Below are 113,520 nucleotides of genomic sequence, written 5' to 3'. Positions count from 1 at the left end.
TCCGCTCGGAGCGGTCCACGGTGCGCACCTGGCTGCGCCGGGCATCGCTGGCCTCGGCATCGGCGGCCTCCTGTGCGGCCTGCAGCAGTCGGGAACGCAGGATGCGCAACGCCTGGTCCTTGTTCTGCAGCTGCGACTTCTCGTTCTGGCAGCTGACCACGATCCCGGTGGGCAGGTGGGTGATCCTGACCGCCGAGTCGGTGGTGTTGACGCTCTGGCCGCCGGGACCCGAGCTGCGGAAGACGTCGATGCGCAGGTCGTTGTCGTTGATCTCGACGTCGACCTGCTCGGCCTCGGGCATCACCAGGACACCGGCGGCCGACGTGTGCACCCGGCCCTGGCTCTCGGTGACCGGCACCCGCTGCACGCGGTGCACCCCGCCCTCGAACTTCAACAGCGCGTACGGCGTCTGGCCCGGCTCGGGCGTGCCCTTGGCCTTCACCGCGACCGTGACGGACTTGTAGCCGCCCAGGTCGGACTCGTTGGCGTCGAGGATCTCGACCTTCCAGCCGAGCCGCTCGGCGTAACGGGTGTACATCCGCAGCAGGTCGGCGGCGAAGAGGGCGGACTCCTCGCCGCCCTCCCCCGACTTGACCTCGAGGAGGGTGTCCTTGTCGTCCGCCGGATCACGGGGCACCAGCAGACGCCGCAGCCGCTCCTCGGCCTCGCCGCGGCGTACGGTCAGGGCCTCGGCCTCCTCGGCGAAGGCGGGATCCTCGGCGGCGAGCTCGCGGGCGGCCTCGATGTCCTCGGCGAGTTGGCCCCACTCACGCCAGGCGCCGATGATCGCGTTGAGCTCGGAGTAGCGCTGGTTGAGCCGCTTGGCGAGCCGTGCGTCGGCGTGCGTCTCGGGCTCCGCCAGCCGCATCTCCAGCGTGGCGTGCTCCTCGACGAGCCCTTCTACTGCCTCGAACTGCGCCATCTGCGCCTCCTGGACGTTGGATCCCTACACGTGCAGAAATGACGAGCGCCGACCTTCCCCGCGCGGGGAAAGGTCGGCGCTCGGAAGGCGCTACTTGTTCTTCTTGCCGTAGCGAGCCTCGAAGCGGGCCACGCGGCCGCCGGTGTCGAGGATCTTCTGCTTGCCGGTGTAGAAGGGGTGGCACGCGCTGCAGACGTCGGCGCGGATGACGCCGCCCGTCTTGGTGCTGCGGGTCGTGAACGTGGCGCCGCAGGTGCAGGTGACCTCGGTCTCCACGTAGGTCGGGTGGATGTCAGCCTTCATGGTGTCCTCATCTCTTGGGGCGCCGGGTCGTCTACGCGGATGCGAGACGTGAACCGGAACCGACGGGCAATGATAGGAACAACAGCCGCCGCGAACCAATTCCCTCGGGGGTCCTGGTCACGCGGCGACCGTCGTTCAGGCAGGCGTCGGGCCGATCAGTCGCCGTCGGGGCCCGGCGTGGTCTTCTGCACCTGCATCAGGAACTCGACGTTGCTGTGCGTCTTCTTCAACCGCTCGAGCAGGAGCTCGAGGGCCTGCTGGCCGTCGAGGGCGGAGAGCACGCGACGCAGCTTCCAGATGATCGCGAGCTCCTCCTTGCTGACAAGGAGCTCCTCGCGGCGGGTGCCGGACTGGATGGCATCGATCGCCGGGAAGATGCGCTTCTCGGCGAAGTCGCGGCGCAGCCGGATCTCCATGTTGCCGGTGCCCTTGAACTCCTCGAAGATCACCTCGTCCATCTTCGAGCCGGACTCGATCAGCGCGGTGGCCAGGATCGTCAGCGAGCCGCCGTTCTCGATGTTGCGGGCCGCCCCGAAGAACCTCTTCGGCGGGTAGAGCGCCGCAGAGTCGACACCACCGGACAGGATCCGGCCGCTGGCCGGCGCGGCAAGGTTGTAGGCACGGCCGAGGCGGGTGATGCCGTCGAGGAGCACGACGACGTCGTGACCGAGCTCGACCAGGCGCTTGGCCCGCTCGATCGCCAGCTCGGCGACGATGGTGTGGTCGCTGGCCGGGCGGTCGAACGTGCTGGAGATGACCTCGCCCTTGACCGAGCGCTGGAAGTCGGTGACCTCCTCGGGTCGCTCGTCGACCAGGACCACCATCAGGTGACACTCGGGGTTGTTGATCGTGATGGAGTTCGCGATCGACTGCATGATCATAGTCTTGCCGGCCTTGGCGGGCGAGACGATCAGGCCGCGCTGGCCCTTGCCGATCGGCGCGGCGATGTCGATGACGCGGCCGATCAGGTTGGTGGCGTCGGTCTCCATCCGCAGCCGCTCGCTGGCGTAGAGCGGGGTCAGCTTGGAGAACTCCACCCGGTTGGGCGACTGCGTCGGGTCGGTGCCGTTGACGCTGTCGATCTTGACCATGGGGTTGAACTTCTCCTTGCGCTCGCCCTCACGGGGCTGACGCACCTGGCCGACGATGGCATCGCCGCGGCGCAGGCCGAGCTTGCGCACCATCGACAGGGAGACGTAGACGTCCTCGGGACCGGGCAGGTAGCCGCTGGTCCTGACGAACGCGTAGTTGTCCAGCACGTCCAGGATGCCGGCCGCCGGCACGAGGACGTCGTCGTCGCGGATCTCGGTGTCGATGTCCCCCCGTACGGCGCCGACCGGGCGGTTGCGATCGCGGTCGCGGCCACGTCGGCGACGGTTGCGGCGGCTGCCGTCACCGTCGGGGTCGTTGCTCGCGTTGGCGGCGTTGTTCGCACTGCCGGCGTTCGCGTTGGCGGTGTTCGTGTTGGCGGCATGGTCGCTGTTGCGGTCGCTGTTGCGGTCGCTGCCCGTTCGGTTCTGGCCCTGGTTGCCCTGGCTCTGCCGCGGCTGGCGCTCGCGCTGCTGGCCGTCCTCGTGCTGGGCGTCGTCCTGAGCCTGCTGAGCGCCGTGCTGCTGGGCCTTCGCCTCGGAGCGGTTCTCGCTGACGGCGGGCGTCTCGGCGTCGGCCTTGGGCTTGCGCTGCCGCTCCCGACGCGGGCGGGTCTCGCCCTCGGCGGAGGCCTCGCTGGTGGTGTTGGTGACCGGCGCGGCGGCCTCGGCCGGCGGTGTCTGGTTGGCCTTCGCGCCGCGAGCGGCACGGGTGCGCGCGGGCTTCTCCGGCGCTGCCTGCTCGGCCTGCACAGACTGCTCGGCCTGGCGCTGCTCGGCCTGGCGCTGCTCGGCCTGGCCCTGCTCGGGCGGCGCGGTCTGCTGGACCTTCTCGGCCTTGGTGCGCGCCGGGCGCTGCGTCACGCGCTGGGTGGGGCGGCTGCTCTGAGCATCCTTGATCGCCTCGACCAACTGGGCCTTCTTCATGGCGCCCGAGCCGGCGATGCCCATGCCGCTGGCCATCGCCTTGAGGTCGGCGAGCAGCATGGAGTTGAGCCCACCGGCTGCTGCCTTCTTCGGCGCTGCCTTCTTGGGCGCTGCGTCGGTGGATTCGATGGTTTCCGTCACGTGAGGTCCTTCCCACGTATCACAGCCGGGCGCACCGGACGGTGCAGCCGACGGTTTGTCTTTGTCAGAACCTCCCTCCCCGACGGGGGACCGACCTGCGGTCTCGGCGGTTGCGCAGAGCAGATCTGCACGGGAACTGGAGGAAGGCGCGCACCTTCGAGGCAGAGCAGATGAGTGCCGCTGCACAGTTGGGTACTACGCCGACATCGTCAGCGCTTGATCAATGTAGCACTGGTGTGGCGTGAATCATTCCTCGACCCGCGCGCCGGTCGGGTCGATGTCGAGGGCGTGGCAGGTCCAGCCCTGCGGCGTACGGGCGAGGAGCGCGCGGGCGTCCCCACCGTCGACGAGGGCGAGCACGGTGGGGCCGGCGCCGGACACGACAGCAGGTACGCCGTCGGCGCGCAGCGCGTCCACCAGAGCCAGCGACTCCGGCATCGCCGGGCGGCGATAGTCCTGGTGAAGGTAGTCCCGGGTGGCGCGCAGCAGCTGGTCGGGCCGACAGGCCAACGCGGCCACGAGCAGGGCGGTGCGACCGGCATCGGCTGCGGCATCGGCGTGCGGGACCGTCGCGGGCAGCAGCCCACGGGCGACCTTGGTCTCCACGCCGGTGGGCGGGACGAAGACCACCGCGCCGATGCCGGCGGCGACCGGCGAGGGCACGGAGTAGAACGCATCAGCCTCGTGCCCGGAGATGGTGAAACCGCCGTACATCGCAGGGGCGACGTTGTCGGGATGACCCTCGATCTCGGCGGCCAGCCGGAACGCGGCGTCGTCGTCGAGCCGTGCGACCCCGTCGGCGACCAGCGCGCGGGCGAGCACGATGCCGCCCACGATGGCCGCTGAGGAGGAGCCCAGGCCGCGGGCATGCGGGATGACGTTGCGGCAGCTCAGCCGCAGCCCCGGGGGCTGCTCCCCCAGCACCTCGAACGCGGCCCGCATCGAACGCACCACCAGATGGGACTCGTCGCGCGGCACCGCCTCGGAGCCCGCGCCGCTGACCTCGACCTCGAGGCCCGCCGGCAGCACCTCGCCGACCAGCGTGTCTCGCAGGTCGAGGGCGAGGCCGAGCGAGTCGAACCCGGGGCCCAGATTGGCCGAGGTGGCAGGCACCGTGATGGTGACAGGCGCAGCAACGAACGTCTTCCCCATCGAGGTGATCCCGCCGGTCAGATCAGGCCGGCGGCCGCGGCCGCGGCGTCGATGTCGGCGTCCACGACCACGTCCGGCACCTCGCCGAAGTACTCGAGCGCGGTGACCGTGTCCTTCAGACCATGACCGGTGACGGTGATGACGGTGACCTTGCCCGCGTAGGAGTCACCCGCGGCGACGTCGGCGAGCAGACCGGCCACACCCGCGGCGGAGGCGGGCTCGACGAAGATGCCGTCGCGACGGGCCAACTCCGCCTGGGCGGCCAGGATCTGGTCGTCGGAGAGCGCCTTGAACCGACCGCCCGAGGCGGCCTTGGCCGCTTCGGCCAGCTTCCAGGAGGCAGGGTTGCCGATCCGGATCGCGGTGGCGCGGGTCTCCGGGTGCTCGACCGGGCGACCGAGCACCAGCGGCGCGGCACCCTCTGCCTGGAACGCCCGCATGACGGGGGTCCTGGTGGCCTTGCCTGCCGCGAGGTACTGGGTGTAGCCGAGCCAGTAGGCACTCATGTTGCCGGCGTTGCCGATCGGCATCAGGTGGAAGTCCGGAGCGTCGCCGAGCCGGTCGACGACCTCGAAGGAGGCGGTCTTCTGACCCTCCAGACGGACAGGGTTGACACTGTTGACCAGCGCGACCGGGTAGTGCTCGGCGAGCCCGCGCGACATCTTCAGGCAGTCGTCGAAGTTGCCGCGCACCCGCAGCACCTGAGCGCCGTGCACCAGCGCCTGAGCCATCTTGCTGGCCGAGATCTTGCCGTCCGGCACGAGGACGATCGGGGTGAGGCCGGCCTTGGCGGCGTACGCGGCCATCGAAGCCGACGTGTTGCCTGTCGAGGCGCAGACGCAGGCCTTGGCACCCTCGTGCACCGCCACCGAGATGGCGGCGGTCATGCCGCGGTCCTTGAACGAACCGGTCGGGTTCGCGCCCTCGACCTTGATCCAGACGTCACCGCCGGTGACGCCGGAGAGCCACTCGGAGTGGACCAGCGGCGTGCCGCCCTCGCCGAGGGTGATCGCCGGCGTCGCCGCCGGGATGTCGAGCAGCTCGCGGTACTCCTCGATCAGGCCCCGCCACTGGTGAGTGGTGCTCATTCTTCTCCCTCCACGCGCATCACCGAGGTGACGTCACGCACGATGTCCATGGTGCGGAGCCGGTCGACCGTCGCGCTGAGCTGGGCGTCGGTCGCGGTGTGCGAGACGACCACCAGCTGCGCGTCGGCGCCTCGGCCCTCCTGACGCACGGTCTGGATCGAGACGCCGTGCTCGGCGAAGGCCAGCGCGACCGCCGAGAGCACGCCCGCCCGGTCGTCAACGTCGATGGCGACGTGGTAGCGGGTCAGCGTCTCCCCCATCGGCAGCACGGCCCGGGCGGCGTACGCCGACGCGGCGACGCCCTTGGTGCCGGCCACCAGGTTGCGCGCGACCGTGACGAGGTCACCGAGGACAGCACTGGCGGTCGGGGCGCCACCGGCCCCGCGGCCGTAGAACATCAGCTGCCCGGCGGCCTCGGACTCGACGAAGACGGCGTTGTAGGCGTCGCGCACGCTCGCCAGCGGGTGCTCCCTGGGGATCATCGCCGGGTGGACCCGGGCGCTCACGGCGCTCTGGCCGTCGGCGTCCTCCTTGAGCTCGGCGATGGCCAGGAGCTTGACCACGCAGCCCATGTCCTTGGCAGAGGCGACGTCGGCGGCGGTGACGTCCGAGATGCCTTCGCGGTGCACGTCGCTGCCGGTCACCCGGGTGTGGAAGGCCAGGCTGGCCAGGATCGCGGCCTTGGCAGCGGCGTCGAACGCCTCCACGTCGGCGGTCGGGTCGGCCTCCGCATAGCCCAGCTCCTGGGCCTCGGCCAGTGCCTCGGCGAAGCCGGACCCGAACGTGTCCATCTTGTCCAGGATGTAGTTGGTGGTGCCGTTGACGATGCCGATCACCTTGGTCACCCGGTCACCGGCGAGCGAGTCGCGCAGCGGGCGCAGGATCGGGATGGCACCGGCGACGGCGGCCTCGTAGTAGAGGTCGCGACCGGCCTTCTCGGCGGCCTCGAAGAGGGTGGCGCCGTCCTCGGCCAGCAGCGCCTTGTTGGCGGTGACGACGCTGGCGCCGCTCTCCAGCGCAGACAGGATCAGCGCGCGGGCCGGCTCGATGCCACCGATCACCTCGACCACGATGTCGACGTCGTCGCGCGCGACGAGGGTGGCCGCATCGGTGGTGAGCAGGCCAGCGGGCACGTCGGCATCGCGGGGAGCATCCAGGCGGCGTACGGCGACGCCCTTGAGCACGACCGGGGCGCCGATCCGCGCCGCCAGGTCGTCGGCCTGCTCGTGCAGCAGCCGGACCACCTGGGAGCCGACGACACCGCAGCCCAGTAGGGCCACGCCCAAGGGGCGCGAGCCGGCGGCGGAGGCGGGGGCCACGGGTTGAGTGCTCACCGGCCAAGAGTATCGGCGACGGACGCCGGCGGCGGAACCAACTCGTGACTGTGGACACCCATCGGGACCCGGTCCCGGCGCGGCGGCGCGAACGCTACGCCGCCGCTTCGCGAAGAATCCGGTGTGGGCCCTCCGGCCCGGACAGGAGAGGTACGTGTCCGACCCCGACATCGTGGCGAGATCGCTGCGCGACCCGCATGCCTTCGAGGAGCTCGTCACCTCGCTGGGTCCCCGCGTGCACGCCTATCTGCGCCGGCGAGCCCCCGAGCATGCCGACGACCTGCTCAGCGAGGTCTGGCTGGCCGCCTTCCGCGGTCGGCACCAGTACGACGAGAGCCGTGCGGAGGTCGCGGCATGGATGTTCGGCATCGCTCGCCACGTGCTCTTCAGCCACCTGCGCAGCAGCGTGCGCGAGTCACCGGTGGCCGTGGCGAGCGCGGCCGGCACGCCCGACTCCCCCGGCGACGCCTACCTCGATGACTGGGACGCCGTCGACCGGAGACTCGACGCTGCCGGCACCGCCCACGCGCTCCGCGATGCCCTGGCCGCCCTTCCGGTCGAGGAGCGCGAAGTGCTCCTGGTGATCGCCTGGGAGCAGCTCACCCCCAGCGAAGCGGCCGCCGTGCTCGGCATCCCAGCCGGAACCGCCCGCTCGCGGCTGCACAGGGCCCGCGCGCGCATCACCACCGCTTGGAACATATCCGCCACCACCGTCCCCGGAGGCCCGCAGTCATGACCCCGACCGACACCCAGCCCACAGACCCCTGGACCGAGCTCGAGCGCGCCGGTCAGGTGCCGCCGGCGGCCGAGGAGGCGCTGATCGCGGCGCGCGTCGCCGTACGCCGAGCGGCCACCACCGAGACGATGCGCGCGAAGGTCACCTCGGCCCGGCGCCGGCGTCGACTGCGGTACGCCGTCGCTGTCGGAGTGGCGGCCTCCGTCGTCGCCGCCGGTGCCGTGACGGTCCGCCTCGGCGACCGTGAGGTGGGCGGCGCTCCTGCTGCTGCCGCCGTCTTCGAGCGGGCGGCGCACGCGGCACTCGCGCAGCACGACCCGGTCGTCGGGCCGGGGCAGTACCTGAGGATCACGCTGGTCCAACGGAGCTGGGGCATCGCTGGCGGGACCAACGGAAAGACCCTGGTCGGCGAGGACGGGCGTCCCGAGGTGAGCGAAGAGCAGTACACCCGGACTATCTGGATCCCGCACGACGTGGACGCCCCCTGGACATTCCGCGAAGGGACCAAAGTGCTGCGCAACAACAGCACCGACTTCCTGGACCAGGGCACGCCGACCCGCACCCATCAGCAGCCGAGCGAGGCCTTGCACGGCGTCGGGACGTACGTCAAGACCTATGACCCGCACTGGTACGCGGAGCTACCCCGCAACCCGCAAGCCCTGCTCGCGGCCATCCAGAAGTCAGATCACAGCGAGGGCTCCGGGCTGGCGTACAAGTTCGAGGAGGTCTACAGCGAGGTGCTGCGTAGCGGCCTGGCACCCGCTGCCATCCGGAGCGCGCTCTTCAGCGCCCTCGCCGCGACACCTGGCATGGCAGTCCAGCAAGGCGTGACCACGCTCGACGGACGCGCCGGCATTGCGATCGGGGCCCGCGGCAGCCACTTTCAGATGATCTTCGACGCCCGGACGGGGCAGTACGTCGGTGAACGCGGGACCGACCCCGACTTCCCCGACGTACCCGGGATGGATCGGGACAAGACCACGATGCTGACATCGGTGACCACGACCGTCGTGGACCACGCGCCGAAGGCCGAGATGGCACGCTGAGTCACCGCTCGTCCGCCCCACTCAGACGGCCTCGATCAGCTCCAGCGCACGCAGTGCGGCGGCGAGGGCGAGCGGGTCGCCGGTCCAGGCGTGCACGTCGAGGGCGGTGTCGGCCAGCTTGATGGCGTGCTCGTCGCCGTGCCTTACGGCGCGCGCGAAGACCTCGTCGGGGCCGTCGACCGGACGTCCGACGGCGAAACCCTCGGAAGGCGCGTAGGCGGCGTGGATCGCGGCGGCGGCCGACCACGCCGTCACCGCACTGCACACCCACAGCTCGCGCGGTAGCGACGGCAGCGTGCGCAGGACGGCGTTGGGTGCGGTCGCGGCGTGCACCAGCATCACCGGGTTGCCGTGGGCGTGGGTGGCGTAGCGGTGCACGGCCGCCGTCACCAGCGCCGCCAGCCAGGTCTCGGCCTCCTCCGCGGCGACCGGCGGCAGGACGCGCTGCTGGGCATCGGCCCAACCGGGCAGCTCGGTGAGCTGTGCGAGCCGGTGGCTGATGCCGCCGTACTGCTCCGGGACGGTCGGGACCAGCGCGAGCGCGGTCTCCAGCGCGAGCCGGCCGGTCGGACCGGCCGTCGCGGGCACCGGGAGCCAGCGGGTCGCCCAGTAGCCGAGAGCTTGGGCGAGCTCGTCGAGCCGTGCCGGCGTCTCGCCGCCCTCACGCAGGGCACGCACGGCGTGGCCGGTGCGGATGGCACCGTGGGTGGCACCGGCGGCGATGCCGGGCAGCAGCCGCGGCCACCACGTCGCGAGTACGTCGCCCCACGGCTTCTCCTGCAGCTGCTCAGCGAACCAGACCGGCCAGTCGCCCAGCCTTCGGATGTCGCCCAGCGCCGCCCGCCAGGTCTCGGCGGTGATCCGCTCGGAGGGCCGCGGCGGCTCGGTCAGCCGACGCCGGTAGCCGTCGACCCACTGCCCGACGTCGTCCTCGTGGCCGTGCCGCACCAGCGCCTCCACCGCCATCGGGCCGTGGTTGCTGAGCCCGCCGTCGAACTCCGGCCCGGTCCGGTGCAGACGCTCGTAGGCCTCCTCGAGGGTCTGGTCGCCGATGCCTGTCGTCTCGATGGTCATGTCGCCATCCGACAACCTCAAGCTAGGTTGAGGTCAAGTGACCGAAGGGACAGTCGAAGAGGGACCGATCGGGGAGGGACAAGGATGACCGAACACGAGTCGATCCGCCGACACGAGCTGACGCCCGCCGAGGTGGCGGCGCGCGCTGGGGTGAGCGTGCCGACGCTGCACTACTACGAGCGCGAGGGGCTGATCGAGTCGCGGCGCACGAGCGGCAACCAGCGGCGCTACCACCGCGACGTACTGCGGCGACTGGCCTTCATCCGGGTCTCGCAACGGCTGGGACTCCCGCTCGCGCAGATCCGTGCCGCGCTCGAGACGCTGCCGGGCGGACGGACCCCGACCAAGGCCGACTGGGCTCGGCTCTCGGCCGCCTGGCGTGCCGACCTCGACGACCGGATCCGCCTGTTGGAGCGGCTGCGCGACTCGCTGGACGGCTGTATCGGCTGCGGCTGCCTGTCGCTGTCGGCGTGCGCGCTCTACAACCCCGACGACGAGCTCGCCGTCGACGGTGCCGGCGCCGTTCGATGGCAACAGGCCCCGGCGAAGCCAGGGCCTGTCGATGGCGGAGCGAGTCGATCTCGATGATCGAGAACCACATCGAGACCACCTCGAGAGCCGTGGAGCGGCCGACTAACGGCCGCCCCACGGGCTCATCGATCGACGCTCAACTGAGCGTCACTTGAACGCGTCCTTGACCTTCTCAGCGGCCTGCTTAATGTCGGCCTTGGCCTTGTCGGCCTTGCCCTCGGCCTGCTTGCTCTCGTCGCCGGTGGCGCCGCCGTACCGCTCCTTGGCCTCGCCCTTGAGCTCATCGGCCTTGTTCTCCAGCTTGTCGTCGAAACCCATCGGTTGCCTCCTTGCTGTCGGAGATCAACCGGTACCCGATGCTCGACGTCCTATGAGCGACGCGGATTCAGCCGACGTCGGTCGCGAGCAGGTCGTCCACGGTCTCGCGGCGCACGATCACCCGGGCAGAGCCGTCCTTGACCGCCACCACGGGCGGGCGCAGCGCGTGGTTGTAGTTCGACGCCATCGAGCGGCCGTAGGCTCCGGTGCCGGGCACGGCGATCAGGTCTCCGGGTCCGATGTCGCCGGGCAGGAACTCGTCCTTGACCACGATGTCGCCCGACTCGCAGTGCTTGCCCACGACCCGCGCGAGCACCGGTGTGGCGGCGGACGAGCGCGAAGCCAGCGTGCAGGAGTAGTCGGCGTCGTAGAGGGCCGGGCGGATGTTGTCGCTCATCCCGCCGTCGACGCTGACGTAGGTGCGGGCGGCGCCGCCGTCGAGGCTGACCTCCTTGACCGTGCCCACGGTATAGACGGTGCACATCGCCGGGCCGACGATGGCGCGCCCGGGCTCGATCGACAGGTGCGGTACGTCGATGCCGAGCGCGGCGCACTCCCCTGCCACGATCCGGGTGATCTGCGCGGCCAGGTCCGCCGGCGTCGCAGGGTCGTCCTGGGTGGTGTAGGCGATGCCGAAGCCGCCGCCGAGGTCCAGCTCCGGCATGGGGTGGCCGAGCTCGGCCGCGACCTTGGCGTGCAGACCCAGGACGCGCCTGGCGGCGACCTCCCAGCCGGAGGTGTCGAAGATCTGGCTGCCGATGTGGCTGTGCAGGCCGCGCAGCTCCAGGCTGCTCGCCCCGACCACGCGCCGCGCGGCCTCGAAGCCGGCGCCGGCACTGATCGAGAAGCCGAACTTCTGGTCCTCGTGTGCGGTCGCGATGAACTCGTGGGTGTGCGCCTCCACACCGGCCGTCACTCGGACCATCACCGGCTGCACGACGCCGAGCTGGGCGGCGACATCGGCCAGCCGCTCGATCTCGGCGTAGGAGTCCACGATGATCCGGCCGACGCCGGCGTGCACGGCACGACGCAGCTCCATCGCGGACTTGTTGTTGCCGTGGTAGCCGATCCGGGCCGGGTCCACGCCCGCGCGCAGCGCGACGGTCAGCTCACCGTCGGAGCAGACGTCGAGGCACAGCCCCTCCTCGGCCACCCAGCGTGCGACCGCCGTGGAGAGGAAGGCCTTGCCCGCGTAGTAGACGTCGTACCCCTCGAAGCCGTCGCGGAAGGCGCGGGCGCGGCTGCGGAAGTCGTCCTCGTCGAGGACGTAGGCCGGAGTGTTGACGTTGGCGACCAGGTCGGCGACCGAGAGGCCGCCGATGCGCAGGACGCCGTCGACCTTCTCCGCGGTACGCGACCACAGCACCGGCACGAGCGCGTTGACGTCCTCGGGCTCGCGCAGCCACACCGGCGAGGTGCCGGTGAAGCTGCCCGGGCTGGCGTGGCTGGCCATCCGGCCCGTCACATCCGCTCGGGCGCGGTCACGCCGAGCATGCCGAGACCGTTGCGGATGACGGTCTGGGTCGCCACCACCAGCACCATCCGGGCCAGGTTGGCCGAGGTCACCGCGTCGTCGCCCTGCGGCAGCATGCGGCACTCCTTGGTGTCGTACCACTTGTTGAAGGTCGACGCGGTGTCCTCGAGGTAGCGGGCGATCCGGTGCGGCTCGCGCAGCTCGGCGGAGCTGGCCACCACCCGCGGGAACTCCGCCAGCGCTCGCAGCAGCTCACCGTCGCGCTGGTGCGAGAGCTGGCTCGGGTCGAAGTCGTCCCCGGTCGGGAGCACCATGCCGAGGTCGGCCGCGTTGGCCAGCATCCGGCAGGTGCGGGCGTGCGCATACTGCACGTAGTAGACCGGGTTGTCGTTGGAGGCCTTGGTGATCTCCGCGACGTCGAGGGTCAGCGGGCTGTCGGCGGGATAGCGCGCCAGCGAGTAGCGCAGCGCGTCCACGCCGATCTCCTCGGCCAGCTCGTGCAGCGTGACGATCGTGCCGGCCCGCTTGGAGAGCTTCAACTCCGCACCGTCGCGCAGGATCTTGACCAGCTGCCCGATCAGTACGTCGAGGGTCTGCGCGGGATCGTCACCCACGCAGGACGCCATCGCCTTGAGCCGGCCGACGTAGCCGTGGTGGTCGGCGCCGAGCAGGTAGAGGCAGCGGTCGAAGCCGCGGGCGCGCTTGTTGAGGTAGTAGGCGGTGTCGGAGGCGAAGTAGGTCAGCTCGCCGTCGGACTTGATCAGGACGCGGTCCTTGTCGTCGCCGAAGTCGGTGGTGCGCATCCACAGCGCGCCACCCTCCTCGTAGACGTGGCCCAGATCCTTGAGCCGCTTGAGTGTGTCCGGCACGCCGCCCGACCCGTCGCCGCTGTCGTGCAGGGACAGCTCGGAGAACCACACGTCGAAGTGGGTGTTGAAGAACGCGAGCTGGTCCTGCTGCTCCTTGAGCTGCAGCTCGTAGCCCTTGGCCCGCACCGCGGTCCTGCGCTCATCCTCGGGCAGGTCGAAGATGCCCGGCGCGGCAGCAGCGACCGCCGCGGCCAACTCGTCGATGTAGGCGCCGGCGTACCCGTCCTCGGGCTTGGGCTGCCCGGTCGCCGAGGCGATGAGCGAGTCCGCGAAGTGGTTCATCTGCACGCCGCGGTCGTTGATGTAGAACTCGCGGGTCACCTCAGCGCCGGCGGCCGAGAGCACCCGACCGATGGCGTCGCCGAGCACTGCCCAGCGGGTGTGGCCGAGGTGCAGCGGCCCGGTGGGGTTGGCCGAGATGAACTCGACGTTGATCCGCTGGCCCTTGAGGGTGTTGGTGTGGCCGTAGCCGGCACCCGCAGCGACGATCTCGGCGGCGAGCACGCCCTGGGCGCCCGCCTCCACGGTGATGTTGAGGAAGCCGGGACCAGCGATCTCGACGTCCGCGACGCCGTCGACGCCCTTGAGCCCGGTGGCGATCAGCTCGGCCAGCGCACGGGGGTTGGTATGAGCCTTCTTCGCCAGCTGCATCGCGACGTTGGTGGCATAGTCGCCATGACCCTTCTGCCGGGGTCGCTCCACCGTCACGTTGGTCGGGACACCGTCGGGGAGGGCGAGGGCACCCTCGTCCGACAGCGTCGTCAGTACGTCGACGATCGCTGTGGAGAGCTGTTCGGGAGTCACCGGTCAAGCCTATCGGCGCGGGTGCCTAACCCTCGCACCGATATACCGCCGCTGGACGCCTGTCCGGTTGGTCGCCCGGTCCGTGCCGCCGAGCCGACGCGGGACGCCCATCGGAACGTGCCCGGTTTCACCCTCCTCCCCCGGTGGCTGTAGGGTCGCTCTCGCACTGCTCACAGTGCATGCCTTCGTAGCTCAGGGGATAGAGCACTGGTTTCCGGTACCAGGTGTCGCAGGTTCGAATCCTGCCGAAGGCGCGTTGTGATGTCTCAGGACATCGGCGACAACGGACCTACGGAAACGTAGGTCCGTTCGTCGTTTCTGGGTGGGTCCGGGTGGTCGTCCGGTGGGCTGGTAGTCGCGGTTCGGGCTGGCTGCAGATACTCCTAGCGGTGCTGCAGCAGCGCTGCGAACTCGTCGGCGGGGACCGGCCGGCCGACGAGGTAGCCCTGGATCTGGTCGCAGTGAAGGTCTCGGAGCAAGCGTTGCTGCGCTTCGGTCTCCACGCCCTCGGCGATCACCGACAGCCCGAACGCGTGCGCCAAGGCGATCGCGGCCCGCACGATGGCGGCGTCACCTGGCTCGGCCAGCATCCCCTCGACGAAGGAGCGGTCGATCTTGAGAGAGGTGACGTCGAAGCGGCGCAGATACTCGAGGCTGGAGTAGCCGGTACCGAAGTCGTCGATGGCCAGCTTGATACCGAGTCCCTGCAGCTTGCGGAAGACAGCGATGGCCGTCTCCACGTCCTGTGCCAGCTGCGACTCGGTCAGCTCGAGCTCGAGCAGGTCGGCGGGGAAGCCGGTGCGCTCCAACGTATCGCTCACCCAAGCGACGGGATCGTTCTGGAAGAGCTGCGCGGCTGAGATGTTGACCGCGATCGACATCGGATCAAGTCCGGCGTCCAGCCAGGCGCGGCCCTGCCGACAGGCCGTCTCCAACACCCACTCCCCGATCGGCAGGATCAGGCCGGAGTCCTCGGCGATGGGGATGAAGTCGGCCGGTGAGATCGGGCCGTGCTTCGGGTGGTCCCAGCGCAGCAGCGCCTCACAGCCGGTGATGGCGTCGTGCTCCAAGTCCACCTTGGGCTGGAAGGCCAACCAGAGCTGACCCTCCTGGGCCGCGACACGGAGGTCGATCTCCATCTCGGTACGTCGTTGCGCCTTCTCGGCCATCTGCGGAGCGAAGACGCGGAAGGCGCTTCGGGCCGCCTTGGCGTGATACATCGCCATGTCGGCGTTGTCGATCAGCTCGGCACCGGTGACGCCGTCTCGCGGGTAGAACGTGATCCCGATGCTGCCGGTCAGGTAGATGCGGCGCCCCTCGACCATGAACGGCTCGGCGAAGGAATCGACCAGGCGCTGCGCCATCTCTTCGATGTCCTCGATCCGGTCGACCTGCGGAGTAAGGATGAGGAACTCGTCGCCTCCCATCCGCACCACGGTGTCCTCCGGGCACACCAGGCTGAGCAGTCGGCGGGCGACAGCTTGAAGGACGACGTCGCCGAACGGGTGCCCGAAGCCGTCGTTGACGATCTTGAACCGGTCCAGGTCGATGTGGAGGAGGGCGACGAGGTGACCGTCGCGTCGGGCGGCCTCGATCGCTCCGGCGAGCTCCTTCTGCAGCAGGGCGCGGTTGGCCAGCCCGGTGAGGGAGTCGTGGGTGGCCTCGTGCTGCAGCCGCTGCTGCAGGGCGACCTGCTCGGCCATCGAGAGCGCGATCCCGACGTACCCCACCTGGCCGTTGTGGGTGAAGCGTCTGCGCGTGAAGAAGTACGGCAGCCGGCGGCCGTCCTTGCACCGGAGGTCGGCCCAGGCCTGGTCGTAGCCCGAGGCGAAGACCCGCTCGATGGCGGCGAGGACCATGGGCCGGTCCTCCGGCGCGAACAACTCGGTCCCCGTCATCCCGCCCAGCTCCTCGTCGGAATAGCCGGTGATCTCGCACAGAGCGGCATTCCACCGAACGAAGAGCCGATCGGAACCGACGTGGTACAACGCGCCGGGAAGGCTCTGGAACAGGGCGTCGGTGTAGTCGACGGCCTCGTGCAGCCGCCGCTCTGCGTCGCGTTCCGCGGTGACGTCGCGGATGGTGCCGACCATCCGCACCGGCATGCCACTCGCATCGCTGATAACACTGCCGCGTCCCCGGACCCACGCATATCCGCCGTCGTCACGACGCAGCCGATACTCCTCGGACCACAGTCGCTCCGGCTCTCTGCGTGCTCGCGCCAGGCTGTCGATCACCCGCGTGGCTTCGTCCGGATGGAGGCGCTCGATCCAGCCATCCACGGTCGTATGGCCGAGAAGCCCGGTGATGCCCAGCGTGGAGCTGTAGGGCGAGTCGTGCCATTCGAGCGGCCCGTCGAAGGACCAGTTCCAGACCGCCTCGCCGGTCGCCCGAACGAGCTGATCGAAGAGCTCGCTGTCGCTCATGCCCTCTCCCGAGTCGCTGAGTCCGTTCCCATCATCTGTCACCTTCGCCCCGCCGTCACGCGGCTTGACGCAGCCGGGGTGTCACGGTCCGGCAGCCGTGGGCAGGTCGGGTCGTGCCTAACTGACGTCGGTCCCCGTGGGACTCTGCCGTGCAGGTACCCCGCCGGCGCGTCGACGCAGATGCAGAGGCGGAAGCATGTGCAGGAGGCTGAGGAAGGCGAACACCAACGTGTTGAAGCCGACCCAGTAAGCCAGGACGGCGTACCAGTCGCTGGTCAGGACGGTCGTCGGGAGCAGGATGCCCCACACCGTGAACCCCGAGACGACCAGCCACGGAGCCAGGAGAACCGGCGCTGTCGGACGTGGGACGTCGTTCCAGCCTGCCTTCCGCCCGACCATGATCTGCACGAACGACGTGACGAAGCACACCTGCAGGAACACCGCGTAGCCGAGCTCGAGAACGATGGGGAACGCGACTGCACGGCCCGGCCAGCCGGCTCGCCACGCGGTGACGATCCGCTCGACGACGAAGATCATCGCGATCGCCACCCAGAACGGCGACACCCGGATGCTGTCTGCGGCCAGGAGAGTCACGCCCATCAGCAGGAAGTACGACTGGAGGGCGATCAACCCGTAGGCGAGGCCCAGCTGCTGACCCCAGTACTGCGCGGTGGCCCTGGTCAGGCCGTAGGCGCCGATGTTCTCCAGCGCGCCCCTCTGCCACCTCAGGCGCTGACGCCACAGGTCTCGGTAGGAGGTCATGATCTCGGTGGTCACTCGGCACTCGGGCGGGGATGTCATGCGGGCACCCAGCGTCTTCAACGCGAACGTGAGCTCGTTGTCCTCGGTCATCGCGAGCGTGTCGTAGACCTGTCCCGGTCGGCCCGGGATCAACGGGCCTCGCGCCTCCGCGACGGCACGCAACGCGTAGGACCGGATCACGGATGCGGTCCCGGTCAGAACGAACACCCGGCCGCGCTTGCGCGCGACCAGGCGCTGGTACCGGGTGTACTCGTTGCGTTGGAGCTGGCCGACCAGCCGAGCGCCGTTCTCGCCGTAGAACAGGCCGCCGACGGCCGTCAGGCTCGGGTCCACTTCCATCAGACCGAGCGCAACCTCCAAGAACACCGGCGCGACGGTGGAGTCAGCGTCCATCACCATGACGACGTCTCGACGTTCGGCGTCGGGAAGCAAGCGCACAAGCTGCTGGTTGAGCGCCCCCGCCTTCTTCTCGGCGTTCCCCACCGTCGCGAACACCTCGACATCGTGTGCCCGAGCGACCTCGACGGTCCGATCGGTGCAGTTGTCCGCGACCACGACCACCCGGTCCGGTGGCCGAGTCTGCTTTGCGAGCGACGCCAACGTAAGGCCGAGGATCGCCTCCTCGTTGTGCGCTGGGATCAGGACGGTGCACCGCAGAACCGTGGCAGCCGGCAGCTCGTTGGAGGTGGGAAGAACCCCGGGCGGAAGGTCGCGGAGGTGTTCAACGCTCTCCAGCTCCGGTTCCACGGGCCACAGCAGCATCCGGCGGGCACGACGGACCGTCGGCGGCAGCGGCGGAGGCACGCGCCGGTCTGGGGCCAGCACCCGCATCGCCGTCGCCGTCTGCAGCTCGGCCAGGCCGACGAACGTCGCAGCGACGAGGAGCGCCACTGCGGCTATCACCCATCCGCCAGGGTTCTCGAGTTGGACGTTGAGGGGCACCAGCGCCTGCCGCAACTGCGGTCCGCTGTCACCGGTGCGTCCCAGGACGATCGCCACGGCCAACAACCCGAGAGCGAGGGCACCGAGGATGGCGGTCAGCCATCCGAAGTGCACGGCACGTCGTCTCAGGCTCAGGTCTTCCGCCGCCGGCACCGCCACCCTGCCTCCTCCGGCTCGGGGTCCTGCCCAACATCATCGCGCAGAGGAGTGCGGAGACGGCGAAATCCTCGTTGCTGTCCCGCAAAGACGTCGGTGTCCTTTGCGATGTCTCAGGACATCTGAGACTGCCGGATCAAGGTGCTCAGCGCTGCAGCTGCTGGGCGACCGGCGCCCCGCTCAGCAGAGCGACCAGGTCGGCGAGCGGCATCGGACGGTGCAGCAGGTAGCCCTGCACCAGGCTGTACGGCGCATCCTGCATGACGACGGCGAGCTGGGCCTCCCGCTCGATCCCCTCGATCACCACGAGGAACCCCAAGGTGCGGCCCATCTCCATCACCGAGCGCAGCAGGCCGCGGGCGCGATCGTCGTGGTCGACGTCCGCGGACAGTGCGGCGTCGGCCTTGATCACGCTCGCCGGCAGGTCGTGCAGGTAGCTGATCGAGGAGAAGCCGACGCCGAAGTCGTCGATCGCGAAGCGCACGCCCATGTCGGCGATCGCCCGCATCACCGCCAGCACCTCACCGGTCAGATCGACGCCTTGGCGCTCGGTGATCTCCAGGACCAGGTGCGTCCCCTCGGCGGCCTCGGCGGCACGCCTGACGGTGTCGATGAAGCCCGGGCTGCGCAGCTGGGCAGCCGAGATGTTGACGCTGAGCGAGAGCGGGTCGCCGTGGCCGTCGTCGATGGCACGGATGGCGGCGGCATCGGCTGCGACCCGGCGCAGCACCGCCTCGCCCAGCGCGATGATCAGCCCGGTCTCCTCGGCGATGCTGATGAAGACGTCCGGCGGTACCGGGACCCCGCCGCGATGCCAACGGGCCAGTGCCTCGGCGCCGACGATCCGACCGGTCGCGACCTCGAGCACCGGCTGGTAGACGACCTCGATCTGCTCGGCCTCGACCGCGCCGCGCAGGTCGTCGATCAACTCGAGCCGCTCGACGCGGGCCCGGCCCATCGTCGGCTTGTACTCGACACACCGTCCCTTGCCGCCCGCCTTCGCCTCGTACATCGCCAGGTCGGCGTTGCGCAGCAGGCTGGCGGCGGTGTCGCTACCTCGGGCATAGGCGACCCCGACGCTGACGCCGAGCCGCACGACCTGGCCGCCGACGACCGCACCCTCCTCCACGGCCGCAAGGATCCGATGACACATCGCGGGTACGTCGCGGGGGTCGACGTCCTCGATCAGCACCGCGAACTCGTCGCCGCCCAGCCGCGCCACCGTGTCGCTCTCGCGCACGCACTCGCGCAACCGACCGGCGATGTCGACCAGCACCAGGTCGCCGGCCCCGTGCCCGAACCGGTCGTTGACAGGCTTGAACCCGTCGAGGTCCAAGAAGAGCAACGCTGTCTGTGTGCGCTGGTGACGGGCGCGCTCGAGGGCGTGGGTGACCCGGTCCAGCAGGATGGCGCGGTTGGGCAGGTCGGTGAGCGGATCGTGCCGGGCGAGGTGCAGCATCTCGTCGATCAGCTCGATCCGCGCGATCGCGTCGGAGGCGACGGCGGCCAGCGTCCGCAATGCCTGCTGATCGCCGGTGACAGTGGCGCGGGCGCGGTGCACGGCGCGCGCCACCAGCCAGACCGTCTCCTCCCCCAGCTGCACCTCGACGCCGATCTCGCTCTCGGCCGGAGCCGAGGTCCGCATCTGAACGTCCTTCATCTGCAGCAGCTCGGCCGCGTCGCGGCGCAGCGCATCGGTCACCGCCTGTCGGTCGGCCAGCGACTGCGCCCGGCCGGCCGCCTCGAAGAGCACCGTCAGTCGGCGGGCGTTCTCCCGCCCACGTGTCACTGCGCGGGTGGCGATCAGGAGCGTGACGAGCGGGATGCCGAACAGGATCAGGGTCCACGACGGGGTGGCCCGTGCGACCACCGCGGCGAGGTAGCCGAGGGAGTCCAGCGGGACGAAGCAGGCGATCGCCAGCACCGTGCCGGTCTGGACCAGGGTGGATCTGAGTGGCGCACCGGTGGAGATCGTCACCGCCACGGCGGAGAGCACGTAGTCGGCGATGAAGTAGGTCGCCGCCGCCACTGCCACCGCAAGGAGTCCGCGTGGCGACTCGATGATGGTCCCGCCGTTGACGGCGTCGTACGCGACCGTGGCCAGCCCTCCGCCGACGATGCCGACGCCGACGTTGAAGACCCGTGCCGCCGCTCGCTTTCCCGTGAGGGCCTGGGTCAGCAGCGTGCCCGCGCTCCAGACGATCACCGCCTCCGCGCTCCCCATCGTGCACAGCAGGAACATCAGCACGCACGACTCGAAGCCGACCTCGATGCCGACCGTCCCCCTGTCGAGCACCATCGGGAAGCGGGCGATGACCACGATCAGCGGTGCGCCGATCAGCATCGCCGTGCCGAAGTCCGCGCCAACGCCACCGTTGCTGTCGGCCTCGACCACCGCCGCCGCGAAGACGGCGATGCCGATGGCCAGGATCAACAGGTGATAGGTCCACTCGCGCACCTGCGCGGCGCGTGCGGATGAGGTCGGCATCCGTAGGGCTCCAGGGTGGTCAACGGCTCGCGGACAGGGACGTAGTGACCCCCCGTACCCGGATTAACAGGGGGTCCTGCGAACAGGATCCCTGTGTTCATCGGCAAACGTTGCCATTTCCTTCGACGGATCTGCGACGCGTCCTCATCCGGTTACCTCGGGAGCGACGTCGCGCAAGCCGACTCTGGGCCGCCGATGGTCGAGATTGGCACTGCCGGCCGCGCCCTCGCGTAGGCTGACGGCGCTCGTGGCTGCAGGAACCCGGTGTGACTCCGGGGCGGTTCCGCCACTGTGATCCCCGCTGGGGACAGCCAGACACTGGCCGCGGGCCGGGCGCTTTTGCATCAGCTGACGCGCCCGACATCCGACCGCTAGCCGGGGCGAGAACCCCGGAGGAGGAACCCGGCTGTGCCGTCTCTTTCGCCGTCTCTTTCGCCGTCTCTTGCGCCGTCTTTTGCGCGGTCCCCGCGCATCGCGCTGCTCTCCACGTCCGACACCGATCTGCTCTCCGCACGGGCCAGCGGCGCGGCGTACTCCTGGGCCAACCCGGCCCGCACCACCGAGGTCGAGATCGCCACCGTCACGGCTGCCGCGGACCTCGTGGTGGTCCGCCTGCTCGGCTCTCCGCACGATCTCTGGTCGGGCGTCGATGGCCTCCGCCGGGCCGGTACGCCGCTGGTCATCCTGGGGGGCGAGCAGCAGCCGAGTGCGGAGCTGATGGAGCTCTCCACGGTGCCGATCGGCGTCGCCGCCGAGGCGCATCGCTACCTCGCCGAGGGTGGCCCGGCGAACCTCGCGCAGCTGCACGCCTTCCTCTCCGACACGGTGCTGCTGACCGGCGTCGGCTTCGAGCCGCCGGCCGCGATCCCGGCCTGGGGCTACGCGCCTCAGGCTCGGCGTCGATCCGTCGAGGGGCAGGAGGCGCCTCGACAGGCTCGTCGTCCGCTGCCTCGCGTGGGGGTGCTCTACTACCGCGCCCACGAGGCATCCGGGAACAACTCCTTCGCCCATGCGCTGGCCAATGCCGTCGACGCGACCGGGCACGCCGTCGGCGTACCGATCTTCGCCGGGTCCCTGCGCTCCGCGCCCGACGACCTCTTCGACGCCCTCGGCACCCTCGACGCCCTGATCGTCACCGTCCTGGCGGCCGGCGGCTCGGTTCCGGCGACCGCCGGCGCGGGCGGCGACGACGAGGCCTGGGACGTCGAGCGGATGGCGGCACTGGACATCCCGGTCCTGCAGGGCCTGTGCCTGACCAACAGCCGCGCCGAGTGGGAGGCGTCCGACGACGGGATCAGCCCGCTCGACTATGCCAACCAGATCGCGATCCCCGAGTTCGACGGCCGGATCACCACGGTGCCGTTCTCGTTCAAGGAGATCGACGACCAGGGGTTGCCGCACTACGTCGCAGATCCGGAGCGGGCCGCACGGGTGGCAGGCATCGCGGTCAACCACGCCCGGCTGCGGCACACCCCCAACGCCGAGAAGCGACTGGCCCTGGTGCTCTCGGCGTACCCCACCAAGCACGCTCGGATCGGCAACGCCGTCGGGCTGGACACCCCGGTCTCCGCGATCCGGCTGCTGCGCCGGCTGGGCGCCGAGGGATACGACCTGGGCCAGGACAACTCGGTGACGCGGATCCTCCAGGGCGGTCTCGAGGAGACCGCGGCAGGCGACGCGCTCATCCACGCCCTCATCGCCGCCGGCGGGCAGGACGAGGAGTGGCTGACCTCGGCCCAGCTGACCGATGCCCACGTCCGAATCTCGAGGAGCGAGTACGACGCCTGGACCGCCGACCTGCCGGCCGACCTGCGCGATGCCATCACGGCGGCCTGGGGCGAGGCGCCGGGCAGCCTCTTCGTCAACGACGACGACGAGCTCGTCCTCGCCACCCTGCAGGCCGGCAACATCGTGATCCTGATCCAGCCACCTCGCGGCTTCGGGGAGAACCCGGTCGCGATCTACCACGATCCCGACCTCCCGGTGACCCACCACTACCTGGCCGCCTACCGCTGGCTGGAGCACGGATTCGGAGCGGACGCGGTGATCCACCTCGGCAAGCACGGCTCGATGGAGTGGCTGCCGGGGAAGAACGCCGCGCTGTCCGCCGCCTGCGGGCCGGACGCGACACTGGGGAGCCTGCCGCTGATCTACCCGTTCCTGGTCAACGACCCCGGCGAGGGGGCGCAGGCCAAGCGTCGCGCGCACGCCACCATCGTCGACCACCTCGTCCCGCCGATGGCCCGCGCGGAGTCGTACGGCGACATCGCCCGCCTCGAGGCACTCCTGGAGGAGTACGACAAGATCTCCACGATGGACCCGGCGAAGCTGCCGGCCATCCGCGGCGAGATCTGGCAGCTGATGCACGCCGCGCAGCTCCACCGCGATCTCGGCCTGGAGGAGCGGCCCGAGGACGAGGAGTTCGACGACTTCCTGCTCCACGTCGACGGTTGGCTGTGCGAGATCAAGGACGCGCAGATCCGCGATGGGCTGCACATCCTGGGCGGTGCCCCCGAGGGCGAGGCGCGGGTCAACCTCGTGCTCGCCATCCTGCGTGCCGGTCAGGTCTGGGGCGGCGTCGGCAACGCGGTGCCCGGGCTCCGGACGGCGCTCGGGATGGGGCATCCGGAGGCCGTCGGGGGCGGCGCCTCGACAGGCTCGGCGGCCGGCGGTGGGACCGCCGAGGCCGACTACTTCGAGGCGCAGGCGCGCGAGCTGGTCGAGGCGATGGAGAAGTGCGACTGGGACCCTGCCGTCGCGGTGACGCTGCACGACGACACCGAGGTGGTGCGGGTGCTCACCTTCGCCGCCACCCAGGTGGTCCCGCGCCTGGCCCGCACCAGCGACGAGCTCGACGCCGTGCTGCACGCCCTGGCCGGCGGCTTCGTCCCCGCAGGACCCTCCGGGTCGCCGCTGCGCGGCCTGGTCAACGTGCTGCCGACCGGTCGTAACTTCTACACCGTCGACCCGCGCGCCGTGCCGAGCCGGCTGGCCTGGCAGACCGGACAGGCGATGGCTGACTCGCTGCTGCAGCGCTACCTCGACGAGACAGGCGAGTACCCGACCTCGGTCGGGCTCTCGGTCTGGGGCACCAGCGCGATGCGGACCAGTGGCGACGACGTTGCCGAGGTGTTGGCCCTGCTCGGCGTCCGACCGCAGTGGGACGAGCAGTCCCGTCGGGTGAGCGACCTCACCGTCGTACCTCTCGAGGAGCTCGGCCGTCCGCGGATCGACGTGACGGTGCGCATCTCCGGGTTCTTCCGCGACGCGTTCCCGCACGTGGTCGCGATGCTGGACGACGCCGTGCAGTTGGTCGCCGCGCTCGACGAGCCGGACGACCAGAACTACGTGCGCGCCCACACCCGGGCCGACCTGGCCGCCCACGGCGACGACCGCCGCGCCACGACGCGGATCTTCGGCTCCAAGCCGGGCTCCTACGGTGCGGGCATCCTGCAGGTGATCGAGTCGGGGACCTGGCGCGACGACAAGGACCTCGCCGAGGTCTACACGGCCTGGGGCGGCTTCGCCTACGGTCGCGACCTCGACGGCGCACCAGCGGCCGACGACATGCGGACGAACTATCGCCGGATCAAGGTCGCGGCCAAGAACATCGACTCGGCCGAGCACGACATCGCCGACTCCGACGACTACTTCCAGTACCACGGCGGCATGGTCGCCACCGTACGTGCGCTCACCGGCTCCGACCCCAAGGCGTACGTCGGCGACTCGACCTCGCCCGACGCGATCCGCACCCGCACCCTGGCCGAGGAGACCGCCCGCGTCTTCCGCGCCCGGGTGGTGAATCCGCGCTGGATCTCGGCGATGCAGCGGCACGGCTACAAGGGCGCCTTCGAGCTGGCCGCGACGGTGGACTACCTCTTCGGCTTCGACGCCACCGCCGGGGTGGTGCACGACTGGATGTATGAGAAGCTCGCCGAGGAGTACGTCCTCGACGAGACCAACCAGGCGTTCCTGCGCCAGTCCAACCCGTGGGCGCTGCGCGGCATCGTGGAGCGTCTGCACGAGGCCGCCGAGCGGGGTCTGTGGGAGGAGCCCGATCCCGAGGTGATGGCCGCGCTGAAGCAGGTCTACCTCGAGGTCGAAGGCGACTTGGAGGATCGATGATCGCCTCGACACGGTCGGCGTCCATCCGGATCATCGGCTTCGGGATGGGACCGCAGCACGTCACGCCCGAGGCCGCCGACGCGCTGCGGTCCTGCGACTACGTCGTCGCCGCCGCCAAGAGCGCCGACGACCCGCTGCTGGCCGTCCGGCGCCAGGTGTGCGAGGAGTACGGCGTCGAGCTGGTCGCCGTACCCGACCCCGAGCGGGACCGTGATCCGGCATCCACCACCGCGACCGCCGGCTACGACCAGGCCGTGCGCGAGTGGCACGCGGCCCGAGTGGCGGCGTACCGAGACGTGCTGGAGCAGCGCGGCGGCACCGCGGGCTTCCTGGTGTGGGGCGATCCGTCGCTCTACGACTCCACGATCCGCATCGTCGAGCAGCTCGGGTTCGACTTCGACGTGATCCCCGGGATCAGCGCGCCTCAGCTGCTCGCGGCCCGGCACCGGATCGTGCTGCACGAGGTCGGCAGGCCGGTGCACGTGACCACGGCTCGACGGCTGCGCGAGGACATCGCCACCGGCCAGACCAACCTCGTGGTGATGCTTGGCTCCGCGCCGGACCTGGAGGGTCTGGAGGACTGGCAGGTCTGGTACGGCGCCAACCTCGGCGCGCCCGGCGAGCAGCTCCTGTCGGGCCGCCTCGGGGAGCTCGGCGAGGCTTCGCTGCGGGTGGCGCGCGAACACGCCCGCGCCATCGACGGGTGGGTGATGGATCTCTATCTGCTGCGGGGGCCGCGATGAGTGTGGAGACGCCGCGCGCGCACAGCGTGCTCGCCTTCCCCGTGCCCGAGCTGGACGCGTGGGTGCGCGAGCGGACCGCGCACTACGACCGGTCCTTCGTCTCGACCGACCCTGACTTCGTGCACGCGCACATCACCGTGCTCGGGCCGTGGTTGAGCGCGCCGGGCCCGCACGACCTGGACCGGGTGGCCGAGGTGCTCGCGCAGGTCGAGCCGATCGACGTCACCCTCGGTGCGGTGCACGCCTTCCACGACGGGCTGCTGCACCTGCGCCCCGTGCCCGAGCAGCCGGTCCGCGACCTCACGGCGCGGCTCGCCGAGGCGTTCCCCGACCATCCGCCGTACGGCGGGGTCTACCCGGACCCGACTCCCCACCTCACCCTCGACCAGATCTCGACGTGCTCGGCCGGCGGGGACCCGATCACCGCCCACACCGTCAGCCAGCGGCTCGGCGACACGCTGCCGGTGACGGTGCGGCTCGACCGGCTCGACCTGCAGTGGTGGGCCAACGACGAGTGCCGCCTGATGCACTCCTGGCGGCTTGGCGAACCGTGCGAGCAGGCGTCGTGAGCCGGCCGCGCGGTCTTCTCGTCGCGGGCACCACCTCGGATGCCGGGAAGTCGGTCCTCACCACCGGCCTGTGTCGCGCGTTCGCCCGCCGCGGCGTGCTGGTAGCGCCGTACAAGGCGCAGAACATGTCGAACAACTCCATGGTGGTGGCGCAGGGCGACGGGTTCGCCGAGATCGGGCGGGCGCAGTGGGTGCAGGCGCTGGCGGCGCGAGCGACGCCGGAGGTGGCAATGAATCCGGTCCTGCTCAAGCCGGGCAGCGACCGACGCAGCCACGTGGTGCTGATGGGTCAGCCCGCCGGCGCCGTGTCCTCCGCCGACTGGGAGGACGGCCGACGACACCTGGCGACCGCCGCCCACGAGGCGTTCGACGACCTGGCCGGGCGCTACGACGTGATCGTCGCCGAGGGTGCCGGCAGCCCGGCGGAGATCAACCTGCGTGCCGGCGACTACGTGAACATGGGTCTCGCCCGGCACGCCGACCTGCCGACCATCGTGGTCGGCGACATCGACCGCGGCGGGGTCTTCGCGGCTCTGCTCGGCACGGTCGCCCTGCTCTCGCCCGAGGACCAGGCACTGGTGGCAGGGTTCGTGATGAACAAGTTCCGTGGCGACCTGGGGCTCCTCTCGCCCGGGCTGGAGATGCTGCAGCGAGCGACCGGACGGCCCACCTTCGGCGTACTTCCCTGGGATCCGTCGCTGTGGCTCGACTCCGAGGACGCCCTCGACCTGGACGGTCGACGCTCCGGGAGCGGTACCCGCCGAGTCGCGGTGATCCGGTTGCCGCGGATCAGCAACTTCACCGATCTGGACGCGCTCGGGCTGGAGCCGGACCTCGACGTCGTCTTCGTCTCCTCGCCGCGCGACCTGGCCGACGCCGACCTGATCGTGCTGCCGGGCACCCGCGCCACCATCAGCGATCTGGCCTGGCTGCGCTCGCGCGGCCTGGACCGGGCCGTGATCGCGCACGCCGAGGCCGGTCGGCCGGTCCTCGGGATCTGCGGCGGCTGCCAGATGCTCGGCGGCACCATCAGCGACCCCGACGGGATCGAGGGCGCCCTCGGCGCAACCGTCCAGGGACTGGGGCTGCTCGAGGTCGCCACCGTCTTCGACGCCGAGAAGACGCTGCGGCTGCACGAGCCCGCAGGCTACGAGATCCATCACGGCCGGATCAGCGGGGAGGCCGCGTCCGGGCCGGTCAGCGGCACGATGGTGCACGGCCGGCTCGAGGACGACGCCTATCGGGGCCACTACCTTCGCGAGGCCCTCGGCCTGGAGTCGCGGGCGTCGTTCCCGGCGGCGCGTGAGGCTCGGCTCGACCTTCTCGGGGACCTGGTCGAGCACCACCTCGACGCCGACGGCCTGCTCTCGCTCGCTCTTCGGGGAGCGCCCTCTGGCCTGCCCGTCCTCCCACCCGGCGGTGTCGCGTGAGGACGGTCCCTGAGGAGCCGAGGGACGGGGCGTCTCGCAGAGTCCTGCTCCTGGGCGGTACGGCGGAGGCGCGCGCCCTGGCCGCCCAGCTGGTCGAGGCCGGTGTCGACGTGACCTCCTCCCTGGCCGGCCGGGTCGCGCGGCCGCGACTGCCGGTCGGGCCGGTGCGGATCGGCGGCTTCGGCGGCGTCCCCGGTCTGGTGGCGGCGCTGGACGGCTTCGACGCCGTGGTGGACGCGACCCACCCGTTCGCGCGCGGAATGTCGGCCAACGCCGTGGCGGCGTGCGCCGCGACCGGGAAGCCGCTGCTGCGGTTGGAGCGCCCCGGCTGGGAGCCCGACCCGTCCTGGCACTACGTGAAGGACCACGACGAGGCGGCGGCGACGGCGGCGACCCTGGGCGCGCGTCCGTTCCTGACGGTGGGCCGCCAGGAGCTGGCACGCTTCGTGCCGGCACTGGGCGGCGTCAGGGCGGTGGCGCGGGTCGTCGACGAGCCGTCGATCGCGCTGCCGCTGACCTGGACGCTGATCAGCAGCCGCGGCCCCTATCCGCTCGAGGGCGAGCTGGAGCTGATGCGGGCGCACCGGATCGACGTGCTCGTCACCAAGGACTCCGGTGGCAGCTACACCTGGGCCAAGATGACGGCCGCGGGGCTGCTCGGCGTGCCGGTGGTCGTGGTGCGGCGGCCGGTCGATGCGGCCGGTGTGGCGACCGTCGACGACGTCGGCGCGGCCTTCGCCTGGGCGCGGGGGCTGGCGTGAAGGTCCTGGTCACCGGCGGCGTGCGATCGGGGAAGTCGCGGCATGCGGAGGCACTGCTGGTCGGGGCCGGAGCGGTGACCTACGTCGCGCCGGGGCCGGCGGCGGACGACGCGGACTGGGCCGACCGGATCGCCGCCCACCAGGCCACCCGACCGGCGTCGTGGACGACGGTGGAGACCCACGACCTCGCCGCGGCCCTGGCCCTGGCCTGCGACGGTGCGGTGATCGTGGACTGTCTCGGCACCTGGCTGACGGCCGTCATCGACGAGCGCGAGCTGTGGGACGCCCCGTCCGCGCAGGTCACCGCCGTGGTCCGTGAGCTGGTCGCCGAGGCCACCGCCGCACTCGCTCGCCGGAGCGCCGACACCGTGCTGGTGACCAACGAGGTGGGGCTCGGCGTCGTACCCGCCCATCGGTCGGGGCGGCTCTTCCGCGACCTGCTCGGCACGGTCAACCAGGAGCTCGCAGCGGCCTGCGACGAGGTGCACCTGGTCATCGCGGGGCGGGTGCTGAAGCTCTAGAGCTCAGGCCCGATCCTGATGGGTGTGGAGCCCGGTCGGGCGGCCGTCCGCCGCCCACCGTCGGGCGGTGCGGACCGGCACAGACATGGGTGGAGGGGCACATGTGTGCCCCTTCACCCATGTCTGATAGCCGACAGGCCAGAACGACGCGCCGATCTCATGTGAAGCGGAGCTGCGCGGACATCACGCCGAGCTCGGGCATGCGGGCGCCCTCCCGGGTACGACGATCCGCTGTGAAGCCCGATGTCATGTGCAGCAGTTCCTCGACAGCGATCCGCAGCATCATCCGAGCCATCGGCGCTCCCGGGCAGCGGTGACGGCCACGCCCGAAGGCGAGGTGGGCTGCGACGTTCGGCCGGTCGATGATGAAAGCGTCCGGATCCGCGAAGATATCGCTGTCACGGTTCGCTGAGGCGTAGGTCAACGTGATCGGCTCACCGGGGAGGATCGTGCGGCCCAGGATCGTCGTCGTCTCCGAGACCGTGCGAGCGAAGCCTCGGTACGGAGCGTAAAGACGCAGAAACTCCTCGATCGCGGCCGGAATCTTGTCGGGCTCGGAGCGTAGCTCCTGTTGCAGCTGCCGATCGTCGGCCAGGTGCACCGCGATCGAGCCGATGATGATCGGGGGCGCCACCATGCCGACGACCAACGACTGGCGCAGCGCGCCGACGATCTGCTCGGAGTCGAGAGGGTCACCGTCGACCCGCTCGGCCAGGAGGGAGCTGGCCGGGTCCTCCTCGGGAGGCCGAGGGCTGAGCTTTCGATCGGCGACCAGGTCGCGGGCGATCTGGTACATCCGCTCGCTGTTGGCGTTGACGACCGCGCGGTCCTGGGAGCGCCACGCCCTGACCCAGTCGGCCGCGGTCCGGGCGAGGTCCGGAGCCACCTCCGGTGAGAGATTGAGCCAGGTGGTGGTCACCCACGCGGGGAAGCGCGCTCCGAATTCCTGTGCGATGTCACCGTGGCCACGCTCGATCATGGGACGCAGCTCGTTGACGGCGTGCTCACGCAGGATCGGCTCAAGCCTTTCGAGCCGGCCTCGGTGGAGGGTTCTGTCGAGGGCTCGACGGTATGGGGTGTGCGCCGGAGCGTCGAGGTTGAGGGGTGGCCGCCGCAGGCCCCGCGGGTCACTCGGTACGACCGCCGTGACCGAGGAGATGAAGCGTGCGTCGTCCAGCGCAGCCTCACGAATCTGCGCGTAGCGCGTCAGCGCCCAGAAGCCGCCGTAGGCCTGACTGTGCGCGACCGGGCAGCTGGCGCGTAGGTCGCGGTACAGAGCGTGCACCTGCACCGGATCGTCGCTGGCCGAGGGATCGAAGTCGTCAGGTAGCTCGCGCGAGGGTACGGACGTCATCGGTCCTCCCCCCGTTCAGCGGCGTGCGGAGTCGAACCAGGCTCACGACGTTCGATGGCCCCTCGGCCCAGAGCGAGGAGCTCATCTGCGGTGTGCCACTCGACCATCGCCGAGGCATCGTCCGAGTGCCGTCCGACGATCTGACGAACGCGCAGCGCGGCCAGCGGACCGAGCGCGTCGTAGACCTCGACGAAGATCTCGTGGGCCCTGCGCCTCGGCCAACCGGCCGGCAACAGGTTGGCCGGCAGGTCGGGATCGATCCCGGGAAAGCTCCGCCAGGTGTCCATGATCCGGGTCCGGTCCAGCAAGGCTTGGTTGGCACCGACAGACCCGCGACGGACCGCATCGCGGAGCGGACGGTAGGTGGCAACGAAGTCGGTGTAGGTGCGCGCCGTCTCGTCCAGGTCCCAGGCGCTGATGGGACGACGCGAGGAGTCGGGCATCTCGTCGGCTCGGAAGACGGTGACGTCGCCGACTCCGAGTTCCTGGAAGCGCTCGAGCACCTCGTCGGCGACCGATCGAGGCGAGACCCACGTGCCGTCGTAGAGCGGTGCGAAGCCGAGCCAGCGCAACCGCGAGTGGAGCGAGTAGCGCTGGTCCCTTCCGCTCTCGTTGAGCGAGAAGAGCGCGATCGTCCATCGTCCGTCCCAGCCCTGGGTGCCCATGCCGAAGGAGACGAACCGGTGTGCGCCAGCCAGCAGCATGTCCGATGCACCGGGCGCGAACCCGTAGAAGGAGTTCCGTCCGAGTCGGGTCGAGACGAGTACGCCGCGACGCGCCAGTCTGTTCAACGCCGCGCGGGCAGCGGTCGGACCGACGTCGAACTCGCCGAGCAGCGCGACGAGCGCCGCCGAGGGCAAGAGGTCGTCGCGAGGGGACCAATAGTCGCCCAGCAACGTGGTCAGCAGATGCTGAGACGAAGCACCTGCCCGCAGTCGCGGCAGGTCGGGTGAGCCGACCGGATCCACCCCCGGGGCCGGCCGGTCTCGCAGCGCTCGCGTCATCAGATGATCTCCTCACGCATCAGTTGTTCCAGACGTTCGTGCGAGTAGCCGGCCAGGCCGCAGAAGACCTGCTCGTTGTCCTCGCCCAACCGTGGCACGTAGTCGGCGTAGCCAGTCGGAGAAGCCGACATGTGCACGGGCATTCCACTGCCCACCAGCTCGTCCGCCGGCCCATAGAGCGGATGGCTCAGCGCTGCGGTGTCCCCTCGCTCGAGCGAGAGCGGATCACGCACCGCATCGCTCGGCTTGCGGACCGGAGCGCAGGGCACCCCCTCAGCCTCCAGACGAGCGATGACATCGGAGACCGGCAGGTCTCGTGTCCATGCCTCGATCGCGCTGTGGAGCGCGTCGGCGTTGTTGACCCGGCCGTCCCGGGTGGCATACGGCTCACCCAGCTCCTCCTCGCCCATGGCGGTCAGGAGACCTCGCGCGAACTTGTCCTCCGGCGCACAGATCGCCACCCAGCCGTCGGCTGCCGCGAAGACGCCGAAAGGGGCCAGCCTGGGCATGAAGCGGCCGTTCCTAGCAGGAAGCCCGAAGGCCTCGAGGAGATGCGACTGCTCACTGGCCACGAGTGCGGTCAGCGCGCCGAGCATCGAGATGTCGACGTGCTGACCGACACCGGTGCGCTCTGCCTGCCTGAGCGCCCCCAGGATGCCGATCACGGCGTAGAGCGGTGCGGAGAGGTCAGCCACCGGGACACCGACCCGGACAGGCGGGTCACCGGGCTCCCCGGAGGTCATCATGGCCCCCGAGAGCGCTTGGATGATCGCGTCCATGGCCTTGCCGCCGCTTGACCGGCCCCTGCTTCCGAAACCACTGACGGAGCAGTAGACGATGCTTGGGTTGACTGCTCGGGCGGCGCCGTACCCGACGCCCAGGCGGTCGGCGGTTCCGCGGCTGAAGTTCTCCACGACGATGTCGGCGTTGCGGACCAGGTCCTCGAAGACCTCAGCGGCGCCCGGCCGCTTGAGATCGAGCGTGACGCTCTCCTTGCCCCGGCTGCGCTCAAGCGTACCGATCGACATGTCGTCGTCGTGAGTGCGCCTCAAGGACAGACCGTCACGCCCGAAGTACGGCGCGTTGTTGCGCACCCGATCTCCGCCGGCACGGTTCTCGACCTTGATCACCCGCGCCCCCAGCCCCGCTAGAAGAAGCGTCGCGTAGGGGCCAGCCAGCGCGATGGTCAGATCGACCACCGTCACGCCTTCCAGCGGGCGCGGGAGGGCGTGATCGTCCGCAGGTTGCCTGCTCATCGCCCCGCCTCCCTCTCGCGTCGCCTTAGCGCGACGTCGGCGACCCGCGTCTCGATGAACTCGGACACCTGCCGCTGCATGGACGTCGGGTCCCAGCCGCGGGCGTCACCACTGTCTCCGTCAATCTGCAGCACCGGAACGCCGGCGGCCTCGATGGCCCGGTTGACGAACCAATTGCCCCGCCGGTCCGAGCCGGCGAAGTGGACGGCACCGTCGATGCGGTTGTGCACCGCTTCCTTCGCGTACCACTCGCTCGCCCACGGCGGAGCGTTGATCATGTCGGGAAAGGCCGCGAACCGCCCCGAGAGCGTTCGCAGTGGGTCAGGACCGTTCCTGATGTAGCCGTCAGCCGCAATCGCCAAGTACATCGACCAGACGAACACGGCGCCATACTTCTGCTCGAACCAGCTGTAGAAGCCCATGTCGAACCAAAGCCCGGTGCCCACCCACATCAGTCGGATCTGCTCGTCGTAGCACGGCGCCTCCGCGCGCTCGACACGATCGAGGACCTCCTCGTAGAGCATCTTGGCTGCGTCACGAGCCCACGTCGTACCCCGATGCCACTGCGGGATCATCACGCTGGGGATGCTGTCGCTGATCGTGATCGGCGCCGGCGTGGTCGTGGCGATCAGATCTCTGGTCAGACGGTTGTAGGACTGCTGCTCGTTCACCAGCGCCATCACCTCCACGAATCTCTCCTCGTCGAAGATGTGGCCCGTGACCGTTTCCAGATGCCGAATGACGCCGGCCAGCTCATCGGTCATCAGATCGATCCGCTCGGACCCGATCAACGACTCCCAGTCGTCCTCAACCGTGCGCCACCAGTACGGGTCCTGCGCCGTGGACACCGTCCTGGCAAAGGGGAGGAACGTCGCGCCACGCTCCCGCTCCCACGCCTCGAACATCTTGTAGAGAGCGTCGCCCGTCGTCTCGGCGAGCACGAAGGAGATCGGCGGCAGTCCACCCCAGGGCGCGCTGTCCTCATCGAAGGTCGAGGCGAGCGCCAGCGTGTTGTACTGCTCCTGGTCGGTGGGGTACCCCCGTTCACCAAGCAGTCGCAGGTAGTCGCCCGACTTCTGCTTGGCCGCGCAGAGCGATGCCCACCACTGGTTCACGACGTAGGGGATCCCCATCGCGCGCAGGATCTCCTGCGGCGCATCGGCATTGACCAGTGCCACCGGTGTACCCGCTCGGGCACGCCGCTTGAGGTCGGCGAACCATTCACGTTGGTACGCCGTCGCGGCGCTCGCCGAGGGCAAGCTCACCCGATTGCGCCGGCCGGACGCTTCAGTCACCGCGCAGCCTTCCTGTCTTCGGCGATGCGCTGGATCGCAGCCTCGACGAGAGTCCGCGTCGGCTCCGGAACCGCCGCGTACGGCTGGGCCGGTACGGCGAGGAAGGGCAGCGCCGTCGCGTCGGCGGCCACCCGCTGGGCCGGCACATCCCATGCCGGCCCCTCATCGAAGATGCGACTCCACGCGATCACGAGATCTGCTCGGCACGCGCGTGCCATCGAGATGGTCTGCGCGGCACGGGCCGCCGCGCTGTGGCCTGCGGAGGCGGACGCCCGGTGCACCCTTCGGTGGACCAAGGCATCGCGTATGTCGGCGGGCTCCCCGATGCGTGGGCCCCCGGCCAGTGATCCCCAGTCGTGGTCCTCGCCGACCACGACGGCTCCGAGCGACTCGATCAGTCCGTAGGCAGCCGGGTGGTCGTGGCTGCAGCCGGTGAGGAAGACGCGGACACCTGGCTGCGGCTCCATCCCCTCCGACGCGGCCAGCAGACGTTCGGCGAGGGGAATCCACGTGTCGAGCGAGGCAACCTGGCTGGCACCGATCACCGCCAGTGCTTGGGCGCCGGTCAGGAGCGGCCCGTGGGGGCCGTTGCGCAGCCGGGCGCAGATCTGCGCGATCATGTCGCGCACCAGGTCATGCTGGCGAGCAGCACTGCGGAGATTGGCATCGGTGACCTGACGGCCGGACCACGCCTCGAGATCTCGACTCAGAGCATCGAAACGTCTGCGGCTGTAGACGGCAGCAGTCCGTTGCGGCAGGTGCAGAAGGTCGAAGAACGTCAGCGGGGGCACGCCGACGCGTGGCTCCAACCGCTGCAGCTCACGCAGGTAGAAGAAGAAGCGCAGCGTTCCCTCGTTGTCAGCGCAGGCGACCAGTCCCGCGGACTCGGCGGCCGCACCCGCGAGGACACGTCCCAGGATGCTCACGGCGACGGGATCAATTCCGGGACCGCAGTACTCCTGGCCCGGATCGTCTCCCTGGGCGCTTGGACGGGGGTCACCGACCAGCCGCACCGGTACATAGCCGCAAGCGGTGGCGAGCTCGACTGGTACGTCGGCACCGACGACCGCCAGGGTCGCGCGCCCGCCGATGTCACGCGGCACAGGTCGCAGTCGGGCCTCGTAGAGCGCCGACAGCTCCTGGAAGGCCCGCGCGGCTGGCTCGCGCATCCGGCGAGACGCAGCCTCAATGACCGCCGTCACGCGACACCGAGCCTTCCAGCTCGCCATCGAGAGTGCAGCACCTCGCGAATTTCTCGTCGTTTCCTCACGACATCGTCACCGTCCCTCCATGTGCGATCAGAGAACCTGTATGAGTTTGCACGACACATCTATTGACAGTTGGCAGGACACATATCTAGGTTCAACGGCACCATACCTGTATGGCATTCGCATCACAACCGAGGAGAGAAGATGGCGCATTCCACTCCCACGCGGCGCACGCTGGCCGCCCTGACCGCGACGTGCACGACAGCCGGCCTGATGCTGTCGGCCTGCGGGACCTCGTCCCCGGAAGCCAGCACCAGCGACTACAAGGTCGGGGTCCTCCTGCAGCTGTCCGGCGCCGGTTCTGTCTATGCCGACTCCGCCCAGGCCGGAACGAAGGCTGCTCTGCAGGACGTCAACAGCTCGAAGAAGGCCGGAGTGAGGTTCACGTCGGTCGTCGCGGACGCCGGTGCGGACGCCCAGAGCGCTACCACCGCCTGCAGTCGCCTCATCCAGCAGGACAAGGTCAAGGCCCTCGTCGTCTTCGTTCCAGGCCCTCAGCTGCTGGCGTGCAACACCCTCGCGAAGCGACAGAACATCCCGATCCTGAGTCTCTCCAGCGGCGCGGGCAACATCTGTGCGACCAATCTGACCGGCTTCGGCCTGGTGCCCAACCAGCAGACCCTGCCGGTCCTCGACGACCTGATCGCGCAGGGCAAGAAGAAGTGGTACTTCTTCGGCGCCGACTACTCCACCCCCAAGACGACGATCTCGATCGCCAAGCCCTACCTGGCGAGCAAGGGCGGCACCACTGTCGGCGAGTCCTATGAGCCGATGGGCACCACGGACTACTCGCAGGACATCACCAAGATCGTGAACGCCCACCCCGACGTCGCCTTCCTGAACGTCATCGGCAACGACGACGTCGCCCTCGAGAAGCAGTGGGCCGCCGACCCCCGGACCAAGGGCATCACGCGAGTCGACATCCTGCTCGGCGAGGGACCGGCGAAGGCGCTCGGCTCCGCCGCTTCGGGCATCTGGTCCTCGAACGTCTACTTCTCGTCCATCCCGGGCAGCGACAACGACACCTTCAAGAGCCAGATCCAGGCCGCCGGGCTGAAGGACTCCCCCGACATCAACACCTACGTCTCCTACCTGCAGGTCGAGGCACTCGCCAGCGCTGTGAAGAGTGCCGGCGCGGACGGTCCCAAGGTGATCAGCGCGCTGGGCAAGACCGACATCACCGGCCCGCTGGGCAGCCAGTTCCAGATCAGGAGCGGGTTCAGCTATCAGCCGGTCTACCTGGCTCAGGCGCAGGCTGACGGGTCGTTCGCGATCCAGAAGAAGTCCGACCCTGTCGACCCGAAGCTCGCCTGCTCGAGCGCTTCCTGAACCGAGAAAGTGCCCATGACACTTTTGCTGGATGTCCTGACGTCCATCGGGATCCTCACCATCGTGGTGCTCGGACTTGCGATCGTGCTCGGTGTCCTCGACGTCATCAACCTGGCCCACACCGGGTTCATGGGGATCGGCGTGTACGCGGCTGTCGTGGCCCACGAGCATGGCTGGCCGTTCTGGCTGGGCGTGGTCGTGGCCGCGATCGCAGCGGCCGTCGCCGGCCTCGTCGTCGAGGTCCTGGTGATCCGGCGCCTCTACGACCGCCCCTTGGAGACCATTCTGGCGACCTGGGGGATCTCGCTCATCATCGTCCAGCTGATCACGCTCGCGTTCGGCCACAACAACCGTGCCGTCGGCCAGCCGTTGGCCACCGCCACGTCCGTGTTCGGAACGCCGTACTCCACCTACCGGCTCGTGCTCGTCATCATCGCCGCCGTCCTCGTCGTCGGGCTGGCGCTCCTGATCCGGTTCACCAGGGTCGGGCTCACGGTCCGCATGATCCAGGCCAATCAGGACCTCGCCCGCGGGCTGGGCATCCGGGTGTCCTTCCTTCGCGCCAGCACCTTCGTTGTCGGATGTGCGCTCGCGGGCTTCGCCGGTGCGCTCCTGGGTCCGACACAGGCGATCAACCCCAACTACGCGGTCTCGTTGGTGGCCACCGCATTCCTCGCGGTGCTGCTCGCCGGTCGGCATCTGTCCGGTCTCGTGTTGGGCTGCGTCATCCTCGGCGCCGTCCAGGTGCTCTTCGCCCGATGGGCGAACCCCGTCTACAGCTCCGCAGTGGTCGTCGGCGTCGCCGTCGTACTGCTGCGCATCTTCCCGGAAGGTTTGACATGGCGTCGCGCCTGACACTTCGCCGCGGCCGGTTCGGCACGGTAGGCCTGGTCGTCGCCGGGTTCGCCGTCTTCGGCGTCGTCGGCACCGACTACAACACCGGACTGCTCACCACGGCGTTCGTGTACGCGATCGCCGCGGTGAGCCTCGACCTGGTCTGGGGCTACGTCGGCGCGCCTGACCTCGGCCATGCACTGTGGTTCGGCATCGGCGCACTGAGCGTCGGGGCGATGACCACCGTCACCGACAAGACCGGACTCGTGATCGACGTCCACGACAGCTCATGGCGCTACGTCGTCGGCATCATCCTCGGGATGATCGTCTCGGCCGCGCTCGCCGGGATCGTCGGGCGGTTCTCCTTCTCCGCCCGCGGATCGGCGTTCTACATCGCGGTGGTCACCCTCGCCCTCACCACCGTCGCCACCACGTTGTACTCACAGTTCCCCAAGATCACCGGCGGCGACAACGGACTGTTCGGTTTCGGACCGGCCAACGTGACTCCCCGCACCTGGTACTACGTCGCGCTGGCGGCGCTCACCCTCGTCGTCATCGGCGCGGTGGTGCTGGTCCGCAGTGACCTCGGACTGCTGCTGAAGGCGGTCCGTGACAACGAGACCCGCACCCGCTATCTCGGGTACGACGTGGAGCGGATCAAGACCGTGACCTTCATGGGCGGCGCGGCGATCGCCGCCTTCGCCGGCGGGCTCATGGCCGTGATCTACGGACTGGTCTCCTCCGACCTGTTCAGCTTCGTCTTCGCCACCCAGATGCTGGTGTGGGTGGCTGTCGGCGGACGGGGCACGATCATCGGTCCTGTCATCGGCGCTATCGTTCTGCAGCTCGTCGGAGCGCACCTCTCAGCACAGTTCCCGACCCAGTGGAACCTGGTCGAAGGTGTCCTGTTCGTCCTGGTCGTCGTCTTCGTCCCGGACGGCGTGCTGCCGTTCGTCACGAGGCAGATCGGGCGGCTCGCGACCAGTCTCCACACGCGGCGCGGTGACATGGCATCGCGAGAGCCCCAGGGAGTCGGCGGGCGGCGGATCACCCCCGATCCCGCGGGCGCGCCGCAGCGTCCCACCACCTCACCAGTGATCGCCGTCTCGGACCTGCACTTCGGATACGGCAGCCTGCAGGTGCTCCGCGGCGTGGACCTCCAGGTGAACCGCGGCGAGTTGCTGTGCATCGTCGGGCCCAATGGCGCGGGAAAGTCCACGCTGGTCTCGGTGCTCGCCGACGGCAACATGCGGATCGATGGCGAGATCCGCTACGAACTCGGCAGTCACACCAGTCATCGCCGCCGTCCTCCGCACCGGATCGCCCGCTATGGCGTGAGTCGGAAGTTTCAGTCTCCGCAGTTGTTCGAGAGCCTCTCAGCGGCCGAGACGATCCTGCTCGCGCGCCTGGGTGGCAAGCTGCCCTCCTTCTGGCGGCGCAGCGAGGTGGTTCCCGTGTCCCCCGCAGTCGTCGACGTCCTGGACGCCACCGGCCTCCACGGCCGGGACAACGAACGAGGCACGACGTTGGCCCACGGCCTCAAGCAAGGGCTCGAGATCGCGGCCGCGGTGGCGTCGCGTCCCCAGGTGCTCCTCCTCGACGAGCCCACCGCCGGCCTCACGCTCAACGAGCGCGCCGTCATCGGGAAGGTGCTTCGGCGCCTGGTCGGCAATGGCATGACGGTCATCCTGATCGAGCACGACCTCGACTTCGTCAACCAGATCGCCGACCGGGTCGTCGTACTCCATGGCGGCCGAATCATTCAAGACGGTACGCCGGACGAGGTCAGCTCGTCGCAGGTCGTCCGTGAGGCCTACTTGGGAACGGTGTCGTGATGCGGCTCGAAACACGTGGCGTCGTTGCCGGCTACGGCTCCGCCACCGTCCTGCGCGGGGTCGACCTCACCGTCGGCGACGGCGAAGCAGTGGCTGTGGTCGGTCGCAACGGCATGGGCAAGACGACGTTGCTCAAGACGCTCCTCGGCTACCTCCGACCCACCTCGGGCAGCATCCAGCTCGACGGGGTCGACATCACCGGCTCGCTACCCGAGCGGATCGTGCGGCACGGCGTGGCTTACGGCCCACAGGACGAGCCGGTCTTCGCCCACCTCAGCGTCGAGGACAATCTGCAAGCGGCCAGGATCGGTCGGATCGACGCCGCCCGCCGTGAGCAGGTGCTTGCGTTCTTCCCCGTGCTGGGCACGCGCCTGCGACAGCGCGCCGGGACCCTCTCGGGAGGTGAGCAGAAGATGCTGGTGCTAGCCCGTGCGCTCCTCGCCGAGCCCGGTCTGATCGTGCTCGACGAGATCACCGCCGGCCTGCAGCCCTCGATGGTGAACACGGTGGTCACCGCCCTGAACTGGGAGCGCGAGCAGCGCGGCACCTCCGTGCTGCTGGTCGAGCAGAACATCGACGCCGTCCTCGGCATCTGTGACCGCGTCGCCGTCATGAAGCTCGGGCAGCTCGTTGCCGAGGAGAAGGCCACCAAGGACGCCCGCGACCAGCTGATGCTGCTGCTCGCACCATGACCGAACAGGAAGATGACATGACATCTCACAACACAGGCGACCGTCGCGCAGACCACGACTTCGACCCCGTGCGTCCCGGCGAGACCTTCACCAGCGCGCATGATGAGTTCGCCGATCTGCGCCAGAAGTGTCCGATAGCCCGCAGCCAGGAGTACGGCGGGTTCTGGGCGCTCCTCGGGTACGACGAGGTCCTCTCCGTGATCACCGACATCGAGCACTTCACCACGTCAAAGCAGAACGCCATCCCCAAGTTCGCGTTCACCGGCGTACGACCTCCGCTCCACCTGGACCCACCCGATCACATGGCATACCGACGGGTGATCAACGCCTTCTTCACCCCGCCGAAGATGCGCGCCATCGAGCCGAACGTCCGCACCGAGTCCATCGCGCTTCTCGACCCGCTGGTGAACCAGCGTTGGGCGGACGTGTGCAAGGACTATGCGCACAAGTTCCCCGCGCACGTCTTCGCGCACTTCTTCAACCTGTCGAAGGAGACTTCGGCCGAGATCAAGACCGTCAGCGGGACCTACGTCGACGCGATCCAGGTGCTCGACCACGAGGTGGTCAAGACGCTCAGCCGACGCCTCTACGAGATCGCCCAGACGATCATCGATGACCGCGCGGGCGGTGACTACGACCCGGAGGTCGACCTGACCGCGGCGCTGTTGGCGGCGACGTACCAGGACGCGCCGCTCCCCCGCGAGATGGTCCTCGGCTGCGTCCGACAGCTGATCGTCACCGGCATGGTCGCACCGAGCGTGTTCATCGGGAACATGTTCGTCCACCTCTCGAAGGACACCGAGCTGCAGGATCAGCTGCGTGCCCACCCAGCGGACATCCCGGCTGCCGTCGAGGAGTTCCTCCGGCTCTACTCGCCCTACCGAGGAATGGCGCGCACGGCGCGTGAGGACGTGGTCCTGAGCGGTCAGCTCATCCGCAAGGACGACCCGGTCGCTCTGGTCTACACCTCGGCGAACCGAGACGAGCGCGTGTTCGCCGACGGAGACAAGTTCGTGCTGGACCGCCCCAACATCGCCAAGCACATCTCCTTCGGCCGCGGCACCCACAGCTGTCCGGGCGCGCCACTCGCCCGCATGATGATGACCATCACGCTGGAGGAGGCGCTGTCCCGCAGCGCCAGCTTCACCTTGGCCGGCGAGCCGGAGATGGCCATCTGGGCCGAGTGGGGAACGCGATCCGTACCGCTGGACTTCGTCCGCGCCTGAGGTCCGAACGAAGCGAGCGCAGCGGGCTCCCGGACGATCGGGAGCCCGCTGCGCTCGTGAAGTGCTCTGCCGGACGCTGTGCGGATTCAGCCGCGGGCCGCGCGCATCATCTCCTCGCGCGGCACCACCTTGATCCGCTCGCGACCTACACCCTCACCGAGGGAGACCTCGTGCGCGTCCAGCCGCTCCCAGTCGGCCCAGGTGACGACCTCGACGCCCGCCTCGGCGAGCTGGTCCAGGATCGCGTCCGGGTCGCTGATCTCGGCCGGCGCCAAGCCGTCGATGTCCTCGAGCAGGCAGGTGATCGTCTGGTTGGCGTCGGACTTGGTGTGCCCGATCAGGCCGACCGGGCCACGCTTGATCCAGCCGGTCACGTAGACGCCCGGCACCCGCTCGCCCTCGAGGTCGAGCACGCGACCCGCCTCGTTGGGCACCACGCCGGCCTCGTTGTCGAACGGAAGGTCGGCGAGGTTGCTGGAGAGGTAGCCGACCGCGCGGTAGACCGCCTGGACCGGCGTCTCGACGTACTCCCCCGTGCCGCGGACGCTGCCGTCGCCGTTGTACTCGGTGCGCTCGGTCCGGATCGCGACGACGCTGCCGTCCGCGCCGAGCACCTCGACGGGGTTCTGCATCATGTGGATGTGGATCTGGTGCGGCGCGCCGGTCGGCTCGGCCTCGAGGTACTTCAGCAGCGTGTCGACCACCAGCTTGGTGCCCTTGTGCGCCGAGATCGCGGCCTGGCCGGCGTCGTCGATCTCGAAGCCCTCCTCGGCGACGAGCACGTCGACGGAGGGCGAGTGCGAGAGCTCGCGCAGCTCCATCGGGGAGAACTTGATGTGGGCCGGACCGCGCCGTGCGAAGACGTGCACCTGCTTGACCCGGTTCGCCTTGAGGCCCTCGTAGACGTTGTCGGCGATCTCGGTGGTCAGCTGCTCGTCGGCCGGCTTGGCCAGCATCCGGGCGACGTCGAGGGCGACGTTCCCGGCGCCGAGCACGGCGACGGACTCGGCCTCCAGCGGCCACTCCCGCGGTACGTCGGGGTGGCCGGCGTACCAGGACACGAAGTCGGCCGCGCCATGGCTGCCCTTGAGGTCGATCCCAGGGATGTCGAGCGCGCGGTCGGCCGTCGCCCCGGTGGCGAAGATGACCGCGTCGTAGTAGCGCTGCAGGTCGCTGAGCTTGAGGTCGGTGCCGTAGTCGACGTTGCCGAGGAACCGGATCCGGTCGCCGGCGAGCACGCGTCGCAGCGCCTTGATGATCTCCTTGATCCGGGGATGGTCGGGGGCGACGCCATACCTGACCAGCCCGTACGGCGCGGGCAGCCGCTCGATGACGTCGACGTACGCCTGCTCGTGCTGGCGGGTGAGGATGTCGGCCGCGTAGATGCCGGCCGGACCGCCGCCGACGACGGCGACGCGAAGGGAGCGCATGAGTGTCAGAGCCTTTCGATGGAACTAAGGCAAGCCTAATTGCGATGCGCAGCTGGTCCGACCCGTCTCACTAGTCGGCGCCATGAGATTCGTCACTCGGCAGGAGCCGGGGCCGACCAGCGCTCCTCGACGCGGGCGAGGTTCCAGTAGCCGATGGCGGCCGCCCAGACGACGACGAACAGAGCGACCACCACGAAGCCGACGTTGTTGAGGTCGACCTGGCTGACCGCGTCGGTGAACCAGTTGGTCCATCCGACGCTGTCGTGCAGCACGGCGACCAGCTCGATCCCGCCGATCAGGATCGCCACCGCGACGGAGAGCCCGGTGATGGTGAGGTTGTAGTAGACCTTCCGCACCGGGCGCAGGAACGCCCAGTCATAGGCGACGCTCATGAAGAGCCCGTCGAGGCAGTCGAGCAGGCTCATCCCCGCCGCGAAGAGCAGCGGCAGCACGAGGATCGCGTACCACGGCAGCCCTGCCGCCGCGCCTGTGCCGGCCAGCACCAGCAGCGAGACCTCTGTCGCCGTGTCGAAGCCGATCCCGAACAGCAGCCCGATGCCGAACATCTGCCAGGGGTGCCGGATCATCCCGGTCAGGCCACCCAGCAACCGGGTGAGGAACCCGCGGCCCTCGAGGTGTGCCTCGAGCTCGTCCTCGTCGTACTCGCCGCGTCGCAGGCCGCGCCACACCCGCCAGATGCCGCTGAGGGCGGCCAGGTTGAGCAACGCGATCACCAGCAGGAAGATCCCCGAGCTGAGGGTGCCGACCAGGCTCAGCGTCTCGTGGGTGCGCGAGGAGTCGTCGGAGATCGCGCTGACCGCGTGCGCGCCGACCGCGACCAGGACCGCGAGGCCGAACACGGTGGCGGAGTGACCCATGGCGAACCAGAAGCCCACCGACTTCGGCCTGGAGCCGTCGGCGCGGAGCTTGCGGGTGGTGTTGTCGATCGCGGCGATGTGATCGGCGTCGAACGCGTGCCGCATGCCGTAGGTGTAGGCGGTCACGCCGAGACCGACGCCGAAGACCTGCGTGCCGAGCGTGTAGTGGTGGGGGCCGACGGCGCCGAAGAGCACGCCGAACCCGACGGCGTGGAGAACGGCGACGACGCCGAGCAGCAGAGCGGACTGCAGCCAGTCACGGCGGGTCCAGGACGAGAGCGCCATGACGGCGGGGCCTCCTCGGGGATTGCGCGTCCCCATCGACGGGTCACGTGGAGAGGAGGGTCTGACTCCCGGGCCCGCGGGACTCCGCAGACCTGGACACAGTGGCGCGACCGCGCCGGACTCACACCGGCTTCCGTCGACTCCCGTGAAGGTGACTTGACCCTAGTCGATAGGATGGTCGCGCCGCAACGAAGTCCACCGCGATCCGGCACCCAGTGCCGCGACGACTGCAGACGCCCCACCGACCTGTCGCGCCAGCCGGGTGGCACGTGGGATGTCGCTCGGCGCAGATGCTCGGCCCTCCCCCATCGCCGCGCGGTGCTCGGCGCGGTCGCCGTAGTAGGTGTTGGTCCCGCCCAGCCGGATGCCGAGGGAGCCGGCGAAGGTCGACTCGACCACGCCCGCGTTCGGGCTGGGATGGCGTCGTGCGTCGCGGCGCCAGGCCTGTGCCGCGCGGCGCGGCGCACCGCCCAGGATGGTGGCGAGCACGCCGGCGAACCGGGATCCGGGCACGTTGACCAGATCGTCGAAGCGGGCGCTCGCCCAGCCGAACCGCTCGTAGCGGGCGTTGTGATGCCCGACCATCGCGTCGAGGGTGTTGGCCGCGCGATAGCCGAGCAGACCCGGTACGCCGGCCACAGCACCCCAGACCAGCGGTGCAACGACGGCATCCGACGTGTTCTCGGCGACCGACTCGATCACCGCGCGGGCCACCTCGCCCTCGTCCAGTGCAGCGGTGTCGCGACCGACCAGATGGGTGAGCCGCTGCCGGGCAGCAGCCAGGTCACCGGCCGCCAGGTGCGCATGTACGGCGCCCGCCTCCCGCTCCAGGCTGCGACCGCCCAGCACGACCCAGGTCGCCAGTGCCGTGACGGCTGTCCGTGCGAGGCGGCTGCGAGCCGTGCTGCACTCGGCGACGATGCCCAGCGCGACCGCTCCCCCGACCAGGCTCGCGGTGTGGACCACCCCGCGGGCGCGAGCATCGAGGTAGATCCGCCGTTCCAGGGCGGCTGCGGCCATGCCGAAGCCTGCGACCGGGTGACACCGCCGCGGGTCGCCGAACACGCGGTCGGCCGCGAACCCGAGCAGCAGTCCGGCAGCGCGGGCTAGGGCGTGGCGGTGGGGTAGTCCGGGGCGGAAATCATGCCTACCCGTCGGTAACCCCTGATTTCCGCCCCGGACTACCCCGCCGGAGCCGGACCTCACGACAGCCCCACCAGCAGCGCGGCCAGCGCGAGCTCGACGGCAGCGCCGAAGACGTCCCCGGTGACGCCCCCGAGCCGGCGGATCGCGCGCGCGACCAGCACCCCGACGGCCACCGCGGCCACGACCACGGCGAGCGCGCCGCGCCACCAGTCCAGGCCGGCCGCCCGGCCCGCGGCCGCCAGGACCACGGCGCCCACCAGCCAGACGAGCACGACCAGCGGCCGCGGCACCGTCTGGGTGTAGGTGTCGCCGAGGCCGCCCGGGCGAGCCGACGGCACCCCGCGGGCACAGCACAGCACCAGCGCGACCCGCGAGACACAGACGCTCAAGCCCGCCAGCACCGCAGCGCGAAGGGCGTGCGGACCGGCCAGCACCGACGCCATCCCAGCAGACTGGAGCCCGATCACCAGGACGATCGCGACCACGCCGGCAGGTCCCGAGGTACCGGTCTTCATGACGGCCAGTGCCCGCTCCCGGTCGTAGGAGGAGGCGAGGCCATCGACGGTGTCGGCCAGACCGTCGACGTGGAAGGCGCGGTTGCCGAGGACGACCACACCGATGGCCAGCACCGCCACCACGAGGGGCGGCAGGTCGAGGCGGACTCCGGCGTACCCGATGACCGCGACCGCCACCCCGAGCGGGGCCGTGGCGACCGGTGCCAGCACCATCGCGAGCCCGGTGCGGCGGCGGTCGACCACGGTGGGCGGACGTACGGGCACCGCTGTCAGCGTGCCGACGGCGAGCCGCCAGGAGTCGCGGATCATGCCGGGCTCACGGCATCAGGTCGCTCAGCAGCGCGACGTCGCGGAGCAGGGCCACAGCGCTGCGCACGACAGGTACGGCGGCGACAGCACCCGAGCCCTCCCCGAGCCGCAGACCGAGGTCGAGCAGCGGTTCGAGACCCATCTTGGACAGCGCCAGGCTCTGGGCGGGCTCGGTGGAGCGGTGTCCTGCGGCGTACCAGGCCGCGGCGCCGGGCTCGATCCGGTCCGCGGTCAGGGCGCAGGCCACGCTCATCAGACCGTCGAGCAGCACCGGCACGCCTCGACCGGCCGCCTCGAGGAGGTAGCCGGTGGTGGCCGCGAGGTCGGCGCTGCTCAGTGCCGCGAGCGTCTCGATCGGGTCGCTGATCCTGATGCCGGCGCGGTCGATCGCGTGGTCGATCACGTCGGCCTTGTGCATGAGCGCGGCATCGTCGATCCCGGTGCCGCGGCCGACGACCTCGCTGGCCGGCAGACCGAGCGCGACGGCGACCAGCGCCGCGGCCGGCGTGGTGTTGCCGATACCCATGTCGCCGCTGATGAGCAGGCGGGCGCCGGCGGCGATCTCCTCGCGAGCCACCGCGGCACCCGCGGCGAGCGCGTGCTCGGTCTCCTCCCGGGTGAGCGCGTCCTCGAGGTGGATGGCGCCGCTGCCGCGGCGGACCTTGTGCTGCTGCAACGTCGCACGCACGTCGTCGGGGAGATCCTCGAAGTCCTCGTCCACACCCAGGTCGAGCACCCGCACCTGCACGCCGTGGGCCCGGGCCAGCGCGGTGACGCCGGCCTTGCCCGCCAGGAACGTGCGCACCATCGCGCCGGTGATCGCCGGCGGGAACGCTGAGACACCGTGCGCCGCGACGCCGTGGTCACCGGCGAAGATCACCAGCCGGACGCTCTGCGGGTCGTCAAGAGGCAGCGGCGGGACCTGCCCCTGGCAGGCGGCCACCCACACACCCAGCTCGCCGAGCCGGCCGAGGGCGCCCGGCGGGGTGGCCAGCGCGCCGAGACGCTTGGCGGCGTGGTCGCGGGTGATCGCGGAAGGCGGGACGAGGGTCATGTCGGGGCTCCTTCGAGGGGGCGGACCGTGCTGTCGGGGAGCCGGTCCAGTGCGGTGAAGAGGTGGTCGGTGAGATGTGGGGGCCGGACCGCGATCCGGATCCAGGAGGCGTCCAGGCCGGGGAACGTGTCAGCACGACGCACCGCGACGCCCTGCTCGCGCAAGGCCTGGTGGGTGCCGGGCCCGGCCGAGGCGAGGACGTACGGCGCTCGCGAGGCCACCGGGGCGATGCCACGCTCGACCAGTCCCGCGACGAGGTACTCGCGCCACTGCCGCAGCTCGACAGCGCGCCGCTCGGACTCCGCGTGCGCCGCCGGGGTGCTGCACGCCACCATCGCCGCGATGGCTGGGGTGCCCACCGACCACGGCGCCTGCTGGGCGGCGAGGTCGCTGATCAGGATGGGGTCGCCGAGGACGTAGCCGGCGCGGATGCCCGGGATGGACCAGTGCTTGGTGAGGCTGCGCAGCACGAGAAGCCCGGGCTCGTAGCTCCGTCCGTCGGGCGTCGATGGGCGCGCCAGCGACGCCGGCTCCCCCGGCACGGCGTCCATGAACGCCTCGTCGACCACCACCACCCTGCCCGGCCGCAGCAGCGCGCGGACGGCGTCCCTCGGGTGCAGCGTCCCGGTCGGGTTGGTCGGGTTACCGACGACCACTAGGTCCGCGTCCTCCGCCACGTCCTCGGGATGCAACGCGAAGCCGTCCTCGGCCCGGCACAGCACCACGTCGACACGGTGGCCGGCCTGCTCCAGGGCGGCGTGCGGCTCAGTGAACTGCGGGTGCACCACCACCGGCCGTCGCCATGACCGCAGCCGGGCGATCAGGGTGAACGCCTCGGCCGCTCCGGCGGTGGCCAGCACCTCGTCCGGATCGCGGTGGTGACGGACGGCCAGCGCTGCTGCGGCCGGCGTCGGATCGGGGTAGCAGTCGATGCTGCCGAGGCTCGTGCTGAGGGCGTCGTCGAGCCAGCCCGGGCGGGCTCCGGCGTACACGTTGACGGCGAAGTCGAGGTGGCCGTCGCGGGTCTCCGCGTCGCCGTGGTGCCGGAGTGGCTGAGCGTCGGCGCGGGGGCGGTTTTGACCCCTGGGGGTCAAAACCGCAGGTTGGGGGGCGATGCTTTGCCCCCCAACGTTCGGCTCTGACCCCCAGGGGTCAAAACCAACAGCGGCCTGGGCGAACCGCTGCGCCAGCTGCGGATGCCCGGCCCAGTGCACGTGCAGGTACGACGCATGCAGGCTGGGCCCGGCGAAGCCGACCTGCTCACCGTCGACCTCCCAGGCGGCCGCCCACGTCGGTCGAGCGTGTCGAGACCCCAGGGCGATGACGGTCTTGTGGAACTCGTGCGCCGTGACCCGCTCGCCGACCCGCGTCAGCAGCGAGTCGCCCGCGGCCTCGGCGACCGGATAGCGCAGGGTGAGCCGCTCCCCCATCGCCGCTCGAACGGGCAGCGCGCCGGCCATCGCGGTGCCGTCGAGTGACTCGGCCAGGTAGAGCAGCCCCGCACACTCCGCGACCGTCGGCAGTCCGCCGGCGACAGCGGCGCGCACGTCGGCGAGCAACGACCGGTTGGCGGCGAGGTCGGCCGCGTAGACCTCCGGGAAGCCGCCGCCGAGGTAGAGGCCGTTGGTCCCGGCCGGCAGGGCGGCGTCGACCCGCGGGTCGAACGCGACCACCTCGCACCCCGCCGCGACCAGCAGCTCCTCGGTCTCCGCGTAGCGGAACGTGAACGCACGCCCACCCGCCACCGCGATCCGCGGCCGACGGCCGGCGGCGCCCACCACCGACGTCACGGGTGGCTCCCACGCGACGTCCTCCAGCCCGGGCGCCGAACGCGCCACCTCGAGCACCGCCGCCAGGTCGACCTGAGCCGCGATCTGCTCCCCGAGCAGCGCCACCGTCTCGGCGGACGCGCCCCGCTCCGCCGCGGGGACCAGGCCGAGGTGCCGAGACGGGGTCGCCAGCCGCTCGTCACGGCGTACGACGCCGAGCACGGGCACGCCGCGGATCGAGCGGACGACCTCGGCGACGTTGCGGTCCGATCCGGCCTGGTTGAGGATCACGCCGGCGATCCGGACCGACGGGTCGTAGGTCGTCATGCCGGCCACGATCGCGCCGGCCGAGCGGGACAGACGGGCGACGTCGAGAACCAGCACGACGGGTGTCCGGGTCAGCGCTGCCACATGTGCCGTGGAGGAGAAGCCGTCGGTGCCGATGCGGCCGTCGTACAGGCCCATCACGCCTTCGATGACGGCGACGTCGGCCGGGACCGGCACACGCGCCCCATGCAGCAGCAGGGGTGCGATCAGCGACTCCCCCACCAGGTGCGGGTCGAGGTTGCGACCGGGACGGCCGGTGGCCAGGGCGTGGTAGCCGGGATCGATGTAGTCGGGGCCTACCTTGTGCCCGCTCACCGTCAGTCCGCTACCGCGCAGCGCTGCCATCAGTCCGGTCGCGATCGTGGTCTTCCCCTGGCCGGTCGAGGGGGCCGCGACCACGAGACGCGGGAGCTCGGCAGGCTCGATCGGCGTTACCACTCGATGCCCTTCTGGCCCTTCTGGCCGGCGTCCATCGGGTGCTTGACCTTCGCCATCTCGGTGACCAGGTCGGCGATCTCGACCAGGCGCGGATCGGCGCCCCGTCCGGTGATCACCACGTGCTGGAAGCCGGGCCGGTCGGCGAGGGTCTCGATGACGTCGTCGGCATCGACCCAGCCCCACTTCATCGGGTAGGTGAACTCGTCGAGCACGTAGAGGTCGTGGGTCTGCGCAGCGAGCCGGCGCTTGATCTCCTGCCAACCCTCGGCGGCAGCCAGGGCGTGGTCCTCGTCGCTGCCCTCGCGCCGCGTCCAGGACCAGCCCGAGCCCATCTTGTGCCACTCCACCGGGCCGCCCTCGCCGGTCTGATCGTGCAATGTGCCGAGGCGTTCGAGCACGGTCTGCTCGCCGATGCGCCACTTGGCGGACTTCACGAACTGGAAGACCCCGATCCGCCAGCCCTGGTTCCAGCCGCGCAGCGCCAGCCCGAACGCCGCAGTCGACTTGCCCTTGCCGTCCCCCGTGTGGATCGCGAGCAGCGGACGGTTGCGGCGCTGCCTGGTCGTGAGCCCGTCCGCGGGTACGACGAGCGGCTTGCCCTGCGGCATCAGGCTGCTCCCCTCACGCGGGCGTGGACGGTCGAGGTCAGTGCCTCGGCGCTGACGTCGGCGACCGGCAGGTGCTCGGCGCCCAGGGTCTCGGCCAGCGCGCGGGCCAGGCCTAGCCGCAGCGGCCCGGACTCGCTGTCGACCACGACGGTCGTCACGCCGAGGGCGGCGACGTACTGAGCCGCCTGCAGCGAGCGCGCGACGGCCGCCTTCGGCTCGGCGCCGCCGGTCGCCCGGCCGTCGGTGACCACCACGAGGAGCGGACGAAGCCGCGGATCACGGAGCCGTTCGCGCTGCAGCACCCTGGCCGCCTCGAGCAACCCCTCAGCCAGCGGCGTACGACCGCCGGCGGGCAGTCCGTCGAGCCGGGCCGCGGCGATGTCGATCGAGTGTGTCGGCGGCAGGGTCAGCTCGGCGGCGCTGCCGCGGAAGGTGATCAGCCCGACCTTGTCGCGGCGGCGGTAGGCGTCGAGCAGGAGCGAGAGTACGGCGGTCTTGACCTGGGTCATCCGCTTGCGTGCCGCCATCGAGCCGCTCGCGTCCACGCAGAAGAGGACGAGGTTGGCCTCGCGTCCCTCGCGTACGGCGACGCGCAGGTCCTCGGCCTGCAACGTCACGCGGCGCCCGACCCGCTCGCGCGTGGCCTGCTTGCCTGCGGCCGCGAGCAGGGTCTCGACCAGGTGAAGCGACCCCGTCGGGCCGTCGGGCCGACGCGCGCCCACGCGCCGGCCGGTGCCTGCGATCGCCCTGCTCCGGCGGCCGGATTCGCCCGCACCGAGGCCGTCGACCTTGAGCAGCTTGGGCCGGTAGGGGGCAGCCGCCTTCGCGACCTGCGCCCCGGACGAACCTGTGGGGCTCTCCGGCGTGTCAGCCACGGTTTGGTCCGGGGCGTCTGAGGCTCCTGGTTCCCCGGACGAATCGGTGGGGGTCTCCGGCGTGTCAGCCACGGTTTGGTCCGGGGCGTCAGAGGCTCCTGGTTCCCCGGACGAATCGGTGGAGGTCTCCGGCGTGTCGCCCACCGTCTCGTCCGGGGTGCGATCACCGGGCGGCTCGGGCGGCAGCTCGTCGTCACCCAGGATGCGGTCGAGGAGCTCCTCGTCGAGGCCGGGCGCGTCGAAGGGGTTGCGCCGGCGGCGGTGCGGCAGCGCGAGCAGCGCGGCACGCCGGATGTCGTCGCGGATGACCCAGGTGCGACCTGACCAGGCCGCATGTGCCACCGCCGTCCGGGCCGTGACGATGTCGGCGCGCAGCCCGTCGACCTCGAACGCCGCGCACACCTCGGCGATCTTCAGCAGGGCCGAATCACCCAGCCGCACCGAGCCCACCCGCTCACGGGCATCGGCGACCCGCGTCGCCAGCGCCTCGTCGGCCGCCGTGTAGCGCGCGGAGAACGCGGTCGGGTCGGCGTCGTAGGCCATCCGGCGGCGGACCACCTCGACCCGGAGCGCGGGTTCGCGCGGCGCCGCCACCTCGACCGTCAGCCCGAACCGATCGAGCAGCTGCGGACGCAGCTCCCCCTCTTCGGGATTCATGGTGCCGATGAGGACGAAGCGGGCGGCGTACTCGACCGACACCCCGTCGCGCTCCACGCTGACCCGGCCCATCGCGGCCGCGTCCAGCAGCAGGTCGACCAGGTGGTCGTGGAGCAGGTTGACCTCGTCGACGTAGAGCAGCCCACGGTGGGCGCGCGCCAGCAGGCCTGGCTCGTACTCCACCTTGCCGTGCGAGAGCGCCCGCTCCAGGTGCAGCGAGCCGAGCACGCGGTCCTCGGTCGCGCCCACCGGCAGCTCGACGAGCCGCACCGGCCGCGTCTCCACCTCCGCGAAGGCACCGTCGGGCGACACCGCGGCGGGGTCGGCGGGGTCGATGGAGAAGCGGTCGCCGGCGTACACCCGGACCGGCGGGAGCACGCTCGCCAGCGCACGCACGGTGGTCGACTTGGCGGTGCCCTTCTCGCCCCGGACCAGCACCCCACCGATCTCGGGTGAGATCGAGGTGAGGATGAGCGCCAGCCCCATGTCGTCGAGACTCTCGGGCCCCGACCCGTGGGGCGCGGTCAGCGCACAGCCGAGGACAGCAGAAAAGGGGTAGTGCACCGGCATTGAGGCTCCCGCTCGCTCGCCAAATCAGTGGGCAGACGCGAGGCCGGTCTTCGGACTTGTCCGGTCCCTGTCCCTGACGTGCAGGGCAAGGGCCGGGTTCACCGCAGCGGGCCTGTGCCGGATTCTCACCGGCTTCCCAGATTCTCCCCGTCAGCCTTCCCCGCCGTTTCCGATGGCTGGGCCGTAGGGGCACCTCGTGTCGGGCCTCACGATAGCGTCTGGGCCCATGTCCGCCGCCACCCCGTCGTCAGCCGGACGGCCGATCGCCGTCGTGGGCATCACCGCCGACGGGTCGCTCGCCTCTCCCGAGCTGATCGCACGCGCCGCCGTGGTGATCGGCGGGCAGCGCCACCTGGCGATGCTCCCGCCCCTCTCGGACGCCGCTCCCGGTCAGGTCCGGTTGCCCTACCCGTCGCCCCTGCGCGCGGGGCTCCCCGCCCTGATCGAGCAGTACGCCGAGGCCGACGTGGTCGCCCTGGCCTCCGGAGACCCGCTGGTGTCGGGGATCGCCGGCACCCTCATCGACCTGCTCGGACCCGAGCGGGTGCAGGTGCATCCGGTGGTCTCCTCGGTCGCGCTCGCCCGGGCCCGGATGCGCTGGCCGGCCGAGTCGTGCGCGGTCCTCAGCCTGGTCGGTCGCGACCCGGCTCTCGTCCTGCGCGAGCTCGCGCCCGGGCGTCGCATCCTGGTGCTCAGCTCCGACCAGCACACCCCGCACCAGGTGGGACGGCTGCTGACCGAGGCCGGGTACGGCGAGTCGCTCCTGGACGTGCTCGGCGACCTGGGCACCCTGCAGGAGACGCGCTCATGGTCGGTCGCGCACAACTGGGCCGAGGCGCCGCCCTCGCACACGCCCCGGCTCAACGTCATCGCGATCACCTGCGCCGGACCGCTTGCGGCGGGTTGGGTCGCGGGTCTACCCGACGAGGCTTTCGAGCACGACGGCCAGATCACCAAGCGCGACCTGCGCGCCTCGGCGCTGGCGCGGCTGATGCCCGCGCCAGGGCACCTGCTGTGGGACGTCGGCGCCGGGGCCGGCTCGGTCGGGATCGAGTGGATGCGGGCGCATCGGACCTGCCGGACCGTCGCGGTCGAGGCCGACGCAGGACGGGCGGAGCGGATCGCCCGCAACGCGGCGCGCCTCGGCGTACCGGGCCTGGAGGTCGTCGTCGGTCGTGCGCCCGATGCGCTGGCCGACCTGCCCGCGCCGGACGCGATCCTCGTCGGCGGCGGTGCCACCCGTGCAGGCGTGCTGGAGGCCTGCCTGGCAGCGTTGCGACCCGGCGGACGGGTGGTCGTGCACGGCGTCACCTTGGAGACCGAGGCCCTGCTGGTGGAGCACCATCGCGAGCTGGGCGGCGAGCTGACCCGGATCTCAGTGGAGCAGGTCGACGAGATCGGCACCTTCCGCGGCTGGGCGCCGCTGCGCACCGTGACCCAGTGGGCCCTGACCCGCTGACGGCGAGTCGCGCTGGTCGAGACGTCGAAGGGTTGTCCGTGCGGATCGAACGGCTGTTCAGCGGCAGAGCCTCGCTCCACCCGGACCGAACGACTGTTCATTCCGCACCGACGCTCCTCGTGGCGCTGAGCAGACGTTCAGCCGCCGTACCGCTCCTCGTGCAGGACCGACGCCAACGGCGAGCGGTGTCGCCAGCCATAGCGCTCCAGATCGGGTACGTCGGGCAGCCCCGCGACCGGCCCGACGCACAGCCAGGCCACCGGACGGACGTGCTCGGGCATGCCGACCAGCTCGCGCAGGAACTCCTCGCGGTAGAACGACACCCAGCCGACGCCGACGCCCTCGGCCGTGGCGGCCAGCCAGAGGTTCTCGATGGCGCAGACCGTGGAATAGAGGCCGGCGTCGGCGATGGCGTGCCGGCCGAGCACGTTCGGACCACCGCGGGTCGGGTCGTAGCCGACCACGATGCCGAGCCTGGACTCACGGATGCCCTCGACCTTGATCCGACTGAAGGTCTCGGCGCGCTCCCCCGACAGCGTCGCGGCGAAGGTCTCGCGCTCGTCGGCGACGTGGCCCGCGAACGCGTCCAGCGTCTCCGGCGAGCGCACCAGCACGAAGTCCCACGGCTGGCTCATCCCCACGCTCGGCGCGCAGTGCGCGGCCGAGAGCAGACGCTCGAGCACGTCGTCGGCGATCCGCTCACCGGTGAACTCCCGGCGGGTGTCGCGACGGCTGTTGATCGCCTCGTAGAGCTCCATCAGGATCGATCACCTGTCTTCGCGCCCGGCGTCGAGGACCGGTCTCGGGCACTGTCGTAGAGGTAGGACTCCCCGCCCTCGCGCTCCAGCGCGCGCCCGACCAGGATGACCGCCGCCTGCCGGAGTCCGGCCTGCTCGACGAGGTCGGCGATGGTCGCGACGGTGCCGCGCAGCACCAGCTCCCCGGGCTGGCTGGCGCGGTGGACCACGATGACCGGGCAGTCCTCGCCGTACTCCCCCTCGAGCTCCGCCATCAGCAGTCGGACCCGTGTGATCGCCAGGTGCAGCACCAGCGTCGAGCGGGTGGCAGCGAACGCGGCCAGCGACTCGGTGACCGGCATCGCCGTCGACCGGGCCTGGGTGCGGGTCAGCACCACCGACTGGGCGACCAGCGGGACCGTCAGCTCGCTGCCCACCCGAGCCGCGGCCGCGGCATAGGCCGGTACGCCGGGTGTGACGTCCCAGGGCACTCCGGCGGCGTCGAGCCGACGGGTCTGCTCGTGCAGCGCGGAGTAGAGCGACGGATCGCCCGACGTCAGCCGCACGACCGCTCGGCCCGCGCCGACGGCGTCGACCATCCGGGCGACCATCGTCTCGAGGTCCAGGTCCTGGGTGTCGACCAGCTCGGCGTCAGCGCTGACGTGGGCGAGCACGTCGGGATCGAGGTAGGTGCCCGGGTAGAGCACCACGTCGGCGTCGGCGAGCAGCCGGATGGCACGCACGGTCAGCAGGTCGGCCGCGCCCGGTCCGGCGCCGACGAAGTGGACGATCGCGCCGGTCATCGCACGTACCTCGGCGTCCACACGTGCCCGGCTTCCGTCACACGCGTGCTGGACGCACCGACGATCAGCAGGCACTTCATGTCGATGGTGCCGGGATCGAGCTCGGCGAGCGTCGTCACGGTCAGTGACTCCTCCGCGCGGCCGATGTCGCGACCTACGACGACGATCGTGTCGGGCTTGCGATGCTCGAGCAGCACCTCGCGCAGGCGCGCCACCTGGGTGGTGCGCGAGCGCGACGCCGGGTTGTAGACCGCCAGCACGAGGTCCGCCTCGGCGACCGCGCGCAAGCGACACTCGACCACCTCCCACGGCTTGAGTCGGTCCGAGAGCGAGACCACCGCGAAGTCAGCGCCCACGGGCGCACCGGCTCGCGCCGCCACGGCCTGGAGCGCGCTCACGCCCGGCAGCACCCGCACGGGTACGTCGGGACGACCCTCGCGCGCGTCCGCCTCGACCGCCTCGAACACCGCCGCTGCCATGCCGAAGACGCCCGCGTCACCGCCGGACACCACCGCCACCCGCTCGCCACCACGGGCGAGCTGGAGGGCGAACCGCGCCCGATCCACCTCGACGGTGTTGCCGGAGGCGTGGCGCTGGAGGCCGGCCCGCTGCGGCACGCGGGCGACGTACGGCGCGTAGCCGACGACGTGCTCGACCTCGGCCAGCGCTGTGCTCGCCTCCGGCGTCAGCCAGCCATCCGGTCCCGGGCCGAGCCCGACGACGACCAGCTCCGCCGGTCGCCGAGCCTCCGGACGCCGATCCTCCGCCCGCCGATCCTCCGCCCGCCGAGCTTGTCGAGGCGCCTCGACAAGCTCGGCGAGCGGGGTGGTCTCGGCGGCCGGGGCGGGCACGGCGGCCGCACGCAGCCGCTCCGCGCCCGCCCCGTGCACGCTGTCCCCCGGCACCACGATCAGCGAGAAGTACGGCACCGTGTCCGGATCCACCTCCGCCGCAGGCAGCCACCGCTCCTCGGGCTGCGAGGCACGCTCGACGTACCAGGCGCCGTCCAGCCGGCCCGCGGCCGCGAGCGCGGCGCGCACCGCTGGGAAGGTCCGGCCGAGCTTCATGATGATCGCGGCGTCGGTGTCGGCCAGCCTCCGGGCCAGCTCGGGCTCGGGCAGCGTGCCGGGCAACACCGTCAGTACGTCGGCCTGCCGGACCAGTGGCGCTGAGACGGCGGCCGTGGCGGCGGCGAAGGACGGTACGCCGGGCACCACCGAGCTGTCGTAGGCGGCCTTGAACCGGTCGTGGAGATACATCGAGGAGCCGTAGAACAGCGGGTCGCCCTCGGCCAGCAGCACCACGTCGCGGCCGGCGTCCAGATGCGCGGAGAGCCGCACTGCGCAGGACTCGTAGAAGTCGGCGAGCGCTCCGACGTACCCGCCGGGGTGGTCGGTCGCGCCGGTGGTGACCGGGTAGCGCAGCTCCTCCTCGATCGCGCCCACCGGGATCAGCGAGGCGGCGATGCGGCGCGCGTGCGACTGCTTGCGCACGCCGGCGTGGTAGGCGACCACGCCGGCTGCGCCGATCAGCCGGGCCGCCTTGATCGTGATCAGCTCGGGGTCGCCGGGGCCGATCCCGACGACGGTGAACGTGCCGGTCCGCTCGGTGCTCATTCGACCTCCTGGGCGAGCGCGTTGAGCGCGGAGGAGGTCATGGCTGACCCGCCGCGGCGGCCGCGCACGGTGACGAACGGGATCTCCCCGAAGTCCACCAACGCCTCCTTGGACTCCGCCGCGCCGATGAACCCGACCGGGCAGCCCACGATCGCGGCCGGCCGCGGCCCACCGTCGCGGATCAGCTCCAGCAGGTGGAACAGGGCGGTCGGGGCGTTGCCGATCGCCACCACGGCGCCCTCCAGCAGAGGCTCCCACAGCGAGACCGCCGCGGCGGTCCTCGTCGTCGCCCACTCCTGTGCCAGCGCGGGCACCCGCGGGTCGCCGAGGAAGCAGCGCACCTCGTTGTCGGCGGGCAGGCGAGCGCGGGTGACGCCGGTGGCGACCATGGTGGCGTCGCACAGGATCGGCGCACCCGCCTCGAGCGCACCTCGAGCGGCGCCGACCAGCTCGGGGTGGATGACCAGGTCACGCACCAGGTCGACCTGACCGCTGCCGTGGATCATCCGCACCGCCAGCTTCTCGGCGTCCGCAGGCACCCCCGACAGGTCGGCTTCACGGCGGATGGTGGCGAAGGAGTCGAGGTAGATGTCGGCCCCGATCGTCACGTAGTCGTAGTACGCCGCCGGCCGACGCGGCGGGTGGTCCATGCCCTGAGGGACGGTCATCGGTCCTCCTGAGGATCCGGGACGAGGACGCCACGCCAGGGCGTCACGATCAGCTCGGCCGCCTGCGAGGCGAGCTCGGCCGCGAGGGCCAGCCCCACCCCCTCGGGTACGGCGACGTGCACGCCGCCGGCCACCTGACCGAAGGGCAGCGCCTCCACCTGCACCGGGAGCCGCGGATCGGCGGGCGACCCGGCAGCCAGCGGGGCCGGGAGCTCGTGCACGTGCCAGGGCGCCTCCGGGCCGTGGCCCCGCTGGGCCACGAACTCGTGCGCCAGCCCGACCAGCTCCCCGGCGGCCTCGGCCAACGGCAGCACCGCGCCCCAGCCGTCGCCCAGGCGCACCTGGGCCTCGGTCGGCGAGACCGCGACCAGGCCGAGGTCGGCGGACCTGTCCATCAGGTCACCGCGGCCGTCGTCGAGCACGAACAGGAAGCGACCCGGCAGCTGGGCCAGCGCAGGGGTTGCGCACAGCAGTCGGTCCAACTCCGCGGCGACCGGACGCAGGTCGGCGAGGCCGCCGGCCAGACCGGTCTGCGGGGAGACCAGCACGTTGCGAGCCAGCTCGTGGCTGCGCGAGGGCAGCAGGCCGGTCGCTTCGATCGCCGCCACCACCTCGCTCGTCAGCTCAGCGGGCCGGCCGGCAGCCGAACCCTTCTGACCAGGCAGCGCACGCAGTTGGAGGTTGGCGCGCGAGGTGAGGTGGACCCGCCCGTCGCCGTACTGCTCGGCGAGGGCGACCAGCGTCAGCAGGGTGCCGGTGCGCAGCCGGCCGCCGATCACCCGCAGCCTGACCAGCAGGCCGTCGTCGGCAGGCCAGGGGCGCGACACCCCGGGGCAACGATCGGGACGAGTGCGGAGCACGATGGGCGATCCTTCGGTCAGGGAGCCCGTACGCGGGGCCCGCGGATGACCTGGCGGCGGACGCCGCTAGGGCCAGCAGGTCTTCGGACTCGGGATCATCCGGCACGGGGCGCCTTCCCGGCCGGGCTCGTCGAGTCCGATCCAGTGGCATGCTGCCCCGCCCGTCACCCTCACCGCTGCGCGTCAGTCCCGGATTCGCACCGGGTTCCCTGACTCCACGTGTGGAGTACGACTGGCGGGCTGAGACTACCTTTTTCCGGCGCCGGACGCGCGCCCCGTCCGCGTGCCGCACCCTCTTCCGGCCGCTTATAACCTGTTCTACGTTGTGATCCATGACTCAGGTGATCGCGACGAAGCCGCTGCGTGTCGCGGTCTGGTCGGCCGGCACCGTCGGCCGGCATGCGATCGCGGGGGTCGACGCCCATCCCGACCTGGAGCTGGTCGGCGTCTGGACTTCGACGCCCGGCAAGCACGGCCTGGACGCAGGCCGACTCGCCGGCCTCGGCCGCGACCTGGGCGTGACAGCGACCGGCCACCGCGATGACGTCCTGGCGCTCGCGCCCGACTGCATCATCCACACCGCCATGACCGGCGCCCAGGTCTCCGGGGCGATCGACGACCTGATCGTGTTCCTGCGTGCCGGGGTCAACGTCGTCTCCACCGGACCGGCCGTGCTGGTCCACCCGCACGGCACCCTGCCGGTCGAGATGGTGGAGCGCATCGGCGAGGCCGGCCGCTCGGGCAACGCCAGCCTCTATGTCAACGGCACCGATCCGGGTTTCGCCAACGACGTGCTGCCGCTGGTGCTCAGCAGCCTCTCCCAGCGCATCGACCATGTCCGGGTCAGCGAGATCGCCGACTACTCCACCTACGACCAGCCGGTGGTGATGGGCGAGCTGTTCGGCTTCGGCCGGACGATGGAGGCCAAGCCTCCGCTCTGGGAGCCGGGCGTCCTCTCGACGACCTGGGGGCCGGTGGTGCGGCTGATCGCAGCCGGCCTGGGCGTCACCCTCGACGAGCCGTTGACCGAGTACGTCGAGCGCAGTCCCGCTCCACGCGACATCGACACCGCCTCGGTCTTCATCGCCGAGGGCACGATGGCGGCGGTCCGCTTCCGAGTGGTCGGACGGGTCGACGGCACCCCCCGCATCGTCCTGGAGCACGTCACCCGGACCGCCGCCGACCTCGAGCCCGGGTGGCCGGCGCCGCTGGCCGGCGACGGCTGCTACCGGGTGGAGATCACCGGCGAGCCCCGGATGTCGCTCGAGCTCACCCACCATGGCCAGTACGGCGACCACACCGTCTCGGCGATGATCGCGGCGGCCCAGCAGCTGATCAACGCCGTGCCCGCCGTGGTCGCGGCGGCCCCGGGCCTGGTCTCCCCGCTCGACCTCCCCCTGGTCACCGGCCGCGGGCTGGTCACCGGCAGCACCCGCGTCGCTGACTGAGGCTGCAGCGTCAGCGGCGATCCGACGACGGACCCGCCACCACACCTGCCATGCTGATCACATGCGTCTCATCCGTCACATCGCACTCGCTGCTGGCGCCCTCGCTCTGACCGGCTGCGGCCTCAACTCCACGAGCGCCGGCACCAACGGCGGGTCCGGCACCACCAGCACCGGCACCACCGGTACCACCGACATGGCGACGCCCGCTCCGGCCACGAGCACACCGGCCGTCGAGCAGTCCGCGTCCAGCGGCAGCGCGCCCTCCAGCCCCGCCGACGGCGGGCCGAGCAGCGCCGCCTCCTCCGCGCCGGCCAGCTCACCGCTGGTGGTCAGCTACCGCGACAAGACCGGCCTGCTCCAGCTGCCGGTCTCCAACGCCTCGATCCCGGATGCTCCCGCGGGTCTGCGCGACTTCGCCCGCACCCAGCTCAAGCAGATGTGGCACGACCAGTTCCAGGACGACCCGGGCTGCGAGGGCATCGGACAGGTGCAGCTGAAGCGGGCCACGGCCACGACGGCGTACGTCCAGGTGAGCTGGGGCGCGACCACGCCCACCTGTCCGCAGTACGCCGGCAACCCGGGCGGTTGGCAGGTCTGGGCGAACGACGGCGGCACCTGGTCGGTCGCCCTCGACGGCGAGGGCATGGCGGCCTGCGCCGACCTGGTCTCGCACGCGATTCCCCGGTCGGTGTACCCGACCTGCTCCGACGGGACCAAGAAGGTCGCCAACCCGGTCGCCTGATCCGGCTCAACCGGAGGTGTCCTCGGCCGACGTTCCTTGCGACGACACCTCCGCCGAGCTCGGCGACGGCTGTCACGAGAGCCTCGTTCTGCTGTCCAGAACACGGTGGAATGTGGTCCTCACAACACGCGGGGTCAAAGTCCGACCCGGCCCGAGCATTTGTGACCTACGGGGACTAGCCTTGAGCCCCGGAAGTCAGTCCAACGCGCGCATCCGGAAGAGGCGAGCCAAGCCGTGTCCTCAGGCAACCCATCCAACAACACCACCGACGTCCCAGCAGAGTTCGGTGCCAACGAGTGGCTGGTCGAGGAGATGTACGACCAGTACGCCAAGGACCCCTCGAGCGTCGACCCGGTCTGGGTGAAGTTCTTCGAGGCCAACGGCTCGCCAGGCGCGCCGGCCCGCAACGGCAAGGCGCAACCCGTTGCCGACAGCAGCCGCGGTGTCGCCCCGGAGCCGGTCAAGGCCGCCCCGGCGCAGGCCGCCACTCCGGCCACGGGCGTCACCCCCGTTGCCGCCCCCGTCGCCACGCCGCGGCCGGCGACCGGCCAGGCCGCTGAGCCGGCCAAGGACACCACTACGCCCGTTCCGAAGGAGAACCGGATCACCCCGGCCTCCACCCCGGTCGGGGCCGACGAGCCCACCTACACCACGCTCAAGGGCATCGCCGCCGCCACCGCGAAGAACATGGAGGTGTCGCTGTCCGTTCCGACGGCCACCTCGGTCCGCAACATCCCGGTGAAGCTGCTCTGGGACAACCGAGTCGTCATCAACAACCACCTCCGCCGGGCGCGCGGCGGCAAGGTGTCGTTCACCCACCTCATCGGCTACGCCATCATCAAGGCGATCAAGGCCATGCCGGCGATGAACAACACCTACGAGGAGCGCGACGGCAAGCCCACGCTCGTCGCCCAGCCGCACATCAACCTGGGCCTGGCGATCGACCAGCAGAAGCCCGATGGCACACGGCAGCTGGTCGCCCCCTCGATCAAGAACTGCGAGAACGTCGACTTCGCCGGCTTCTGGGCGGCCTACGAGGAGATCATCAAGAAGGCCAAGGACAACAAGCTGTCCATGGCCGACTACTCCGGCACCACCGTCAGCCTGACCAACGTCGGCGGCCTCGGCACCAGTCACTCGGTGCCGCGCCTGATGGCCGGCCAGGCCGCGATCATCGGTGTCGGCTCGATGGAGTACCCGCCGGAGTGGATGGGCGCCTCGGAGACCGCGATCGCCGCCAACGCCGTCAGCAAGATCATGACGATGACCTCGACGTACGACCACCGGGTCATCCAGGGCGCGCAGTCGGGTGAGTTCCTCAACACCGTCTCCAAGCTGCTGCTGGGCGGCGACGGCTTCTACGACGAGATCTTCGCCAGCCTGCGGATCCCCTACACCCCGATCCGGTGGAACCAGGACGTCTCCACCAGCCACGACGACCAGGTCTCCAAGCAGGTCCGCGTCGGCGAGCTCATCCACGCCTTCCGCGTGCGCGGCCACATGATGGCCGACACCGACCCGCTGGAGTACAAGCAGCGCACCCACCCCGACCTCGAGATCGAGAACCACGGCCTGACGCTGTGGGATCTCGAGCGCGAGTTCCCGGTCGGCTCCTTCGCGGCAGGCAAGAAGCCGTTCATGAAGCTGCGCGACATCCTCGGCGTCCTGCGTGACGCCTACGTGCGCACCACCGGCATCGAGTACATGCACATCCAGGACCCCGAGCAGCGTGCCTGGCTGCAGGAGCGGGTCGAGCAGCCCTACGACAAGACGCCGCGCGAGGAGCAGCTGCGCATCCTGGAGAAGCTCAACGAGGCGGAGGCCTTCGAGACCTTCCTGCAGACCAAGTTCGTCGGTCAGAAGCGCTTCTCCCTCGAGGGTGGCGAGACCGCCATCCCGGTGATCGACGAGCTCTGCGAGGCGGCCGCGCAGTCGGGCCTGGACGAGGTTGCGATCGGCATGGCCCACCGCGGCCGGCTCAACGTGCTGGCCAACATCGTGGGCAAGGAGTACAGCCAGATCTTCCGCGAGTTCGAGGGCAACATCGACCCGCGGACGGTGCAGGGCTCCGGCGACGTGAAGTACCACCTCGGTGCCGAGGGCCAGCTGATCGCCGGCACCGGCGAGAAGATCAAGGTGAGCGTCGCCGCCAACCCCTCGCACCTCGAGGTCGTCGACCCCGTGCTGGAGGGCATCGCGCGCGCCAAGCAGGACGTCCTGGACCGGGGCGACTTCTCGGTGCTGCCGCTGCTCGTTCACGGTGACGCCGCCTTCGCCGGCCAGGGCGTGGTGGCCGAGACGCTCAACCTCTCCCAGCTGCGCGGCTACCGCACCGGCGGCACCGTGCACGTGGTGATCAACAACCAGGTGGGCTTCACCACCAGCCCGAGCAGCTCCCGCTCGACGCTGTACGCCACCGATGTCGCCCGCATGGTGCAGGCGCCGATCTTCCACGTGAACGGCGACGACCCGGAGGCGTGCGTCCGGGTCGCCCGGCTCGCGTTCGAGTACCGCCAGGCGTTCAACAAGGACGTCGTCATCGACCTCATCTGCTACCGCCGCCGCGGTCACAACGAGGGCGACGACCCGTCGTTCACCCAGCCGCTGATGTACGACCTCATCGAGAAGAAGCGCTCGGTGCGCAAGCTCTACACCGAGGCGCTGATCGGACGTGGCGACATCACCGTCGCCGAGGCCGAGCAGGTCCTGGCCGACTACCAGGCCAAGCTGGAGCGGGTCTTCACCTCCGTGCGCGATGCCGATGCGCAGCCCGACCGGGGCTGGCAGACGGTCCCGCAGTACCCCGCCAAGGCCGCGATGCCCACGCCGTCGGCCGTCTCGGACGAGGTGCTCAAGCGGGTCGCCGACGCCTACGTCACGCCGCCGATGGGCTTCACCGTCCACCCGAAGGTGATGCCCCAGCTCGAGCGTCGTGCCAAGCAGATCGGCGAGGGCGGCATCGACTGGGCCACCGGCGAGCTGCTGGCCTTCGGCTCGCTGCTGATGGAGGGCCGTCCGGTGCGTCTCTCCGGCCAGGACTCCCGCCGCGGCACGTTCTCGCAGCGCTTCGCCACCATGATCGACCGGACGAACGCCAACGAGTGGACTCCCCTGTCCAACCTCACCGAGGACCAGGCCAAGTTCTACGTCTACGACTCGCTGCTCTCCGAGTACGCCGCCCTCGGCTTCGAGTACGGCTACTCGGTCGCCCGGCCGGACGCGCTCGTGCTGTGGGAGGCGCAGTTCGGCGACTTCGTCAACGGCGCTCAGTCGGTGATCGACGAGTACATCACCTCCGGCCGCACCAAGTGGCAGCAGGACTCCGGTGTCGTGCTGCTGCTGCCGCACGGCTACGAGGGTCAGGGCCCCGACCACTCCTCGGCCCGGATCGAGCGGTTCTTGCAGATGGCCGCTGACGACGCGATCCAGATCGCCCAGCCGTCGACCCCGGCCTCGCACTTCCACCTGCTGCGCACGCACGCGCACACCGAGGACCACCGCCCGCTGGTGGTCTTCACGCCGAAGTCGATGCTGCGACGCAAGGAGGCCGCGGCACAGCCGGCCGACTTCACCAGCGGTAGCTTCCGCCCGGTGATCGGCGACGACATGGCCGACAAGAGCCAGGTCGAGACGCTGCTGCTGGTCTCGGGTCGACTGACCTGGGACCTGATGGTCGATCGCGGCAAGCGTGGCTTGGAGTCCAAGGTCGCGATCGCTCGGGCCGAGCAGCTCTACCCGTGGCCGATCGAGGAGCTGAAGGCCGAGCTGGCCACCTACCCGAACCTGAAGAACGTTCGGTGGATCCAGGACGAGCCGCGCAACCAGGGCCCGTGGCCGACCTTCGCGCTCAACGTGGTGCCCGAGCTCGGCGTCCCGGTGCAGTCCATCACCCGTTCGGCCTCGACGACCACCGCCGTCGGTACGTCGAAGCGGCACCTGGCCGAGCAGAAGGAGCTGCTGGACCAGGCCTTCGCCTGAGCGGCATGACTCAGCTGGCATGACGGCGGCCCCGGTGCATCGCACCGGGGCCGCCGTCATCCCCGCGTGGTTGGGGTCCGAGGAGCGCCGGCGACGTCGCGGCGACGCCCCTGACACAATGTCGGCCATGTACTTCACCGACCGCGGCATCGAGGAGCTCGTCAACCGGCGCGGCGACGACGAGGTCACCCTGGCCTGGCTCGCCGAGCAGCTACAGGCGTTCGTCGACACCTATCCCGAGTTCGAGACGCCGATCGAGCGCTTCGCCACCTGGCTCGCCCGGTTGGACGACCCGGAGGACTGAGGCACCGCTCCCCGAGCCGCCGCTCGCCGAGCTTGTCGAGGCGCCTCGACAAGCTCGGCGAACGGGAAGGCTCGGGACGTCAGTCCGACGCGTCGTCCGGGTCCGCGCCGTCCTCGGCCGCCCGTTGAGCAGAGTCACGCAGCTCGAACAGCTCGGTGGCGAGACCGCCGACCGAGGCGGCCACGTCGCGGACCGCGCCGGTCACGATGCTGGTGACCTCGCCGACCGTCGAGGCCATCGCCTCGACGGCACTCTGGAGGACGTCCTTGCGGATCTCGAGCTTGCTCAAGCGCGGCACTGTCACCTCTCCAGTCTCCACGCTCCGGCTCAAGCCGCCACTGCGCTGTCCGGAACGCGGTCGGGCTTCGCGGTCTTGCGCCCCGGCCGTCCCGGCAGCGCGAGCTTGACGATCTTGCCGAAGACGCTGCCGAGCTGGCGGTGCAACGGCCCGGTGTTGTACGGCAGGTCGTACTTCTCGCAGATCCGGCGTACGTCCTTGGCGATCTCGGGGTAGCGACGTGCCGGGATGTCGGGGAACAGGTGATGCTCGATCTGGTGGCTCAGGTTGCCGCTCATCACGTGGAAGAGCCTGCTGCCGGTGATGTTGGCCGAGCCGAGCAGCTGGCGGTAGTACCACTGCCCGCGGCTCTCCCCCTCGGTCTCCTCGATCGAGAACGTGGCGACCCCGGTCGGGAAGTGGCCGCAGAAGATGATGTTGAACGCCCAGATGTTGCGCACCAGGTTCGCGGTCGCGTTGCCGGCGAAGGTGAGCGGGAAGAGCGGCCCGGTCAGCGCCGGGAAGAGCAGGTAGTCCTTGAGCGCCTGCCGCTTGACCTTGCGCATGATGCCGCGATGCAGCGGCTTGTTGTCCGCGAAGGTACGCCGACCGGCGACCAGGTTCTCCACCTCCAGGTCGTGCAGCGCCACGCCCCACTCGAAGAAGACCATCAGCGCGAACGCGTAGAGCGGGTTGCCCAGGTAGTAGGGGTGCCAGGGCTGGTCCTCGTCCATCCGCAGGATGCCGTAGCCGATGTCGCGGTCCTTGCCGAGGATGTTGGTGAAGGTGTGGTGGATGTAGTTGTGGGAGTACTTCCACTGGTCGCTGGGGCACACGTTGTCCCACTCGTACATCCGGGAGTTGAGGCCGGGATCACCCATCCAGTCGTACTGGCCGTGCATGACGTTGTGGCCGATCTCCATGTTGTCGAGGATCTTCGAGACCGACAGGGCCGCGACGGCTGCCGGCCACAGCGGCGGCAGGTAGAACATCGTGCGGCCGGCGACCTCGAAGCCGCGCTGGTACTTCACGATCTTGCGGATGTAGTCCGCGTCCGCCTCGCCGAGGTCGGCGACGATCCGGCGGCGGATGGTGTCCATCTCGGCGCCGAACTCCTCGAGCTGCTCGGGCGTGAGCTTGATGGTGTGCATGAGCGGTACCTCAGTCCTTGGTCTTCGTCGCGCCGATGCGGGCGCGGAGCGTTACAGATCGATCGCGCAGTCGCCCTCGGGCGAGCTCACGCAGATCCGGATCTGCTCGTCGGGACGGTCAGAGGTCTCGCCGGTCAGCACGTTGCGGACCGTCCCCTCCGTCTTGGTCGCGGTGCAGCTGAAGCAGATGCCCATCCGGCAACCGAACGTCGGCTTCAGACCGGCTGCCTCGGCCTGCTCGAGGATGCTCTCGCCGGAGTTCTCGGCCTCTATGCCGGAGCGGTCGAATGCCAGCCGGCCCCCAGCCGTGCCGCTTGCCCGCGGCGGCTTGAAGTACTCCACCCGGAGCCGGTCGTTCGGCCCGTCGGCCTCGTACGCCGGCCGCACGGCCTCGACCAGACCCGCGGGTCCGCACAGCCAGGTGTCGACGTCGCGGAAGTTCGGGACGATCCGCTCCAGCTCCATCGGGGAGAAGTTGCGTCCGCCCTGCTCCGGATAGACGAGGTGGAGGTCGACGCCGTACCCGGTGGTGCTGATCTCCTCGAGCTCGGCACGGAAGATCTGATGCTCGGGCGAGCGGGCGTAGTGCACGAAGGTGACCCGGCCGCGGTGGGTGCGCAGCAGCAGGCTGCGCAGCATCGCCATCGCCGGAGTGATACCTGATCCGCCGGTGATGAACACGATGTGCTCGGGCACGGCCTCGGGCAGGACGAAGTCGCCCGCGGCCTGGGACAGGTGCACGACCTGGCCGACGGCGGCCTGCTCGACGAGAAAGCGGGAGACCTCTCCGTCCGGGTTGGCGCGCATCGTCACGGTGAACCGATCCCCCGGCCGGGAGCCGGCACTGGAGAGGGTGAAGCAGCGGGTGAGCCGCCGGGCGCCGGGGAGGTCCACCGACAGCTGGACGTACTGACCGGGCCGGTGCCCGCGCCAGGTGTTGGTGGGCTGGAAGGTCAGCGTCGCGACCGGCGGCTCGCCCGGCACGTCGACCTCATGGTGGATCTCGACGAGTCGGGCCCGCACCTCGTGGGCCGCCCACATCGGGTTCACCAGCTCCAGGTAGCGGTCGACCCCGTGCGGCGAGGCCAGGGCGACGGCTCTCGATCTCAGCAGGGTGCCGGCGATGCTCATCAGCGCCTCCTCTCATTCGGTGAACATGCGTACACCGAAACTATGTCGAGGATCGTACGTCGACGGCAATGCCCCCGAACGTGAGGCTGGCCACTTCGGTGTACATCCGTGCACCGGCTACGATGCCGCCGTGACCGAGACCCGTGCCGAGCAGAAGGAGCGCACCCGTCGGGCGATCCTCGATGCGGCGCTGGACCTCACCGAGGAGACCGGACTGGCCGGGCTCTCGCTGCGAGGCGTGGCCAAGCGGGTCGGCATCGTGCCCACGGCCTTCTACCGCCACTTCGACTCGATCGACGCGCTGGGCCTGGCTCTCGTCGAGGAGTCGCTGGTCTCGCTGCGCGCGATGCTGCGGGCCGTGCGTCAGCCCGACGGCGCCCACAGCCCGATCGGCATCGCCGACACCTCCGTGCGCGTCCTGGTCGAGCACGTGCACGCCCAGCGGGCACACTTCGGCTTCCTCGCCCGCGAGCGTGCCGCGGGCCCGGCGACCGTCCGGGACGCCATCCGCCGCGAGATCGAGCTCTGCGAGCTCGACCTGGCCACCGACCTGGCCCGGCTGACCGATGCCCGCACCTGGTCGGCGCTGGATCTGCGCGCCGCCTCCGGGCTCATCGTCACCCTGATGGTCACCGCCGCCGAGGAGCTGGTCACCGCGCGGCCCGATCAGGAGGAGACGATCGCCCAGACGGCCCGGACCCGGCTGCGGATGGTCCTGATCGGCGCGCTCAACTGGCGCTCGGGCCCACCCGTCGGCTGAGGCAACACCGAAGCACCGGGCGGCGGCCCTCGAGATCGTGGATACCGCTGGTCAGCCGCCGGTCAGCCGCCGGGGCGGATGGCGATCTCCGGCACGGTCGCGTCCCGCGGCAGGTCGATCGCGCTGAGGATGGCGTCGGCCACCGTCTCGGGCCGGATCCACCGACCGGCGACATACTCCTTGCCCTCCTGGCCGTGCACCTTCTCCTGCATCGCTGTCGCGGTGCGGCCTGGGAAGACCGAGGTGACCCGGATCAGCGGCTCCTCCTCGCGCAGCGCGTCGGCGAGGGCGCGCAGGCCGAACTTCGAGGCCGAGTACGCCGCCCACGCGGGGTTGGCGCGCAGTCCGGACCCACTGTTGACGAAGACGACCGTCGCCTGCGCCGCGCGCAGCCTCGGCAGCAGCGCCCTGGTCAGCAGCGCCGGTGCGACCAGGTTGACCGCCAGCTGGCTCTGCCAGGCCGAAGCTGTCAGCTCGGCGACCGGGCCGAGCTCGACGACACCGGCCGCGTGCACCACGCTGTCGAGTCGCTCGGGCCATGCGTCCAGGTCGCCGATGCGCTCGAGCGCGTCGGCGTCGCCGAGATCGGCGAGCACCTCGATGCAGCCCGCCGGCGCGCGGCCGGGAGTCCGGACCAGCGCCCAGACCTGGTCACCGCGCGCCAGCAGCCGCTGCGCGACGACGCTGCCGATCCCGGAGCCCGCTCCGGTGACGAGGTGGTGGACAGGCTGGCTCATCGGGTCAGCACGATCTTGCCGAAGACCTCGCCGGAGGCCATCGCCTCGAAGCCGTCCCGCGCATGCTCCATCGGCAGCACCCGGTCGATCAGGGGCTTGGAGCCGGTCGCGTCGAGCAGCGAGACCAGCGAGGCGAGCTCGGTGCGCGAGCCCATCGTGGAGCCGATCACCCGCAGCTGGAGGAAGAAGATGTGGGTCAGCATCGCGTTGTCGACGTCGGGGCCCGACGTCGTACCGCTGATCACCAGCGCGCCGCCCGGCCGCAGCGAGCGGATGGAGTGCTCCCAGGTCGCCTTGCCGACGGTCTCCATCACCGCATCGACCTTGCCCGGCAGCCGCTCCCCGGAGGCGAAGACCTCGTGCGCCCCGATCTCCAGCGCGCGGGCGCGCTTGGTCTCCTCGCGCGAGGTCGCCCAGACCCGCAGACCGGCTGCCCGCGCCAGCGTGATCAGGGCGGTGGCGACACCGCCACCGGCGCCCTGTACCAGCACCGAGTCGCCGGCCTTGAGTCCGCCCTGCGTGAAGAGCATCCGGTACGCCGTCAGCCAGGCCGTCGGCAGGCAGGCGGCCTCCTCGAAGGAGTAGCCCTCGGGCAGTGGGATGGCGTTGCGCCGGGGAACGATCACCTTGTCGGCGAACGTGCCCTGGTGCAGCTCGGAGAGCAGCGACCGCTTGGGATCGAGGGTCTCGTCCCCGACCCAGTCGGGGTGGCTGATCACGGCGTGCACCACGACCGGTCGCCCGTCCTCGTCGATCCCGGCCGCGTCGCAGCCCAGGATCATCGGCAGGCGATCCTCCTTGAGTCCCTGGCCCTTGAGGGACCAGAGGTCGTGGTGGTTGAGGCTGGCGGCCTTGACCGTGACGGTGGCCCAGCCATCGGGCGCGACCGGGTCGGGGCGCTCCCCCACCACCAGCCCGCTCAGCGGTTCCTCGCGACTGATCTTCTCGGCGTAGACGGCGAACATGCGCTCCAACCTAACAATGTCGAGGGGTCACTTCTCGCGGGTCGAGAGGTCACCTTCGGTCCGTTGAGTGGCCGCGCGAGGCGACACGTGACTCTTCAACCCGCGAAAGGTGACCTCTCGGCGGGCTCAGCGGCGGGCGACGCCGTCACGACGAGCCGCGTCGCCGACAGCCGCCGCCACCGCCGGCCCGACCCGCGGGTCGAACGGCGCCGGGATGATGTAGTCCTCCGCGAGATCCTCGCCGACCAGGTCGGCCAGCGCCCGCGCGGCGGCCAGCTTCATCCCCTCGGTGATCGCGGTGGCCCGTACGTCGAACGCACCTCGGAAGATGCCGGGGAAGGCCAGCACGTTGTTGATCTGGTTGGGGAAGTCGGACCGACCGGTGGCAACCACCCGGGCGTGCTGGTGCGCCACGTCGGGGTGGATCTCGGGGTCCGGGTTGGCCATCGCGAAGATGATCGCCTCGTCGGCCATGGTGGCCACGATCTCCGGGTCGACGGTGCCGCCGGAGACTCCGACGTACACGTCCGCGCCGGCCATCACCGTGGCCAGATCGCCGGTCCGGCCGGTGCGATCGGCCGTGACGGCTGCCAGCGCCCGCTTCGAGGGCGTCAGGTCCTCGCGCGAGGTGTGCAGGACGCCCTTGCGGTCCAGCACGGCGAGGTCCTTGATGCCGTACTCGAGCAGGATCTTGGCCACCGCCACGCCGGCCGCCCCGGCGCCGGAGATGACGACACGGGCCTCCTCGGGCGTGCGGCCGGTGAGCTTGAGCGCGTTCTCCAAGGCAGCAAGTGTCACCACGGCGGTGCCGTGCTGGTCGTCGTGGAAGACCGGGATCTCGAGACGCTCCTTGAGCCGGTCCTCGATCTCGAAGCACCGCGGCGCGGAGATGTCCTCCAGGTTGATGCCGCCGAAGCTCGGCGCCATCCTGATCACGGTCTCCACGATCTCGTCCACGTCGGTGGTGTCCAGGCAGATCGGGATGCTGTCGACCCCGCCGAACTCCTTGAACAGCACCGCCTTGCCCTCCATCACCGGCATCGCCGCGGCCGGGCCGATGTCGCCCAGGCCGAGCACGGCAGTGCCGTCGGTGACCACCGCGACGGTGTTGGGGACCCAGGTGTAGATCTCGGCGAGCTCGGGCTGTTCGGCGATGGCGGTGCAGACCCGGGCCACGCCGGGCGTGTAGGCCTTGGACAGGGCTTCGCGGTCATGGACCGAAGCGGTGGCGGCGATCGCCATCTTGCCGCCGACGTGCAGGTCGAAGACGGGGTCGCCGGCGAAGGGGTGGGTGTCAGTCATGGGAGCGCAACTTCTCGTATCTCGGGCGGGCGGGAACGGCATCGCGCGAAGGGTCGGGCGCGGAACGATCACGCCCCGAGAGGGTCGCCCCCGGGGTTCGCGTCAGTCTGGCATACCTCGGCAGGCGCCAGCAGCGCCGATCCTGATGGTTGGTATCGCGTGGGTCACACCAACGACGGCATCACAGCGGCCGCGGCATCGGCCACAACCGAGCCACCGGTACGGCGAGGACGTCGGCGTGCCCGACCACGCCACGGTGCCGCGAGTCCACTCCCTCCGCGGCGTTGTCGCTCAGCAGCCACCAGCCCGCCTCGCCCGTACGCGTCTGTCTCTCCTCGACAGCACGCTTGACCGCGATGGTGCCGTCCGCGAAGCGCGCGACTACCAGGCCGCCGGCCTTCGGCGTACGTCGGTAGGAGACGAGCAGAAGATCACCGGCGTGCAACGTGGGCTGCATCGATGCGCCGACCACGCGGGCAAGGCCCAGGAGGGGACGGTTCTGTCGAGGAGTGGGTACCCGTGAAGGACGCTGCGACACCCGAGTAGTGTCGCAGTCAGGACGATCCGTTCGACGACGAAAGAGGACCCGCATGTTTGCGCGCATGTTCGCCCCCACGCTCGAGGTCTCGGCCCACTGCGACCTTCCCTGTGGCGTCTACGACCCGGCCCAGGCCCGCATCGAGGCCGAGTCGATCAAGGCCATCATCGCCAAGGTCGGTGACAGCGACGACCCCGACTTCCGCACCCGCGCGGTGATCATCAAGGAGCAGCGCTCCGAGCTGGTCAAGCACCACCTCTGGGTGCTGTGGACCGACTACTTCAAGGCTCCGCACTTCGAGAAGTACCCCCAGCTGCACACCCTCTTCAACGAGGCCACCAAGCTGGCCGGCGCCACCGGCACCAAGGGCACCCTCGACGGCGCGGTCGCCGACCAGCTGCTCGCGAAGATCGACGAGATCGCCGAGATCTTCTGGGAGACCAAGAAGGCCTGACACGAGCGCCCAGGTCGCTGACCTGGGCAGACTCGCCACCGACGCCGCTGCTGTCCGGTATGTCCGAAACATCGGACCTACCGGACAGGGCGGCGTCGCTGCATCTCGACATCTCATACGCGACGCGGCACGCTGCAAGGTTTCATCCAGGTGGCTGCCGGGAAGGCTGAGCGCGTGACTTCCCGAACCCGCGGCATCCTGGTCGCCTTGATCCTTCCCGCCACCATGAGCCTCGCCCTGGGTGCGTGCGGCAGCAGTTCCTCGAGCGGCCGGCCGAGCACGGACGACATCTCCGACTCCCTCCAGCACGGCAAGGCAGCCAGTCTCTTCGACAGCGGCACCGCCATCCCCGCCAAGACCGCCGACTGCATGGCCAAGGCGCTGCACGACTCGAAGCTGTCCGACAAGACGCTCGAGGCGTTCGTCAAGGGCGACAAGGACTACAAGGGCTCGAAGGCCGACGCGACGGCCCTGAGCGACCTCGGGACCACGATGAGCAGCTGCGTCACCGCCGCGAAGTAGGTGACCGCACAGGTGTGGCCACAGTCCGGATAGGGAAGGATGGCGGCCATGTCCCACCCCTCACGTCGTGCCGACGTCGAGCTGCGGCTGCCCGCCGACTCGGCCTACGTCTCGGTTCTCCGCACCACCAGCGCCGGGTTGGCCGCGCGGCTCGACTTCACCCTCGACGACATCGAGGACCTGCGCATGGCCGTCGGAGAGGCCAGCGCGATGGTGCTGGAGGCTGCCGACGATGGCGTCGATCTCACCACGGAGTTCTGGCTCGAGCAGCAGGCCATCACCGTGCGGGTCTCAGCTCCGGGAGTGACGCCTGAGCTGGCGGCCGAGGAGGACTTCGCCTGGCAGGTGCTCACGACGCTGGCTACCGAGGCATCGGCCACCAGCGCCGGCGGATCCTTCGCCATCACCCTGCTCCTCAGCGCCGCGCCGCTGGAGACCGGCGCCTGAGATGTCCACCCACTCGTCTCGGGCACAGGACGCCGCCGACGTCCCGCGCAGCGCGGCCGTCGAGGAGACCCGGCGCCGCAGCGCGGTGCTCTTCTCGATCCTGCACGGCACGGACTCGGTGGCCGAGCGCCAGCAGGCGCGCGACGATCTGATCGGGCTGCACCTGCCGCTCGTCGAGCACTGTGCACGCCGCTTCCGCAACCGCGGGGAGCCACACGAGGACCTCGTGCAGGTCGGCACGATCGGCCTGCTCAAGGCGGTCGATCGCTTCGACGCCGAGCGCGGCGTGGAGTTCTCGACCTACGCGACGCCCACCGTGATCGGCGAGATCAAGCGCCACTTCCGCGACAAGGGTTGGGCGATCCGCGTCCCGCGCCGCCTGCAGGAGCTGCGACTCCAGATCGGCACGGTCAGTGGTGAGCTCACCCAGTCGCTGGGCCGCTCGCCCACGCCGCGGGAGCTGGCCGACCGGATCGGCTGCACGGTCGAGGAGATCGTCGAGGGCCTCGAGTCCGGAAACGCCTATGCGACCCTGTCGCTCGATGCTGGAGAGGGCACCGAGGACGGCGGTTCGACAACGATGCTCGACGCGATCGGCGCGGAGGACGAGCACCTGCAGCACGTCGAGATCCGCGAGTCGATCAAGCCGCTGCTGGACGCCCTCGACACCCGCGAGAAGAACATCCTCATGCTGCGCTTCTTCCGCAACATGACCCAGTCGCAGATCGCCGAGGAGGTGGGCATCTCGCAGATGCACGTCTCCCGGCTGCTCAATCGGACGCTGCTGCACCTGCGCACCGCGCTGGACCAGGACTGAAGGTCCCCGCAGTGACGGCCGGTGACGGCTCAGGACAGCTCGTCGGCCGAGAGCGCCTCCATGCTGGCCGGGTGCAGCACGCACCCGAGTGCTGCCAGGGCGACGACCGCCAGCACGATCGCGACCGAGACGTTCGAGTGCCGGGAGTCCCACGCCAGGCCCAGCGTGATCAGCTGGGTGAGCACGATCGGCGCACGCGACCACGAGCGCAGCTGCCACAGTCCGTAAGCGCAGACCCCGAGCGCGACGCCGTAGGCCAGGAAGAAGATGGCGGTGCTCACCGACATCGTCGAGACGTGCACCAGGACGAGCACAGCCCACACAGCGAGAACAACACCCTGGAGTGCAACAAGGACAGCGGCTACAGTCAGGAACACGGGGCGGGGCACCGCGCCAGCCTACGAGCAGATCCTCGCGGTGAGGAATCCCACCCCGCCAGCCCTTGTTTAACGCTCCAATAGTTGGAATCCTTGGGTCTGCGCGTGTGAAGGCGTTCACACAATTACGCCCGCGCGCAGATGACGGCACTGATCGTGCCCACCCACACGTTGTAGGAAGTAGGGATCCCCCGGCCATGGATTGGCGCCACCGTTCGGCTTGCCTCGACGAAGACCCGGAGCTGTTCTTCCCCATCGGGAACACCGGCCCCGCGATCCTTCAGATCGAAGAGGCGAAGGCAGTCTGCCGCCGCTGCGACGTACGCGAGCAGTGCCTCCAGTGGGCGCTCGAGGCCGGACAGGACCACGGTGTCTGGGGCGGCCTCTCCGAGGACGAGCGTCGCGCGCTCAAGCGCCGCAACGCCCGCTCTCGCGTGCGCTCCACCGTCTGAGCACTCCTCTCGCTCGTCCCGACTCCGGTCGGGTCACATCTCCAGCGGTACGTCGATAGCGACGCGCGCTCCGGGTCCCTCGACGCGTTGCGCCATGCGCAGCGTGCCCTTGAGCTCGGACTCCACCAGCGTCTTCACGATCGACAGCCCGAGGTTGGTGGACCGCTCCAGGTCGAAGCCCTCGGGCAGACCGCGGCCCTGGTCCTCGACGGTGATCAGAAGCCTGCCCTGCGGCCGGCTCACCCTCACCTCGACCCGGCCGACGCCCTCGGGTGCGCCGCCGGCGTAGCCGTGCTCGACGGCGTTCTGGAGGAGCTCGGTGATCACCATCGCCAAGGCGGTGGCCATCTCGCTCGGCAACGACCCGAACGACCCGTCGCGGCGTACTCGCACGGGTGTGCCGACAGCCGAGACCTCGGTGACCATCGTGCTGAGCCGGTCGGCGATCTCGTCGAAGTCGACCCGTTCCTCAACGGCCTGCTGGCTGAGCGTCTCGTGGACCAGTGCGATGGAGCCCACGCGGCGCACGGCCTCGTCCAGGGCCGCCTTCGCGCTCGGCTCACCGATCCGGCGTGCCTGCAGTCGGAGCAGTGCGGCGACGGTCTGAAGGTTGTTCTTCACCCGGTGGTGGATCTCACGGATGGTCGCGTCCTTGGTGACCAGCTCGCGGTCGCGGCGGCGCAGGTCCGTCACGTCCCGGACGAGCACCAGCGCGCCGATATGGCGGTCCTGGGGCCGCAACGGGATCGCGCGCACGATCAGCGAGACGCCCTGCGACTCGATCTCGGTGTCTCGGTAGGCCCGTCCGCCCAGCACCGCGCTCAGCGTCTCCTCGTCAGGGCGGTCACGCGGCGGGACGAGCTGCCGGGTCAGCTCAGCCAGGGAGTTTCCGGTCAGATCGCCGGAGAGCCCCAGCCGACGATAGACGGAGAGCGCGTTGGGGCTGGCGTAGTCGACCACGCCCTCAGCGTCGACACGCAGGAAGCCGTCGCCGACCCGCGGCGTGTCCGCGTGGTCGCTGCGCTGGCCGGCCGACGGGAACTGCCCGCCAGCGATCATCTGGGTCAGGTCGGACGCGGTCTGCAGATAAGTCAGCTCGAGCCGGCTCGGCGTACGGACGCCGAGCAGGTTGGTGTTGCGGCTGACCACCGCGATGACGCGATGATGACGCCGTACCGGGATCGTCTCCACCCGCACCGGCACGTCCTCGCGCCACTCCGGGTCGCCCTCCCGGACGAGCCGGCCCTGTGTCAGCGCCTCGTCGAGCACCGGTCGGCGCCCCGAGGGCAGGAACGTCCCCACCACGTCGTCGACGTACGCCGTGGGACCGGTCGTCGGGCGCATCTGACCCGCCGCCCAGAACCCCCTGCCCTCCCGGTCTGGCAACCACAGGACGAGGTCGGCGAAGGACAGGTCCGCCACGATCTGCCAGTCCGCCATGAGCAGCTGCAGCCAGCTGACGTCATCGGCATCCAGATCCGTGTGGCTGCGGGCGAGCTCGGGCAACGAGGGCACGGCGCCACGATAGATGTCTGGAACAATGGCCCTATGTCCGGGTCATATTGGGAAGCAGTGCGTGAGACGGGGCTGAGCGTGCCCTCCGACCGCCCGCTGGACGAGCTCACCGCTGAGCTGACCCGCATGCTGGGCGACGCCGATCCCGACATCCGAGACGGCCTGGCCTATCCGGCCCTGTCCGCCTGGATCGCGCAGGGTGTGTACGACGACCTCCTCACCGGGCTCGGCGACGGCATGGCCGCCGGTCTGGTGGTCGGACTGGGCGAGGCCGGCTCCGACACCGTCTTCCGGCGCAGCTTCTCCGCGCTGGTGCTGCGCGAGTGCATCGCCCGCGACAACGACCGTCCACTGGTCCCCGGCGGCAAGGTGCTGGAGTGGGGCGACCGGGTCGCCACGTGGATGCTGCGCGAGCGTGACCTGCGCGGATTCGTGCCGGGCAAGGGCTGGGCGCACGCGGTCGCTCATGGCGCCGATGCACTGGGCACACTGGCGGCCTCGCCGCACGTGGCCACCCCCGAGCTCACCGTGATCCTGGACGTGATCGCCGACCGGGTGCTGGCGGAGGTGACAACGGCGTACGGGCAGGGTGAGGCGGACCGACTGGCCCGCGCCACCGTGGCAGTGCTGCGCCGCGACCTGGTGCCGCTCAACGTGGTCGAACGGTGGGTCGCGCGGATCGGATCGTCCACTGCCATGCCTGCCGCCGACGCGGGCAACGCCGAGGCGTTCTTGCGGGCCCTCTACCTCCAGCTCGCCCTCGGCCCCAACCCGCCAGAGGTCCGAGCCGACCTGCTGTTGACGCTGGTCGACGTGCTGCGTCGCCGCAACCCCGACCTCCGCCGCCGCTGAGGCGGCGGCGCGCGGCGCGGAGCATTCCAGCTCTCGGGCTGGGGCGGGGCGGCCGGGCGAGGGACGCCGAGGGGCAGGCCTCCTGGCGCGCACGGAAATGCAGCGAGCCCCTGGCCGGAAGGCCGGGGGCTCGGGTGCTTGAGTTGCGCTCAGGCGTTGGGGCGCTTGCCGTGGTTCGCGCCCTTCTTCCGTCGAGCGCGGCGCTTGCGGCCGGTCTTGCCCATGGTGTCCTCCTGGATCGATACGTCGCCCACGAAGGGCAAGGGCCAGTCTCTCAAATCCACCCGCAGAGGGCGAATCTGGGGTGAGACGTCAGACCTCAGTGATCTCCACGCGGACCTGCTGCAGCCGCAGCATGATCTTCGCGCGCAACTCCCCTGGAGCGGCCTCCGAGCACGAACGCGCCACCACCTGCTTCACGGTGCGCTGCAGGTCATACTTCGCCAAGCAGGGGTTGCACGAGTCGAGGTGCTCGCGCACCGCCGAGCAATCCGCCTCATCGAGCTCGTTGTCGATGAAGTAGACGATCTGCTCGAGGTAGTCGGCGCACTCCGCAGCCGACAGCTCAACATCGTTCTGGGCGCGGTCCTGGCTCATGACGCTCCCCCGTCGCGACCGGCGGCGAGCAGGTCGTTGGTGTGGACGTAGTCGGACAACAGGTCGCGCAGCTGACGCCGGCCCCGGTGCAGTCGTGACATCACCGTGCCGATCGGCGTCTCCATGATCTCGGCGATCTCCTTGTAGGCGAATCCCTCGACGTCGGCGAGGTAGACCGCGAGCCGGAACTCCTCGGGCAGCCGCTGCAGCGCGTCCTTCACCTGGGAGTCAGGGAGGTGCTCGAGCGCCTCGGTCTCCGCTGACTTCAGGCCGTGTGAGGTGTGCGACTCGGCCCGCGCGAGCTGCCAATCCTCGACGTCCTCAGACATCGACTGCTGCGGCTCGCGCTGCTTCTTGCGGTAGCTGTTGATGAAGGTGTTCGTGAGGATCCGGTAGAGCCAGGCCTTCAGGTTGGTGCCGGGCCTGAACTGGTGGAAGGAGGAGTACGCCTTGGCGAACGTCTCCTGCACCAGGTCCTCGGCGTCGGCCGGGTTGCGCGTCATCCGCATGCCGGCGGAGTAGAGCTGGTCGAGGAACGGCAACGCGTCTCGCTCGAACCGCAGCGCACGCTCCGCATCGGTCTCGGTGGCCGCGTCCACAGCCACCGAGTCGGCCGCGCTCCCATCGTGGGAGAGCCCGGCAGTCAGGTCATCGAAGGTGTCACTCATCGTGGTCAAGCCTACGCGGCCGGAACCGGTCTCGGTGGTCGTCACCGAAGGGCGGTCGAGGCAAGCGATCATGTTTGTTCCAACAGCGCCCCCACGCCGGTCATTCCCCAGCACGTCGCCAAGCGTTCATCCCGCCTCTCGAGGGTGTGGGCGCCGTGGCTGCACGATCCTCAGGTGCGGGCGCCGATGACGTCGCGGACCAGCCACTCGAGCGTCGACTCCACCAGGATGGCGTTCGCCTCCTCCTGGCTCAGCGGCCCACGCTTGGCGACCTGCAGCGAGTGGTCGGCTCCGGGTACGACGACGAGATCCATCGACCCCAGCTCGCCGGGGAACTCGTCCGGGCGTCCCATCGGGTCCCGCTCCCCCTGGATCACCAGCGTCGGCACGCCGGCACCCTCCAGCTCCTGGGCTCGGCTCTTCTCCGGCTTGCCCGGCGGATGCAGCGGGAAGGCCAGCGCCAGGCAGCCCGCAGCGCCCAGGCCCTTCGCGGTGCGGGCCGCAGACCGAGCGCCCGCCGAACGCCCGCCGATGACCAGCGGGGTGCGGGTGCGCAGATGGTCCACCGCAGCGGTCAGCCCCGCGTCCAGGGTGGCCGGCGGCGATGCGACCCGCCGTCCGGCCACGCGCCAGGGCTGTTCGAAGAGCATCACGCTGACGCCCTGCGCCGGGAGCGCCGAGGCCAGTGCCTGCAGGTCGTCGGTCTCGATCCCGTTGCCTGCGCCATGGCTGAGCAGCACGGTGGCGATCGTCGAGCGTGCTCGGCGGGTCTCCAACCGGCCCTCGCCGTACGGCGTGGCGATCATCTGGGTGCTCACAGCAGCGACTCCTCCAGCGGCAGGGGCTTGACCAGCTCGGGTCCGTTGTTGCGCACGTTGCTCACCATCGGCCCCACCGGGTAGGCCTCGAGAAGGCCTGGCGAGGCGGGCTCCAGGAGCTCGACGTCTGCCGGGTGGAGGGGGTCGAGCCAGGCATCCCACCGGTCCCGCGCGACCATCAGCGGCATCCGGTCGTGGATCCGGCCGAGGTCGTCCTCGGCGGTGGTGGTGATGACGGTGCACGTCCAACGCCACGCCGCAGGGTCGTCGTCGGCCAGCGCCCGGTCGTGCCAGATCTCGTAGAGGCCCGCCATCGCGAGCACTCCGCCGTCACGCGGGCGGATGAAGAACGGCTGCTTGCGCATCTTGCCCTTGGCATCGGTCTGCGACGTGGCGTACCACTCGAAGTAGCCGTCGGCGGGCAGCAGGCAACGGCGCGCGGCGAACGCCTTGCGGAAGGCCGGCTTGTCGGCGACCGACTCCATCCGAGCGTTGATCATCCGCGATCCGATGCCGGGGTCCTTGGCCCACGACGGGACCAATCCCCAGCGCAGCGTGCGCAGCTGTCGCTGCTGTGACCGGCCCTCCCGAGGCGGACGCTCCACCACGGCGTACACCTCGTCGGTGGGTGCGACGTTGTACGACGCCGGCAGGCGCGCGGTGATGTGTGTCTCGGCGACATCGAACTCGTCGACGAGATCATCAACGTCCCGGCTGGACGCGTAGCGGCCGCACATGGGCTCAGCCTAGGCGCTTCGCGCTCGGCCTCGGGGCACACGCGTGCCACGCCCGTCCGATCGCTCAGGCTCTGGCGAGCTCGTCGAGCAGGCTCACCGCTGAGGCATCGGTCCGGGGTAGACCCTCGATCCAGACGCGCTCGGTCTGCGAGGCGACCATCCGGCGAAGCAGTGCGACCCTTCCGGCCAGCGCCTCGTCTCGGGGCGCGATCACGACCACCTTGCTGTAGCCGATCTGACCGATGGTCTCACTGCCGGCGAAGACCGAGCGCGCGGTCTGGCCGAGCAGGGTCAGTCGACGGGCCGCGGAGATGGGGTCGAGAGCCTCGCCGACGTCGGTGACGACGAGGGCGTGGCTGCGACTGACGGCGGCGCCATCGATGCCGAGGGCGTCGACCACTGCATCGCGGTACAGCTCACCGATCCGCTCGCGGAGGTGCGCGTGGGTCGAGAGTCCGGTCAGCGGGTCGGCGCAGGACAGCCCGTGCAGATAGGCCAGCACCGACTCACTCCAGGCGAGCGAGAGGGCATGGGACTCCGCGAACAGCGGCTCGCGGCCAACGACGAGCTGGGTGGTGGCGCGCAGTCCTTCCAGGCTCTCCCCGAGGGAGGTCCCGCGCTCCGCCTGCGTCCGACCCACCACCCAGCACGCATCGACGGACGAGATCCCGGCGACCAGTGCCTCCCCTACTGCCTCGAAGTCGGGTGCCAGCAGCACCCGCGTCTCCTCGGTCAGCTCTGCGCCGTCTTGCCGGAGGCCGGTGGATGTACGCGAACGCGCGAAGAGACCCACGATGCCTTCTCTCGTCCTTTCAAGGGGTACGGCTCCGATGCGCCGTGCGATGATGGGACGTACAACCGACCGGATCATGACGCTAGCTGTCGGACCTTTTTTGCGGAAAATTTCAGGGCGGCGTTCGGTGACGGTCCAGCGCGGGACGAGGGCCGTCAGAACGGGGGCGACGAAATGTGCGCGATTGCCGTCATGATCCGCTCCCTCGTACGTCTATGTACTCGTGAGTGATGTGCATCCCCGCCAGCCCGACGAGCTAACTCCGCTTGACGAGCCTAGCGACGCCGAGCTGATCTCTGCTGTTCGCGGCGGGGAACTCGAGGCCTACGGCAAGCTCTTCGAGCGCCACGTCGACGCTGCGCGGCGCCTCGCTCGCCAACTTGTCTCGGCGGGCGACATGGATGACCTCGTCTCGGATGCGTTCGCCAAGGTGCTCTCCGTGCTGCAGCGCGGCGGCGGCCCCGACATCGCGTTCCGGGCCTACCTGCTGACCTCGCTGCGCCGTCTCCACGTCGATCGGATGCGCGCGGGCGCACGGCTGACAACCACCGACGACCTCTCGTCGTACGACCCGGGCGTGCCTTTCGAGGACACGACCGTCGCCGGCTTCGACAACGCCGCGGCGGCCAGGGCGTTCGCGTCCCTGCCCGAGCGCTGGCAGCAGGTGCTGTGGCACACCGAGGTCGAGGGCCAGAAGCCGGCCGAGATCGCCCCGCTGCTGGGCATCAGCGCCAACTCGGTCTCCGCGCTCGCCTATCGGGCACGCGAGGGACTGCGCCAGGCGTTCGTATCGATGCACGCCCAGGATGCGACGGACGACGCCTGCGCCGTTGCTCGTGCCACCATGGGCGCCTACCTGCGTGGTGGTACGTCCCGCCGCGACGCCGCCAAGGTGGAGGAACACCTGGGCGGCTGCCGCGAGTGCAGCGGCATCTACCTCGAGCTGGCCGAGGTCAACAACGACCTGGGCGCCGTGCTCGCGCCGATGCTGCTCGGCTCGGCCGGTGCGAGCTACCTCGCCGTCGCACACCTCGGCGTCGTGGGCACCGCCAAGGGCAGTGTCCTGGTGGTCTTCGACCGCACCAAGGATTGGGTCCTGCACCACCCCGCCGGCCGGATCGCCGCCGGTGCCACCGGCGCCGCGGCCGCCGTCGCAGTGGTAGCCGCGGTCGCGCTCGGCCAGGGTGGCTCGACGCCCGTCGCCGACGACCGCTCCCCGTCCTCTCCGACGAGTCCGAGCGTTGCGCCGCCGGCATCCGATGCAGGCACCGCTCCTTCCCGCCCGCCGAAGACGAGCGCGCCGCGCCACAGCGGGTCGACGGCGCCGAAGACCGCACCTCAGGCCGCGACGACGACCGCACCGACTACCGCACCGACGACCGCACCGAATCCGGCCGCCGGTTCGACGCCGACGACCGCGGCGCTGACACGGGCCAATCCCGTGATCCGTACGCCGCTGCGACCCGTTGAGGCGCGTGCCGCCGCAACGCCCGTGACGTTCTCGCTGACGAAGGGTGCGGTCGACCCCGACGGCGATCCGCTGCACGTGCAGTCGGCCCGGGTCGTTCCGCGCGCGCACGGCTCCGCCACGATCGGCTCCGTCTCGGCCCGCAGTCGCACCTCGCGTCCGCCCGCCGCTCGCACGTCGGTCTCCCTGGTCGCGGATACGGCCGCGCGAGTTGACGCCGCCAGCACCGTCACCTACACCCCCGATGCGGGCTGGCGGGGCACCGACACCATCGCCTACGTCCTCGCCGACAGCCACGGTGGCACCGTCTCCGGCTCGGTCAAGGTGATCACTCCGGACGCACCGCCCGTCGTGCAGGCTGACACCGTCCGGGTCGCGGGCACGTGGCTGAGCAGCGGTACGTCGACACGCGTCGACGTCCTTGCCAACGACCACGACGAGAACGGCGACGCTCTCCGGGTGAGGGCTCTGACCAAGCCGTCCCACGGCACGGCGACGCTCTTCAACGGGGCTGTCCGCTACGCCCCCGCGGTCGGCTACACCGGACCGGACTCGTTCCGCTACACCGTCGGCGACGGCCACGGCGGCACCGCGACCGGGACCGTCGACATCGCCGTGGGCGCGTTGCCCGACCGCCTGCCGAAGGCGCGATCGACGAGCACCAGTGTCGCGTTCGGCGAGTCGCTCACCCTCCACCTGGGCGAGCTCGCGACCGATGCCGACGGCGATGCCCTCACCTTCGCGACGAAGAACCTGCCCGCCCACGGCTCGCTCAGCGTCTCCGACGACGGCACCGCGACCTACCACCCGGCGAGCGGGTTCTCCGGCCAGGACTCGTTCCGCTACTCGGTCTCCGACGGGCGCGGCGGCTCGGCGACGGCGACGATCGGCGTCACTGTGCGCCAGCCGGTCTCCGATCTCAAGCTGTCGCAACTGGCTGCCGACGTCTCCGACTACGAGCACGTCCGTCTGGTGGCGGGCGGCATCCCCGACGGCCGGACCGCCACTCTGCACCTGCACGTCGACGGCATCACCGGCTGGGCTCCCGGACAGGCCCACTCGCTCGGCAGCAACGTCTCGGGGTGCACCGTGCCCGACTCGCCGAGCGGAAGCCTCGACCTGACCTGCACCGTGAACGGGGACGGCGAGATGCTGCACCTCGACTTCGACTTCGCCGACGGCTGGAGCGTGGACGCCTCGATGACGCCGGACGACTTCACCGACAGCGACTCCACGAACAACGCCTTCCACCGCGACGCGAGCACCCCGCTGGGCAGTTGAACGCATACCCCCGGCGGTTCTCGGTAACCGGCCGGCCATGACCATCAGCCGCACCATCGCGCGTCCTCTGCTGGCCTCGATCTTCGTGGTCGGCCCGATCAACACGTTGCGGAACTCGTCCGGCGCCGCCAAGAAGGCCGAGCTCGTGACGGATCCGCTCATCCGCCTGGCACAGCGTGCCGGCATACCGATCCCGCAGAACCCGGAGACGCTGGTCAAGATCAATGCCGGCGTCCAGCTGGCTGCGGGTCTCTGCCTGGCGACAGGTCGGTTCCCGCGGCTCTCCGCCGCCGTACTGGCCACGTCTCTGGTGCCGACGACGGTCGTCGGTCACGACTTCTGGAACGAGTCGGACCCCGCCGTACGCCGCCAGCAGCAGATCCAGCTGGCCAAGAACCTCTCGCTGCTGGGCGGGCTGATCATCGCCGCCGGCGACACCGACGGGAAGCCCGGCGTCGCCTGGCTGGCGAAGCACGCCGTCGGCGACGTCAAGCGCGAGATCGGCCACAAGGCCAGCACTGCCAAGCTCGAGGGCAAGGTCGCCGCGCTGGAGGCCGAGGTCGGCGTGGGTGCCCTCGGTACGGCTCTGGTCGCGGCCGGCCAGCACGCCAAGGACGCGATCGTGGATGCGGCCCACCAAGCCGCGACCTCGGACACCACGCAGAACCTCGCGGATCGGGCCAGCGACCTGGCCAGCAGCCTGGCTGAGACCGCCAAGGAGCGTGGCCCCGTCGTGGCGGCGGCTGCGCGGGACCAGATCGCCTCCTTCGCCCAGGCAGCTCGCGACGAGGCCGGCCCGGTGATCGAGGACTGGGGCAAGCAGGCGAAGAGCACGTCGAAGGATCTGCGCAAGCAGGCCAAGAAGGCTGCCAAGGACGCCCGCAAGAACGCCACCCCCGTCATCGAGGACTGGCGCAAGCAGGCCAAGAAGGCTGCCAAGGACGCCCGCAAGAACGCCACCCCCGTCATCGAGGACTGGCGCAAGCAGGCCAAGAGCACGTCCAAGGACCTGCGCAAGCAGGCCAAGAAGGCGCAGAAGCAGGCCCGCAAGCAGGCTCCGGTCGTTGCTGCAGCGGCACGCGAGCAGGCCGCCGCCGTCGCCGAGGCCGCACGCGAGCAGGCAGCCGCCGTCGCCGACGCGGCGAAGGCCAAGATCGCCTGAGGGGGGACCAGGGGTCGGGTCTCGGTAGGCTGCGGTCGTGAAGCAGCCACCGATCGCCGACCCCTGGCCGGCACCTCGCGCCACCGCGCCGATCTCGGCGGCGGTCGCGCTGCCCGGGAGCAAGTCGCTGACCAACCGCGCTCTGCTGCTCGCAGCCATCTCCGATGGCCCCTCGGCGGTCGCGCGGGCGCTGCGCTCACGCGACACGCTGCTGATGGCGGGTGCGCTGACGGCGCTGGGAGCGCACGTCGACACCGCGGGCGCCGACTGGGTGGTCACGCCCGGTGTCTTCGCCGGTGACGCTGTCGTCGACTGCGGACTCGCTGGCACGGTGATGCGGTTCGTGCCGCCCGTGGCGGCACTCTCGACCGGCACGGTCGCCTTCGACGGCGACGAGCACATGAGGCAGCGGCCGATCGGCGAGATCCTGGGCGCGCTACGGGCCTTGGGCGTCGAGGTCACCGGAGGCGCCCTGCCCTTCACGCTGCACGGCGGTGGCTCCGTGGCCGGCGGCACCGTCGTGGTCGACGCCTCTGCCTCGAGCCAGTTCGTCAGCGCGCTGCTGCTGGCCGGGGCTCGCTACGAGCGCGGCATCGACGTACGCCACAGCGGCGCGCCGGTGCCCTCGCTCCCCCACATCGAGATGACCATCGACATGCTGCGCGAGCACGGTGTCTCGGTCGACGACTCCGAGCCCGACCGTTGGACCGTGTCACCGGGACCGGTCAAGGCCGTCGACCGGGCGATCGAGCCGGATCTGTCCAACGCCGCGCCCTTCCTGGCGCTGGCGGCGCTCTCCGGCGGCCGCGTCGTGGTCCGGGACTGGCCGCGCACGACCACCCAGCCCGGCGACGACCTGCGCACGATCCTGGCCGCGATGGGATGCGTGGTCGAGTACGTCGAGGAGGGCCTCTCGGTCACCGGCCCCCCGGATGGCACCCTGCTCGGCCTGGAGATGGACCTGCACGACGTGGGTGAGCTGACCCCCGCGATCGCCGCCCTGTGCGCGCTCGCCTCGACGCCGTCCCACCTGACCGGCATCGGCCACATCCGTGGGCACGAGACCGACCGGCTCGCCGCGCTCGCGCGCGAGCTCGGGTCGCTCGGAGCCGACGTGACCGAGGAGCTCGACGGTCTGGTGATCCGGCCGGCGAGGCTGCACGGCGGCGTCTTCCACACCTATGCCGACCACCGGATGGCACACGCCGGCGTGATCATCGGCGCCGCCGTGGACGGCGTCCTGGTCGAGAACGTCACCACCACCAGCAAGACGTTCACGGACTTCGCGCCGTTCTGGGCAGCGCAGTTCGCCGCAACGCAGGAGGCCTGATTGAGCCGCGGCTACTCGGAGCAGGACGTCGAGCACTACGACCGGCCACGCCGGCGTGGCACCCGACCCCGCACCAAGGAGCGGCCGAGCTTCGACGACGCCGTCGAAGGCGTCGTGGTCACCGTCGACCGGGGCCGCTTCACCCTGCTGGTCGCCGGCATCCAGGTCTGGGCTGTCAAGGCCCGCCCGCTGGGCCGCAAGGGCGTGGTGGTGGGCGACCGGGTCCGGGTGGTGGGTGACGTGTCGGGAGTCGACGGGGCGCTGGCGCGGATCGTCGCGGTCGAGCCCCGGGCGACGATCCTGCGGCGTACCGCCGATGACGACGACCCCATCGAGCGGGTCATCGTCGCCAACGCCACCCAGCTCGTGGTGGTCACCGCGCTGGCCGACCCGGAGCCGCGTCACGGGCTGATCGACCGGGCGCTGGTCGCTGCGTACGACGCAGGGCTGTCCCCGCTGCTCTGCCTCACCAAGGCGGACCTGGCCGACCCCGAGACCCTGCTCTCGACGTACCGTGCGCTGGGGGTCCCCTGGGTGGTCACCCAGCGTGGTGGCGACCTCAGCGCCCTGCGGGAACGGCTGACCGGTCACGCCAGCGTGCTGCTCGGGCACTCCGGCGTCGGCAAGTCGACCTTGGTCAACGCACTGGTGCCCGATGCCCACCGGGAGACCGGTGTGGTCAACGCCGTGACCGGCCGGGGCCGGCACACCTCCACCTCGGCGCTGATGCTGGCGCTGCCCGATCCTGGGCCCGATGGCGAGACCAGCTGGATCATCGACACCCCCGGCATCCGCTCCTTCGGCCTGGCCCACGTGGAGCCGGAGCACCTGATCGAGGCGTTCCCCGACCTGGACGAGATGACGGAGGAGTGCCCCCGCGGCTGTACCCATGCCGCCGACGAGCCGGAGTGCGGCTTGGACGAGGCGGTCGAGCGCGGCGATGCCGACCCCGAGCGGGTCGCCTCCTTCCGACGCCTGCTCGACGCCCGCTCGGTCTCGCCGTACTGAGGCTCAGAGCCGGAAGTGGCCCACCAACTCCTTGAGCTCACCGGCCATCGAGGTCAGCGTCGTCGCCGAGTCCAGGGTGTCCTGAGCCCCTGACTGGGTCTCGGCTGCCGCCCGGGCCACCTGGGTGGCGTCCTCGGCGATGCTGTTGGCGCCGTTCGCCGCATCGGTGACCGAGCGCGCGATCTCGTTGGTGGTGGCCGTCTGCTCCTCCACCGCGCTGGCGATGGTGCCGGTGATGTCGTTGATCTGGGCGATCACGGTGGTGATCTCGGTGATCGCCTGCACCGCATCGGTGGTGCTGCCCTGGATCGCCGCCACCCGCGAGCTGATGTCCTCGGTCGCCTTGGCGGTCTGACCGGCGAGTTCCTTGACCTCGTTGGCGACCACCGCGAAGCCGCGGCCGGCATCGCCGGCTCGGGCCGCCTCGATCGTCGCGTTCAGCGCCAGCAGGTTCGTCTGTGCCGCGATCGAGGTGATCACCTTGATCACCTTCCCGATCTCGGCGCTCGCCTCGCCCAGGGAGGCGACCGTGTCCTGGGTGCTGCCGGCGATGCCGACCGCCTGCGTCGCCACCGTGGAGGCGTCGGTCGCGTTGCGGGCGATCTCACGGATCGAGGCCGTCATCTCCTCGGCCGCCGTGGCCACCGTCCGAATCGAGGCGGAGACCTCGACCGACGCACTCGATGCGGTCGAGGCGCGGTCGGTGGTCTGCGCGGCGCCGTCGTCCATGCCCTGCGCGACGACGGTGAGCTGGCCGGCAGCCACGTTGAGCGCATCGGCGGTCTCGTTGATCCTCGTCAGGGAGGACCGGAAGGCGCTGACCAGCTCGTTGAGCCCGGCACCCATCTGCCCCAGGTTGTCGGCGCCGAGCACCTCGGTGTGCGAGGCCAGGTCCCCGGCCGCGACCTGACGCACGAAGACCAGCAGATCGTCGACCCGGTCCTGGGTCGCTGCCGTCTCGGCCCGGCTCCGCTCGGTGTCGAAGGAACGTTCCATCGCGTCCGAGATGATCTGGGCGATGCTGCGGATCGCCGCCTTGCGCTGCGCCGAGAGCAACAGCTCGTAGTCGAAGGCCACCTCGATCGCCCCGACGACCTCCCCGTGGGTGGTCACCGGGAACGCCAGCGCCGACTTCACGCCTGCCTCCGCAGCCTCTTGGGCGCCGGCCCAGTCGGCGTCGGTCGCCGCGGCGACGTCGGGGATGTAGAAGAGGTCGCGGGTGGCCCACGCCTTCCCGCAGAGGCCATCGCCCTTCGCCCACTGCACGGCGGCGTCGAGCTCGCGGCCCTGCTCCCGGATGCCGGGAACTCCGGCATCCTGGACCGCCGTCATCAGGCCGGCCTCGTTGACCGCCCAGTAGGCGAGGTAGGGCAGCCGCCAGTGCGTCGCGAGTACGTCGAGGACGTGCTGCATGGTGCTCTCGCGGGCGTCGCTGCCGACCAGCCCGGTCAGCAGCGCGTTGGCCGTGGCCGCGTCCGCCTCGGCGTCGGCGGCCGTCCGCTGCGCGGCGAGCTGGTCGGTGATGTCGACCGCCGTGCTCAGCGCACCGTGGTAGCGGCCGTCGCGGTCGTGGATCGGCGTGAACGAGACCTTGAGGGTACGCCCGTCGACCTGGGACTGGACGGTGTGCGGCATCCGAGCGGGGTCTGCGACGACGTACGCGAGCTCGGGGTTGTCGGGCAGCACCTCACGGAAGTCGAGGCCGACGACGGCTGACAGCGACACCGACCGCCCGGTGATCGCCGCGATGTCGCGCAACGCGACAGCGTTGCCGTGCAGCACGCGGTAGTGCGGGTCGAGCACGAAGGCGCCGACACCCATGGCATCGACTGTGCCGTAACCGAGGGCGGCCGCCCGGTCGACGAAGTCCGTCGAGGCCGGTCGCGCGGGGCGGTCGAGGGCGGATTCGGCACCGAGGTCGACGGTCACAGGAGCAGTTCCTTTCGGGCACGAACGACTGAGCGCTCGCCCCATCGGCCGAAGGGCGTGTGATCTGACCCACGGCGCTAGAAAGTTAAGCGAACAGCCCTCACTGCGCCCAGGCGGCTTCTGCGCCGGCGTGGCCGGTGAGCACCACCAGGACGCCCACTCCCACAGCACCGACCACCAGCAGCACAGAGCCGAGCCAGAGCACGGGCATGGGCAGCTTGCCTCGCAGCACCGTCATGATCACCGCGACCGCGGCCAGCGTGTACGTCGCGACCGCCAGCTTGCCGGCCAGATCCTCGTGATGCTGGATGCGCTGGGCCAGCACCCCCGAGATCTGGGAGAACCGGTCGTGCTTCAGCGAGTCGCCGCTGGCGCTGGTGAACCACATCAGCACCGCCGAGACGACACCCATGCCCGCGAGCGGCCAGCGCAGTCCGTCGCGCCAGCGAGGCCTGAGATAGGCCAGCGAGAGCACCGCGAGCACCGGGAGCGCTACCACGGTGGCGTGCACGATGAGGGGATGGAGCGGAAGGCCGTCGACGGTCATGAGTTGAATCTTGCACGTCTCGCCTGACAAAGCCCTGAGCACACGGCGTCCGATCGGCCCAACCTCGAGGGAGCCGGCGCGACGCTCGGACGATCGGGGATGCGAGCGCGGGTGCGAGCGCGGCTGCGAACGAAGAACGAGCTCGCGCGCTGGCCGTGAGCGCGGCAGTCAGCGTGAAGCGCCTAGGCTGAGCAGGTGGCCACCGACTACACCGACGACCTGCGTCTGGCGCATCTCCTGGCCGACGACGCCGACTCGATCAGCTCCGACAGGTTCAAGGCGCTTGATCTGCACGTCATGACCAAGCCCGACCTGACCCCGGTCAGCGACGCCGACAAGGCGGTCGAGGAGGCGATCCGCCGCACCCTCTCCCGGGTGCGCAGCCGGGACGCCATCACCGGCGAGGAGGAAGGCTCCTCCGGCACGTCGGCGCGCCGGTGGATCATCGATCCGATCGACGGCACCAAGAACTACGTGCGCGGCGTGCCGGTATGGGCGACGCTGATCGCGTTGGCCGTCGAGGACGAGGTCGTCCTCTCGGTGGTCTCGGCTCCGCAGCTCGGCCGCCGGTGGTGGGCCAGTACCGGCAACGGCAGCTGGACCGGCAAGTCGCTGATGAAGGCGAACCGCAACCAGGTCTCCGACGTACGCCGCCTCGAGGACGCCTCGCTGGCCTACTCCTCGCTCAACGGCTGGGAGGAGCGGGGGCGCCTCGACGACTTCCTCGCCCTGATGCGGCGCTGCTGGCGCACCCGCGGGTACGGCGACTTCTGGTCCTACATGCTGCTGGCCGAGGGCGCCGTCGACATCGCCTCGGAGCCGGAGCTCGCGTTGCACGACATGGCCGCCCTGGTCCCGATCGTGATCGAGGCGGGCGGGCGGTTCACCTCCCTGGACGGCACCGACGGCCCGTGGGGCGGCAACGGGCTGGGGACCAACGGCCACCTGCACGATGCCGCCCTCTCGTTCCTGGGCACGGTGCCGGACGGCGACGACCCGGACTGGCCCAGCCACGGTCCCGGTTCGGTGACGCCGCTACGCCGCCCCTAACGGGCCCCCGCCGCCCGCCGGGATCAGGTCGCCGATCCCGTCACTCCTCCGCTCGGTGCGAGCCGCCCAGCGTCGGGTCGTAGTCGTCGGCCCGGTGGTCGACGGCCGGGTCGAGTCGGTCGGCCTCGCGGAGCTTGTCCTCGTGCACCGCCTCTTCCTGGGCGAGCGCTGTGCTCGCCTCGTCAGCCTTGCGCTGCGCGCGCTCGGCCTCGAGCCGGGCGTGCTCCGCCCGCAGCTTGGCCTCGCGGGCCTCGTCGCGGTTCGCGCCGATCTCGGAGCTGTGCGAACGGGCCTCGACGCGAAGCTCGTCGGCGCGAGCACTCAGCTGCTGGCGGTGCCGCGACCGCCACCACATCGCCACTGCGAGCAGCACGACGACAACGATGACCGCAATGATGATCCATCCGATGGTGGACATGGCCACTCCCTTCCGTTTTGGGAGAGGTACCCACCCGGGGATCGCGGACTACCCCCTACCAGGGCAACCCGTCGTCGAAGGTCGCCGAGTCGGCGACCCGGGACGCCAGCCCGCCCAGCTCCACCACGTCCCCATGGTGGAGCTGGCGACCGCGGCGCGTCTCGACCTCGCCGTTGACGCGCACCAGGCCGTCGGCGATCACGGGCTTGGCATCGGCGCCGGAGTCGACCAGGCTGGCCAGCTTCAGGAACTGGCCCAGCCGGATCGACTCGTCGCGGATCGGGACGTCCTGCGGTTCGGCCACGTGGATCAGCTGACGCCGAGCAGGTCGACGACGAAGATCAGCGTCTCGCCGGGCTTGATCACGCCGCCGGCGCCACGGTCGCCGTAGCCCAGGTGCGGCGGGATGACGAGCTGACGACGGCCGCCGACCTTCATCCCCTGGACACCCTGGTCCCAGCCGGAGATGACCTGGCCGATGCCGAGGCGGAAGCGCAGCGGCTCGCCGCGGTTGTAGGACGCGTCGAACTCCTCGCCGGTGCTGTGGGCGACACCGACGTAGTGCACGCTGACGGTCTTGCCGGCCACGGCCTCCTCGCCGTCGCCCTCGGTCAGCTCGGTGATGACGAGGTCGGTGGGCGGGGTCGGGTCGACGAAGTCGATCTCGGGCTTCTCAGTCATGGGACCACCCTACGGCCGCAGCGTCAGAGACCGACCTCGGCCACCGTCTCGGGGACGGCGTCCAGCCGCGGGCCCGGGTTGCGGAACCACGGGCTGCCGGAGATCCAGTAGTAGGCCATCGGGATCAGGCCGAGGGCGACCGCGCCGAAGCCGATCGCCATCTCCGCGCCGGTGAGCCGGTTGGGTCCGAAGCACGACTGGATGAGCAGGAAGATCATGAAGACGGCGCCGATGGCCGGCCAGATGGCGACCAGGATCGCGCTCTTGACGCTGGTGAAGGCGACCTTGCGGTAGGCCACCACCACGGCGATGCCGGCCAGGGCGTAGTAGATGCAGATCTGCAGGCCGATCGCGGTGATCGCGTCGCCCATGATGGTCGAGACGCCACCGAGCTTGGTCGAGGCGACGAAGAGGACGAGCGAGACGACCGTCACCACGACCACCGCGAACCACGGGGTCAGCCAGCGACGGTGGGCAGCACCGAAGATGCTCGGGATGGTGTGGTCGCGCCCCATCGCGAACAGCGTGCGGGTGACCTGGATGAGCGTCGTCTCGAGGGTGGCGATCGTGGAGAGCACCACGGCGAAGACCAAGGTCTTGCCGGCCCAGTTGCCGGCGACCATGTTGCCCAGGTCGCCGAGCAGGTTGTCGCTGTCCTGGACCTGTTGCGCGGTGAACATCATGTTGACCGCGATGGTGAAGATCTCGAAGAGCACGAAGACGCCGACGACCCCGATCATGCCGCCGAGACCGGAGTTCTTCTCGCTGTCGTGAGTCTCCTCGGACAGGTTCGCGGTGACGTCCCAGCCCCAGAAGTAGAAGGCAGCGATCAGGGCAGCACCAGCGAAGCCGCTCATCCCACCGAAGTGACCCCAGCCCCACAGCCAGGACCACTGGAAGGAGGCCGCGTCGCCACCGTGGATCAGGGCGGCGATGCCGAAGACCACCAGGATGGCGACCTCGATGCCGGTCATGATCCACTGCGCCCGCGCGGTGATCGTGACCCCGCGCAGCACCAGTGCCGCCATCACCAGGAAGACGAAGGCGCCGACACCGACACAGGCCCAGGTGTTGTTGGCCGCAGTGTCGGAGAAGAGCGAGAGCGTGTACTGCCCCGCAGGCAGCGACCCCGCGACCATGAAGATCGTTGCGGACACGACCAACGACCAGCCCGAGATGAAGCCCAGCGCGGGGTGCAGCGCGCGCGCCACCCAGGAGTAGCTCGCACCGGCATGGACGTCGAGCTTGCCGAGGTAGCTGAAGGCGATGGCGATACCGAGCATCGGGATCGCGCACCACAGCAGTGCGGCCGGCCCGTACAGGCCGGCGGCGCCGATCAGCAGCGGGGTGGTCGCCGCGAGGGAGTACGCCGGGGCGCTCCCCGCGAACGCCATGATGATGGTGTCGAACATGTGCAGCGCGCCCTCGCGGAGCCCGCCGCGGGACTCGGGATTGCTGGACTCTTGCGCCGGGACAACCGTGGTCACGTCTTCCTCGCCTTCATCGGGGTAGCGACTGTGATGCTAGACACCCGAAGGGCCGACCGGAACACCTTCCATGTTTCGATCCCGTCGCGCTCTGTTAAATCATCGCGTGATTCCGTCGTGATCGGGGTGCTAGAGCCTCGGATCGGTGGCCTGGGGCCGCCTACAGGACCGGCTACAGCACCGCCGCAGCGGCGTGGATCAGCACGCCGACCAGCCCACCGACCAGGGTGCCGTTGATCCGGATGAACTGGAGGTCGCGGCCCACGTGCAGCTCGATGCGGCGCGACGCCTCGCGACCGTCCCACCGCTCGATGGTGTGGGTGATGACGGCGGTCGCCTCCTTGCCGTACCGCTTGACCACGTAGACGACCGCGTCGGCCGCGACCGCCTGGAGCCGGTCACGCAGGCCGGCGTCGGTCTGCAGCCGCCCGCCGAACCGGGTGGCCTCCTCCACCAGCCGGGCACGCAGTGCACTGTCGTCGTCGCGCAGCGCCGAGGTCAGCGCGCGCCGGAACGCGTCCCACAGGTCGATCGAGGTGGCGATCACCTGCGGGTGCTTGAGCAGCCGGTGCTTGAACTGCTCGGCCCGCTCCTGGGTGGCCGGATCGTGCTGGAGGTCGTGGGCCAGCTCGCCGAGCATCTTGTCCAGCGCCAGCCGGGCCCGGTGGCTCGGGTCGTCGCGGATGTCGGCCACCCAGCGCACGATCTCGACGTGGATGCGGGCCGCCGCCGGGTCGCGCAGGGCCGGCGGTATCCACCATGGCGCCCGCTCCCCCAGCACGTCGGTCACCGTGTCCTGGTTCGCGGCCAGCCAATCGTGCAGCTCCACGAGTGCCAGGTCGACCACGCCGCGGTGCAGGTTGTCGGCCAGCGCGCCCTCGAGCGCCCCGCCGAGGAGCGGTGCGATCGGCTCCTCGGCCAGGCGCGGGACCAGTACGTCGTTGACCAGCTCGGCGATGTGGTCGTCGCGCACCCGGCTCAGGGCGGCAGCGGCCACTGTCGAGGCCTCGTCCACCAGCGCGCGGGCGTTGGTCTCTTCGGCCAGCCAGTTGCCGATCCGCAGCGCCGGCTGGACGACCGCGATCCGCTCGCGCAGCACCTCCTCGGCCAGGAAGTTCTCCCCCACGAACTCCTCCAGGCTGTGCCCGATGTCGTCCTTGCGCCGTGGGATCAGGGCGGTGTGCGGGATCGGCAGCCCCAGCGGGTGCCGGAAGAGCGCCGTGACCGCGAACCAGTCGGCCATCGCGCCGACCATGGAGGCCTCCGCCCCGGCGTTGACGTAGCCCAGGAATCCGTCCTTGTGCAGGGTGAGCACGAAGACGACAGCCGCCAGCACGAGCAGCGATGTCGCCACCGTGCGCATCTGGCGCAAGGCCCGTCGACGTACTGCATCGGCTGAGGTGTCCGTGATCGGGCCGGCCGTCATGCGCTCGATTCTGCCGGGAGCCCCCTGACGCGGTGCGATCGCGTCTCAGTCGACCGCGTCGCTGCCCAGCACGAGGGTGGCCGCGGCCATGAACATGCCGCCGTTGCCGAGCACGACCGACACCTTCGGGTCCGGCAGCTGTGCGGCCGCCTCGCCGCGCAGCTGGCGGACGGCCTCCTGGATGGCGAACATCCCGTACATCCCGGTGTGGGTGTAGGAGAGGCCACCACCGTTGGTGTTCATCGGCAGGCTGCCACCCGGCGACGTGTGACCCTCGGCGATGAACGCGCCCGCCTCGCCGCGCTTGACGAAGCCCATGTCCTCGAGGCCGTAGAGCGGCAGGTGGGCGAAGGCGTCGTAGATCATCAGGTGGTCGACGTCGTCGACGCTGATCCGGGCCTCCTCGAAGGCCGCCGCGCTGGAGAGCCGGAAGCCCCGCGAGCTGGTCAGATCCTCCATCTGCGAGACGAGCGGGGCGTCGCTGGCCTCGCCCGCACCGAGCAGGTGCACCGGGCGGTGCCGCTGTGGCAGGTCACGGGCGCGCTCGGCCGACGTCACGATCAGCGCCCCGCCGCCGTCCGTCACCAGGCAGCACTCGAGCAGGTGGAAGGGGTAGGCGATGATCGGCGAGGCGAAGACGTCGTCGACAGTGATCTCCTCGCGGAACATCGCCCGCGGGTTGCGGGCCGACCAGCGCCGCTGGGCGACGGCCACGGACGCCAGCTGCTCCTGGGTGGTGCCGGTGTCCTTCAGGTAGCGCAGCGCCGGCACCGTGAACATGGTCGGCGGCGAGATGATGCCGTACGGCGCCTCGAACTGCCCCGGCATCGAGCCGGGATCGCGGGTGTACGACGGCGCGCCGACGCGCGACCTGCCGGACTCCCCGTGGGTGATCAGCACGGTCGTGCACAGCCCGGCCGCGATCGCCGCGGCCGCGTGACGCACGTGGAAGAGGAACGACGTACCGCCGACGCTGGTGGAGTCGAGCCACGCCGGCGTGATGCCGAGGGCGTGCGCGACCGCGAGCGGACCCGGTGCGGACACACCAGCCACGCCGTCGATGTCGTGCACGGACAGGCCGGCGTCGGCGAGAGCGTTGTGGGCCGCCTCCAGGTGCAGCATCAAGGTGGAGTGGCCGGGCAGCTTGCCGACCCGATCGGTCTCGGCTGCTCCGATGATCACGGCTCCGGTGCTCATGCCTCCACCGCCTGACCGGCCGGTGCGAAGACGGGCACGGTGATCTCACCGCGATCCTCGAACCTGACCTCCAGGGCCATGTCGAGCACCAGTCGCTCGGGCGTGGGCTCGACCTCGACGATGTTGGTCATCATCCGCGGTCCCTCCTCGAGTTCCACGATCGCGATCGCGTACGGCGCGTCGAAGCCCGGCGCAGCGCGCTCGGAGATGATGTACGACGCCAACGTCGCGCGGCCGCTGGTGACGAACCACTCGACGTCGGCCGAGCCGCACTGCGGGCAGTAGGGCCGCGGGTAGAAGTAGGCCTGGGTGCAGGCGCGGCAGCGCTGGATGCGCAGCTCGCCGGCTCGGGCACCCTCCCAGTAGGGAGCGGTCTCCGGGGTCGGCGTGGGCAACGCCTTGGTGGACGCGGACATGAGCTTCCTCTCGAGGTCGGTCGGCGGGTTCAGGGATGCGTGGGGGTGACGGTGTCGTGGCCGTGATGACCGTCGTGGCCGTGGCAGGCATGCGTCGCGCGCTCGTCGAGCACCAGCTCGCGGGTCGCCCGGACCGAGATCTCGGCGGCTCGGCGGCGCAGCTCGGGGATGTCGGGGTAGATGTGCGCCGTCAGGTCGGCCGCACGAGTGACGCCGGCGTCGAGCAGGCGCGCGACCTGGGCGACCCGCAGGCGGCGTACGGCGACGGCGCGGTCGATCACCGGCCCGGCGTCGCCTTGCGGCTCGCCGTGGCCGGGCAGCAGCGTCGTGTCGTCGCCAGCCAGCTCGCGCAGCCGGGCCGAGGAGGCGAAGAAGTCGGCGAGCCGGCCGAAGACCGCCGCCGAGCGCCGGCCCAAGATCGTGTCGCCGCTGAGCATCAGCCGCTCCCGCGGCTCCCAGAACGTCAGCGAGTCGTCGCTGTGACCGGGCGTGTGGAGCACTTCGAGGTCCAGCCCGTCGATCCGGATCCGGTCGCCCTCGCCGATGACCTGGTCCGCGACGTGGGGCGCGTTGGCGTAGACAGGTGCGTCGGTGCGTCGGCCCAGCTCCGCGGCACCTGGCGAGTGGTCGTCGTGATCGTGCGTCACCAGGATGCCGGCAACGCGCCAGCCGCGCAGCCGAGCCGTCTCGAGGATCGCGTCCAGGTGGGAGGTGGTCGTCGTACCAGGGTCGACGACCAGGCATTCCCCGCCACCGGGTGTCCCGAGCAACCAGGTGTTGGTGCCCTCGTAGGTCCACTCGCTGGCATTCGGAGCCAGCAGGTGCCAGGCCGCACTGCCGACGGCCGTGGCCACACCGGCTCGCGGCGGCCAGAGGGATGTCTTCATCGCACTCCTCGAAATCAGACTCATGTACGTTCTAGAATATGGTTCTAGCATGTCCGAGGCTCCCTGCCAATGACCTCGATCCAGACCACCGCCGATCAGCGTCGGCGTAGGGTGTGAACACCGACCAAGGGGGTGAACGATGACGAGTGCACGCGCACAGGCAGAGCCCTCGCGCCCCACCCGGCAGTGGAGCCGTACCACCGAGACGCGGGGCGCGATCCTCGCCGCCGCCCGCGCAGTCTTCATCGAGCACGGCTTCACCAACGCCAACGTCAGCGACGTGGTCCAGCACTCGGGCAGCAGCGTGGGGAGCATCTACCACCACTTCGGCGGCAAGACTGAGCTCTACCTGGCCCTGTGCGGCGAGTACCAGGACACCCTCCACGACGCCTCGACCCAGGCGGTCCAAGAGCTGCGGGCGAGCGGCGAGCGCGACCCGCTGCAGCTCTTCCTGGCCGGCGCACGCGCCTACCTCGAGCAAGCCTGGACCAACCAGGATCTCGCGCGCGTCGTCCTGTCCGGCGACCACCCGCCCGACGTCGACGCCTGGCGGCGACAGCGCAGCCAGGACTGGGTCCGGGAGAACGGCCTGCTGCTCCGCGTGCCCGAGAGCGCGGCCGGGCGCGTGCTCGTGCTCGCCCTCACCTCGCTGATCGGCGACGCCGCCCGTCTGATCAGCGAGACCGACTCGCGGCGCGAGGCCTACGACGTCATCGACGCCACCTTGGAGATGGTCCGCAAGATCGCCGGCTGAGCAGGCGCTCACCGAGTCCGCCAACGACACAGCGAGATCCGCGGAGCCTCCCCCCGCGCGTCAGCCCCAGCTCCTCCAGCGGGTCCCGCCCGCCCGGCCCAGCCGGCGGGCCTTTCGACGTACCCGCCTCCCAGACGAATCTCGGCAATTCCTTCCAATGTGACGCTTGACACACGCGTTCGGCGAACCTACGTTGACGGTGGTTCTAGAACCGAATTCGAAGTTCGGTTCCATCCTTCACATCGGAGGTGTCATGGCGCTCGAATCGCTGTGGAAGCGCGACCTGTCGCGGTATCCCGCTCCCGCCCATCGCTGGCTGCTGCTGATCGTGACCACGCTGGTGACGGTCGCGCTCTACTACAACTACTACGTGCTCGGCTCGGCCGCCCCGCAGATCATGGGCGAGTTCGCGTGGAGCCTGGACAAGTACATCTACATCGGTGCCATCGCGACCCTCGTCGGCGCCATCAGCGCCATCGCCGCCGGCATCGGCGACAAGCTCGGACGCTCCAACCTCCTGCTGACCGCGACCGGCGTCAGCCTCGTCTTCTCGTTCCTGATGTCGCACGCCCACAACGGCAACGTCTTCATCGTCCTCTACTGCCTGCTGGGTCTCTTCGAGGGCTTCGCCCTGGTGATGAGCTCGACCCTGATGCGCGACTTCTCGCCGCGCGTGGGTCGCGGCCTGGCGATGGGCATGTGGACGGTTGGTCCGGTGGGCGGCAGCTACATCTCGAGCAAGGTCGCGGGTCACCTGCTCGGCCACGGCCACGACTGGCGCGACCTCTACACCATCGCCCTGGTCTCCGGCATCGTCGTGTGGGTCATCGCCATCGCGCTGCTGCGCGACCTGGCACCGGAGATCCGCAACGAGATCATCGTCGAGGCCGAGGGCAGCTCGCTCGAGGTCAAGGCCGAGTCCGATCTCCAGGACGCCTCGCTTCCCGGCGTTCCCGGCTCCACCCGGTTCGCCGGCCTCGCCGACCGGCTTCCGCCACGACTGGTGATCCCGGCCCTCGGCGTCTCGCTCTACCTGCTGATGTACTTCGCCGCCGTCTCGATGTTCCCGCTCTACCTCGAGTCGATGTTCAAGTTCGAGCCGTCAACCGCGAACAACATGATGTCGCTGTTCTGGCTGGTCAACGTCGTCGCGGCGCTGATCTTCGGCGGCCTCTCTGACTGGCTGCGGGTGCGCAAGCCGTTCCTGCTCGCCGGCGCGGTGATGTTCTTCATCGCCTGCCTGCTCTTCACCCTGCGCCTGGGCCACCCCACCAGCCAGACCGCGATGACGTGGATCCTGGTGCTGATGGGCGCCGTCGTCGCCTGTGGCTTCGCCCCCTGGATGGCGGCCATCAGCGAGACCGCCGAGGAGCTCAACCCTCGCCGGGTCGCCTACGGCATGGCCATCTTCGGCTCCGTGCAGCGCCTGGTGATCATGGTCGTCTCGGTCGTGATGCCGCACGTGGTCGGCACCGAGGCCGGCTGGCGGCACTGGTGGATCGTCAGCCTGATCGGCATCGTGCTCTACATCCCGACCATCCCGGCCCTCTGCGGCGGCTGGCGTCCGGGTCGGGCCAGGACCCGCACCGTCGACGCCGATCTCACGGTCGCCTCCGCGTCCCGGTCCTGACCGGCCCGTACGCACTCCCTCAACACCCATGACAGGAGAGACATGACCCACCTCAACTCGAAGGTGGCGGTGGTCACCGGGGCCGCCCGCGGCATCGGTGCCGCCACCGCCGCCCGGCTCGCCCTGGACGGCGCCACCGTGGCCGTGATCGACCTCGACGAGACGCAGACCAAGGAGACGGCCGACGCCATCGTCAGCGCCGGCGGTAGCGCGATGGCGGTGGCCTGCGACGTGTCGGACGAGGCCGCCGTCGCCGAAGCGGCCGAGCGGATCCGCGCCGAGGCCGGATCCATCGACGTACTGGTCAACAACGCCGGCGTCCTGCGCGACAACCTGCTGTTCAAGATGTCGCTCTCGGACTGGGACACGGTGATGAGCGTCCACCTGCGCGGGAGCTTCCTGTGGGCGCGGGAGGCGCAGAAGACGATGGTCCAGAACCGCTGGGGGAAGATCGTCAACCTCTCCAGCACCTCGGCCCTGGGCAATCGCGGCCAGACCAACTACTCGGCCGCCAAGGCAGGTCTGCAGGGCTTCACCAAGGCGATGGCGCTCGAGCTCGGCCCGTTCAACGTCAACGTGAACGCAGTCGCCCCCGGCTTCATCGTCACCGAGATGACCCGGGCCACCGCAGCGCGGACAGGCGTCGACTTCGAGGAGATGCAGGAGCGGGGCGCCGCGAACATCCCCCTGCGCCGCGTCGGCAGGCCCGAGGACATCGCGAACGTCGTCTCGGTGCTGTGCAGCGAGGACACGTCCTACGTCACCGGCCAGGTCATCTACGTCGCCGGCGGCCCCAAGGCCTGACCCTCCCCGGCTCCCTCCCGGTGCCCACCTGCCGGCGATCTCGGGAGGGAGCCGCCTCCGACACCCGCCAGATGCGAAAGGAAAGACCTTGATCGACTTCTCCCTCTCCGACGAGGAACGTGCCATCCGCGACACCGTCCGCAGCTTCATCGCCCGTGAGGTGATGCCCCTGGAGGACCAGGTGCTGCGCAACGAGCGCGATGGACTCCCCGGCCTCGACCCGCAGCAGCACAAGGAGCTGCAGGACAAGGCGAAGGCCTCCGGCCTGTGGGGCATCAACACCCCCGAGGAGTACGGCGGCGCAGACCTCGGTCCGGTGATGTCGGCGATCACCGCGATGGAGTCCGGGCGGACCTTCGTGCCGTTCCGGTTCGGCGGCTCGGCCGACAACATCCTCTACGCGGGCAACGAGGACCAGAAGCGTGAATACCTCCTGCCCACCATCAACGGCGAGCGGCACAGCTGCTTCGCCATCACCGAGCCCGGCGCCGGCTCGGACGCCCGCAACATCCGCACCCGCGCCGTCCGCGACGGCGACGACTGGGTGATCAACGGCGAGAAGATCTTCATCACCGGCGGCAACGAGGCCGACTTCGTGATGCTCTTCGCGGTCACCGACCCGGAGAAGGGCGCCAACGGCGGCGTCACCTGCTTCCTGGTCGACCGCGACATGGGCTGGAAGTCCGAGCCGATCCCGACCATGGGCGAGTGGGGTCCGGCCTCACTGAACTTCGAGAACGTGCGGGTGCCGCACCGCAACATCCTCGGCGAGGAGGGCAACGGCTTCGGCCTGGCGATGCAGTGGATCGGCAACGGCCGCTTCATGATCCCGGCCGGCGCGATCGGCGCCGCCGAGCGGCTCCTGGAGATGGCGATCGAGCATGCCAAGAACCGGGTCTCGATGGGCCACCCGATCGCCGACTACCAGGCGATCCAGTGGCAGATCGCCGATTCCCACGTCGAGATCGAGTCGGTCAAGCTGCTCACCCTGCGGGCCGCCTGGCAGCTGCAGCAGGGCGAGGACAACCGGCACGCCTCATCGCTGGCGAAGCTCTCCGGTGGTCTGATGGCGAACCAGGTGGTCGATCGCGTGCTGCAGATCCACGGCGGCATGGGCTACACCAAGGAGCTGCCGATCGAGCGGTGGTATCGCGAGCTGCGCCTGCTGCGCATCTTCGAGGGCACCGACGAGATCCAGCGCCGCACGATCGCGCGCAACCTGCTCAAGGGTCACGTCAAGCTGGGAGGGATCTGATGACCATGACTATGCCGACCGCCCCGACCGAGTCCGCGATCGTCACCCCCGAGCAGGTGGCGGCGCTGTTCAACCCGCGCTCCATCGCTCTGATCGGTGCCACCGACAAGTCGAACTGGTCGCTGAGCATCTACGCCAACCTGCTCAACCACGGCTTCACCGGCCCCATCCACCTGATGAATCCCCGCGGCGGCATCGTGCACGGCCAGCAGAGCTTCGGCACGATCGCGGAGCTGCCGGCGGATGTCGACCTGGCCTTCGTGATGGTGCCCACCACGGTGATCCTCGAGGTGATCGAGCAGCTCGCCGACCACGGCATCCGCTCGGCGGTGGTGCTCACCTCCGGCTTCGGCGAGATCGGACCGGAGGGCGCCGAGCTCGAGCGCCGGGTGGTCGAGCTCGCCCACGAGCGCGGCGTCACGCTGCTCGGCCCCAACGGCAACGGCTTCATCAACGCCGCGCAGCGGATCACGCCGTACGGGCTGAACATCCCGGGACCGCTGCTCAGCGGACCCGTCGGCGTGGTGCTGCAGAGCGGCGCCCTGGCGAGCGCCGTGCTCGGCTTCGCACAGGCCCGCAACATCGGGATCAGCCTGCTGGTCTCGATGGGCAACGAGTCGATGCTCACCCTCACCGACGCGATGCGCTACCTCGTCCACGATCCCGACACCAAGGTGGTCACGCTCTTCATCGAGTCGATCCGTCACCCCGAGGAGTTCCTCGAGGTGGCCCGGGAGGCGCTCGCCCTCGGCAAGCCGGTGGTCGCGCTCAAGGTGGGTCGCAGCCAGAAGGGCTCGACCGTCGCCAAGGCCCACACCGGGTCCCTGGTGGGCGACGACCGGGTGATCGACGCGATCTTCAAGCAGTACGGCGTGATCCGCGTCGACTCGCTCGAGGACCTGATCATCACGGCGGGACTGCTGGCCGAGACCGGATCGCTCCCCGGTGGCCGGATCGGTTTCGTCACGCCGTCGGGCGGTGCCTGCGAGATCGCGGCCGACCGGGCCGAGGACGAGGGACTGGAGATCCCCGACTTCGCGCCCGAGACGGTCGCCGGCCTCAAGCGGGTCGTCCCCGACTTCGCCACCGTGCAGAATCCGCTCGACGTGACCGGCTACATCCTGGTCCACCCCGCGCTGCTGCGTGAGGCCCTCGCCGTCGTCGACCGCGACCCCGGGATCGACGTGATCGTGCTGGCCAGCGAGCTGAGCCGCGAGGAACCCGACGATCCGACCCGGATCTATGAGATGGCGCGTGGCACCGCCGACGCCATCCGAGCGTGCGAGAAGCCCGTCCTGGTGATGGGCAACACCCTGGTCGACATCACGCCGTTCGGTCGCCAGGTCGCCGGCGAGGTCGGCTTCCCAGGCGTGCTCGGTGGCATCCACCACGCGCTGGCCGCGCTCGGACGCGCGGTTCGCTGGTCGGAGTTCCAGCGCACGTACGCCGCAGACGGCACCGCCTCCGCGCCGTGCGAGCCCGAGCTGTCCGTCGAGGCGACTGCTGGCAGCACGTGGACCGAGCACGAGGCGGCGGCGCTGCTGGAGCGTCACGGCGTCCCGGTCGTGCCGCAGGACCTGGCCGCCTCCGCCGAGGAGGCGGTCGCGGCCGCCGAGCGGCACGGCTACCCGGTCGTGGTGAAGCTCGCCGCGGCGGATGTCGCGCACAAGAGCGACATCGGTGGGGTGCGACTCGGACTCACCACGGCCGACGACGTACGTGCTGCCTTCGACGCCGTCACTACGGCAGGACGAGAAGCGGGCGCGGAGGTCCAGGGCGCCGTCGTCCAGCCGATGCGCGGTGCCGGCGTCGAGCTGCTGGTCGGGATCGTGCGCGATCCGCTCTGGGGTCCCGTGCTGGCGGTCGGACTCGGCGGCGTGTGGGTCGAGATCCTGCACGACAGCGCGCTGCGAGTCCTGCCGGTGACCAAGGACCAGGTGCTCGATGCGCTGCGCAGCCTGCGGGGAGCACAGCTCTTCGAGGGCGCTCGTGGCACGGAGAAGGTCGACCTGGATGCCGTCGCCGACGCCGTGATGGCGGTGGCGACCCTCGCGGACAGGCTCGGTGAGCGGCTCGAGTCACTTGAGATCAACCCGTTGCTGGTGCGCGGCTCGCAGGTCGAGGCACTCGACGCCCTGATCACGTGGCGGTGACACGCGCATGCCGATGAACCTCGACGCGGTCGGTGCCGTCGCTGGACCGTTCACCGTCACCTGGAGCCCTGACGACGCCCTGCTCTACGCCCTCGGCGTCGGAGCCGGCCAGGACGATCCGCTGGCCGAGCTCGCGTTCACCACCGAGAACAGCGACGGAGTCGAGCAGCGCGTGCTGCCGACCTTCGGAGCGATCCTGACCGGGTTCCGAGCCCCGTCCGACGGCTCTGCCAAGCCGCGCCTCGACCTCGGCACCTTCGACCCTGCCCACCTTGTGCACGCCGAGCAGTCGGTGGCGCTCTCCCGAGCGCTGCCGACCGCGGGGACGATCGAGGTGACCACCCGGCTGGAGGGCATCTACGACAAGGGCTCGGGGGCGCTGGTCGTCAGCGAGACCGAGGGCCGGCTGCCCGACGACGCCGAGGACTCCCCCACGGTCGTCACCCGCTCGGCGATCTTCATCCGCGGCGAGGGCGGTTTCGGCATCAAGGGGCCGAGCGATCCCTGGCACGTCGCCGAGCGCGACCCGGATCTCGTGCTCGACGCGTCCACCCGAGCGGACCAGGCGCTGCTCTACCGCCTCTCCGGGGACCACAACCCGTTGCACAGCGACCCCGCCTTCGCCGCCCGGGCCGGGTTCCCCCGGCCGATCCTGCACGGCATGTGTACCTACGGCGTCGTCGCGCGCGTCCTGCTCGGCGCCCTGGCCGACGGCGATCCTGACCGGTTCGCCTCGATCAGTGGGCGCTTCAGCAAGCCGGTCTTCCCCGGCGACCGGCTGCAGGTCTCGGTCTGGCAGGACAGCGACGAGACGCGGTTCCGGGTGACCGGGCGCGAAGGCGCGGTGGTGCTTGACCGAGGCACGTTCCGCGTCCGCTGAACCACTCATGAAGCCTCCGGGCCGCCCGTCGGGCGGCCCGGAGGCTTCGCAATATGCCGGCGCGGCCCCGCAATGCCGAGTACGACGCGACCTGGAGTGGGGGCGTGGGCACAGGCGAGGCGCCGACAGAGGCGCTGTCGGACGACGCGCCGCGACGAGGAGCGCCGCGCGGCGGGAGGCCTGCCTCGAGGACGCCCCACATCGGATCCGACGAACTTCAGCCGACGGCGATGGCAAGCTCGGCGAGCAGCTCCTGGGAGTAGGCCACCCGGCCGGTGAGTCCGACGGAGCCGTCGGCGCGCGTGACCGGCGCCCGGCACAGCGCCAGCGCTGCCTCGGCCATCACCTCCGGCTGCTCCGCCCGCGGATCGTCCCTGGTGGTGAGGTGGTGGAAGAGCGTCCCAGGCGTGGGGACGACGTCGGTGGGAGCGAGCGCGTTGACAGCGATGCCGTCGGCGTACACCTCGGCGGCGAGGCCGGTGCTGAACCGCTCGAGGGCGGCCTTGCACATGCCGTACACCGTTCCGCCACCCACCCGGGCGGGGGGCAGAGCGGGGTGCCGCGCGGCGACCGAGGAGATGTTCAGGATCCAGCCGCGGCCCCGCTCACGCATGCCCGGCAGCACGAGCTGAGCCAGGTGCAACGGAGCCTCGACCTGTACGGCGAGCATCAGGTCCATCCGTCACGCCGCGAACGACTCGACCGGTGTGAAGTAGGTGACCGCGGCGTTGTTGACCAGAATGTCGACCCGGCCGACGGCTGCCAAGGCCTCGGCGACCAGTCGCTCGCGCTCGTCCGGCCGGCTGAGGTCAGCCGCGATGGCGACAGCACTGCCGCCCGCGGCGGTGATCGCCTCCACCGTGTCCCCGAGGGTGCCAGCCAGCTTGGAGTCGGCCTGGTCGACCGTGCGTGCGGTCACCACGACCGTCGCCCCCTCGGCCGCGAGTCGGACGGCGATCGCCGTGCCGATGCCGCGACTGGCACCGGTCACCAGCGCCACCTTGCCGGCGAGTGTCTCGACGTCGTTGTTCATCGGCTCATCTCCTCCTGCCCACATCGGTCGATCGAAACGCGTGGAGCGACGGTGGCCGCTCGTGCAGCGGGGTTGGTCGCACGGCGACCGGCGAGGGTCGCCCAGACGCACAGCACCGAGGTGAGCAGCATCAGAGCGATCGCCCAGCGGTAGCCCGTGATCAGCTCCTCGACGGCTCCACTGCCGACGCCGGAGAGGGTGCCCTCGAAGATGTCGTGTCGCATCGAGCCCGCCAGGGGTGCGCTGATGATCGTCAACGACAGTGCCGTGGTGACGACGATGCCGGCGTTCTGCGACATGATCCGGACCGCGTTGGTGATGCCGACCCGCTCCAGCGGGAGCGCCTCGAGCATGCCGGTGCTGTTGGAGGGGATGAAGCTGCCCGAGCCCAGCCCGACGGCGACCGTCGCGACCACCACCAGCCAGTAGGGCGTGGTGGGCGAGAGCACGAGCAGGAGCATCACCAGGCCGACCATCGTCACTACGGTGGAGCCGATCGCGACGGCGTGCGCGCGATAGCGGCGCAGCAGCAGCCCGGCACCCGAGGAACCGAGGATCGCTGCAGCCGAGAGCGGAAGCACCTTCAGACCGGCGGTCCCTGCCGAGTCACCTCGTGCCGCCTGGAAGTAGAGGCCCACGAGCAGCACGACCGCGAATCGCGACATGGTGCCGAGAAAGCCCGCCAGGACGCCGTAACCGATCAGCGGCTCCCGGAACGACGCCAGGTCCACGACGGGATGAGCGGACCGCTTCTCGACGTAGAGGAACGCCACCGCGGCGAGCGCGAAGACGACGACCCCGAGCAGGATCCAGGGACTGGTCCAACCCAGCGTCCCGACCTCGGAGAGCGCCAGCAGCAGCGAGCCGAGCCCGACCAGGACCAACACGTTTCCCACCGGGTCGAGGTGCACCCGCTCGGCCGAGCGCGGCATCTTCTGCAGCACCACGAAGGCAGCGACCCAGGCCACCATCCCCAGCGGCACGTTGAACCAGAAGTCCCAGTGCCAGCCCAGACGGGCAGCGATCAGGCCGCCGACGCTCGGCCCGAGCAGCTGAGCCACCGAGAAGGACGCCAGGTAGAGCCCGAAGCCGACCCCGAGCAGCCGGCCGGGGAAGCTCATCGTCACCAGGGACGCGCTGTTGGTGATCAGCATCGCGCCCGCGACGGCCTGCAGCACGAGGCAGCCGATCAGCACCCAGACCGTCGGCGCGAAGCCGGCTCCCAGGCTGCCGAGGGTGAACAGCGCGATGCCGGCCAGGTACATCTGGCGGCGACCCAGCACGTCGGCCAGACGACCGAAGACCAGCAGCAGGACGGTGTTGGTGAGCATGGAGGCCAGCAGGATCCAGCTGGCCTGCCCGCTGCTGGCATGCAGGCTGCGCACGATCGTCGGCAGCGAGATGTTCAGCGCGCTGCCGCTCAGGCCGCTCATCAGGGAGGCGAGGCACACGATGGCCAGGACCCGCCAGGCCTGACGCAGGTCAGGCTCGGCGGCGCCCTCGCCGTACGTCGCCTCGCCGACCGGGGCCGCTGCCTCAGATGCCGACACGCTCGGCGAGGTTCTCGCGGTGGAAGTCACCGTCGCCCAGGAACAGCTGGGCGGACTTGGCCCGCTTGAAGTAGAGGTGCGCGTCGTGCTCCCAGGTGAAGCCGATGCCGCCATGGATCTGGATGTTCTCGGCGGCTGCGTGGAAGTAGGCCTCCGAGCAGTAGGCCTTGACCAGGCTCGCCACGATCGGCACGTCCTCGCCGTCGTCGGCGACCGCCCACATGCCGTAGTAGGTCGCCGAGCGCGCCGACTCCACCCGCAGCAGCATCTCCGACGCCTTGTGCTTGATCGCCTGGAAGCTGCCGATCGGCTGATCGAACTGCTGACGCACCTTCGCGTAGTCCACCGCCATGTCGAGTGCCGCCTGAGCCCCGCCCAGCTGCTCGGCAGCCAGCGCGATCGCCGCCTTGTCCAAGGTCCGGGCGAGCGACGTCTCGGCCGCGCCGTCGGTGCCGATCAGCCGAGCCGGCGTCCCGTCGAGGACGAGCCGGGCAAGCCTGCGGGTCTGGTCGAGGGTGGGCAGCTCCGTGCGGGTCAGGCCCGACGCGTCAGCCTCGACGGCGAAAAGGCTCAGCCCCGCCGACGTGCGGGCAGCGACCAGGATCAGGTCGGCCACGTGCCCGTCGACGACGTAGGACTTGGCACCTGTCAACGACCAGCCGTCGCGCTCGGGGACGGCCGACAGCGTGATGTCGCCGAGGTCCCACGAGCCGCTGTCCTCGGTGAAGGCGAGGGTGGCGAGCCGGCTGCCGTCGGCGATGCCGGGCAGGAGGTCGCGACAGGCAGCATCGTCACCCGCGTCGAGCAGCGCGTACGCCGCCAGCACCACGCTGCCGAAGAACGGCGAGGGCACCAGGCCACGCCCGAGCTCCTCCAGCACGATGGCCAGGTCGACGAAGGAGGATCCGGCTCCGCCGTACTCCTCGGGGATGGCGATGCTCTGCAGGCCCATCTGGTCGGCGAGCTGCCGCCAGACGCTTGCGTCGTACCCGGTCTCGGACTCCATCTGCTCCCGCACCGCGCTGAGCGGTGACCTGGCCTCGATGAAGCGACGGACCGAACGACGCAGCTCCTCCTGCTCGGGGCTGAACACGAGTTCCATGGGTTCTCCTCTCGGGGCGTGGGACTAGCGGGTGGCCGGCTTCGGGGCCGGCTTGTGGCCACCCTCTCGGGGCAGGCCCAGGGCGCGCTCGGCAATGATGTTGCGCTGGATCTCGCTGGTGCCGGAGTAGATGGTCCCGGCGCGGCTGGCCAAGAAGACGTCCTGCCAGTGACTGACCTGGTAGCCCTCGCCCTCGGGCCGGACCAGCCCCTCGGCGCCGAGCAAGTCGATGGCGATCTCGCCGAGGCGCTTCTCGTACTCGCTCCAGAACAGCTTCGAGGTCGAGGCCTCCGGGCCGGGGTCGCGTCCTTCGGCGAGCTGGGAGAGCAGCCGCAGGCCGCTGAACCGCATGATCTGGACGTGGGTGTAGGCCCAGGCCAGCTGCTGACGGATCAGGGGATCACGCTCGCGGCCCAGCTTGCGGGCCAGGTCCACCAGGTCCCAGAACTCTCGCTCGAAACGGAGGTGCTGCGTGGTGGCGCTGCCGCCGCGCTCGAAGCCGAGCGTGGTCATCGCGACCTTCCAGCCGTTGTTCAGGCCGCCCACCACGTTGAACATGGGCGCTCGGGCCCCGTCGAAGAACTCCTGGCCGAACTGGGCCGCGCCGGTCATCTGCTTGAGCGGGCGCGCCTCGATGTTGTTGTCCAAGAACGGCACCAGCACGTAGGAGAGGCCGCGGTGCTTGGGCGCTGCGGTGTCGGTGCGGCACAGGACGAACATCATGTTCGCCCGGTAGAAACCGGAGGTCCACACCTTCTGGCCGGTGATCACGATCTCGTCGCCGTCCACCACGCCACGGGTCTCGACACTGCCGAGGTCGGAGCCGTGGTCGGGCTCGGAGAAGCCCTGGCAGTAGACGTCCTCGGCGGTGATGATGCGCCGCAGGAAGTGCTCCTGCTGCTCGGCCGTGCCGTGCGCCATCAGCGACGGTCCGACCATGCCCTCGCCGAAACCGCGCCGGATCCGCGGAACGCCGGCGCGGTGGAATTCCTCGGTCAGGATGGCGTTCTCGACCGGGCCCAGGCCGCGGCCGCCGTACTGCTCGGGCCAGGACGCGCAGATCAGCCGAGCATCCAGCAGCTCCTGCTCCCAGGCGGCGTACTCGGGGCTCTGCTCGGGCTCGGCGTTGACGCTGTGCCCGCCCGTCATCGCGGCGGCGTTCCAATCCGTCATCGCGGCCAGCTCCGCCGGCGCGTGTGCCGCGATCCAGCCGCGGATCTCGGTGCGGAACGCGGCGGCCTCCGGCCCCAGGTCGATCTCCATCCATGACCTCCTTCGATGCGGCCCGGGACGGAGCTGACACGACGTCCGACCGATGCCGTTTTAGAATCTGGTTCTATCGAGCATAAGACATCACGGCACAGGCGTTGTCAATGGTGATCTTAACTAGAGGGCGATTCTAGAATCGTCAGCGCGTGATGGTTGTCGGTTCCTCCCCCTCAGGGCAGCCATGACAGGATTCTCCGCATGTCTCGCACGGTGATCACCTTCGGCACCTTCGACGTCTTCCACGTCGGTCACCTCCGCATGATCGAGCGCGCCTCCGAACTGGGCGAGCGCCTCGTGGTCGGCGTCAGCGCCGACGAGCTCAACCGGCGCAAGAAGGACCGCGACCCGGTCTTCAGCGAAGCCGAGCGGCTCGCGATCGTCGGAGCCCTCAAGCCGGTCGACGAGGTCTTCATCGAGGAGAGCCTGGAGCTCAAGCGCGACTACATCCTCAAGTACAGCGCCGACGTGCTGGTGATGGGCGATGACTGGGCCGGCCGCTTCGACGAGTTCAACGACGTCTGCGAGGTCGTCTACCTGCCGCGCACGCCGGCCATCTCCACCACCGCCCTGATCGAGAAGATCGCACAGGCCTGAGGTCGGCGTACCCCGCCCGGAATGCGGGAGCGGCCCGGCGGGTTGAGCCGGGCATGAGCAACCTTGTGATCTTCGGTGGCACCGGCTACGCCGGCAGCAACATCGCGGCCGAGGCCGCCAAGCGCGGCCACCACGTCATCTCCTACTCCCGCAACCTGCCCGAGCAGGGCATCGACGGCGTCGAGTACCGCGCAGGCTCGATCGCCGACACCCACGTGCTCGGCCACGCCGGCCAGGACGGCGACGACATCGTGGTCGCCGTGCACGGCGCCGACGTGGACGGCGAGAAGCTCGTCGACGTGCTGCCCAAGCTGGTCGCAGCGGCGCTCGCCAACGACGCCCGGCTGGCCTTCGTCGGCGGCGCCGGTAGCTCGCTGGTGGCTGAGGGCGGCCCGCGGTTGATCGACACCCCGGACTTCCACGAGGAGTGGAAGGCGGAGGCGTCCTCGCACGCGGAGGTGCTCGAGGCCCTGCAGCGTACGCCGGAGGAGCTTCGCTGGTTCTACGTCTCCCCCGCCGCACTGTTCGGCTCCTTCGCCCCCGGCGAGACGACAGGCGCCTACCGCACCGGCGGCGACGTGCTGGTCACCAAGGAGGACGGGTCCTCGGAGATCTCAGGCACCGACTTCGCGCTCGCCTTCGTCGATGAGATCGAGCAGTCCAACCACCCGCGACGGCGGTTCACCGTCGGGCACTGAGCCCGGCCCTCCCCGATATCGGTGACGAGAGCCCCGCGCCCCTTGACGTAACCGGGTCGCCGGGGCTCTCGTTGTTGACAACATGGACGGCACCGACACCCTGCTCGCGCTCACCAGCCAGCTGCCGCATCAGGACCGCGACCTGGCGCTGGACGTGTGCGTCGAGGTGATCGCGATCGCGCCCGAGCTGCCCGGAGGCCATCCCGGCCGGGCGGCGCGCAGCGCCGCGATGGTGCTGCTGGAGCTGGCGTTGCCGGAGCTGGACAGGAAGCTGCGCAGCGAGCTCGCACACGCCTGCGAGCGGGCCGTGGTCCTTCCGCGCTGAGCTTCCGCGACGAGCGACGGGCTCACACGTCAGGCTCGACCTCAAGGTCGTTGGGATAGTCGTCGTCCTCGCCGGTGACCGGGGTGGACTGCTCGAGGAGATCGGCGTCGTCCACGTCGTCGTGCGGTGTTGGCCCGTCGACGGTCCCCTCCTGATCCTCGCCCGTCATCGGGATCGACTGCTCGTCCACGTCGGCCGGGTTCGCGTCGTCGGCGTACTGGCTCATGGGTTCCATAGTGCCCCCGTGCGGCATCGTCATGCAGGCCCCAGCGTCGTTGAGTCCGGGCTTTGTACGGGTCGAGTCCGGGCTTTGTACGGGTTGAGTCCGGGCTTTGTACGGGTCGAGTCCGGACTTCGGTCAGGCGGCGCTCTCGAGCGCGGCCCGCTGGCGATGCTCGCGGGCCATCGCCGGAGTCGCGTACGCCGAGTAGCGCGGCGTCCAGCGGGCCAAGCCGAGCGCCGCGGCCAGGCCGAGCAGGCCGGTGACCGAGACGCCGAGGCCGAGGACCGCGACACCGGCGATGACCGCTGGGATCACCGGTCCCAGGGCGTTGCCGGTGTCGCTGAGCAGCCGCCAGACCGAGAAGAACGTCGTGCGGTCGTCGGCCGGAGCAGCGTCGGCGCCGATCGTCATCATGACGCCCGAGCCGATGCCGTTGCCGACGCTCATGACCACGGCGATGAAGCCGAGAAGGACGGCGCCGTGGGCCAGCGGCAGCGCGATCATGCCGACTCCGAGCAACACCATCGCGGGCACCGCGACGGCAAGACGACCGAAGCGGTCCATGACGTGGCCCGAGGGGTAGAACAGCGACATGTCGGCGGCGTTGGCGATGCCGAAGATGAGGCTGGTAGCCGTCGCGCTCAGGCCGATGTGGGAGGCCCACAGCGGCAGCACGGTCTGCCGGGCGGCACGCACCGCCCCGACCAGGAGCACAGCGGTGCCGAGCGTCAGGAAGAGCTGGCGGTGAGCGGTGAACATCGCGCGTGCAGTGGTGCCCCCGCGTTGGGCGGGCGGTCTGTCTCCCGCCTTCTCCTGGTCGGGTACGACGATCAGGATCGCGGCGGTCGCCAGGGTCGCGGCGACCGCGACGCCGAAGGCCGCGCGGGTGTTCCACAGCTCGATGGCGAGCGCGCCGATGAACGGTCCGATGAACAGCCCGATGCGATGCGCCCCCGCCAGGGTGGAGAGCGCACGGGCGCGCTGGTGCACCGCCACCACCTCGGACACGTACGTCTGCCGCGCCAGGTAGAAGGCGGAGGTGCACATCCCGATCACCAACTGGGAGAGCGCCAGCATCCACAGGTCGTGCTCGACCCAGCAGCCGATCAGGGCGAGGGTCGTGATCCCTGCCGCGAGCAGCATCGCGCGTCGATCGCCCAGCCGGTCGACGATCGACGCAGCCGGTACGTCGCCCAGGACCCGCCCGATACCGGCCAGCGAGAGCATGAGACCGGCGACGCTGGTGGAGGCGCCGGCGTCGAGCGCGACCAGCGCAATGATCGGGGCGATCGCGCCGTTGCCGATCTCGTAGACCAGGGCAGGCAGCAAGGCGGAAGCGGAGATGCGACGAAGCACTGCGCCGGTGGTCTCGGGAGCGTCGGATGCCGTCGTCATCGTTAGCAATGCTAATCGTCTCGTCTGGGCGGCCCAGCCTCGGGTCACCTGGTGTGATGGATGCCGTGACGACAGCCGACCGTGCCTGCGGCGTACTCCTCGGGCTGGCGTGTGGCGACGCCCTCGGGGTGCCCTACGAGTTCGACCTGCGCCGTCTCGGGCCGGGTGAATCGCCGGCGATGCTCGGCGGTGGTGCCGGAGACTTCGCCCCCGGCGAGTGGAGCGATGACACATCGATGGCTGTGGCGGTCGCGGAAGGGTTGAGGATCGGGCACGATCTTCCGACGCGACTCGACGCGATCGCCCGCCGCTTCCTCGACTGGTATCACACCTCTCCCCCGGATGTCGGGATCCAGACCCGCGGCGTCCTCGACGGGCTCGACGCCGACCTGCCTCACCTGGGCGCCGCCATGTCCACGCGCGCCGTTGTGTATGCGAAGACGCACCCGCACGCGGCGGGCAACGGTGCACTGATGCGGACAGCACCGGTCGCGCTCGCCTACCTCGACGACCGTGGCGCGTGCGCGGAGACCGCCCGGGCCGTCGCCGCCCTGACCCACGCAGACCCCGACGCGGCCGACTCATGCGTGCTGTGGACCGAGGCCGTCAGGCGTGCCGTCGCCGGAGGCGGGATCGACGTTGCCTCAGGTCTCGACCTGGTCCCCGAACCGGATCGGTGGCGCGGCTTCCTCGACGAGGCGGCGAGCGGCGACCTGGCACGCTTCACGCCCAACGGCTGGACGGTCAGGACCCTCCAGGTCGCGTACGGCGCCATCCTCCGCTCGGGCCACCGGCTCGAAGATGCCCTCACCCTCGCGATCGAGGTCGGCGACGACACCGACACTGTCGCGGCAGTCGCGGGCACCCTGCTCGGCGCTCATCACGGCGCGTCAACGTTGCGGCAGGAATGGGTGACGGCGATCCATGGCTGGCCGGGTTACACGGCCACCACGCTCAGCGACGTCGCGCTCAGCCTGATGCGGTAGTCCACATCAGGCGCGTCGTGTCGCGACGCGGGTCCGGGTGAGCCAGTGCCTTGGCGTCGACCTCAGCAGCCAGCAGGGACACCACTACGTCCGAAGTGGCAGCCCGGCTCCGGCTGACAGTCTTGCGTCGGTAGCGGTAGTCGCCGTTGGCGAGTCTGATGGTTTCGTAGGTGGGGTCGTGGGCTCGTCTGTGGTGGTGGCCGCAGAGGAGGGCGGCGTTGGTGAGGTCTGTGGGTCCGCCCTGGCTCCAGGGATTTTCGTGGTGGGCATCGCACCAGGTCGCGGGCACCGTGCAGCCCTCGGCTCGGCAGCGCTGGTCCCGGATCTTCAACGCTTTGTGCTGGGCCGGTGAGAACAGCCGTCTGGCTCGGCC

The 113,520-nt window shown here is 70.3% G+C and carries 103 protein-coding genes, 1 tRNA gene, 1 pseudogene and 3 riboswitches (1 of these 108 running past the window's edge); of the genes and pseudogenes, 42 read left to right on the top strand and 63 right to left on the bottom strand.

The window, feature by feature from the left end:
- From prfA to H036_RS0114375, 6 genes are all read right to left on the bottom strand, one after another.
- A protein-coding gene (prfA, locus tag H036_RS0114400) for a peptide chain release factor 1 (RefSeq protein WP_017935500.1) crosses the window boundary here: on the bottom strand, positions 1–922 show its 5' portion. Its footprint begins 158 nt before the window's first position; the window shows 922 of its 1,080 coding nt (coding positions 1–922); it begins with the start codon at positions 920–922; its stop codon lies beyond the left edge, outside the window.
- A gap of 90 nt (positions 923–1,012) precedes the next feature.
- On the bottom strand, positions 1,013–1,225 hold the full coding sequence (rpmE, locus tag H036_RS0114395; RefSeq protein ID WP_017935499.1) for a 50S ribosomal protein L31: 213 nt from the start codon (positions 1,223–1,225) through the stop codon (positions 1,013–1,015).
- 155 nt (positions 1,226–1,380) lie between these two features.
- The gene (rho, locus tag H036_RS0114390) at positions 1,381–3,381 is read right to left on the bottom strand and encodes a transcription termination factor Rho (RefSeq protein WP_017935498.1); all 2,001 of its coding nucleotides are present in this window, start codon (positions 3,379–3,381) and stop codon (positions 1,381–1,383) included.
- A 246-nt stretch (positions 3,382–3,627) separates the two neighbouring features.
- Positions 3,628–4,533, bottom strand: a complete 906-nt coding sequence (gene thrB / locus H036_RS0114385; protein WP_017935497.1) for a homoserine kinase — start codon at positions 4,531–4,533, stop codon at positions 3,628–3,630.
- 17 nt (positions 4,534–4,550) lie between these two features.
- Positions 4,551–5,621 (bottom strand): threonine synthase, encoded by a 1,071-nt coding sequence (thrC, locus tag H036_RS0114380; protein WP_017935496.1) that lies wholly within the window; start codon positions 5,619–5,621, stop codon positions 4,551–4,553.
- Positions 5,618–6,940, bottom strand: a complete 1,323-nt coding sequence (locus H036_RS0114375; RefSeq protein WP_017935495.1) for a homoserine dehydrogenase — start codon at positions 6,938–6,940, stop codon at positions 5,618–5,620. Before H036_RS0114375 ends, thrC begins: the two co-directional genes overlap by 4 nt.
- A gap of 169 nt (positions 6,941–7,109) precedes the next feature.
- Between H036_RS0114375 and H036_RS0114370 the strand changes: the two genes are divergently transcribed.
- Complete coding sequence (locus tag H036_RS0114370; RefSeq protein WP_017935494.1) at positions 7,110–7,691, top strand: RNA polymerase sigma factor; 582 nt, start codon at positions 7,110–7,112, stop codon at positions 7,689–7,691.
- Positions 7,688–8,737 (top strand): CU044_5270 family protein, encoded by a 1,050-nt coding sequence (locus tag H036_RS24510; protein WP_017935493.1) that lies wholly within the window; start codon positions 7,688–7,690, stop codon positions 8,735–8,737. Before H036_RS0114370 ends, H036_RS24510 begins: the two co-directional genes overlap by 4 nt.
- A 21-nt stretch (positions 8,738–8,758) precedes the next feature.
- On the opposite strand, the gene H036_RS0114360 is transcribed toward H036_RS24510, so the two are convergent.
- Entirely contained in the window at positions 8,759–9,811 is a 1,053-nt protein-coding gene (locus H036_RS0114360; RefSeq protein ID WP_017935492.1) for a questin oxidase family protein, read from the bottom strand.
- Between the two features lie 84 nt (positions 9,812–9,895).
- Here H036_RS0114360 and soxR point away from each other — a divergent pair, with 84 nt between their 5' ends.
- Positions 9,896–10,399, top strand: a complete 504-nt coding sequence (soxR, locus tag H036_RS0114355) for a redox-sensitive transcriptional activator SoxR (RefSeq protein WP_017935491.1) — start codon at positions 9,896–9,898, stop codon at positions 10,397–10,399.
- Between the two features lie 90 nt (positions 10,400–10,489).
- Here the strand turns inward: soxR and H036_RS22965 are convergent, their stop codons facing one another.
- From H036_RS22965 to argS, 3 genes are all read right to left on the bottom strand, one after another.
- On the bottom strand, positions 10,490–10,660 hold the full coding sequence (locus H036_RS22965; RefSeq protein ID WP_017935490.1) for a CsbD family protein: 171 nt from the start codon (positions 10,658–10,660) through the stop codon (positions 10,490–10,492).
- Between the two features lie 67 nt (positions 10,661–10,727).
- Positions 10,728–12,113: a diaminopimelate decarboxylase gene (gene lysA, locus H036_RS0114345; RefSeq protein WP_017935489.1), complete on the bottom strand. Its 1,386-nt coding sequence runs from the start codon at positions 12,111–12,113 to the stop codon at positions 10,728–10,730.
- Between the two features lie 8 nt (positions 12,114–12,121).
- Entirely contained in the window at positions 12,122–13,807 is a 1,686-nt protein-coding gene (argS, locus tag H036_RS0114340; protein WP_017935488.1) for an arginine--tRNA ligase, read from the bottom strand.
- 181 nt (positions 13,808–13,988) lie between these two features.
- Between argS and H036_RS0114335 the strand changes: the two genes are divergently transcribed.
- Positions 13,989–14,061 (top strand) — tRNA-Arg (locus H036_RS0114335).
- A gap of 129 nt (positions 14,062–14,190) precedes the next feature.
- Here H036_RS0114335 and H036_RS22960 read toward each other — a convergent pair.
- The 3 genes from H036_RS22960 to H036_RS24505 all read right to left on the bottom strand — a co-directional run bounded on the left by H036_RS22960 (position 14,191) and on the right by H036_RS24505 (position 20,581).
- A complete protein-coding gene (locus tag H036_RS22960; protein WP_017935487.1) occupies positions 14,191–16,233 on the bottom strand; it encodes a putative bifunctional diguanylate cyclase/phosphodiesterase in 2,043 nt (680 codons plus the stop codon).
- Positions 16,234–16,350: 117 nt separating this feature from the next.
- A complete protein-coding gene (locus tag H036_RS0114325; RefSeq protein WP_017935486.1) occupies positions 16,351–18,096 on the bottom strand; it encodes a glycosyltransferase family 2 protein in 1,746 nt (581 codons plus the stop codon).
- A gap of 142 nt (positions 18,097–18,238) precedes the next feature.
- Positions 18,239–20,581 carry a putative bifunctional diguanylate cyclase/phosphodiesterase gene (locus tag H036_RS24505; RefSeq protein WP_017935485.1) on the bottom strand — a complete coding sequence of 781 codons (2,343 nt, stop codon included), beginning with the start codon at positions 20,579–20,581 and terminating at the stop codon, positions 18,239–18,241.
- A gap of 231 nt (positions 20,582–20,812) precedes the next feature.
- Positions 20,813–20,922: riboswitch (cobalamin riboswitch) on the top strand.
- Between the two features lie 67 nt (positions 20,923–20,989).
- Between H036_RS24505 and cobN the strand changes: the two genes are divergently transcribed.
- From cobN to cobU, 6 genes are read left to right on the top strand one after another with little or no spacing between them, the layout of a single operon-like run.
- Positions 20,990–24,706, top strand: a complete 3,717-nt coding sequence (gene cobN / locus H036_RS0114315) for a cobaltochelatase subunit CobN (protein WP_017935484.1) — start codon at positions 20,990–20,992, stop codon at positions 24,704–24,706.
- A complete protein-coding gene (gene cobF / locus H036_RS0114310; protein ID WP_017935483.1) occupies positions 24,703–25,449 on the top strand; it encodes a precorrin-6A synthase (deacetylating) in 747 nt (248 codons plus the stop codon). The genes cobN and cobF overlap by 4 nt, the downstream gene beginning before the upstream one ends.
- Positions 25,446–26,018: a 2'-5' RNA ligase family protein gene (locus tag H036_RS0114305; RefSeq protein WP_017935482.1), complete on the top strand. Its 573-nt coding sequence runs from the start codon at positions 25,446–25,448 to the stop codon at positions 26,016–26,018. Before cobF ends, H036_RS0114305 begins: the two co-directional genes overlap by 4 nt.
- Positions 26,015–27,448, top strand: a complete 1,434-nt coding sequence (locus H036_RS0114300) for a cobyric acid synthase (RefSeq protein ID WP_157417404.1) — start codon at positions 26,015–26,017, stop codon at positions 27,446–27,448. The genes H036_RS0114305 and H036_RS0114300 overlap by 4 nt, the downstream gene beginning before the upstream one ends.
- Positions 27,445–28,209, top strand: coding sequence for a cobalt-precorrin-6A reductase (locus tag H036_RS0114295; RefSeq protein WP_017935480.1), 765 nt, complete (start codon positions 27,445–27,447; stop codon positions 28,207–28,209). The genes H036_RS0114300 and H036_RS0114295 overlap by 4 nt, the downstream gene beginning before the upstream one ends.
- A complete protein-coding gene (gene cobU / locus H036_RS0114290; RefSeq protein WP_017935479.1) occupies positions 28,206–28,730 on the top strand; it encodes a bifunctional adenosylcobinamide kinase/adenosylcobinamide-phosphate guanylyltransferase in 525 nt (174 codons plus the stop codon). The genes H036_RS0114295 and cobU overlap by 4 nt, the downstream gene beginning before the upstream one ends.
- Before the next feature lie 157 nt (positions 28,731–28,887).
- Here cobU and H036_RS0114285 read toward each other — a convergent pair whose 3' ends face one another.
- Genes H036_RS0114285 through H036_RS22950 form a run of 5 tightly spaced genes read right to left on the bottom strand, consistent with a single transcriptional unit; the run spans position 28,888 to position 34,808 of the window.
- A complete protein-coding gene (locus H036_RS0114285) occupies positions 28,888–30,084 on the bottom strand; it encodes a cytochrome P450 (protein ID WP_017935478.1) in 1,197 nt (398 codons plus the stop codon).
- Positions 30,081–31,088: a PaaX family transcriptional regulator gene (locus H036_RS0114280; RefSeq protein ID WP_017935477.1), complete on the bottom strand. Its 1,008-nt coding sequence runs from the start codon at positions 31,086–31,088 to the stop codon at positions 30,081–30,083. The genes H036_RS0114285 and H036_RS0114280 overlap by 4 nt, the downstream gene beginning before the upstream one ends.
- Positions 31,088–32,344: a CaiB/BaiF CoA transferase family protein gene (locus H036_RS0114275; protein WP_051068695.1), complete on the bottom strand. Its 1,257-nt coding sequence runs from the start codon at positions 32,342–32,344 to the stop codon at positions 31,088–31,090. The genes H036_RS0114280 and H036_RS0114275 overlap by 1 nt, the downstream gene beginning before the upstream one ends.
- On the bottom strand, positions 32,341–33,639 hold the full coding sequence (locus tag H036_RS0114270; protein ID WP_051068694.1) for a 2-hydroxyacyl-CoA dehydratase family protein: 1,299 nt from the start codon (positions 33,637–33,639) through the stop codon (positions 32,341–32,343). Before H036_RS0114270 ends, H036_RS0114275 begins: the two co-directional genes overlap by 4 nt.
- Positions 33,636–34,808 (bottom strand): 2-hydroxyacyl-CoA dehydratase family protein, encoded by a 1,173-nt coding sequence (locus tag H036_RS22950; RefSeq protein ID WP_017935474.1) that lies wholly within the window; start codon positions 34,806–34,808, stop codon positions 33,636–33,638. Before H036_RS22950 ends, H036_RS0114270 begins: the two co-directional genes overlap by 4 nt.
- 243 nt (positions 34,809–35,051) lie before the next feature.
- Here H036_RS22950 and H036_RS0114260 point away from each other — a divergent pair, with 243 nt between their 5' ends.
- The 5 genes from H036_RS0114260 to H036_RS0114240 are packed head-to-tail and all read left to right on the top strand — an operon-like array spanning position 35,052 to position 40,823.
- Positions 35,052–36,236 (top strand): ABC transporter substrate-binding protein, encoded by a 1,185-nt coding sequence (locus H036_RS0114260; protein WP_017935473.1) that lies wholly within the window; start codon positions 35,052–35,054, stop codon positions 36,234–36,236.
- A 15-nt stretch (positions 36,237–36,251) separates the two neighbouring features.
- A complete protein-coding gene (locus H036_RS0114255) occupies positions 36,252–37,091 on the top strand; it encodes a branched-chain amino acid ABC transporter permease (protein ID WP_017935472.1) in 840 nt (279 codons plus the stop codon).
- A complete protein-coding gene (locus H036_RS22945; RefSeq protein WP_017935471.1) occupies positions 37,076–38,905 on the top strand; it encodes a branched-chain amino acid ABC transporter ATP-binding protein/permease in 1,830 nt (609 codons plus the stop codon). The genes H036_RS0114255 and H036_RS22945 overlap by 16 nt, the downstream gene beginning before the upstream one ends.
- On the top strand, positions 38,905–39,597 hold the full coding sequence (locus tag H036_RS0114245) for an ABC transporter ATP-binding protein (RefSeq protein WP_017935470.1): 693 nt from the start codon (positions 38,905–38,907) through the stop codon (positions 39,595–39,597). Before H036_RS22945 ends, H036_RS0114245 begins: the two co-directional genes overlap by 1 nt.
- A gap of 17 nt (positions 39,598–39,614) precedes the next feature.
- Positions 39,615–40,823 (top strand): cytochrome P450, encoded by a 1,209-nt coding sequence (locus H036_RS0114240; protein ID WP_017935469.1) that lies wholly within the window; start codon positions 39,615–39,617, stop codon positions 40,821–40,823.
- Between the two features lie 86 nt (positions 40,824–40,909).
- On the opposite strand, the gene H036_RS0114235 is transcribed toward H036_RS0114240, so the two are convergent.
- The 8 genes from H036_RS0114235 to H036_RS0114200 all read right to left on the bottom strand — a co-directional run bounded on the left by H036_RS0114235 (position 40,910) and on the right by H036_RS0114200 (position 51,684).
- Positions 40,910–42,253, bottom strand: a complete 1,344-nt coding sequence (locus H036_RS0114235) for an FAD-dependent oxidoreductase (protein WP_017935468.1) — start codon at positions 42,251–42,253, stop codon at positions 40,910–40,912.
- Between the two features lie 92 nt (positions 42,254–42,345).
- Positions 42,346–43,416, bottom strand: a complete 1,071-nt coding sequence (locus H036_RS0114230) for a HoxN/HupN/NixA family nickel/cobalt transporter (RefSeq protein ID WP_017935467.1) — start codon at positions 43,414–43,416, stop codon at positions 42,346–42,348.
- A 162-nt stretch (positions 43,417–43,578) separates the two neighbouring features.
- Positions 43,579–44,622: a cobalamin biosynthesis protein gene (locus H036_RS22940; protein ID WP_081615559.1), complete on the bottom strand. Its 1,044-nt coding sequence runs from the start codon at positions 44,620–44,622 to the stop codon at positions 43,579–43,581.
- Positions 44,619–45,386, bottom strand: a complete 768-nt coding sequence (locus H036_RS0114220) for an adenosylcobinamide-GDP ribazoletransferase (RefSeq protein WP_017935465.1) — start codon at positions 45,384–45,386, stop codon at positions 44,619–44,621. The genes H036_RS22940 and H036_RS0114220 overlap by 4 nt, the downstream gene beginning before the upstream one ends.
- A gap of 7 nt (positions 45,387–45,393) precedes the next feature.
- The gene (cobT, locus tag H036_RS0114215; protein ID WP_017935464.1) at positions 45,394–46,440 is read right to left on the bottom strand and encodes a nicotinate-nucleotide--dimethylbenzimidazole phosphoribosyltransferase; all 1,047 of its coding nucleotides are present in this window, start codon (positions 46,438–46,440) and stop codon (positions 45,394–45,396) included.
- Positions 46,437–48,974: a cobyrinate a,c-diamide synthase gene (locus H036_RS0114210; RefSeq protein WP_017935463.1), complete on the bottom strand. Its 2,538-nt coding sequence runs from the start codon at positions 48,972–48,974 to the stop codon at positions 46,437–46,439. The genes cobT and H036_RS0114210 overlap by 4 nt, the downstream gene beginning before the upstream one ends.
- A complete protein-coding gene (cobO, locus tag H036_RS25755; RefSeq protein ID WP_017935462.1) occupies positions 48,968–49,582 on the bottom strand; it encodes a cob(I)yrinic acid a,c-diamide adenosyltransferase in 615 nt (204 codons plus the stop codon). The genes H036_RS0114210 and cobO overlap by 7 nt, the downstream gene beginning before the upstream one ends.
- Positions 49,582–51,684: a magnesium chelatase subunit D family protein gene (locus H036_RS0114200; protein ID WP_026146061.1), complete on the bottom strand. Its 2,103-nt coding sequence runs from the start codon at positions 51,682–51,684 to the stop codon at positions 49,582–49,584. Before H036_RS0114200 ends, cobO begins: the two co-directional genes overlap by 1 nt.
- 24 nt (positions 51,685–51,708) lie before the next feature.
- A riboswitch (cobalamin riboswitch) is annotated at positions 51,709–51,896 on the bottom strand.
- Between the two features lie 14 nt (positions 51,897–51,910).
- Here H036_RS0114200 and cbiE point away from each other — a divergent pair.
- Positions 51,911–53,143 carry a precorrin-6y C5,15-methyltransferase (decarboxylating) subunit CbiE gene (cbiE, locus tag H036_RS0114195; RefSeq protein ID WP_017935460.1) on the top strand — a complete coding sequence of 411 codons (1,233 nt, stop codon included), beginning with the start codon at positions 51,911–51,913 and terminating at the stop codon, positions 53,141–53,143.
- A 137-nt stretch (positions 53,144–53,280) separates the two neighbouring features.
- Here cbiE and bluB read toward each other — a convergent pair whose 3' ends face one another.
- The 5 genes from bluB to H036_RS0114170 are packed head-to-tail and all read right to left on the bottom strand — an operon-like array spanning position 53,281 to position 57,827.
- Positions 53,281–53,901 carry a 5,6-dimethylbenzimidazole synthase gene (gene bluB / locus H036_RS0114190; protein WP_017935459.1) on the bottom strand — a complete coding sequence of 207 codons (621 nt, stop codon included), beginning with the start codon at positions 53,899–53,901 and terminating at the stop codon, positions 53,281–53,283.
- Positions 53,901–54,683, bottom strand: a complete 783-nt coding sequence (locus H036_RS0114185) for a cobalt-precorrin-4/precorrin-4 C(11)-methyltransferase (protein WP_036488602.1) — start codon at positions 54,681–54,683, stop codon at positions 53,901–53,903. Before H036_RS0114185 ends, bluB begins: the two co-directional genes overlap by 1 nt.
- Positions 54,680–56,299, bottom strand: a complete 1,620-nt coding sequence (gene cobJ, locus H036_RS0114180) for a precorrin-3B C(17)-methyltransferase (protein WP_017935457.1) — start codon at positions 56,297–56,299, stop codon at positions 54,680–54,682. The genes H036_RS0114185 and cobJ overlap by 4 nt, the downstream gene beginning before the upstream one ends.
- Positions 56,296–56,967: a precorrin-8X methylmutase gene (locus H036_RS0114175; protein WP_017935456.1), complete on the bottom strand. Its 672-nt coding sequence runs from the start codon at positions 56,965–56,967 to the stop codon at positions 56,296–56,298. The genes cobJ and H036_RS0114175 overlap by 4 nt, the downstream gene beginning before the upstream one ends.
- Entirely contained in the window at positions 56,964–57,827 is an 864-nt protein-coding gene (locus H036_RS0114170) for a nitrite reductase (protein ID WP_026146060.1), read from the bottom strand. Before H036_RS0114170 ends, H036_RS0114175 begins: the two co-directional genes overlap by 4 nt.
- Positions 57,828–57,884: 57 nt before the next feature.
- A riboswitch (cobalamin riboswitch) is annotated at positions 57,885–58,079 on the bottom strand.
- 80 nt (positions 58,080–58,159) lie between these two features.
- On the opposite strand from H036_RS0114170, the gene H036_RS0114165 reads away from it, so the two are divergent.
- From H036_RS0114165 to H036_RS25750, 4 genes are all read left to right on the top strand, one after another.
- A complete protein-coding gene (locus tag H036_RS0114165) occupies positions 58,160–59,275 on the top strand; it encodes an NAD(P)H-dependent amine dehydrogenase family protein (RefSeq protein ID WP_017935454.1) in 1,116 nt (371 codons plus the stop codon).
- Between the two features lie 61 nt (positions 59,276–59,336).
- Positions 59,337–60,017 carry a hypothetical protein gene (locus tag H036_RS0114160; RefSeq protein WP_026146059.1) on the top strand — a complete coding sequence of 227 codons (681 nt, stop codon included), beginning with the start codon at positions 59,337–59,339 and terminating at the stop codon, positions 60,015–60,017.
- Between the two features lie 234 nt (positions 60,018–60,251).
- Complete coding sequence (locus tag H036_RS0114155) at positions 60,252–63,995, top strand: multifunctional oxoglutarate decarboxylase/oxoglutarate dehydrogenase thiamine pyrophosphate-binding subunit/dihydrolipoyllysine-residue succinyltransferase subunit (RefSeq protein ID WP_017935453.1); 3,744 nt, start codon at positions 60,252–60,254, stop codon at positions 63,993–63,995.
- Between the two features lie 127 nt (positions 63,996–64,122).
- Positions 64,123–64,299 (top strand): DUF6104 family protein, encoded by a 177-nt coding sequence (locus H036_RS25750; protein WP_086003716.1) that lies wholly within the window; start codon positions 64,123–64,125, stop codon positions 64,297–64,299.
- A 79-nt stretch (positions 64,300–64,378) separates the two neighbouring features.
- Here the strand turns inward: H036_RS25750 and H036_RS0114145 are convergent, their stop codons facing one another.
- From H036_RS0114145 to H036_RS0114135, 3 genes are read right to left on the bottom strand one after another with little or no spacing between them, the layout of a single operon-like run.
- Positions 64,379–64,597: a hypothetical protein gene (locus H036_RS0114145; RefSeq protein ID WP_017935451.1), complete on the bottom strand. Its 219-nt coding sequence runs from the start codon at positions 64,595–64,597 to the stop codon at positions 64,379–64,381.
- 29 nt (positions 64,598–64,626) lie between these two features.
- Positions 64,627–65,727: a fatty acid desaturase family protein gene (locus H036_RS0114140; protein ID WP_017935450.1), complete on the bottom strand. Its 1,101-nt coding sequence runs from the start codon at positions 65,725–65,727 to the stop codon at positions 64,627–64,629.
- A 51-nt stretch (positions 65,728–65,778) separates the two neighbouring features.
- A complete protein-coding gene (locus H036_RS0114135) occupies positions 65,779–66,858 on the bottom strand; it encodes a ferredoxin reductase (protein ID WP_017935449.1) in 1,080 nt (359 codons plus the stop codon).
- Between the two features lie 130 nt (positions 66,859–66,988).
- Here H036_RS0114135 and H036_RS0114130 point away from each other — a divergent pair, with 130 nt between their 5' ends.
- A complete protein-coding gene (locus H036_RS0114130; protein WP_017935448.1) occupies positions 66,989–67,618 on the top strand; it encodes a TetR family transcriptional regulator in 630 nt (209 codons plus the stop codon).
- Between the two features lie 62 nt (positions 67,619–67,680).
- On the opposite strand, the gene H036_RS0114125 is transcribed toward H036_RS0114130, so the two are convergent.
- The 4 genes from H036_RS0114125 to H036_RS0114110 form a co-directional block, all read right to left on the bottom strand.
- Entirely contained in the window at positions 67,681–68,355 is a 675-nt protein-coding gene (locus H036_RS0114125; RefSeq protein WP_017935447.1) for an SDR family oxidoreductase, read from the bottom strand.
- Positions 68,352–69,320 carry a zinc-binding dehydrogenase gene (locus H036_RS0114120; RefSeq protein ID WP_017935446.1) on the bottom strand — a complete coding sequence of 323 codons (969 nt, stop codon included), beginning with the start codon at positions 69,318–69,320 and terminating at the stop codon, positions 68,352–68,354. The genes H036_RS0114125 and H036_RS0114120 overlap by 4 nt, the downstream gene beginning before the upstream one ends.
- Before the next feature lie 126 nt (positions 69,321–69,446).
- Positions 69,447–70,622: an NAD(P)-dependent malic enzyme gene (locus H036_RS0114115; protein WP_017935445.1), complete on the bottom strand. Its 1,176-nt coding sequence runs from the start codon at positions 70,620–70,622 to the stop codon at positions 69,447–69,449.
- A 181-nt stretch (positions 70,623–70,803) separates the two neighbouring features.
- Positions 70,804–71,160 carry a S24/S26 family peptidase gene (locus tag H036_RS0114110; RefSeq protein ID WP_269745927.1) on the bottom strand — a complete coding sequence of 119 codons (357 nt, stop codon included), beginning with the start codon at positions 71,158–71,160 and terminating at the stop codon, positions 70,804–70,806.
- A gap of 64 nt (positions 71,161–71,224) precedes the next feature.
- On the opposite strand from H036_RS0114110, the gene sodN reads away from it, so the two are divergent.
- The 4 genes from sodN (at position 71,225) to H036_RS0114090 (ending at position 73,400) form a co-directional block, all read left to right on the top strand.
- A complete protein-coding gene (gene sodN / locus H036_RS0114105) occupies positions 71,225–71,614 on the top strand; it encodes a superoxide dismutase, Ni (protein ID WP_017935443.1) in 390 nt (129 codons plus the stop codon).
- 174 nt (positions 71,615–71,788) lie between these two features.
- Positions 71,789–72,136, top strand: a complete 348-nt coding sequence (locus tag H036_RS0114100; protein ID WP_157417400.1) for a hypothetical protein — start codon at positions 71,789–71,791, stop codon at positions 72,134–72,136.
- Between the two features lie 48 nt (positions 72,137–72,184).
- Positions 72,185–72,583 (top strand): hypothetical protein, encoded by a 399-nt coding sequence (locus tag H036_RS0114095; RefSeq protein ID WP_017935441.1) that lies wholly within the window; start codon positions 72,185–72,187, stop codon positions 72,581–72,583.
- Between the two features lies 1 nt (position 72,584).
- Positions 72,585–73,400: an RNA polymerase sigma factor SigF gene (locus H036_RS0114090; RefSeq protein ID WP_017935440.1), complete on the top strand. Its 816-nt coding sequence runs from the start codon at positions 72,585–72,587 to the stop codon at positions 73,398–73,400.
- A 29-nt stretch (positions 73,401–73,429) separates the two neighbouring features.
- On the opposite strand, the gene H036_RS22930 is transcribed toward H036_RS0114090, so the two are convergent.
- Positions 73,430–73,723, bottom strand: a complete 294-nt coding sequence (locus tag H036_RS22930; RefSeq protein ID WP_017935439.1) for a hypothetical protein — start codon at positions 73,721–73,723, stop codon at positions 73,430–73,432.
- Between the two features lie 251 nt (positions 73,724–73,974).
- Between H036_RS22930 and H036_RS0114080 the strand changes: the two genes are divergently transcribed.
- Positions 73,975–74,229, top strand: a complete 255-nt coding sequence (locus H036_RS0114080; protein ID WP_017935438.1) for a WhiB family transcriptional regulator — start codon at positions 73,975–73,977, stop codon at positions 74,227–74,229.
- A 33-nt stretch (positions 74,230–74,262) separates the two neighbouring features.
- Here H036_RS0114080 and H036_RS0114075 read toward each other — a convergent pair whose 3' ends face one another.
- Positions 74,263–75,744 (bottom strand): sensor histidine kinase, encoded by a 1,482-nt coding sequence (locus H036_RS0114075; RefSeq protein WP_017935437.1) that lies wholly within the window; start codon positions 75,742–75,744, stop codon positions 74,263–74,265.
- A gap of 78 nt (positions 75,745–75,822) precedes the next feature.
- Between H036_RS0114075 and H036_RS0114070 the strand changes: the two genes are divergently transcribed.
- A complete protein-coding gene (locus H036_RS0114070) occupies positions 75,823–76,596 on the top strand; it encodes a DUF2785 domain-containing protein (RefSeq protein WP_232421873.1) in 774 nt (257 codons plus the stop codon).
- A gap of 149 nt (positions 76,597–76,745) precedes the next feature.
- Here the strand turns inward: H036_RS0114070 and H036_RS26180 are convergent, their stop codons facing one another.
- The 6 genes from H036_RS26180 to H036_RS0114040 form a co-directional block, all read right to left on the bottom strand.
- Positions 76,746–76,820 carry a 50S ribosomal protein bL37 gene (locus tag H036_RS26180; protein ID WP_369797015.1) on the bottom strand — a complete coding sequence of 25 codons (75 nt, stop codon included), beginning with the start codon at positions 76,818–76,820 and terminating at the stop codon, positions 76,746–76,748.
- Between the two features lie 88 nt (positions 76,821–76,908).
- Positions 76,909–77,193 (bottom strand): mycothiol system anti-sigma-R factor, encoded by a 285-nt coding sequence (gene rsrA, locus H036_RS0114060; RefSeq protein WP_017935434.1) that lies wholly within the window; start codon positions 77,191–77,193, stop codon positions 76,909–76,911.
- A complete protein-coding gene (locus tag H036_RS0114055) occupies positions 77,190–77,933 on the bottom strand; it encodes a sigma-70 family RNA polymerase sigma factor (RefSeq protein ID WP_017935433.1) in 744 nt (247 codons plus the stop codon). Before H036_RS0114055 ends, rsrA begins: the two co-directional genes overlap by 4 nt.
- Positions 77,934–78,031: 98 nt before the next feature.
- On the bottom strand, positions 78,032–78,679 hold the full coding sequence (locus H036_RS0114050; protein ID WP_017935432.1) for an alpha/beta hydrolase family protein: 648 nt from the start codon (positions 78,677–78,679) through the stop codon (positions 78,032–78,034).
- A complete protein-coding gene (locus H036_RS0114045) occupies positions 78,676–79,416 on the bottom strand; it encodes an SOS response-associated peptidase (RefSeq protein ID WP_017935431.1) in 741 nt (246 codons plus the stop codon). Before H036_RS0114045 ends, H036_RS0114050 begins: the two co-directional genes overlap by 4 nt.
- A gap of 64 nt (positions 79,417–79,480) precedes the next feature.
- Positions 79,481–80,134 carry a hypothetical protein gene (locus tag H036_RS0114040; RefSeq protein WP_232421872.1) on the bottom strand — a complete coding sequence of 218 codons (654 nt, stop codon included), beginning with the start codon at positions 80,132–80,134 and terminating at the stop codon, positions 79,481–79,483.
- A gap of 298 nt (positions 80,135–80,432) precedes the next feature.
- Here H036_RS0114040 and H036_RS24500 point away from each other — a divergent pair, with 298 nt between their 5' ends.
- Genes H036_RS24500 through rsgA form a run of 4 tightly spaced genes read left to right on the top strand, consistent with a single transcriptional unit; the run spans position 80,433 to position 86,458 of the window.
- A complete protein-coding gene (locus H036_RS24500; protein WP_051068691.1) occupies positions 80,433–82,958 on the top strand; it encodes a sigma-70 family RNA polymerase sigma factor in 2,526 nt (841 codons plus the stop codon).
- A gap of 37 nt (positions 82,959–82,995) precedes the next feature.
- On the top strand, positions 82,996–84,120 hold the full coding sequence (locus tag H036_RS25745; protein WP_017935429.1) for a DoxX family protein: 1,125 nt from the start codon (positions 82,996–82,998) through the stop codon (positions 84,118–84,120).
- A gap of 37 nt (positions 84,121–84,157) precedes the next feature.
- Positions 84,158–85,450 (top strand): 3-phosphoshikimate 1-carboxyvinyltransferase, encoded by a 1,293-nt coding sequence (gene aroA, locus H036_RS0114025; RefSeq protein WP_017935428.1) that lies wholly within the window; start codon positions 84,158–84,160, stop codon positions 85,448–85,450.
- The gene (gene rsgA, locus H036_RS0114020; protein ID WP_017935427.1) at positions 85,451–86,458 is read left to right on the top strand and encodes a ribosome small subunit-dependent GTPase A; all 1,008 of its coding nucleotides are present in this window, start codon (positions 85,451–85,453) and stop codon (positions 86,456–86,458) included.
- A gap of 3 nt (positions 86,459–86,461) precedes the next feature.
- Here the strand turns inward: rsgA and H036_RS24495 are convergent, their stop codons facing one another.
- Positions 86,462–88,387: a methyl-accepting chemotaxis protein gene (locus H036_RS24495; RefSeq protein WP_017935426.1), complete on the bottom strand. Its 1,926-nt coding sequence runs from the start codon at positions 88,385–88,387 to the stop codon at positions 86,462–86,464.
- Positions 88,388–88,487: 100 nt separating this feature from the next.
- Positions 88,488–88,934 carry a DUF2231 domain-containing protein gene (locus H036_RS0114010; protein ID WP_017935425.1) on the bottom strand — a complete coding sequence of 149 codons (447 nt, stop codon included), beginning with the start codon at positions 88,932–88,934 and terminating at the stop codon, positions 88,488–88,490.
- A gap of 195 nt (positions 88,935–89,129) precedes the next feature.
- Between H036_RS0114010 and H036_RS0114005 the strand changes: the two genes are divergently transcribed.
- Positions 89,130–89,984, top strand: coding sequence for an inositol monophosphatase family protein (locus H036_RS0114005; protein WP_017935424.1), 855 nt, complete (start codon positions 89,130–89,132; stop codon positions 89,982–89,984).
- A 40-nt stretch (positions 89,985–90,024) separates the two neighbouring features.
- On the opposite strand, the gene H036_RS0114000 is transcribed toward H036_RS0114005, so the two are convergent.
- From H036_RS0114000 to H036_RS25400, 8 genes are all read right to left on the bottom strand, one after another.
- Complete coding sequence (locus tag H036_RS0114000) at positions 90,025–90,402, bottom strand: hypothetical protein (protein ID WP_017935423.1); 378 nt, start codon at positions 90,400–90,402, stop codon at positions 90,025–90,027.
- 55 nt (positions 90,403–90,457) lie between these two features.
- A complete protein-coding gene (locus H036_RS0113995) occupies positions 90,458–90,706 on the bottom strand; it encodes an RNA-binding S4 domain-containing protein (protein WP_017935422.1) in 249 nt (82 codons plus the stop codon).
- Positions 90,707–90,711: 5 nt separating this feature from the next.
- Positions 90,712–91,083, bottom strand: coding sequence for an FKBP-type peptidyl-prolyl cis-trans isomerase (locus H036_RS0113990; RefSeq protein ID WP_017935421.1), 372 nt, complete (start codon positions 91,081–91,083; stop codon positions 90,712–90,714).
- A gap of 23 nt (positions 91,084–91,106) precedes the next feature.
- On the bottom strand, positions 91,107–92,570 hold the full coding sequence (locus H036_RS0113985) for an APC family permease (protein ID WP_017935420.1): 1,464 nt from the start codon (positions 92,568–92,570) through the stop codon (positions 91,107–91,109).
- 172 nt (positions 92,571–92,742) lie between these two features.
- Positions 92,743–93,996: a DUF445 domain-containing protein gene (locus tag H036_RS0113980; protein WP_017935419.1), complete on the bottom strand. Its 1,254-nt coding sequence runs from the start codon at positions 93,994–93,996 to the stop codon at positions 92,743–92,745.
- 45 nt (positions 93,997–94,041) lie between these two features.
- Positions 94,042–95,193, bottom strand: a complete 1,152-nt coding sequence (locus H036_RS0113975; protein ID WP_017935418.1) for a thiolase C-terminal domain-containing protein — start codon at positions 95,191–95,193, stop codon at positions 94,042–94,044.
- The gene (locus H036_RS0113970) at positions 95,190–95,609 is read right to left on the bottom strand and encodes a Zn-ribbon domain-containing OB-fold protein (RefSeq protein WP_017935417.1); all 420 of its coding nucleotides are present in this window, start codon (positions 95,607–95,609) and stop codon (positions 95,190–95,192) included. The genes H036_RS0113975 and H036_RS0113970 overlap by 4 nt, the downstream gene beginning before the upstream one ends.
- Before the next feature lie 29 nt (positions 95,610–95,638).
- Positions 95,639–96,496 carry an MBL fold metallo-hydrolase gene (locus H036_RS25400; RefSeq protein WP_017935416.1) on the bottom strand — a complete coding sequence of 286 codons (858 nt, stop codon included), beginning with the start codon at positions 96,494–96,496 and terminating at the stop codon, positions 95,639–95,641.
- 139 nt (positions 96,497–96,635) lie between these two features.
- Here H036_RS25400 and H036_RS0113960 point away from each other — a divergent pair, with 139 nt between their 5' ends.
- The 6 genes from H036_RS0113960 (at position 96,636) to H036_RS0113935 (ending at position 103,972) form a co-directional block, all read left to right on the top strand.
- Positions 96,636–97,250, top strand: coding sequence for a TetR/AcrR family transcriptional regulator (locus tag H036_RS0113960; protein WP_017935415.1), 615 nt, complete (start codon positions 96,636–96,638; stop codon positions 97,248–97,250).
- Positions 97,251–97,503: 253 nt separating this feature from the next.
- Positions 97,504–98,880, top strand: coding sequence for an MFS transporter (locus H036_RS0113955; protein ID WP_017935414.1), 1,377 nt, complete (start codon positions 97,504–97,506; stop codon positions 98,878–98,880).
- A gap of 42 nt (positions 98,881–98,922) precedes the next feature.
- Entirely contained in the window at positions 98,923–99,684 is a 762-nt protein-coding gene (gene fabG / locus H036_RS0113950; protein WP_017935413.1) for a 3-oxoacyl-ACP reductase FabG, read from the top strand.
- Between the two features lie 88 nt (positions 99,685–99,772).
- Entirely contained in the window at positions 99,773–100,939 is a 1,167-nt protein-coding gene (locus H036_RS0113945; protein ID WP_017935412.1) for an acyl-CoA dehydrogenase family protein, read from the top strand.
- Positions 100,939–103,092 (top strand): acetate--CoA ligase family protein, encoded by a 2,154-nt coding sequence (locus H036_RS0113940; protein ID WP_232421871.1) that lies wholly within the window; start codon positions 100,939–100,941, stop codon positions 103,090–103,092. Before H036_RS0113945 ends, H036_RS0113940 begins: the two co-directional genes overlap by 1 nt.
- Before the next feature lie 13 nt (positions 103,093–103,105).
- On the top strand, positions 103,106–103,972 hold the full coding sequence (locus H036_RS0113935) for a MaoC/PaaZ C-terminal domain-containing protein (RefSeq protein ID WP_232421870.1): 867 nt from the start codon (positions 103,106–103,108) through the stop codon (positions 103,970–103,972).
- Between the two features lie 217 nt (positions 103,973–104,189).
- Here the strand turns inward: H036_RS0113935 and H036_RS25940 are convergent.
- From H036_RS25940 to H036_RS0113915, 4 genes and pseudogenes are all read right to left on the bottom strand, one after another.
- A pseudogene (locus H036_RS25940) lies at positions 104,190–105,005 on the bottom strand (SDR family NAD(P)-dependent oxidoreductase).
- The gene (locus H036_RS22900) at positions 105,002–106,555 is read right to left on the bottom strand and encodes an MFS transporter (protein WP_017935407.1); all 1,554 of its coding nucleotides are present in this window, start codon (positions 106,553–106,555) and stop codon (positions 105,002–105,004) included. The pseudogene H036_RS25940 and the gene H036_RS22900 overlap by 4 nt, the downstream one beginning before the upstream one ends.
- Positions 106,542–107,657 (bottom strand): acyl-CoA dehydrogenase family protein, encoded by a 1,116-nt coding sequence (locus H036_RS0113920; RefSeq protein ID WP_017935406.1) that lies wholly within the window; start codon positions 107,655–107,657, stop codon positions 106,542–106,544. The genes H036_RS22900 and H036_RS0113920 overlap by 14 nt, the downstream gene beginning before the upstream one ends.
- 24 nt (positions 107,658–107,681) lie before the next feature.
- Complete coding sequence (locus tag H036_RS0113915; protein ID WP_017935405.1) at positions 107,682–108,920, bottom strand: acyl-CoA dehydrogenase family protein; 1,239 nt, start codon at positions 108,918–108,920, stop codon at positions 107,682–107,684.
- Positions 108,921–109,124: 204 nt separating this feature from the next.
- Between H036_RS0113915 and H036_RS0113910 the strand changes: the two genes are divergently transcribed.
- The 3 genes from H036_RS0113910 to H036_RS0113900 all read left to right on the top strand — a co-directional run bounded on the left by H036_RS0113910 (position 109,125) and on the right by H036_RS0113900 (position 110,543).
- Positions 109,125–109,520 (top strand): adenylyltransferase/cytidyltransferase family protein, encoded by a 396-nt coding sequence (locus tag H036_RS0113910; protein ID WP_017935404.1) that lies wholly within the window; start codon positions 109,125–109,127, stop codon positions 109,518–109,520.
- 53 nt (positions 109,521–109,573) lie between these two features.
- Entirely contained in the window at positions 109,574–110,218 is a 645-nt protein-coding gene (locus H036_RS0113905) for an NAD(P)-dependent oxidoreductase (protein ID WP_017935403.1), read from the top strand.
- Positions 110,219–110,300: 82 nt separating this feature from the next.
- On the top strand, positions 110,301–110,543 hold the full coding sequence (locus tag H036_RS0113900) for a hypothetical protein (RefSeq protein ID WP_017935402.1): 243 nt from the start codon (positions 110,301–110,303) through the stop codon (positions 110,541–110,543).
- A 22-nt stretch (positions 110,544–110,565) separates the two neighbouring features.
- Here H036_RS0113900 and H036_RS0113895 read toward each other — a convergent pair whose 3' ends face one another.
- Positions 110,566–110,769: a hypothetical protein gene (locus H036_RS0113895; protein WP_017935401.1), complete on the bottom strand. Its 204-nt coding sequence runs from the start codon at positions 110,767–110,769 to the stop codon at positions 110,566–110,568.
- A gap of 132 nt (positions 110,770–110,901) precedes the next feature.
- The gene (locus H036_RS0113890) at positions 110,902–112,161 is read right to left on the bottom strand and encodes an MFS transporter (RefSeq protein ID WP_017935400.1); all 1,260 of its coding nucleotides are present in this window, start codon (positions 112,159–112,161) and stop codon (positions 110,902–110,904) included.
- A gap of 65 nt (positions 112,162–112,226) precedes the next feature.
- Here H036_RS0113890 and H036_RS0113885 point away from each other — a divergent pair, with 65 nt between their 5' ends.
- Complete coding sequence (locus H036_RS0113885; RefSeq protein ID WP_017935399.1) at positions 112,227–113,147, top strand: ADP-ribosylglycohydrolase family protein; 921 nt, start codon at positions 112,227–112,229, stop codon at positions 113,145–113,147.
- On the opposite strand, the gene H036_RS25935 is transcribed toward H036_RS0113885, so the two are convergent.
- A partial coding sequence (locus H036_RS25935; protein ID WP_442852442.1) for an HNH endonuclease signature motif containing protein occupies positions 113,131–113,520 on the bottom strand: 390 nt, incomplete at its 5' end. The two genes, H036_RS0113885 and H036_RS25935, sit on opposite strands and share 17 nt — an antisense overlap.

It is taken from the genome of Nocardioides sp. Iso805N (assembly GCF_000364605.1).
Lineage (GTDB): Bacteria > Actinomycetota > Actinomycetes > Propionibacteriales > Nocardioidaceae > Nocardioides.
This window is presented reverse-complemented; position numbering and strand designations above follow the sequence as displayed.

Excerpts from the sequence above, each read along its gene's own strand:
- rpmE (WP_017935499.1), bottom strand. The coding sequence starts at position 1,225 with ATGAAGGCTGACATCCACCCGACCTACGTGGAGACCGAGGTCACCTGC.
- thrB (WP_017935497.1), bottom strand. The coding sequence starts at position 4,533 with ATGGGGAAGACGTTCGTTGCTGCGCCTGTCACCATCACGGTGCCTGCC.
- thrC (WP_017935496.1), bottom strand. The coding sequence starts at position 5,621 with ATGAGCACCACTCACCAGTGGCGGGGCCTGATCGAGGAGTACCGCGAG.
- H036_RS24510 (WP_017935493.1), top strand. The coding sequence starts at position 7,688 with ATGACCCCGACCGACACCCAGCCCACAGACCCCTGGACCGAGCTCGAG.
- H036_RS0114360 (WP_017935492.1), bottom strand. The coding sequence starts at position 9,811 with ATGACCATCGAGACGACAGGCATCGGCGACCAGACCCTCGAGGAGGCC.
- soxR (WP_017935491.1), top strand. The coding sequence starts at position 9,896 with ATGACCGAACACGAGTCGATCCGCCGACACGAGCTGACGCCCGCCGAG.
- H036_RS22965 (WP_017935490.1), bottom strand. The coding sequence starts at position 10,660 with ATGGGTTTCGACGACAAGCTGGAGAACAAGGCCGATGAGCTCAAGGGC.
- lysA (WP_017935489.1), bottom strand. The coding sequence starts at position 12,113 with ATGGCCAGCCACGCCAGCCCGGGCAGCTTCACCGGCACCTCGCCGGTG.
- H036_RS22960 (WP_017935487.1), bottom strand. The coding sequence starts at position 16,233 with ATGAGCGACAGCGAGCTCTTCGATCAGCTCGTTCGGGCGACCGGCGAG.
- H036_RS24505 (WP_017935485.1), bottom strand. The coding sequence starts at position 20,581 with ATGCCGACCTCATCCGCACGCGCCGCGCAGGTGCGCGAGTGGACCTAT.
- cobF (WP_017935483.1), top strand. The coding sequence starts at position 24,703 with ATGATCGCCTCGACACGGTCGGCGTCCATCCGGATCATCGGCTTCGGG.
- H036_RS0114305 (WP_017935482.1), top strand. The coding sequence starts at position 25,446 with ATGAGTGTGGAGACGCCGCGCGCGCACAGCGTGCTCGCCTTCCCCGTG.
- H036_RS0114285 (WP_017935478.1), bottom strand. The coding sequence starts at position 30,084 with ATGACGTCCGTACCCTCGCGCGAGCTACCTGACGACTTCGATCCCTCG.
- H036_RS0114280 (WP_017935477.1), bottom strand. The coding sequence starts at position 31,088 with ATGACGCGAGCGCTGCGAGACCGGCCGGCCCCGGGGGTGGATCCGGTC.
- H036_RS0114275 (WP_051068695.1), bottom strand. The coding sequence starts at position 32,344 with ATGAGCAGGCAACCTGCGGACGATCACGCCCTCCCGCGCCCGCTGGAA.
- H036_RS22950 (WP_017935474.1), bottom strand. The coding sequence starts at position 34,808 with ATGCGCGAGCCAGCCGCGCGGGCCTTCCAGGAGCTGTCGGCGCTCTAC.
- H036_RS0114260 (WP_017935473.1), top strand. The coding sequence starts at position 35,052 with ATGGCGCATTCCACTCCCACGCGGCGCACGCTGGCCGCCCTGACCGCG.
- H036_RS0114255 (WP_017935472.1), top strand. The coding sequence starts at position 36,252 with ATGACACTTTTGCTGGATGTCCTGACGTCCATCGGGATCCTCACCATC.
- H036_RS22945 (WP_017935471.1), top strand. The coding sequence starts at position 37,076 with ATGGCGTCGCGCCTGACACTTCGCCGCGGCCGGTTCGGCACGGTAGGC.
- H036_RS0114245 (WP_017935470.1), top strand. The coding sequence starts at position 38,905 with ATGCGGCTCGAAACACGTGGCGTCGTTGCCGGCTACGGCTCCGCCACC.
- H036_RS0114240 (WP_017935469.1), top strand. The coding sequence starts at position 39,615 with ATGACATCTCACAACACAGGCGACCGTCGCGCAGACCACGACTTCGAC.
- H036_RS0114235 (WP_017935468.1), bottom strand. The coding sequence starts at position 42,253 with ATGCGCTCCCTTCGCGTCGCCGTCGTCGGCGGCGGTCCGGCCGGCATC.
- H036_RS0114230 (WP_017935467.1), bottom strand. The coding sequence starts at position 43,416 with ATGGCGCTCTCGTCCTGGACCCGCCGTGACTGGCTGCAGTCCGCTCTG.
- H036_RS0114220 (WP_017935465.1), bottom strand. The coding sequence starts at position 45,386 with ATGATCCGCGACTCCTGGCGGCTCGCCGTCGGCACGCTGACAGCGGTG.
- cobT (WP_017935464.1), bottom strand. The coding sequence starts at position 46,440 with ATGACCCTCGTCCCGCCTTCCGCGATCACCCGCGACCACGCCGCCAAG.
- cobO (WP_017935462.1), bottom strand. The coding sequence starts at position 49,582 with ATGCCGCAGGGCAAGCCGCTCGTCGTACCCGCGGACGGGCTCACGACC.
- H036_RS0114200 (WP_026146061.1), bottom strand. The coding sequence starts at position 51,684 with ATGCCGGTGCACTACCCCTTTTCTGCTGTCCTCGGCTGTGCGCTGACC.
- cbiE (WP_017935460.1), top strand. The coding sequence starts at position 51,911 with ATGTCCGCCGCCACCCCGTCGTCAGCCGGACGGCCGATCGCCGTCGTG.
- bluB (WP_017935459.1), bottom strand. The coding sequence starts at position 53,901 with ATGGAGCTCTACGAGGCGATCAACAGCCGTCGCGACACCCGCCGGGAG.
- H036_RS0114185 (WP_036488602.1), bottom strand. The coding sequence starts at position 54,683 with ATGACCGGCGCGATCGTCCACTTCGTCGGCGCCGGACCGGGCGCGGCC.
- cobJ (WP_017935457.1), bottom strand. The coding sequence starts at position 56,299 with ATGAGCACCGAGCGGACCGGCACGTTCACCGTCGTCGGGATCGGCCCC.
- H036_RS0114175 (WP_017935456.1), bottom strand. The coding sequence starts at position 56,967 with ATGACCGTCCCTCAGGGCATGGACCACCCGCCGCGTCGGCCGGCGGCG.
- H036_RS0114165 (WP_017935454.1), top strand. The coding sequence starts at position 58,160 with ATGACTCAGGTGATCGCGACGAAGCCGCTGCGTGTCGCGGTCTGGTCG.
- H036_RS0114160 (WP_026146059.1), top strand. The coding sequence starts at position 59,337 with ATGCGTCTCATCCGTCACATCGCACTCGCTGCTGGCGCCCTCGCTCTG.
- H036_RS25750 (WP_086003716.1), top strand. The coding sequence starts at position 64,123 with ATGTACTTCACCGACCGCGGCATCGAGGAGCTCGTCAACCGGCGCGGC.
- H036_RS0114140 (WP_017935450.1), bottom strand. The coding sequence starts at position 65,727 with ATGCACACCATCAAGCTCACGCCCGAGCAGCTCGAGGAGTTCGGCGCC.
- H036_RS0114135 (WP_017935449.1), bottom strand. The coding sequence starts at position 66,858 with ATGAGCATCGCCGGCACCCTGCTGAGATCGAGAGCCGTCGCCCTGGCC.
- H036_RS0114125 (WP_017935447.1), bottom strand. The coding sequence starts at position 68,355 with ATGAGCCAGCCTGTCCACCACCTCGTCACCGGAGCGGGCTCCGGGATC.
- H036_RS0114120 (WP_017935446.1), bottom strand. The coding sequence starts at position 69,320 with ATGTTCGCCGTCTACGCCGAGAAGATCAGTCGCGAGGAACCGCTGAGC.
- H036_RS0114115 (WP_017935445.1), bottom strand. The coding sequence starts at position 70,622 with ATGACTGACACCCACCCCTTCGCCGGCGACCCCGTCTTCGACCTGCAC.
- sodN (WP_017935443.1), top strand. The coding sequence starts at position 71,225 with ATGTTCGCCCCCACGCTCGAGGTCTCGGCCCACTGCGACCTTCCCTGT.
- H036_RS0114095 (WP_017935441.1), top strand. The coding sequence starts at position 72,185 with ATGTCCCACCCCTCACGTCGTGCCGACGTCGAGCTGCGGCTGCCCGCC.
- H036_RS0114090 (WP_017935440.1), top strand. The coding sequence starts at position 72,585 with ATGTCCACCCACTCGTCTCGGGCACAGGACGCCGCCGACGTCCCGCGC.
- H036_RS0114080 (WP_017935438.1), top strand. The coding sequence starts at position 73,975 with ATGGATTGGCGCCACCGTTCGGCTTGCCTCGACGAAGACCCGGAGCTG.
- rsrA (WP_017935434.1), bottom strand. The coding sequence starts at position 77,193 with ATGAGCCAGGACCGCGCCCAGAACGATGTTGAGCTGTCGGCTGCGGAG.
- H036_RS0114055 (WP_017935433.1), bottom strand. The coding sequence starts at position 77,933 with ATGATCGCTTGCCTCGACCGCCCTTCGGTGACGACCACCGAGACCGGT.
- H036_RS0114045 (WP_017935431.1), bottom strand. The coding sequence starts at position 79,416 with ATGTGCGGCCGCTACGCGTCCAGCCGGGACGTTGATGATCTCGTCGAC.
- H036_RS25745 (WP_017935429.1), top strand. The coding sequence starts at position 82,996 with ATGACCATCAGCCGCACCATCGCGCGTCCTCTGCTGGCCTCGATCTTC.
- H036_RS0114010 (WP_017935425.1), bottom strand. The coding sequence starts at position 88,934 with ATGACCGTCGACGGCCTTCCGCTCCATCCCCTCATCGTGCACGCCACC.
- H036_RS0114000 (WP_017935423.1), bottom strand. The coding sequence starts at position 90,402 with ATGTCCACCATCGGATGGATCATCATTGCGGTCATCGTTGTCGTCGTG.
- H036_RS0113990 (WP_017935421.1), bottom strand. The coding sequence starts at position 91,083 with ATGACTGAGAAGCCCGAGATCGACTTCGTCGACCCGACCCCGCCCACC.
- H036_RS0113980 (WP_017935419.1), bottom strand. The coding sequence starts at position 93,996 with ATGACGGCCGGCCCGATCACGGACACCTCAGCCGATGCAGTACGTCGA.
- H036_RS0113975 (WP_017935418.1), bottom strand. The coding sequence starts at position 95,193 with ATGAGCACCGGAGCCGTGATCATCGGAGCAGCCGAGACCGATCGGGTC.
- H036_RS0113970 (WP_017935417.1), bottom strand. The coding sequence starts at position 95,609 with ATGTCCGCGTCCACCAAGGCGTTGCCCACGCCGACCCCGGAGACCGCT.
- H036_RS25400 (WP_017935416.1), bottom strand. The coding sequence starts at position 96,496 with ATGAAGACATCCCTCTGGCCGCCGCGAGCCGGTGTGGCCACGGCCGTC.
- H036_RS0113960 (WP_017935415.1), top strand. The coding sequence starts at position 96,636 with ATGACGAGTGCACGCGCACAGGCAGAGCCCTCGCGCCCCACCCGGCAG.
- H036_RS0113955 (WP_017935414.1), top strand. The coding sequence starts at position 97,504 with ATGGCGCTCGAATCGCTGTGGAAGCGCGACCTGTCGCGGTATCCCGCT.
- fabG (WP_017935413.1), top strand. The coding sequence starts at position 98,923 with ATGACCCACCTCAACTCGAAGGTGGCGGTGGTCACCGGGGCCGCCCGC.
- H036_RS0113940 (WP_232421871.1), top strand. The coding sequence starts at position 100,939 with ATGACCATGACTATGCCGACCGCCCCGACCGAGTCCGCGATCGTCACC.
- H036_RS0113935 (WP_232421870.1), top strand. The coding sequence starts at position 103,106 with ATGAACCTCGACGCGGTCGGTGCCGTCGCTGGACCGTTCACCGTCACC.
- H036_RS0113920 (WP_017935406.1), bottom strand. The coding sequence starts at position 107,657 with ATGGAACTCGTGTTCAGCCCCGAGCAGGAGGAGCTGCGTCGTTCGGTC.
- H036_RS0113915 (WP_017935405.1), bottom strand. The coding sequence starts at position 108,920 with ATGGAGATCGACCTGGGGCCGGAGGCCGCCGCGTTCCGCACCGAGATC.
- H036_RS0113910 (WP_017935404.1), top strand. The coding sequence starts at position 109,125 with ATGTCTCGCACGGTGATCACCTTCGGCACCTTCGACGTCTTCCACGTC.
- H036_RS0113905 (WP_017935403.1), top strand. The coding sequence starts at position 109,574 with ATGAGCAACCTTGTGATCTTCGGTGGCACCGGCTACGCCGGCAGCAAC.
- H036_RS0113900 (WP_017935402.1), top strand. The coding sequence starts at position 110,301 with ATGGACGGCACCGACACCCTGCTCGCGCTCACCAGCCAGCTGCCGCAT.
- H036_RS0113895 (WP_017935401.1), bottom strand. The coding sequence starts at position 110,769 with ATGAGCCAGTACGCCGACGACGCGAACCCGGCCGACGTGGACGAGCAG.
- H036_RS0113890 (WP_017935400.1), bottom strand. The coding sequence starts at position 112,161 with ATGACGACGGCATCCGACGCTCCCGAGACCACCGGCGCAGTGCTTCGT.